Annotated in this window: 97 protein-coding genes and 4 pseudogenes (2 of these 101 cut by a window edge); 74 read left to right on the forward strand and 27 right to left on the reverse strand. The window is 54.0% G+C overall.

The window, feature by feature from the left end; translation table 11 throughout:
• The 3 genes in view from NYE48_RS11210 to NYE48_RS11220 are tightly spaced (at most 17 nt apart) and all read left to right on the forward strand, a layout consistent with a single transcriptional unit that may run on beyond the window.
• Positions 1–1,029 carry the final stretch of a DUF5696 domain-containing protein gene (locus NYE48_RS11210; protein ID WP_212947769.1) on the forward strand. It extends 1,524 nt beyond the left edge of the window, so the window shows 1,029 of its 2,553 coding nt (coding positions 1,525–2,553); the start codon falls outside the window, past its left edge; its stop codon occupies positions 1,027–1,029.
• Positions 1,026–1,934, forward strand: coding sequence for a carbohydrate ABC transporter permease (locus NYE48_RS11215; protein ID WP_036711547.1), 909 nt, complete (start codon positions 1,026–1,028; stop codon positions 1,932–1,934). Before NYE48_RS11210 ends, NYE48_RS11215 begins: the two co-directional genes overlap by 4 nt.
• A 17-nt stretch (positions 1,935–1,951) precedes the next feature.
• On the forward strand, positions 1,952–2,899 hold the full coding sequence (locus NYE48_RS11220) for a carbohydrate ABC transporter permease (protein WP_212947768.1): 948 nt from the start codon (positions 1,952–1,954) through the stop codon (positions 2,897–2,899).
• Positions 2,900–2,991: 92 nt separating this feature from the next.
• On the opposite strand, the gene NYE48_RS11225 is transcribed toward NYE48_RS11220, so the two are convergent.
• The gene (locus NYE48_RS11225) at positions 2,992–3,768 is read right to left on the reverse strand and encodes a helix-turn-helix domain-containing protein (RefSeq protein ID WP_036711550.1); all 777 of its coding nucleotides are present in this window, start codon (positions 3,766–3,768) and stop codon (positions 2,992–2,994) included.
• Between the two features lie 182 nt (positions 3,769–3,950).
• Between NYE48_RS11225 and NYE48_RS11230 the strand changes: the two genes are divergently transcribed.
• The 4 genes from NYE48_RS11230 to NYE48_RS11245 all read left to right on the forward strand — a co-directional run bounded on the left by NYE48_RS11230 (position 3,951) and on the right by NYE48_RS11245 (position 9,493).
• Positions 3,951–5,771: a family 43 glycosylhydrolase gene (locus NYE48_RS11230; RefSeq protein WP_340998599.1), complete on the forward strand. Its 1,821-nt coding sequence runs from the start codon at positions 3,951–3,953 to the stop codon at positions 5,769–5,771.
• 17 nt (positions 5,772–5,788) lie between these two features.
• Positions 5,789–7,324 carry a glycoside hydrolase family 43 protein gene (locus NYE48_RS11235; RefSeq protein WP_340998600.1) on the forward strand — a complete coding sequence of 512 codons (1,536 nt, stop codon included), beginning with the start codon at positions 5,789–5,791 and terminating at the stop codon, positions 7,322–7,324.
• A 261-nt stretch (positions 7,325–7,585) separates the two neighbouring features.
• Positions 7,586–8,569, forward strand: a complete 984-nt coding sequence (locus NYE48_RS11240) for an endo-1,4-beta-xylanase (RefSeq protein WP_212947764.1) — start codon at positions 7,586–7,588, stop codon at positions 8,567–8,569.
• Between the two features lie 129 nt (positions 8,570–8,698).
• Entirely contained in the window at positions 8,699–9,493 is a 795-nt protein-coding gene (locus NYE48_RS11245; RefSeq protein ID WP_340998603.1) for an alpha/beta hydrolase, read from the forward strand.
• A gap of 130 nt (positions 9,494–9,623) precedes the next feature.
• Here the strand turns inward: NYE48_RS11245 and NYE48_RS11250 are convergent, their stop codons facing one another.
• Both NYE48_RS11250 and NYE48_RS11255 read right to left on the reverse strand, forming a co-directional pair.
• A complete protein-coding gene (locus NYE48_RS11250; protein ID WP_340998604.1) occupies positions 9,624–11,549 on the reverse strand; it encodes a PAS domain S-box protein in 1,926 nt (641 codons plus the stop codon).
• A gap of 298 nt (positions 11,550–11,847) precedes the next feature.
• Complete coding sequence (locus NYE48_RS11255; protein ID WP_036711561.1) at positions 11,848–12,336, reverse strand: glutathione peroxidase; 489 nt, start codon at positions 12,334–12,336, stop codon at positions 11,848–11,850.
• A 162-nt stretch (positions 12,337–12,498) separates the two neighbouring features.
• Between NYE48_RS11255 and NYE48_RS11260 the strand changes: the two genes are divergently transcribed.
• From NYE48_RS11260 to NYE48_RS11300, 9 genes are all read left to right on the forward strand, one after another.
• Positions 12,499–12,960, forward strand: a complete 462-nt coding sequence (locus NYE48_RS11260; protein WP_212947760.1) for a MarR family winged helix-turn-helix transcriptional regulator — start codon at positions 12,499–12,501, stop codon at positions 12,958–12,960.
• Positions 12,961–13,121: 161 nt separating this feature from the next.
• On the forward strand, positions 13,122–13,304 hold the full coding sequence (locus tag NYE48_RS11265) for a hypothetical protein (RefSeq protein ID WP_036711568.1): 183 nt from the start codon (positions 13,122–13,124) through the stop codon (positions 13,302–13,304).
• A 162-nt stretch (positions 13,305–13,466) separates the two neighbouring features.
• The gene (locus NYE48_RS11270) at positions 13,467–13,772 is read left to right on the forward strand and encodes a DUF3889 domain-containing protein (RefSeq protein ID WP_212947758.1); all 306 of its coding nucleotides are present in this window, start codon (positions 13,467–13,469) and stop codon (positions 13,770–13,772) included.
• A gap of 242 nt (positions 13,773–14,014) precedes the next feature.
• Positions 14,015–14,899, forward strand: a complete 885-nt coding sequence (locus NYE48_RS11275; RefSeq protein ID WP_340998607.1) for an AraC family transcriptional regulator — start codon at positions 14,015–14,017, stop codon at positions 14,897–14,899.
• A 116-nt stretch (positions 14,900–15,015) separates the two neighbouring features.
• The gene (locus tag NYE48_RS11280) at positions 15,016–16,296 is read left to right on the forward strand and encodes a glycoside hydrolase family 27 protein (RefSeq protein ID WP_340998609.1); all 1,281 of its coding nucleotides are present in this window, start codon (positions 15,016–15,018) and stop codon (positions 16,294–16,296) included.
• Between the two features lie 228 nt (positions 16,297–16,524).
• A complete protein-coding gene (locus NYE48_RS11285) occupies positions 16,525–17,472 on the forward strand; it encodes a VanW family protein (RefSeq protein WP_445323967.1) in 948 nt (315 codons plus the stop codon).
• 145 nt (positions 17,473–17,617) lie between these two features.
• Positions 17,618–18,118: an OsmC family protein gene (locus NYE48_RS11290; protein ID WP_212947752.1), complete on the forward strand. Its 501-nt coding sequence runs from the start codon at positions 17,618–17,620 to the stop codon at positions 18,116–18,118.
• 157 nt (positions 18,119–18,275) lie between these two features.
• Positions 18,276–19,730 carry an aminotransferase-like domain-containing protein gene (locus tag NYE48_RS11295; protein ID WP_212947751.1) on the forward strand — a complete coding sequence of 485 codons (1,455 nt, stop codon included), beginning with the start codon at positions 18,276–18,278 and terminating at the stop codon, positions 19,728–19,730.
• A complete protein-coding gene (locus NYE48_RS11300; RefSeq protein WP_340998612.1) occupies positions 19,727–20,677 on the forward strand; it encodes a D-alanine--D-alanine ligase in 951 nt (316 codons plus the stop codon). Before NYE48_RS11295 ends, NYE48_RS11300 begins: the two co-directional genes overlap by 4 nt.
• A 303-nt stretch (positions 20,678–20,980) precedes the next feature.
• Here NYE48_RS11300 and NYE48_RS11305 read toward each other — a convergent pair whose 3' ends face one another.
• Complete coding sequence (locus NYE48_RS11305) at positions 20,981–23,128, reverse strand: acyltransferase family protein (RefSeq protein ID WP_340998613.1); 2,148 nt, start codon at positions 23,126–23,128, stop codon at positions 20,981–20,983.
• 371 nt (positions 23,129–23,499) lie between these two features.
• On the opposite strand from NYE48_RS11305, the gene NYE48_RS11310 reads away from it, so the two are divergent.
• The 4 genes from NYE48_RS11310 to NYE48_RS11325 all read left to right on the forward strand — a co-directional run bounded on the left by NYE48_RS11310 (position 23,500) and on the right by NYE48_RS11325 (position 27,584).
• Positions 23,500–24,303 carry an AAC(3) family N-acetyltransferase gene (locus NYE48_RS11310; protein ID WP_340998615.1) on the forward strand — a complete coding sequence of 268 codons (804 nt, stop codon included), beginning with the start codon at positions 23,500–23,502 and terminating at the stop codon, positions 24,301–24,303.
• Positions 24,304–24,454: 151 nt separating this feature from the next.
• Positions 24,455–25,345 carry a GNAT family N-acetyltransferase gene (locus tag NYE48_RS11315; RefSeq protein WP_340998618.1) on the forward strand — a complete coding sequence of 297 codons (891 nt, stop codon included), beginning with the start codon at positions 24,455–24,457 and terminating at the stop codon, positions 25,343–25,345.
• A gap of 189 nt (positions 25,346–25,534) precedes the next feature.
• Positions 25,535–26,038, forward strand: coding sequence for a hypothetical protein (locus tag NYE48_RS11320; protein ID WP_340998619.1), 504 nt, complete (start codon positions 25,535–25,537; stop codon positions 26,036–26,038).
• Between the two features lie 142 nt (positions 26,039–26,180).
• On the forward strand, positions 26,181–27,584 hold the full coding sequence (locus NYE48_RS11325) for an NAD-dependent malic enzyme (protein ID WP_340998621.1): 1,404 nt from the start codon (positions 26,181–26,183) through the stop codon (positions 27,582–27,584).
• A 61-nt stretch (positions 27,585–27,645) separates the two neighbouring features.
• Here NYE48_RS11325 and NYE48_RS11330 read toward each other — a convergent pair whose 3' ends face one another.
• On the reverse strand, positions 27,646–28,494 hold the full coding sequence (locus NYE48_RS11330) for a 1,4-dihydroxy-6-naphthoate synthase (RefSeq protein WP_340998623.1): 849 nt from the start codon (positions 28,492–28,494) through the stop codon (positions 27,646–27,648).
• Positions 28,491–29,198, reverse strand: coding sequence for a futalosine hydrolase (locus NYE48_RS11335; protein WP_340998625.1), 708 nt, complete (start codon positions 29,196–29,198; stop codon positions 28,491–28,493). The genes NYE48_RS11330 and NYE48_RS11335 overlap by 4 nt, the downstream gene beginning before the upstream one ends.
• A gap of 174 nt (positions 29,199–29,372) precedes the next feature.
• Here NYE48_RS11335 and NYE48_RS11340 point away from each other — a divergent pair, with 174 nt between their 5' ends.
• The 3 genes from NYE48_RS11340 to NYE48_RS11350 all read left to right on the forward strand — a co-directional run bounded on the left by NYE48_RS11340 (position 29,373) and on the right by NYE48_RS11350 (position 32,075).
• Positions 29,373–29,750, forward strand: a complete 378-nt coding sequence (locus tag NYE48_RS11340; protein WP_212947735.1) for a nuclear transport factor 2 family protein — start codon at positions 29,373–29,375, stop codon at positions 29,748–29,750.
• A 544-nt stretch (positions 29,751–30,294) separates the two neighbouring features.
• Positions 30,295–31,314 (forward strand): UDP-N-acetylmuramate dehydrogenase, encoded by a 1,020-nt coding sequence (gene murB / locus NYE48_RS11345; RefSeq protein ID WP_340998629.1) that lies wholly within the window; start codon positions 30,295–30,297, stop codon positions 31,312–31,314.
• Positions 31,315–31,478: 164 nt separating this feature from the next.
• Positions 31,479–32,075, forward strand: a complete 597-nt coding sequence (locus NYE48_RS11350) for a nitroreductase family protein (RefSeq protein WP_445323969.1) — start codon at positions 31,479–31,481, stop codon at positions 32,073–32,075.
• A gap of 189 nt (positions 32,076–32,264) precedes the next feature.
• On the opposite strand, the gene NYE48_RS11355 is transcribed toward NYE48_RS11350, so the two are convergent.
• On the reverse strand, positions 32,265–32,705 hold the full coding sequence (locus tag NYE48_RS11355) for a MarR family winged helix-turn-helix transcriptional regulator (protein ID WP_341000635.1): 441 nt from the start codon (positions 32,703–32,705) through the stop codon (positions 32,265–32,267).
• 175 nt (positions 32,706–32,880) lie between these two features.
• Here NYE48_RS11355 and NYE48_RS11360 point away from each other — a divergent pair, with 175 nt between their 5' ends.
• The 5 genes from NYE48_RS11360 to map all read left to right on the forward strand — a co-directional run bounded on the left by NYE48_RS11360 (position 32,881) and on the right by map (position 39,114).
• Positions 32,881–34,404 (forward strand): MDR family MFS transporter, encoded by a 1,524-nt coding sequence (locus NYE48_RS11360; protein WP_340998630.1) that lies wholly within the window; start codon positions 32,881–32,883, stop codon positions 34,402–34,404.
• Between the two features lie 172 nt (positions 34,405–34,576).
• Complete coding sequence (locus NYE48_RS11365) at positions 34,577–34,915, forward strand: hypothetical protein (protein WP_340998632.1); 339 nt, start codon at positions 34,577–34,579, stop codon at positions 34,913–34,915.
• Between the two features lie 190 nt (positions 34,916–35,105).
• Complete coding sequence (locus tag NYE48_RS11370; RefSeq protein ID WP_341000636.1) at positions 35,106–35,687, forward strand: TetR/AcrR family transcriptional regulator; 582 nt, start codon at positions 35,106–35,108, stop codon at positions 35,685–35,687.
• Positions 35,688–35,879: 192 nt separating this feature from the next.
• On the forward strand, positions 35,880–38,138 hold the full coding sequence (locus NYE48_RS11375) for a YhgE/Pip domain-containing protein (RefSeq protein ID WP_340998635.1): 2,259 nt from the start codon (positions 35,880–35,882) through the stop codon (positions 38,136–38,138).
• Between the two features lie 229 nt (positions 38,139–38,367).
• A complete protein-coding gene (gene map / locus NYE48_RS11380; protein WP_339321008.1) occupies positions 38,368–39,114 on the forward strand; it encodes a type I methionyl aminopeptidase in 747 nt (248 codons plus the stop codon).
• 51 nt (positions 39,115–39,165) lie between these two features.
• On the opposite strand, the gene NYE48_RS11385 is transcribed toward map, so the two are convergent.
• From NYE48_RS11385 to fabV, 5 genes are all read right to left on the reverse strand, one after another.
• Entirely contained in the window at positions 39,166–40,311 is a 1,146-nt protein-coding gene (locus tag NYE48_RS11385) for a Ger(x)C family spore germination protein (RefSeq protein WP_340998637.1), read from the reverse strand.
• Complete coding sequence (locus NYE48_RS11390) at positions 40,308–41,795, reverse strand: spore germination protein (protein WP_340998639.1); 1,488 nt, start codon at positions 41,793–41,795, stop codon at positions 40,308–40,310. The genes NYE48_RS11385 and NYE48_RS11390 overlap by 4 nt, the downstream gene beginning before the upstream one ends.
• Positions 41,792–42,883 (reverse strand): endospore germination permease, encoded by a 1,092-nt coding sequence (locus NYE48_RS11395; protein WP_340998642.1) that lies wholly within the window; start codon positions 42,881–42,883, stop codon positions 41,792–41,794. Before NYE48_RS11395 ends, NYE48_RS11390 begins: the two co-directional genes overlap by 4 nt.
• A gap of 303 nt (positions 42,884–43,186) precedes the next feature.
• Positions 43,187–44,596 (reverse strand): aspartate ammonia-lyase, encoded by a 1,410-nt coding sequence (aspA, locus tag NYE48_RS11400; protein ID WP_340998645.1) that lies wholly within the window; start codon positions 44,594–44,596, stop codon positions 43,187–43,189.
• A gap of 254 nt (positions 44,597–44,850) precedes the next feature.
• Positions 44,851–46,041, reverse strand: a complete 1,191-nt coding sequence (gene fabV, locus NYE48_RS11405; protein WP_340998646.1) for an enoyl-ACP reductase FabV — start codon at positions 46,039–46,041, stop codon at positions 44,851–44,853.
• Positions 46,042–46,303: 262 nt separating this feature from the next.
• Here fabV and NYE48_RS11410 point away from each other — a divergent pair, with 262 nt between their 5' ends.
• Positions 46,304–46,636, forward strand: a complete 333-nt coding sequence (locus NYE48_RS11410; protein WP_340998648.1) for an antibiotic biosynthesis monooxygenase — start codon at positions 46,304–46,306, stop codon at positions 46,634–46,636.
• 207 nt (positions 46,637–46,843) lie between these two features.
• Here the strand turns inward: NYE48_RS11410 and NYE48_RS11415 are convergent, their stop codons facing one another.
• On the reverse strand, positions 46,844–48,010 hold the full coding sequence (locus tag NYE48_RS11415; RefSeq protein ID WP_340998650.1) for an MFS transporter: 1,167 nt from the start codon (positions 48,008–48,010) through the stop codon (positions 46,844–46,846).
• A 218-nt stretch (positions 48,011–48,228) separates the two neighbouring features.
• Between NYE48_RS11415 and NYE48_RS11420 the strand changes: the two are divergent.
• From NYE48_RS11420 to NYE48_RS11430, 3 genes and pseudogenes are all read left to right on the forward strand, one after another.
• Positions 48,229–49,022 (forward strand): annotated as a pseudogene (locus NYE48_RS11420) (exodeoxyribonuclease III).
• 198 nt (positions 49,023–49,220) lie between these two features.
• A complete protein-coding gene (locus NYE48_RS11425) occupies positions 49,221–49,685 on the forward strand; it encodes a MarR family winged helix-turn-helix transcriptional regulator (protein ID WP_052147345.1) in 465 nt (154 codons plus the stop codon).
• Positions 49,686–49,811: 126 nt separating this feature from the next.
• A complete protein-coding gene (locus NYE48_RS11430) occupies positions 49,812–51,104 on the forward strand; it encodes an MFS transporter (RefSeq protein ID WP_340998652.1) in 1,293 nt (430 codons plus the stop codon).
• A gap of 87 nt (positions 51,105–51,191) precedes the next feature.
• Here the strand turns inward: NYE48_RS11430 and NYE48_RS11435 are convergent, their stop codons facing one another.
• Positions 51,192–52,424, reverse strand: coding sequence for an aminopeptidase (locus tag NYE48_RS11435; RefSeq protein WP_340998654.1), 1,233 nt, complete (start codon positions 52,422–52,424; stop codon positions 51,192–51,194).
• Between the two features lie 186 nt (positions 52,425–52,610).
• Here NYE48_RS11435 and NYE48_RS11440 point away from each other — a divergent pair, with 186 nt between their 5' ends.
• From NYE48_RS11440 to NYE48_RS11460, 5 genes and pseudogenes are all read left to right on the forward strand, one after another.
• Entirely contained in the window at positions 52,611–54,050 is a 1,440-nt protein-coding gene (locus NYE48_RS11440) for a serine hydrolase domain-containing protein (protein ID WP_212947715.1), read from the forward strand.
• A gap of 152 nt (positions 54,051–54,202) precedes the next feature.
• Positions 54,203–54,673, forward strand: coding sequence for a hypothetical protein (locus NYE48_RS11445; RefSeq protein WP_340998659.1), 471 nt, complete (start codon positions 54,203–54,205; stop codon positions 54,671–54,673).
• Between the two features lie 270 nt (positions 54,674–54,943).
• A complete protein-coding gene (locus NYE48_RS11450) occupies positions 54,944–56,194 on the forward strand; it encodes an ABC transporter substrate-binding protein (RefSeq protein ID WP_341000637.1) in 1,251 nt (416 codons plus the stop codon).
• 38 nt (positions 56,195–56,232) lie between these two features.
• Positions 56,233–57,133 (forward strand): annotated as a pseudogene (locus NYE48_RS11455) (carbohydrate ABC transporter permease).
• A 15-nt stretch (positions 57,134–57,148) separates the two neighbouring features.
• Positions 57,149–57,970 (forward strand): carbohydrate ABC transporter permease, encoded by an 822-nt coding sequence (locus NYE48_RS11460; protein ID WP_036714714.1) that lies wholly within the window; start codon positions 57,149–57,151, stop codon positions 57,968–57,970.
• 427 nt (positions 57,971–58,397) lie between these two features.
• Here NYE48_RS11460 and NYE48_RS11465 read toward each other — a convergent pair whose 3' ends face one another.
• On the reverse strand, positions 58,398–58,625 hold the full coding sequence (locus NYE48_RS11465) for a sulfurtransferase TusA family protein (protein WP_036714716.1): 228 nt from the start codon (positions 58,623–58,625) through the stop codon (positions 58,398–58,400).
• 14 nt (positions 58,626–58,639) lie between these two features.
• Positions 58,640–59,707 carry a YeeE/YedE family protein gene (locus NYE48_RS11470; protein ID WP_340998665.1) on the reverse strand — a complete coding sequence of 356 codons (1,068 nt, stop codon included), beginning with the start codon at positions 59,705–59,707 and terminating at the stop codon, positions 58,640–58,642.
• Between the two features lie 247 nt (positions 59,708–59,954).
• On the opposite strand from NYE48_RS11470, the gene NYE48_RS11475 reads away from it, so the two are divergent.
• The 10 genes from NYE48_RS11475 (at position 59,955) to NYE48_RS11520 (ending at position 72,766) form a co-directional block, all read left to right on the forward strand.
• Positions 59,955–62,267, forward strand: a complete 2,313-nt coding sequence (locus tag NYE48_RS11475; RefSeq protein ID WP_340998667.1) for a helix-turn-helix domain-containing protein — start codon at positions 59,955–59,957, stop codon at positions 62,265–62,267.
• A gap of 270 nt (positions 62,268–62,537) precedes the next feature.
• Complete coding sequence (locus tag NYE48_RS11480) at positions 62,538–63,431, forward strand: ABC transporter permease (protein WP_341000638.1); 894 nt, start codon at positions 62,538–62,540, stop codon at positions 63,429–63,431.
• A gap of 13 nt (positions 63,432–63,444) precedes the next feature.
• Positions 63,445–64,305 (forward strand): carbohydrate ABC transporter permease, encoded by an 861-nt coding sequence (locus NYE48_RS11485; protein ID WP_340998669.1) that lies wholly within the window; start codon positions 63,445–63,447, stop codon positions 64,303–64,305.
• Positions 64,306–64,365: 60 nt separating this feature from the next.
• Entirely contained in the window at positions 64,366–65,928 is a 1,563-nt protein-coding gene (locus tag NYE48_RS11490; protein WP_340998671.1) for an extracellular solute-binding protein, read from the forward strand.
• A 32-nt stretch (positions 65,929–65,960) separates the two neighbouring features.
• Positions 65,961–67,055 (forward strand): amidohydrolase family protein, encoded by a 1,095-nt coding sequence (locus NYE48_RS11495; RefSeq protein WP_340998673.1) that lies wholly within the window; start codon positions 65,961–65,963, stop codon positions 67,053–67,055.
• Positions 67,052–67,420, forward strand: coding sequence for a Rieske (2Fe-2S) protein (locus NYE48_RS11500; RefSeq protein ID WP_340998675.1), 369 nt, complete (start codon positions 67,052–67,054; stop codon positions 67,418–67,420). The genes NYE48_RS11495 and NYE48_RS11500 overlap by 4 nt, the downstream gene beginning before the upstream one ends.
• A 219-nt stretch (positions 67,421–67,639) precedes the next feature.
• Positions 67,640–69,190, forward strand: a complete 1,551-nt coding sequence (locus tag NYE48_RS11505) for an efflux RND transporter periplasmic adaptor subunit (RefSeq protein WP_340998676.1) — start codon at positions 67,640–67,642, stop codon at positions 69,188–69,190.
• Entirely contained in the window at positions 69,187–69,879 is a 693-nt protein-coding gene (locus tag NYE48_RS11510) for an ABC transporter ATP-binding protein (RefSeq protein WP_212947707.1), read from the forward strand. Before NYE48_RS11505 ends, NYE48_RS11510 begins: the two co-directional genes overlap by 4 nt.
• Positions 69,876–71,093: an ABC transporter permease gene (locus NYE48_RS11515; protein WP_340998677.1), complete on the forward strand. Its 1,218-nt coding sequence runs from the start codon at positions 69,876–69,878 to the stop codon at positions 71,091–71,093. The genes NYE48_RS11510 and NYE48_RS11515 overlap by 4 nt, the downstream gene beginning before the upstream one ends.
• Positions 71,094–71,405: 312 nt before the next feature.
• Positions 71,406–72,766 (forward strand): IS1182 family transposase gene (locus NYE48_RS11520; protein WP_340998301.1). Its coding sequence is split into 2 segments (ribosomal slippage): positions 71,406–71,976 and positions 71,976–72,766, totalling 1,362 coding nucleotides; the frame shifts between segments, so codons are not numbered across the junction.
• 82 nt (positions 72,767–72,848) lie between these two features.
• Here the strand turns inward: NYE48_RS11520 and NYE48_RS11525 are convergent.
• Positions 72,849–73,970 (reverse strand): VanZ family protein, encoded by a 1,122-nt coding sequence (locus NYE48_RS11525; RefSeq protein WP_340998679.1) that lies wholly within the window; start codon positions 73,968–73,970, stop codon positions 72,849–72,851.
• Positions 73,971–74,182: 212 nt separating this feature from the next.
• Here NYE48_RS11525 and NYE48_RS11530 point away from each other — a divergent pair, with 212 nt between their 5' ends.
• The 3 genes and pseudogenes from NYE48_RS11530 to NYE48_RS11540 all read left to right on the forward strand — a co-directional run.
• Complete coding sequence (locus NYE48_RS11530) at positions 74,183–75,541, forward strand: amino acid permease (RefSeq protein WP_340998680.1); 1,359 nt, start codon at positions 74,183–74,185, stop codon at positions 75,539–75,541.
• A 229-nt stretch (positions 75,542–75,770) separates the two neighbouring features.
• Positions 75,771–76,358: pseudogene (locus tag NYE48_RS11535) on the forward strand (LamG-like jellyroll fold domain-containing protein); the annotation flags it as partial.
• Between the two features lie 90 nt (positions 76,359–76,448).
• Positions 76,449–77,612 (forward strand): annotated as a pseudogene (locus tag NYE48_RS11540) (right-handed parallel beta-helix repeat-containing protein); the annotation flags it as partial.
• 158 nt (positions 77,613–77,770) lie between these two features.
• Here NYE48_RS11540 and NYE48_RS11545 read toward each other — a convergent pair.
• Positions 77,771–78,166, reverse strand: a complete 396-nt coding sequence (locus tag NYE48_RS11545; protein WP_036714103.1) for a VOC family protein — start codon at positions 78,164–78,166, stop codon at positions 77,771–77,773.
• Positions 78,167–78,402: 236 nt separating this feature from the next.
• Here NYE48_RS11545 and NYE48_RS11550 point away from each other — a divergent pair, with 236 nt between their 5' ends.
• Positions 78,403–78,618 carry a hypothetical protein gene (locus NYE48_RS11550; protein WP_036714101.1) on the forward strand — a complete coding sequence of 72 codons (216 nt, stop codon included), beginning with the start codon at positions 78,403–78,405 and terminating at the stop codon, positions 78,616–78,618.
• 207 nt (positions 78,619–78,825) lie between these two features.
• On the opposite strand, the gene NYE48_RS11555 is transcribed toward NYE48_RS11550, so the two are convergent.
• Entirely contained in the window at positions 78,826–79,680 is an 855-nt protein-coding gene (locus NYE48_RS11555; RefSeq protein ID WP_081872853.1) for an IS3 family transposase, read from the reverse strand.
• A gap of 20 nt (positions 79,681–79,700) precedes the next feature.
• Positions 79,701–80,390, reverse strand: a complete 690-nt coding sequence (locus NYE48_RS11560; RefSeq protein ID WP_047914513.1) for a helix-turn-helix domain-containing protein — start codon at positions 80,388–80,390, stop codon at positions 79,701–79,703.
• Positions 80,391–80,578: 188 nt separating this feature from the next.
• Between NYE48_RS11560 and NYE48_RS11565 the strand changes: the two genes are divergently transcribed.
• On the forward strand, positions 80,579–81,772 hold the full coding sequence (locus NYE48_RS11565) for a transposase (protein WP_340997203.1): 1,194 nt from the start codon (positions 80,579–80,581) through the stop codon (positions 81,770–81,772).
• Between the two features lie 196 nt (positions 81,773–81,968).
• Here the strand turns inward: NYE48_RS11565 and NYE48_RS11570 are convergent, their stop codons facing one another.
• Positions 81,969–82,622 (reverse strand): TetR/AcrR family transcriptional regulator, encoded by a 654-nt coding sequence (locus NYE48_RS11570; RefSeq protein WP_212947703.1) that lies wholly within the window; start codon positions 82,620–82,622, stop codon positions 81,969–81,971.
• 234 nt (positions 82,623–82,856) lie between these two features.
• Here NYE48_RS11570 and NYE48_RS11575 point away from each other — a divergent pair, with 234 nt between their 5' ends.
• The 3 genes from NYE48_RS11575 (at position 82,857) to NYE48_RS11585 (ending at position 85,777) form a co-directional block, all read left to right on the forward strand.
• Positions 82,857–83,615, forward strand: a complete 759-nt coding sequence (locus NYE48_RS11575) for an SDR family NAD(P)-dependent oxidoreductase (protein WP_340998682.1) — start codon at positions 82,857–82,859, stop codon at positions 83,613–83,615.
• Between the two features lie 161 nt (positions 83,616–83,776).
• Entirely contained in the window at positions 83,777–84,364 is a 588-nt protein-coding gene (locus NYE48_RS11580; protein ID WP_340998683.1) for a TetR/AcrR family transcriptional regulator, read from the forward strand.
• Between the two features lie 234 nt (positions 84,365–84,598).
• A complete protein-coding gene (locus NYE48_RS11585; RefSeq protein ID WP_340998684.1) occupies positions 84,599–85,777 on the forward strand; it encodes an MFS transporter in 1,179 nt (392 codons plus the stop codon).
• A 53-nt stretch (positions 85,778–85,830) separates the two neighbouring features.
• Here NYE48_RS11585 and NYE48_RS11590 read toward each other — a convergent pair whose 3' ends face one another.
• Positions 85,831–86,709 carry a LysR family transcriptional regulator gene (locus NYE48_RS11590; RefSeq protein ID WP_340998686.1) on the reverse strand — a complete coding sequence of 293 codons (879 nt, stop codon included), beginning with the start codon at positions 86,707–86,709 and terminating at the stop codon, positions 85,831–85,833.
• 111 nt (positions 86,710–86,820) lie between these two features.
• Here NYE48_RS11590 and dapA point away from each other — a divergent pair, with 111 nt between their 5' ends.
• From dapA to NYE48_RS11620, 6 genes are all read left to right on the forward strand, one after another.
• Complete coding sequence (gene dapA, locus NYE48_RS11595; protein ID WP_340998688.1) at positions 86,821–87,705, forward strand: 4-hydroxy-tetrahydrodipicolinate synthase; 885 nt, start codon at positions 86,821–86,823, stop codon at positions 87,703–87,705.
• An 85-nt stretch (positions 87,706–87,790) separates the two neighbouring features.
• The gene (locus tag NYE48_RS11600; protein WP_212947693.1) at positions 87,791–88,981 is read left to right on the forward strand and encodes a phosphoenolpyruvate hydrolase family protein; all 1,191 of its coding nucleotides are present in this window, start codon (positions 87,791–87,793) and stop codon (positions 88,979–88,981) included.
• A 134-nt stretch (positions 88,982–89,115) separates the two neighbouring features.
• Complete coding sequence (locus tag NYE48_RS11605; RefSeq protein WP_036714087.1) at positions 89,116–90,342, forward strand: Tm-1-like ATP-binding domain-containing protein; 1,227 nt, start codon at positions 89,116–89,118, stop codon at positions 90,340–90,342.
• A gap of 31 nt (positions 90,343–90,373) precedes the next feature.
• The gene (locus NYE48_RS11610) at positions 90,374–91,198 is read left to right on the forward strand and encodes a phosphoenolpyruvate hydrolase family protein (protein ID WP_036714086.1); all 825 of its coding nucleotides are present in this window, start codon (positions 90,374–90,376) and stop codon (positions 91,196–91,198) included.
• A 269-nt stretch (positions 91,199–91,467) separates the two neighbouring features.
• Positions 91,468–91,638: a hypothetical protein gene (locus NYE48_RS11615; RefSeq protein ID WP_340998693.1), complete on the forward strand. Its 171-nt coding sequence runs from the start codon at positions 91,468–91,470 to the stop codon at positions 91,636–91,638.
• Between the two features lie 110 nt (positions 91,639–91,748).
• Positions 91,749–91,940 (forward strand): DinB family protein, encoded by a 192-nt coding sequence (locus NYE48_RS11620; RefSeq protein WP_340998694.1) that lies wholly within the window; start codon positions 91,749–91,751, stop codon positions 91,938–91,940.
• Between the two features lie 92 nt (positions 91,941–92,032).
• Here NYE48_RS11620 and NYE48_RS11625 read toward each other — a convergent pair whose 3' ends face one another.
• From NYE48_RS11625 to NYE48_RS11635, 3 genes are all read right to left on the reverse strand, one after another.
• Positions 92,033–97,042 carry a rhamnogalacturonan lyase family protein gene (locus NYE48_RS11625; protein ID WP_340998696.1) on the reverse strand — a complete coding sequence of 1,670 codons (5,010 nt, stop codon included), beginning with the start codon at positions 97,040–97,042 and terminating at the stop codon, positions 92,033–92,035.
• 375 nt (positions 97,043–97,417) lie between these two features.
• A complete protein-coding gene (locus tag NYE48_RS11630) occupies positions 97,418–97,810 on the reverse strand; it encodes a VOC family protein (protein ID WP_340998697.1) in 393 nt (130 codons plus the stop codon).
• Positions 97,811–98,073: 263 nt separating this feature from the next.
• Positions 98,074–98,523, reverse strand: a complete 450-nt coding sequence (locus tag NYE48_RS11635; protein WP_445323970.1) for a MarR family winged helix-turn-helix transcriptional regulator — start codon at positions 98,521–98,523, stop codon at positions 98,074–98,076.
• 301 nt (positions 98,524–98,824) lie between these two features.
• On the opposite strand from NYE48_RS11635, the gene NYE48_RS11640 reads away from it, so the two are divergent.
• From NYE48_RS11640 to NYE48_RS11655, 4 genes are all read left to right on the forward strand, one after another.
• Positions 98,825–100,393, forward strand: a complete 1,569-nt coding sequence (locus NYE48_RS11640) for a catalase (protein ID WP_341000640.1) — start codon at positions 98,825–98,827, stop codon at positions 100,391–100,393.
• A 271-nt stretch (positions 100,394–100,664) separates the two neighbouring features.
• Entirely contained in the window at positions 100,665–102,050 is a 1,386-nt protein-coding gene (locus tag NYE48_RS11645) for a carotenoid oxygenase family protein (RefSeq protein WP_036714080.1), read from the forward strand.
• 2 nt (positions 102,051–102,052) lie between these two features.
• Positions 102,053–102,670: a VC0807 family protein gene (locus NYE48_RS11650; RefSeq protein WP_036714078.1), complete on the forward strand. Its 618-nt coding sequence runs from the start codon at positions 102,053–102,055 to the stop codon at positions 102,668–102,670.
• A 19-nt stretch (positions 102,671–102,689) separates the two neighbouring features.
• Complete coding sequence (locus tag NYE48_RS11655) at positions 102,690–103,310, forward strand: TetR/AcrR family transcriptional regulator (RefSeq protein WP_052147297.1); 621 nt, start codon at positions 102,690–102,692, stop codon at positions 103,308–103,310.
• A gap of 58 nt (positions 103,311–103,368) precedes the next feature.
• On the opposite strand, the gene NYE48_RS11660 is transcribed toward NYE48_RS11655, so the two are convergent.
• Together NYE48_RS11660 and NYE48_RS11665 are read right to left on the reverse strand one after the other, a co-directional pair.
• Positions 103,369–103,914 carry a DUF2812 domain-containing protein gene (locus NYE48_RS11660; RefSeq protein ID WP_212947683.1) on the reverse strand — a complete coding sequence of 182 codons (546 nt, stop codon included), beginning with the start codon at positions 103,912–103,914 and terminating at the stop codon, positions 103,369–103,371.
• Positions 103,915–103,921: 7 nt separating this feature from the next.
• Entirely contained in the window at positions 103,922–104,260 is a 339-nt protein-coding gene (locus NYE48_RS11665; protein WP_445323972.1) for a PadR family transcriptional regulator, read from the reverse strand.
• Between the two features lie 484 nt (positions 104,261–104,744).
• Between NYE48_RS11665 and NYE48_RS11670 the strand changes: the two genes are divergently transcribed.
• The 9 genes from NYE48_RS11670 to NYE48_RS11710 form a co-directional block, all read left to right on the forward strand.
• Positions 104,745–107,288, forward strand: coding sequence for a LamG-like jellyroll fold domain-containing protein (locus NYE48_RS11670; RefSeq protein WP_445323973.1), 2,544 nt, complete (start codon positions 104,745–104,747; stop codon positions 107,286–107,288).
• Positions 107,289–107,523: 235 nt separating this feature from the next.
• Complete coding sequence (locus NYE48_RS11675) at positions 107,524–108,483, forward strand: AAA family ATPase (RefSeq protein WP_340998701.1); 960 nt, start codon at positions 107,524–107,526, stop codon at positions 108,481–108,483.
• A 62-nt stretch (positions 108,484–108,545) separates the two neighbouring features.
• Positions 108,546–109,187 (forward strand): RNA ligase family protein, encoded by a 642-nt coding sequence (locus NYE48_RS11680; RefSeq protein ID WP_036714065.1) that lies wholly within the window; start codon positions 108,546–108,548, stop codon positions 109,185–109,187.
• Positions 109,188–109,724: 537 nt separating this feature from the next.
• Positions 109,725–110,522, forward strand: a complete 798-nt coding sequence (locus NYE48_RS11685) for a hypothetical protein (RefSeq protein WP_212947680.1) — start codon at positions 109,725–109,727, stop codon at positions 110,520–110,522.
• Positions 110,523–110,570: 48 nt separating this feature from the next.
• Positions 110,571–111,818 carry an MFS transporter gene (locus NYE48_RS11690; RefSeq protein WP_340998702.1) on the forward strand — a complete coding sequence of 416 codons (1,248 nt, stop codon included), beginning with the start codon at positions 110,571–110,573 and terminating at the stop codon, positions 111,816–111,818.
• A 57-nt stretch (positions 111,819–111,875) separates the two neighbouring features.
• A complete protein-coding gene (locus tag NYE48_RS11695) occupies positions 111,876–112,937 on the forward strand; it encodes a suppressor of fused domain protein (RefSeq protein WP_340998704.1) in 1,062 nt (353 codons plus the stop codon).
• Between the two features lie 50 nt (positions 112,938–112,987).
• Complete coding sequence (locus NYE48_RS11700; RefSeq protein WP_340998707.1) at positions 112,988–113,125, forward strand: hypothetical protein; 138 nt, start codon at positions 112,988–112,990, stop codon at positions 113,123–113,125.
• Between the two features lie 2 nt (positions 113,126–113,127).
• Positions 113,128–114,792 (forward strand): DUF6138 family protein, encoded by a 1,665-nt coding sequence (locus NYE48_RS11705; RefSeq protein ID WP_340998710.1) that lies wholly within the window; start codon positions 113,128–113,130, stop codon positions 114,790–114,792.
• Between the two features lie 83 nt (positions 114,793–114,875).
• Positions 114,876–115,343, forward strand: partial view of a DUF4274 domain-containing protein gene (locus tag NYE48_RS11710; protein WP_340998713.1) — the 5' portion only. 261 nt of this gene lie beyond the right edge of the window; the window shows 468 of its 729 coding nt (coding positions 1–468); its start codon is at positions 114,876–114,878; its stop codon lies beyond the right edge, outside the window.

Below are 115,343 nucleotides of genomic sequence, written 5' to 3' on the forward strand. Positions count from 1 at the left end.
GGCATATCCAATATTAAGCTGAAATTTTCCGGCTGGTTCAACGGCGGGATGGATCATGAGGTTCCGGATCATGTTTCGGTCGACAAGGCTGTCGGCGGCAGCAAAGGTTTGCGAAACTTCATCTCCTTCACCCGGGAACAAGGGGTTTCTTTCTATCCTGACGTTGCGGTCCTGACCGCAAATACGGGGAAGGGATTCAACGAGAACGCGAATGCCGCCAGAACGTTGAGAGGCGTTCCTGCCGCTCTTTATCCGCTGGATCAGGCGCTCAACCGGAGGGACCGGGATAAGCCGCCGTCATACGTTGTTTCCCCGCGGCTGACCTTATCCTATGCCGAGTCGGTGCTGAAGGGCTTGAAAGAGTACCAGCCGGGCGGCATTTCGCTGCGGGATCTCGCCGACCGGCTCAACAGCGATTACCGGAAGCACGCTCAGCTGGATCGAACCGAATCCGAGAGCATATCGATTCAGGCGCTGGGCAGCTTCTCGCAGGCGAATCCGAAGGTCATGGCGGACGGCGGCAACGTTTATGCGCTTCCATTTTTGTCGGATATTACGAACGCGCCGATGTCAGGCAGCCATTTCAAGATCGAGGACGAGGAGATCCCGTTCTACCAAATGGTCATTCGCGGGTACGTCGACTACACGGGCAGTCCGTTTAACCTGTCGACCTATACGGATGAGCGGCAGTATATCCTGAAATGCCTCGAATACGGAGCGGGCGTATATTTCGAATGGATCCATGAACCGAACGACAAAGTGAAGGATACGGAGTACAACGACCTGTATGCCGTCCATTACAAGCAGTGGATCGATCAGGCCGCCGCAATGTACCGCGAGGTAAACGACGTGCTGAAGAAGGTCCGGAATGAACCGATTACGGGCCATGAGAAGCTTGGCGAAGGCGTATTCAAAACCGTGTACGGAAACGGCACGTACGTCATTGTCAACTATAACCGCACGGATGTGACGGTGGACGGCCGAACGGTGAAAGCCGAGAGCTATTTGACGGGTGGTGTGCAATCATGAAGTCCATACTGAAATTCGGCATGAAGCGGCGGACGTACGCCGAACAGAAGGCACTCTGGGGCTTTATCTACGTGCTGCCGTGGCTGCTGGGATTTCTCCTTTTTTTCCTGATCCCGCTGGTCTCTTCGTTAAGGTACAGCTTCAGCTCCATCGAAGCCAATGCAAACGGCATGAAAATCAGCTTCATCGGCATTTCCAATTACGTGGAAGCCCTTACGGTCAATACGAGCTTTAACCGGACGCTGACGACCTCGATCGTCAACATGGTCATCAACGTGCCGCTCATCGTGATTTTCAGCTTGTTTTTGGCTGTGTTGCTGAACCAGAAGTTTGTCGGCAGAGCCATTGCCAGATCGATCTTTTTCCTTCCGGTCATTTTGGCTTCCGGGGTGATCGCGAATTTGGAGACGACCAGCCTGGTTCAAGCCATCAACGAGCAGAACGCCGGCGGCGCAGTGAGCGGCCTGGGGACCAGCGAGCTGACGCGGATCATGCTCAATTCCGGCGTCAGCGAAAACGTCGTCGCGTACCTGACCAGCGCCGTGGATCGCATCTACCAGATCGTCAGCCAGTCGGGCGTGCAAATTTTGATCTTCCTGGCGGGGATCCAATCGGTATCCCCCCAGCTTTACGAGGCATCCAAGATCGAAGGAGCGACCGGTTACGAAGCGTTCTGGAAAATCACGCTGCCCATGGTCAGCCCGCTCATCCTGGTCAACGTGATTTATACGATCATCGACTCGTTTTCCCGGAGCGAAATGACGACGCTGATCCGGGAAACGGGGTTCACGAATTTCAACTTCGGCCTCAGCTCGGCGATGGCCTGGATCTATTTCCTGGCGATCATGGTCATTTTGTCCATCATTACGTTTTTCATTTCCAAAAGAATTTTCTATCAAGAATAGAAGGAGCGTGAGCAGCGTTGATCATCGCCCGTTTGTTGTCGCTCGAAAGCTGGAAGCGCTGGCTGTGGACCGTCGTGCGGCTGGTCCTGATGGCAGGACTGTCGTTTGTCATTCTGTACCCCATTCTTCAAAAGATTTCGACGGCCATCAAGGACAAAAGCGACCTGTATTCGCCGATCGTCATCTTTATCCCGGAGCATTATTCGCTGGACAATTTCAAAAAAGCCATCTCGATCATGGACTACTGGCATACGCTGTTCAATACGTTTACCTTATCGGCCATGACGACGATCCTGACGGCCGTGTCCTGCGCGTTTGCAGGTTACGCCTTTGCGCGGCTTAAATTCAAAGGCAGCAACTTGCTTTTTGGAGGCGTCATTTTGACCATTCTGGTGCCGCCGACGACCATTTTGATCCCGATCTACATGAATTTGAAGGATTTCAGCCTCATGGGACTGATTCCGCTGCTGACCGGGAAGTCCGTGAACCTGTTGGATTCGTACTGGCCGTTCATTTTGACCTCGGTCACCGCAAACTCGCTGAAGGCGGGGCTCTACATTTTTATTTTCAGGCAGTTCTTCCGGGGCATTCCGAAAGAAGTGGAGGAAGCGGCTTACATCGATGGGGCGGGCGTAGGCAAAACCTTTCTGCGCATCATGCTGCCGAATGCCGTTCCGGCCATCGTTACCGTGCTGTTGTTTTCGTTCGTATGGCAGTGGAATGACAGCTTCTTTACGACCACGTATTTAACGTCGGGCAAAGTGATGTCCACCCAGCTGGCATCGCTGCCGCACAACCTCTCCATCATGCTCGAGGGCGGGGTCGCGACCAACAAGGATCCTTTCTATATGAGCATGGTTCAGGATACCGGCATCCTGCTGGCCATCCTGCCGCTGATCATTATTTATTTGTTCGTGCAGCGTTACTTTGTGGAAAGCATCGAGCGGACCGGCATCGTCGGGTAACGTTGATACATTCAGGGCGTCTTTCGGAACCAAGCTGTAAATGCTTGGTACCTGAAAGACGCTTCTTTATGCCATGCCATGCCGGCAGCGTCTCATGGCCGCAAATGAGCCGATTGCCGGTATTCACGGGGCGTGCAGCCCACGATGCGCCGAAATTGTCTGGAGAAATGCTCGACGTTTTTGTATCCGCACAGCTCGCTGATATCGGCGATTCGGAGCGACCCGTGGCTCAGCCTTTCCTTGGCGAGACGGATTCTGCACTGGATCACGTCCTCCATGCAGGAAATCCCGAAGGTCGCCTTATACAGCGCTTGCAGGTACCCGGGGCTCAAGTGAACGTCATCGGCCATGGAGGGGACGCTCCATTCGCCGCCGGGACGGTTATGGATCGCTTTGCGCAAATCCAATAGTTTCTGGTAATGCGGCGAATGCTCCTTGGATTGAAAAGCTTCGAGCAGCTTGTTGAACAAGAGCCGAAACAGGTAGTCGATGGAGAGTTCCCGGTAATCGCAGCTGAAAAAATTTTCGGTGGCGAGAAGCTGGAACAGTTGGCGGCAGTATCCGGGATCCGGAACCGGAATCGGAATGCCCCGCGGAAACGGCGTCTCCAGAACGTAGGCTTCGTCCGTTTCGAACCGCACCCAGTCATTCACAAAGGGGCCTGAACAGGCGCGGTACATGATCTTTTGGCGAGGGGGAAAGAGAACGGCGCAGTTGGCCGGGTATTCCCTGATTTCTCCTTGGACCCAGAACTCGGCCGGCGTTTGCGTCAGGATCAGCAGCCAAAAGTCATGCCCTTCCGGAATGTCGTAAATAAAGTCCCCAGGATGGGCGGCATCATATCCGACATAGTAAATGGATGTGGTCATCGCAATCTCCAATCGTAGAATAGATCAAGTTTATGTCAGCATAGATCATTCATTTGATGAGGTATCCTATTTTATAATTTCATAGTAAACGCAATATAAAGTCAATAGAATCACAAGAAATGGAGAAAGTCTCTCTTTTCGTAGTTGTATTGAAATGATCAATTAAAGGTGAGGTCCATGCCATGATACCAAAAAAGAAAAGCGAATTTATCGAGGTGCTATGCTACACGCGCATCCCGCAGGAGGATCGGATTTATGCGCCCAGGCTGGCATTCAGCATGCATCTTGCCTATCGCGAGGACGGCAAGCCTTTCCAGGCTTTGAACCATAATTCAGGCGTCTTGTTCGCCAAGGCCACCCAAAATGAGAACGGAACGCTCCGAGCCAAAAGCTTGAAAAATCCGTATCTCTTCCGCATGGCCGACGGAACATTCGGCGTCGTTGCCGTACGGACGGAGGCGGATGGCCAGCAGGATGAGGAGAGCCGAGGGGCAGTGCTGTTTTTTACTTCCGAAGATTTGCTGCAGTACCAAGAAATCGGGCTGATCGATCTGCAAAGCGATGCTCACGTAAGCGATGTCGCTTGCGAATACGATGAATCGAGCCAAGCCTACGTCATCCGCTGGAGCAATGAAAACGGGGGACATTACCGAAACAGGGTCCAGGATCTTTTTGACCTTACCTGTGCAGGTGTCCCGGAAACGGCGGAGGCGTTTACGCTGGAAGCCGTATCGGCTGACATCGAAGGCATGCAGCACCGAAACGTGATCCGCGTTCCGCGGGAAACGGCGGACCGTCTCATAGGCCGGCTTACGGTTCCCGAGAATGTCGCCATTAAAGTTCCGGATCGGATCGCGGCTAACTCGGCCGAGGATTTGAAGACGCTCAAAGCGACCGCGGTATATAGCGACGGCACCACGGCTCCCAAGTCCGTGGACTGGGACACGGCGGCGGTTCGCTGGGATCAGGCCGGGACTTATCGGGTGAACGGAACCGTTCGTCAGGAGCATTATGCCTTTCCGATCGCGGCGAACCGGGCGGACCCATGCATCGCGAAGTGGAACGGCAAGTATTATTTCATCGCGACCAACGACGCCGACGGCAATCAAACCTTATCTATCAGGGAAGCGGATACGATATCGGGTCTGATTCAGGCCAGCGAGTCCTTAATTCTGGATACTAAGACCTATGATCACATTAAAGGGCTGTTGTGGGCTCCCGAGCTCCATATCATCGGGGGCGAGCTGTACATTTTTCATGCGGCAACGACGGGCGAGTTTTTCTATGAAGAGTGTCACGTGATGAAGCTCCGCGAGGGAGGGGACCCTGCCTGCGCGGCAGACTGGTCGATGCCCCGGCGCGTCGTCAAGAGAGACGGAACCGATTTATGCGAGGCGGGCAAGGTGATCTCCCTGGACATGACGGTCATCCAGGTGAACGGGGAATGTTACGCGGCTTGGTCGGAGCGGCAGTTCGTGCCCGTCGATCTTGGAGCCTGGATTTATATCGCGAAATTGGATCCGAAAGAGCCGTGGAGGCTGGCGAGCGACCCGGTGCTGCTGACCAGGCCGGACTTTGGCTGGGCCAATAACCATACCTTCGTCGATGAGGGGCCGTTTGCCCTGATCCGGGACGGCAGGATCTTTTTAACCTTTTCAAGCGCGGCGATCGACGCGACGTATTGCGTAGGCCTGTTGACCGCCGATGCGAATGCGGATCTGCTGAATCCCGGCAGCTGGACGAAGGGCAACTATCCGCTGCTGACGTCGAGAAGCGTTCCCGGCGAATACGGCCCCGGCCATAATTCCTACGTGACCGATGATGAAGGCGTCACTTGGAACGTCTACCACGCCAGACCGGGAGTAGAGGAACCCAGAGGTTCCGGAATCCGCCGCGTGCATTTCGGCATGGACGGATATCCGGTGCTTGATTTAACGGAAGAGCGGGATTTGAACCCGGCTTTGGCCGAGGTGTCGATCGAAGTCATTGTAAAACGCGACTAGGAAGGGGCAGAAAGAACATGTATCCAAATCCGATGATATGGGCCGATTTTCCGGATCTTGACGTGATCCGGGTAGAGGACACGTACTATATGGTCAGCACGACGATGCACATGATGCCGGGCTGCGTCATCCTGCGCTCGTACGACCTCATTCACTGGGAAGTGGCTTCTTATGTGTACGACGTATTGGACAATACGCCGGCACAGCGGCTCGAAGACGGCCAGCATATTTACGGGCAAGGCATGTGGGCGCCGACTCTGCGTTACCACAAGGGGAAATTTTATGTGATCTTCGTGGCGAACGATACCCGCCGAACCTATCTGTACACGGCAGATTCCGTATCCGGTCCATGGGCGAAACAATACATCGAAGGATTTTATCATGACTGCTCCCTCTTGTTTGACGATGACGGCCGGACGTATTTGATTTACGGCAATGCCGAAATTCACCTGACCGAATTGAAGGAGGATCTATCCGGGCCCAAGCCCGGCGGGCTGAACCGCATCATCGTCAAAGAAAGCGAGCCGTATCATCTCGGATATGAGGGAGCACACTTTTATAAGATCGACGGCAGGTATTACGCCTTCTTTATCCATATTTCGAAGGCGGCGGGACGCCGAACGCAGGCCTGCTTTGCGGCGGATTCCCTGGAAGGGGAGTTTACGGGCGGAGAGGTCTTTAACGACGACATGGGGTATTTTAATTCGGGCGTTGCGCAGGGAGGCATCGTGGATACGCCGGACGGGAAATGGGTGGCCGTGCTGTTTCAGGATCATGGCGCCGTCGGCCGGATTCCGGTGCTCGTTCCGCTGCGTTTTGAGAACGGTTTTCCGGTATTCCCCAAGGAAGCGCCTAAAATGATCGAATTGCCGAGCACAAGACCCGGTTATTCCTACCGGCCATTGGTTGGAAGCGATGACTTTCATTACACGCCGGACGAGCGCGGCAAGGTGCGCCTGAAGGATGTTTGGCAGTGGAATCATACGCCAGACGATGCATTATGGTCCGTAACGGACAAGCCGGGAGTCTACCGGATCCGATCCGGAAAGCTCAGCCCCAATTTGACGTTTGCGGTCAACACGTTGACGCAGCGCGCCATGGGGCCGGCATGCGAAGCGACGGTCACGCTGGACGGCAGCGGACTGAAGGATGGCGATTACGCAGGACTGTGTTTCCTGATCGGTACGTACGGCCTGATTGCCCTGACCAAGGAAGCCGGCCGGTCGTATCTGGTCATGTTGGCGAGAGAGCCGCAGGATCGTTCCATATTCGGCAATTTGGTAGACGAGAAGCCCGGCACCGAATTCGCCCGAATTCCCGTCTCCGGAGACGTCGTCACGCTCAAGGCGGCCGGCAATTTCGTGAATAACGCGGACGAGTGCATGTTTTATTACCGGGATGGGGCGGATTGGAAGCAGCTCGGGATTACGCACAAGATGATATACAAGCTGGACCATTTTATGGGTTGCCGCATCGGTCTGTTTTTGTTTTCAACCCGCGAGATCGGGGGAACGGCCGACTTTTCCGATTTTCAATACCAGGTGCTCTCTTAACGAGCCCTAGTGGCTTATATTATTCGAATCGTGCAAGAAATCGTTAGGGACGTTCCCGCGGGAATGTCCTTGTTTGCACATGATGTTCTTTCGGAAGCCGCCGTCTGCGGCCGCAGGGAATCATATTTTCCCGGGTAAGGACACGGTCGACGGCAGGTTGTTTCGCGGCGAGGCGACGGCTAGACTTTGGGATGAAGGTGTGTGCCGCAAGTCGCTTGCTGCTAGTTGGGAATTTCCGCTAAGGAGGGGGATTGGTTTTATATGAGGTTGCGTGAAGCGTTTAAAGAGCATTTCTTGGTGGGGGCCGCCGTAAATCCGGTCACATTGGACACGCAGCGGGATTTGCTGATCGAGCATTTCAACAGCGTGACTGCCGAAAATGAAATGAAGTTCGAAAGGCTGCATCCGTCGCAAGATCAATATACGTTTGAAGCGGCGGATCGCCTGGTGTCTCTGGCCAAAGCCAATGGCATGGGGGTCAGGGGCCACACGCTGGTCTGGCACAATCAGACGCCGAAATGGGTGTTTGAACATCAGGACGGCAGCCCGGTTGACCGGGAGACGCTGCTGGCCCGCATGAAATCTCACATCGACACGGTTTTGTCCCGCTACAGGGGAGATATCTATGCCTGGGACGTGGTGAACGAAGCGGTGTCCGACAGCGGCAGCGAACTGCTGCGGCCTTCAAAGTGGCTGGACATCATCGGCGACGATTTCATCGCCAAAGCGTTTGAGTATGCCCATGAAGCGGACCCGGGGGCGCTGCTCTTCTATAACGATTACAACGAAGCCGTACCGGAGAAAAGGGAGAAAATTTACGCGCTCGTCAAATCGTTGCTCGAGCAGGGAGTCCCCATTCACGGCATCGGGCTTCAAGCGCATTGGAGCCTGCATCATCCGTCCGTGGACGATATCCGCCAAGCGATCGAACGGTATGCCAGCCTCGGCTTGAAGCTGCACATTACGGAGCTGGATGTCTCCATGTTTGCGTTCGATGACCGGCGGACCGATCTCGCGGCTCCGACCGAAGAGATGCTTGCCCTTCAAGCGGAACGTTACGGGCAATTTTTCCGGTTGTTTCAGGAATACAGCGAATATATCACGTCCGTCACTTTTTGGGGGGCTGCAGACGATTATACCTGGCTGGACCATTTCCCTGTGCGCGGCCGGAAAAACTGGCCCTTCCTGTTCGATATCAAGCATCAGCCCAAGCCGTCTTATTGGAAGGTGCTTGAAACCATATGAAAAGTCGCCTAAAGGCAAAACCAACGTCGCTTTCACGGTTTTCGATCCCGGGGTTCGAATAGGTGCGGAATCTCATGCTCCTTTGTAAGGCATTTCAATGAAAACGCTTTTCGGAAAGGGTTGATCGGGATGATGATAGAAAAGGCTCCGGTCGGATTCGACCGGCCTAGGGAAAACGTAACGCGCGGGAACATGAATACGGTGGAATATTTCTCCTCGACGGTCGGGAATTCCCGTAAAACGATGGTTTACACCCCGCCAGGGTTTTCCGATGCGAAGAGATATAACGTGCTTTATCTTCTGCACGGCATAGGAGGGGATGAAGCGGAGTGGTTTAACCACGGGCATCCGGAGGTCATTTTTGACAACCTTTATGCCGACGGCAAGCTGGCGCCCATGATCGTCGTATTACCCAACGGCCGCGCCATGCCCGACGACCGGGCGACGGGGGATGTTTTCAGCGCCGAAAAGGTTAGGGCATTCGAGACGTTCGAATCGGATTTGCTCCACGATCTGATCCCTTTTATCGAATCGAATTACCCGGTGTTCACGGACCGCGGGAACCGGGCGCTTGCAGGGTTATCGATGGGCGGGGGTCAGTCCTTGAATATCGGGCTGCATCATCTGGACCGTTTCGCATGGATTGGAGCTTTTTCTCCTGCCCCCAATACGAAGGCACCCGAACTGCTCGTTCCCAACCCGAAGGAAACGTCGGCGAGTCTCAAGCTGTTATGGCTTTCATGCGGCGACCGGGACGAACTCCTATCGATCAGCACCCGGACGCACGACTATTTGGCGCGGCACGAAGTTCCCCACGCGTGGTACATTACCAAGGACGGCGGTCACGATTGGCCGGTTTGGAAAAACGATCTGTATTATTTTAGCCGGCTCCTTTTCCATGACGTTTCGAGCGGGGACGAATGAAACCATCAAACCATCATCCATATAGGAAGCCGACAAAAAAAGGCCGGCCATGGGTTTTCACCCATGACCGGCCTTTCCGGCTTTACGCTCAGTTGATAGTCCGCTCGCGCCAGTTTCGAGACCGGGACATTTATCGGTTCGAAACTTTCCGCTCGCGGAGGACGTGCTCCAGCACGGCAAGCACCGGTTTGCTTTTGATCGGCTTGCTGATATAGTCGTCCATTCCCGCCGCAAGGCAGATTTCCCGGTCATCCTTCAGGGCGTTGGCGGTAACCGCCACGATCATCGGGCATTGATCCTTCGGCACGGTGGCCCTAAGCTTCCGGGTGGCCTCCAGTCCGTTCAGTCCCGGCATTTGCACGTCCATGAACACGATGTCGTAGGATGCCTGTTCCACGGCCCGCAGGACGTCATGCCCGTTGGTCACGACGGTGACCGCATGCCCCTGCTTCTCTAAAATTTTCCTCAATACGATTTGGTTGATTTCATTATCTTCGGCAATCAGGATCTGAAGCGGGTCCGGCAGCGATTCCAGCTGATCGTCGCATGCGTTTGGTTTGGGGGGCTGATGATATTTCTTCAGCAGCACCGTAAATACGAACGTCGTGCCGGGGCCTTCTTTTTTTTTAACCCATATGTTGCCGCCCATCACGTTGACCAGCTTTTTGCTGATGGCCAGTCCCAGGCCCGTGCCTTCGTAGTTGCGGGTCATGAAGTTGTCTACCTGGGAAAACGGCTCGAAGATCGCTTCCAGCTTGTTGTCCGGTATGCCGATCCCCGTGTCGGAAACTTTGAACTCCAGGTCGATCAGGTCTCCTTCCTGGTAGAGCTTTCTCGCGCTGACCGAAATCCCTCCATGCAGGGTAAACTTGACGGCGTTGCCGACCAGATTCATCAACACCTGCTTCAGCCGTTTGGAGTCGCCATACAGCAGGTCCGGGATGTCGTCGTCCACGGCGAAGGTCATTTCCAGCTGCTTCGCGCTGGCTTTGGCGGACAACACATCCAAAGTTTCTTGAATGCACTGCTTCACGTCTAGGGCATCCTCTTGAAGCTCCGTCATCCCGGCTTCGATTTTGGAGAAATCGAGTATGTCGTTGATGATCGACAGCAAGGTTTCGCCGCTTTTGCGGATAATCTCGATATATTCCTTTTGTTCGTCATCCAGCTCCGTCGTCGTCTCCAACAGATCCGTCATTCCGATGACCCCGTTCATCGGCGTGCGGATTTCATGGCTCATCATCGCCAAAAATTCGCTTTTGGCTTTGTTCGTGTTTTCGGCAAGTTCTTTGGCAATGATCAGCTGTCTTTGCTCGGTGAAATCCTTGGCGATGATATAGAAGCCTACGTTTTTGTTGTTGATGATGATCGGAGCGATCGTCGTAATGACTTCGACCAAATGGCCGTCCTTATGCCGGATCGTCTTGATCTCCTGCTCGACGGTAGGATTGTTCAGCGCCTCCCGCAAAACCCGCCGCAGGTTATACTCCCCGATGAAACGGGCGATGCTTTTGCCGGCCATTTCGCTGACAGGGCAGCCCGTCATTTGCTCCGCCCGGGTGTTGGCGTTCAAAATGTTGCCGTTTAGGTCGAGTGAAATGATCGCATCGTGGTTATATCTTTTTAAGGAGGTATACCGTTCGACCGTTTCCTGCAGTTTTTGCTCGGCGGCTTTATTTTTGGATATATCATTCAGCGTCACGATGTAATAGAGAGGAGTCCCCTCCGTATCAGGCATGATGGATATATGTACGGATGCCCAGACAATCTGCCCGTTCTTCTGCACATACCTGCCTTCGACGTCGATTTCGTTCTGCGCGGGATAGTTCTCGAACAGCGTCCTGATTTGGCGGATGTTCCGCTCCAGGTCGTCAGGGTAAATCAGCTTGTCAAAACGTTGTTTGTGTAGTTCCTCCAAGGAATACCCCAGGATACGGGTGAGTGCCGGATTTGCTTTGACGAGCACCCCCCGGAGCGTAAACATGGCTATGCCAAAAGGAGCATTGTGGTATACATGCTGCAAATAGGAGTACTCCTCCATCGGTAATTTTTCCATTTTGCGCCTCCATCCCCCGATATGTAACTCCGCTTAGGGTTTCCGCCTAAGGGATAGCGATTTGGTGTTTGATTTGCCCTTAGGAGAGCATAGAGCTAACGTTTATGGCCCAAAGATCATAATTCCGCTTATAAAGTAGATATAAACAAAAACATAAAATTTGAACCTCTCCATTTCCGATTATACAGGATTGCGACAAAAATTATAGACATGCTCCATCGATTCGGGGGACGAAGAAAAAAGAAACCCCGAAAGGCCGGCAGCCAATCAGGATTTCTTCAGTCATCTTCCTATATAACTATGCTCTGGTCCCCAGCAGCTGGAGAATATGCGGTTCGATTTTTTCCGGCTCTTCCGTCGGTCCAAACCGTTTCACGACCTTTCCGCTGCCGTCGACCAGAAACTTCGTAAAGTTCCATTTGATCGCTTTGGAGCCAAGGAGGCCCGGGGCTTCCGAGGTCAGGTGCCGGAACAGCGGATGGGCGTTATGGCCGTTGACGTCGATTTTGGCGAACAGCGGGAAGGACACCCCGAAATTCAGCTCGCAAGCCTGGGCGACCTCCGCGTCCGTTCCCGGCTCCTGGTTGGCGAATTGGCCGCAAGGAAAACCGAGAACGGCAAACCCCCGCTCCTTGTAAGCATCGTGCAGCTTCTGCAGCCCTTTGAACTGCGGAGCGAACCCGCATTTGGTCGCCGTATTGACGATGAGCAGCACTTGGCCGCGGTACGGTTCCAACGTCTGTACTTCTCCTTTAATCGTTTTAACCTCGATATCGTAGATTGACATGATACCCTCTCCTCCTGAGTCCGTTATAATTTTGTGCAATTAGATTGTATACAATTTAAATGACGAATTCAAGCTGTTTTTCGATCTTTGACGTGTCCAAGTTCCGAATGCTATAATATTTCGAATAATAAATTGCATACAATTTAATGGCAGGTGAGATAGATGCAGCCTAACGAATATATGAAACTGGAACATCAGCTTTGCTTTGCTTTTTATACATGCTCCCGCGAGATGATGAAGCTGTACCGCCCGCTGCTGTCGCCGCTTGGACTGACGTATACGCAATACATTACGCTGCTTTCCTTGTGGGAACAGGACGGGGTGACCGTCAAAGAGCTCGGGGCAAAGCTGTTTTTGGATTCCGGAACGCTGACGCCGCTTTTGAAGAAGCTGGAAGCGATGGGGCTGATTACGCGAACCCGCGATAAGGCGGACGAGCGCAGCGTGATCATCGAATTGACCGCCAAAGGACAGGACTTGCGTGAACAAGCCGCGGAAGTTCCGACCAAGCTGTACGCCGGTACGAATGTTCGGATCGAAGACATTCAAGCGATGCATGAACATATTCAATCCTTCCTGCGGAAGATAGGCGAAGTTACCGGGGGAAGGGAAGCGGAACGATGAAAGGGTTAGCCCGCCGGATACCGCACGATCTCCCTACTTCGAAAAATCATGCTTAAGTGGCAGTATAGGCGGGGTGACCCGCCATGCCTTTCGACTGAATAAACTCGTCCGAATCCTCCATAATAGGGAAGTACACCCAAGAAAAAATGGAGGAATGAGGCATGCTGGACAACCTTGAAAGCAGCTACGACTGTTCCCGTGCAGGGGATGACCTGCATCAACTCAAGCAGGAACTCGCTTCGCTCCGCGGTCTGGGCAGGGAAGACCAAGAGACTCAGGAGCAAATCAATCGGCTTGAAAACCAAATTGCGTTTATTATGAATAAATGCGACATCAACCATTAAATATGCACAAGTACCCGTTTTCAGGCGTTTTTAACCCGAGCTTGAAAGCGGGTGTTTGTTTTTTTCGTGCCCCGCTCCATCTCCGATCATGGAAAAAGCCTTGAATGAATGCGCGATAAGCGAAAAGCCGGAAGTAAAACGTTTCAGGCAGGTGGTCTTTGAATGAAAACATGGTTGATTTCCCTGATGACGGTGTTCGTTATGTTGGCTGCCCCAGTCCAAGCAAACCCTGAATACGAAAAATGGGGCGCAATAGCGGTAAAGGAAGCACAAAAAAGGTACCGGGCAGACATCATCGACTATCGGCATTTGGGGAGGATTGAACGGACGCCAAACGAATCGGAGGAGCGATTCAAACTTTGGGTCAGAAACAAGGAAGGCCGCGAGTTCGGAGTGTACGTGTTTATCCGTTTCGATCCGTCCACCGACGCCATCCATTCGATTCGGTTTTCCGAATCCGAACGGTGAGCGGGCAAGTCCTGCATATCCAATGAACAAAACTGGATTGCCATGACCAAAGGCTGCCGCGGAAACGGCAGCTTTTTTAAATGAGCTCCCCCGCATTGACGCTTGGCCATGATCGTCGTAACCTTGACTTGAGCGATTGCCGAAAGTTCGTTCATAGCCATGTTTTCGAATGGCGGCGAATCTCGCCATGGGGAACGCGGCAGCGATTCTGCGGGCAAAAACGATGTAAAAGGAGAGGGCATATGGGAACCGGCAACAGGATAGGCACATACGGCTTTCGATTTTCGGCTCCGGACCATTTGGCGCTGTGCAGCTTGTTTGCGGTTGGGAGGGACGCGGTGCAGAGTCCGGCTTACCGGTGGGACGGGTACACGCGGAAGGACGGACCGCTGTTGTTATTCCAGTATACGATCGAAGGCGAGGGCGTTTTCGAATCGGGCGCCGAAGCGTACCGGATTGATGCGGGACGGGCGTTTATGTCCGAAATTCCGGGGGATCACCGGTATTATTTCCCGGAGGGCGGACCCGAGTGGAGCTTCATGTTCATCCTGATGCGGCCGTCGCTGATTTTGCCGAATTGGCAGGAAGCGAAAAGCAGGATGGGGCAAGCGCCGCATCTGCCTGCGACCAGCCGGCCAATCCGCCTGCTGCAGGACATATGGGAGCAAGCGAACGACGGCCGGATCACGGATCCTTTTACAGCTTCCTCTTATGTGTACCAGTTCGTGTCCGAACTGTGCCGTTTTGCGATCGCGCCGCAAGGCGAACGCCGGCATTGGCCGGAAAAGGTGCGTCAGGCTGCCCGCTATATCGACACGCATTACGGCAGCATGATCAGCCTGGATCAGCTGTCGGAGAGGCTCGGAGTGTCGAAGTACCATCTGCTCCGCACGTTTGCGGCCGCGACCGGCGAAACGCCAAGCGAATATTTGAACCGGGTTCGCATCGAGCAGGCGATGAGGCTGCTCCGGCAAACGGACCTCGGCATCGAACGGATTGCCGAAGAGGTGGGGTATTCCGGAGGGAGTTATTTTATCAAAGTGTTCCGGAAAATGACCGGCCGGACGCCCGGAAGCTTCCGGTCGGAACAGGGTCAGCTGACGCTCAGCCGGTTGTATTTTGATTAGTCTCCGGAACCGCAATATTTTGCTATTTTCCACGAAAGATTACTATAGAAACGTGATTCCTCCGAACCTTATGATAGGGACATACAGCAAATGAATGCTATTTAAGGAGGAACGACATGCAGCATCATTCCTATGCACCGACGCCCCCGATGGGGTGGAACAGTTGGGATTGTTACGGCGCCGCCGTTACGGAGGAGGAAGTTCGCGGCAACGCCGAATATATGGCGAAGCACTTGAAGGATTATGGATGGGAGTACGTCGTCGTCGACATTCAATGGTATGAGCCGGGGGCGAACTCGGATCTCTACAGACCCTTTGTCCGGCTGGAAACCGACGGTTATTCGCGGCTTGTTCCCGCGGTCAACCGTTTTCCTTCCGCGGCAGGCGGCAAAGGGTTCAAACCGCTGGCGGACTATGTGCATGGCCTCGGGCTGAAGTTCGGGATCCATATCATGCGCGGCATTCCGCGGCAGGCGGTCCATGACAATACGCCGATCAAGGGAACGGAGGCGACCGCCCGGGACATAGCCCATCCCTGTTCCTTCTGCGGCTGGAACACCGACATGTACGGCGTCGATGCTTCCAAGCAAGGCGCGCAGGAATATTACAATTCGCTGTTCGAGCTTTATGCCGAATGGGGCGTCGATTACGTCAAGGTTGACGACATCGCGGCTTCATGGCTGCACGGAGGGCCGCATTTGGCGGAGATCGAGCTGATCCGCAAGGCGATCGACCACGCCGGCCGTCCGATGGTGCTGAGCCTTTCGCCCGGACCATCGCCCGTAGAGCACGCCGATTTTTTTGAAGCGAATGCCAATATGTGGCGGATGACCGACGACTTCTGGGATCGGTGGCCGCTTCTTTTGGACATGTTCGACCGCTGCGAGGCATGGCAGGGACGGCCGAAACCCGGCTGCTGGCCGGATTGCGACATGCTCCCGCTGGGGCGCATCGGCGTCCGCGCCAGCCACCCCGACCGGATGACGAACTTTACGCGGGACGAACAGCTCACGATGATGACGCTGTGGACGATTTTCCGCTCGCCGCTGATGTTCGGGGGAGAGATGCGCGACAATGACGAGTGGACCTTATCCCTCCTGACAAACCGCGGCGTGTTATACATGCATAAGCATAGCTTCGGTGCCCGGCAAGTGAGCCGCGCGGACGGCAAGGCGGTGTGGACGGCCGAAGGTCCTGACGGGGAACGTTACGCGGCACTGTTCAACACCGGCGAAACCGCCGCGGAAGTCTCCGTTTCGCTTTCCGAGTTGGGGATCGACGGAGGCGCGGATGCCAAAAACCTGTGGACCGGAGAAGGATGCGGCCATTTGGAAGACGTGCTGCAATGGTCGATTCCGCCGCATGGAGCGGCTTTGTTTCAATTGACGGCCGGATGATAGCGAAGTCCGGAGCCTACATGGCGCCCTCGGCAATGACGAATGCCGAGGGCGTTTTTGTATGGAGGGATATCTGTTGGAATTGTTATTTCTTGCATGAATACCAAGCGATGTAATCATAATAGCAGGAAGAGAGATCGCTGAATAACGCCGGGTTCATCGCAAAAATACATCGTTTTTCAAGGCGAAACCAACGATGAACCACAATGTCGAAACGAGTGATGAGGTTTGAAGTGGACAATAGCGGCATATCTCCTGTATCTCCTGCTGCAGGATCACGCTCCAGATCAGCATAACGGCGGGTTAACCGTCACCCATGAAGGGAAACCCGTATCGAGCCTGAGCTTGGATGCGCACAGGTTACCCGTGTTTCCTTTGCTGGATATGGAAAAATATAACCGATGGGTAAATGAATTGGACCGGAAAACGTATACGGAACCCGTCAACGCCCGCATCGGTGGAAACGGGCAAATCGTGCCCGGTCAAAACGGGCATAAGCTCGACCGCAGAGAATTCATGAAACGTTATTATGATGTACTCTACGGCGGCGGCCCGGCTTCGATCGAGGTTCCGGTGTACCCGGTCTATCCCAAGGTAGACACGGAGCTGCTTGCTTCGCTGCGGGCCCAGCAGATCGGATATTACGTAACGTACTACAATGCGGGCAACATCGACCGCTCCCACAATATCGCTCTGGCCGCCAAAGCGATCGACGGCACCGTCGTGTTCCCCGGAGAAACGTTTTCTTTTAATCGCGTGGTCGGCATTCGCACGACAGGCAAAGGGTATAGGCAAGCGACCGTCATCGTCAGGGGCGAATTGTCCGAAGGCATTGGCGGAGGGATTTGCCAGGTATCCTCGACGCTGTTCAACGCGGCCGACCGGGCAGGGCTGAGCATCGTCCAGCGGTACTCCCACAGCCGCCACGTGCCCTATGTTCCGCCGGGCAGGGATGCGACGGTCAGTTGGGGCGGACCGGACTTCGTCTTTAAAAACGCCTACAACCAGCCCGTTTTGATCCGGGCGTTTGCGGGCGGAGGCCGCGTCGGCGTGTCCATTCATTCTTCGGACGTCATTGAATACATGCCGAGAAAGGTGCCGAGCATGTCCCAGCGGCTGCCCGAAGAAATAAGGGAAGCGCCTACGCTGCCGATCCCGGCGAACGGGAAAAAGTGACGTGTGTCCGCTCCTGGCTCAAGTGAAATCTTTTAGGGATCCTAAGCGAACCAGCGGCATGCTGCGGCATGGAAAAAAAACGATGCCGGTTATGTTATGATATGAATAAAACAACCGAACATCATGCATGGGGGGGGATGGCGTCATGAATCATTCGTTTATTTTGAAAGCCGTATGGGACGGAGGCCGCAACAGCCAGGGAACGATCGAAGCGGGCCAGCTGAAAACGGCCATTTCGATTCCGAAGGAAATGGGCGGGCCAGGAGTCGGCACCAATCCCGACGAAATGCTGCTCGGGGCCGCGGCGACGTGTTATTTGATCACGCTGGCGGCGATGATGGAGCGGGGCGGGTTGCCGGTCGAAAAGCTGACGCTGGAGTCGGAAGGCATCGTGGACGTCACGAACAACGTCTTCACGTACGTCAGCATCACGCATAAGCCGCATATCGTGCTGAAGGCCGAAGCTGCGGATCACGATTTGGAGCATGCCCGCAGGCTTGCCGAAAAAGCGGAAAGCTCCTGCATGATTTCCCGCGCGGTAGCCGGTAATGTGGCATTGTCCACGGTTCCGCGCATCGAAAGAAATTGCCGTAAAAACCTTGGGGGAAAGGAACCCCCCTCCTTGCGGCATATGCAGCAGGTTTGAAATCAAGGGCGCCAGAGAGGTCCATCCCTTATGGACTTGTCGGCCGCCCTTTTTTCGTATCTTCCATGCCATACCACGACCGGCGGCAAAACGCATCCCGGTGGTTCTTTCATCCGCTCCTGCTTTATGCCAAGATAGTATACGGAGGGATTGCCATATGTTTACCGACTTTAAAATTGTGGAAGGCCGGCCGTTAACGGTGCAGGTTAAAGAATATTTGAAACAGTGGATTACGAAAGGAAAAGGAAGGGTCGATCAGAAGCTGCCGTCGACAAGGGAGCTGAGTACGATGCTCGGCATCAGCCGAAATACGCTGGTCACCGTGTATTCCGAGCTGGAAGAAGAAGGATTCATCTATACGGTGCATTCCAAAGGAAGCTTCGTTTCCCGCGTCGGGATCGCCTCCGTCCCGTCCTGGTCGCTCGATTGGCAGCAGCGGCTGAACGATACGGCAAAACAGGCCGTCGACCTTGACCTGATGAAACGCGATCTGCGGGGCGAAAAAGGCATGATCAACTTCGCCAGCATCGCGCCGGACGAAAAGCTGTTCGATCTTACCAACGTGAAGCGCGCCTTTTTGGACCGAATGGCTCTGGAAGGGGAAATTTTGCTGAATTACGGCTATGCCAAAGGGTATAAACCGCTGATCCAATATTTGACGGGATACATGGAAACGAAAGGCGTCGACATGGAAGGAAAGGACATTTTGATCACGAACGGCTTTACCGAAGCGTACGATATCATTTTATCCTCGCTTAAGGTGCCTTGCAGGCACATTCTGTGCGAGAACCCGACCCACCACACGGCGATCAAAATATCGAAATTGCACGGCTACGACATCACCGGGATTCCGATGGATCAGGACGGCGTCAGGCTGGATTTGTTCGAGCAGGCGTTAAAAGAGAACGACTTCGGGCTGGCGTATTTGACGCCTTCGTACCATAATCCGACCGGAATCGTCATGTCGGCGGAAAAAAGGGTCGAGGTGCTGCGTTTGCTCGCGGAACACCGGATACCGCTGATCGAGGACGGTTTTAACGAGGAACTGCGTTATTCGGGTTCCCACATGGCACCGCTTGCCGCTTTCGGCGGGGAGGGGAACAGCATCATCTACCTCGGCAGCTTTTCCAAAATCCTGTTTCCGGGCATCCGGATCGGCTGGATTGCGGCGGACCGGGAATTGATCGATGCGCTGGTCAGCGTGAAGCGTTCGCGGAACATCCATACTTCGACGCTCGACCAGGCGGTGCTGTTCCAATATTTCCATAACGGCAACTTTGAAAAATACTTGAAAAGGGCCAAATCGGAGTATAAAAGAAAACACGAGCTGGCCGTCCGCTGCTGCACCGAACACATTCCCTGCGAGCGGATAACCGGTTCAGGCGGATTGCACCTGTTTATCGAGCTGTCCCAGGGGCTGAACGCGAGGGAAATTCTCGCCGATTGCTACAGGCAAGGCGTGGTGTATACCGCAGGGGACGTATTTTTTACGGATGGAGGCGGCGCAAATACGCTCCGGCTCGGTTTTTCGCGGGTGAGCGACGACGAGCTTCGCCGCGGAATCGAAATCATCGGAAAAGAAGTGACCAAAAGATTGGAGGCGCAACGATGAAGGTAGGCATCATTATGGGCGGGGTTTCTTCCGAGAGGGAAGTGTCGCTGGCGACGGGGAAAGAAATGATGGCTCATCTGGACCGGACGAAATACGAGGCGGTCCCGATCGAGATTCGGCATAAACAGGATTTGCTTGTGCAGGCGCAAGGGATCGATCTGGCGTTGCTCGCCCTCCATGGAAGCTTCGGCGAGGACGGCACGGTTCAAGGCACGCTTGAAACGATGGGGATCCCCTATACGGGATGTTCGCTGCTGTCCAGCGCATTGTGCATGGATAAGGATGTAAGCAAAAAACTGCTGCGTTGCGAAGGTCTGCATACGCCGGATTGGGTGCTTCTCCGCCGGTTGGACGATATCCGGAGTCCGCAGGTCGCCGCGCTCGGGTATCCGCTCGTAGTCAAACCGAATGCCGGGGGCTCCAGCATCGGGGTTACCTTGGTCAGGGACGAACAAAGTCTTCGGCAAGCGGCGGAGACCGCCTTTTCCTATGGCGAAGAGGTGCTCGTGGAAGCTTATGTCGACGGCGAGGAGATCACGTGCGGGATACTGAACGGGGAGCTGTTGCCGATCCTGTCGATTAAACCAAGCGCCGAATTTTTCGATTATACGTCCAAATACGAGCCGGGGCAAAGCGACGAGCGTGTCGCGGCGTTCGAACCGGAGCTTGAACAGCGCATCCGCGATGCGGCCGTCATAAGCTTCCGGACGATGAAGTGTTCGGTGTATGCCCGAGTCGATATGATGCTGAAGGACGGCATTCCGTATATCCTCGAAGTCAACACGCTGCCCGGCATGACCCGGACCAGCCTGCTGCCGCAGAGCGCGCTTGCGGCGGGAATCTCTTTCGCGAAGCTGCTGGATGCCATCATCGAAGGATCCTTGGCGGCAAGGCCGAATACGGAAAATGGCGTCATTGGCAGCAGTCGCCGGCAGCAGGCAGGGTGACTGCATCCATGGGAAAAGGACCTCTTCGAATGAAGAGGTCCTCAGGCTGTCGAGAAACCCCCTGTTTTTTTGCAGGGGGTTTAAAATTGCCTCGTCGGTCACTGAAGTAGGGTTCTCAGAGCGCTTTAAATCGATTTTTATTTTAAAAGATATGATTCCCCATATAAAAAATAGAGTGTCGAAAAGTCCGTTGGACTTTCTCGACACTCTGAGGACCTCTTCGAATGAAGAGGTCCTTTTTTGGGCATCGGAAAGTTTAAGATAGCCATCGATCCGCGGGATCAGGGATCATGGCAACAACGTTTACGATTTGCCGTATCCGACCGCTTGGGCGATCAGCTCCGCCAGCGTTTCTCCGCCTTCCGGCTTCAAATGGACGCCGTCGGGTTCGAAATACGATTGGCCTTCGCTGGCCCCGTGCCAATCGAGCAGCACCGCATTCGGATAAGCGGAAGCCGTTTTTTTGATCGAGGCGTTGACGACGCTCTCCCAGCTGCGCGGAACCCTCGCATTCACCAGCACGACCTTGCGCACGTCCTGCATGGAATCCAGAAGCGACATCAGCTGTTTGCTGCTGAACGGGCCGTTCGTGCCCAGCTCGATCACGACCTGATCGCCCAGCTTGCCTTCTTCCCGGAGACGGGCGACCAGTTCCGGCGCCTCGGCCATTTGCCTTCCGATTTTGCCGTCGATCACCGCACCGGGGATCAGCTGCTGCAAATAAGGCTCCGCATCCAGCATGATCGAGTCGCCGATGGCCGTCACCGGAACGCTTTTGCCGCTTTTCGGAGCGCCAGGAACCTGCGTTTTGCCGCCGGCCGATGCACGCGGAGGTTTCGTTTTGCCAGGTTGGCTTGCGGAATCCTTAGGTTCGTCGGTTGCAGCTGAACCACCATTGGCTGTACCCGCTTTGGCTGAACCTTCTTTGGATGAGCCCTCTTCGGGTGCGCCCTCCTTGCCCGCCGGCTGCCGGCCGCTGCCCGAATTCGCCGGTGCCTCCGCGTCCGCTGCCGGTTTTTTCGCCGGATCATCCGCGGGTTCGTCGGTGCCTCCGATCGGCTGATCCGGCCGGCCGGCTTCCCCGCCATCGTATTTGGCCGCCGTGCTTTCCGGCGCCCCTTTCACCGGCGGCACGTCCCCGCCTACTTCTCCCGCCGGACCCGCAGCCGGTTCTGCCGGCGTTTCGGACGGGGCCCATACTTGCGCGGCCGCCGCCTCCTGGTGCAGCTTTGACGCGCTCACCGGCGCCCGCATGGCGAATCCGGCAAAGGACACGACGACCATCAGCAGCACGGAGGCTAACGTGACCCAGCCTTTCATCGGCACGAGGGACAAGTTTACGCTGCCTTTGCGGAGTTTGCGCCACGACCTGCCGACGAGGCCTCCCCGGACCGGCTCTTCGATGTATTTATAGGACAGGCAGGCCAGCGCGACGCTTAAAGCCGTTTGCAGCAGGGCGCGCCATACGTTCGGTTCGGCATTCGCGCCGCCCGAAAGCAGAATGACCGGATAATGCCATAAATATATCCCATAGGTTCGCACCCCGATCCAACGCAGCGGCTTCATGCCGAGCAGCCTGCCTACGAAGCTTGCCGGATGCGCGGCGGAGGCAATCACCATGGCGGTGAGCAGCGACAGGAGCAGGAATCCGTACGGATATAAAAAGGGGTCGTATTCGTTGGTTTTCCATACCATCCTAAAAATCGAACCCAACCCAACCGCCCCGATCAGGTTAAGCGTAACGCGTGTTCCGGGCCCGGCTGCGGCGGACATGTTCCGGCTGGGCCAAACGATGCTGAGAGCAGCCCCGATCAGCAGCGAAAACGCGCGCGTGTCGGTGCCGTAATAGACCCGGCTTGGATCCGTGTCGGGATTGTACAGCAAAAGCATGGCAAGGGCCGACAAAACCGCCAAAGCCAGGGCAAGCAAAAAGACCGGCCCGCGTTTTTTCATCCGTTTCATGCCAATGAGCAGCAATATGGGCCACAAGAGGTAAAACTGTTCCTCGACCGCCAGCGACCACATATGCCCGAACGGGGATTGGGGTCCGAATTTTTCGAAATAGGATACCTCATGGAAAATCGAATACCAATTGTTTATGTATAAAAGCGAAGAAACAACGTCGCCGCGCAAGACGGATATCAAGGAACGGTCAAAAAGGGTGACCCACGCCACGACGGCCGCCATCATGACGAGCATGGCAGGGAGCAGCCTGCGGCATCGCCTGATCCAAAACGATTTCAGGTCGATCGACCGGCTGCGGCTCCATTCCGCGGTGAGCAAATCCGTGATCAAATATCCGGATAAAACAAAAAAGATGCTGACGCCGAGCAGTCCTCCCGGGGCCCATTCGACGTTCAGATGGTACAAAACGACAAAAAACAACGCCAGCGTCCGCAGACCGTCAAGACCCGGCATGTAACGTTTGCTGTTGGATAACTGATTAGACATATGGACTAACCCTGCTTTCCAAACCGGATCGGTCCCTTAAAAAGCGGGATAGGTATGCGGAAAAGATCGATTCGCTTATGTTCATGATCTGGATGCCTCCGTACGGATGATGATGTCAATGAAGGGGTTCACAGGTACTTACTTTATCATAAGCGTTTCCGTTTAAAGTTACAAAAAGATTGCTTTCCATTCACATTTTGTTCATGAGGTAAGGCTGCAGCTACGAATACGACAGCGCACCCGGTCCGGATAAACATCATTCCTCACGGGCTTGGCAGCGAAATAAAGCCTAAAGGGCGGGTTGTTATTGCGGCTGACTGCGGTATACTGGGGACAAATGGTCCATAGGATGAATTTTTAGGAGGCATACCATGCATACGCGTCGTAGTTTAATCGATCAGCTGGAAGCAGCTGGAATCGACCGGAAGGGGACGCTGCTCGTTCATTCTTCCATGAAAAGCGTCGGGGAAGTGGAAGGAGGAGCGGATGCGGTTTTGGATGCGCTGAGCGAATACATGCGGGAGGGCCTGCTCGTTCTGCCAACCCATACATGGTCATACATTCAGGCCGATAATCCCAAATTTTATGTCGAATCGTCGCCTTCGTGCGTCGGCATTTTGCCGGAATTGTTCCGCAAACGCAAGGGAGTGGTTCGTTCGTATCATCCGACGCACTCCGTCGCCGCTTTAGGCAGGGATGCCGGGGATTTTGTTGCCGGGGCGGAGCGGTATGACACGCCGTGCCACAGGGAATCCCCGTGGGGGAAACTGCTGGACCGCAAAGCGACCATCCTGCTTGTCGGGGTGGATTTAAGGCGCAACACGTTTATTCACGGAATCGAGGAATGGTCGGATGTTCCCGGCAGACTGACCGACGGCCATGATAACCTGATCGTCGTGCTTGGCGATGGCACGGAAATTCCGGTTCCGTCCCGGCGCCATTGTGGACTTCCGTGGTCGGAACATTTCTGGAAGGTGGAGGGAATTCTTGAGCGGACAGGGGCGATCCGCCGGACGAAATTGGGGGAGGCGGATTGCTGGGCATGCGATGCCGTCCGAATGACGGAGGTCATAAGCGGAATGTTGCAGGACCACCCCGATTTATTTTCGGATCAAGATCCTCTTTCCGAAAGCGCGGTTCAAGAAGCCGAAGCGAAATTCTTAAGGCAAGCGTGATGTTGTTGCCGAAGAGGATACGAATGGATTGTCCGGGGCGTGCTTGCTCCGGGGCGCGAATCAAGAGATAATCATGGCAGGCGTCTGAACGCTGGCCGCTTTTCGGGCCCGCCTATCGATGAAAATGTTGAGCAGGGGAGAACGATGGGACATGGAAATTGTGAAGTTTAGCGAATTTTCGGCGAGTGAGCTTACCCGGTTGTGGAACGAAGGCTTCAAAGGATACGCATTCGACATGACGATGAGCGTCGACGCGTTCATCAAACGGATTCCGGAGAACCAGTTCTCCATGGAGGCGTCGATCGCGATCTGCGATCAAGGCAAGCCGGTAGGTTTCGTCATGAACGGTTTTCGCACCGTCGACGGACGGTTGACGGCCTGGAACGGGGGCACGGGGATCATTCCGGAATACAGGGGCCGGGGGCTCGGCAAACAGCTGATCGGGGCGGCGCTTGACGTCTGCAGGGAAAAAGGCGCCGAGGTGGCCTTGCTGGAGGCGCTGAGCGAAAATGAACCGGCGATCAAGCTGTACGCGAAGATGGGATACCGATGGATCGGGGATTTAAGATTTTACGAGCAAAAGGAAGGATTGAAACCCGATGCTTTGGCGTCGGAGGGGGCGGATGCCTACCAATTCCGGTTCGGCCTGCCCCGGGATGTTCAGCGGTTCAAGCTTCCGGTCGGAGACCTGCCGTGGCAAACCCATTGGGAAAACATCGCCGGCGGCGAATCGGTCATCGCAACGGACGCAAATGGGGAACTTGCGGGTTATGCGCTGTTTAGAAAAACGATGGACGCGGGCGGAGAACATCAGGCGACGATTCTGTACCAGTGCCGGACCGTAGAAGATACGGGAGAGCGAGCCCCGGAGCTCCTCAAAGCGCTGTTGTCCCGGGCATATGCCCCGCTGGATGCCAATATAACGCGCCGCGCCGTCAATCTGCGGGTATCCGAGGAGCGCCTCATACGAGTTCTGGAGGAATCCGGCTTCAAAGCCACGGTTCATCAGGTACATATGAAATGCGAGCTGAACCAGGCCTAGCGTATAGAAAAAATGCCTAAAATAGTATAAAATTGTCTTGTCGTTTGCCGTGATGTTAACGGAGGCTTGAAAACCGAAAATATGCAGCGTTTGCATGAACATAAGCCATGGATCGTGTCATTTTGTCCATGGCTTTCTTACTCCGTGAACGGTGAACGAAGAATTCGTCTTTGAAAGAAGGTGCCGATCTTGGAGCTGTACTTTAGAGATAATTTCTTTAATGCGGGCCGTACGGATATCGTCAACGCCAGGCGGGAGCCTGCAGGGAAATTGGATTTGAAAAGCGCGTTCGGCTCGTCGCTCGACGTGCTGGATGCCGGCGGGAACCTGGTTTGCAGCGGAAAGTTCCGGTTCATGTCAAGCAAATGGGAGGTGACGGGGGCGGACGGAAGCCTGCTGGGCGTGCTGAAACACCGTCTCAGTTTCATGTCGAAAAAATTCATTTACGAATCAGAGGGGAGAGGAATTTACGAAATTTTTTCGCCCGCGTTCTTCAAGGAATATTCGATCACCGACGAGCGCGGGATCGCGGTTGCCCAATTCGAAAAGGTGAACGGCTGGTTCGAATCCGGAGCTTTTTGCCTGCGGAACGAATCCGAACGTTTGGGGAGCTACGAATTGATCGCCGTCGTTATGGGAGTGCATGAAACAAACAAAAGGATGTCGAATGCGCACCACGCCAACATTCCTTGAGTTTTGTCCTCCGTCCGGAGACGAAAATGGAAGCAGAATGATTCGAAGGAGGCTTGTATTGGAGCCCTTCGGCTGTTATGATATGTGAGTGCTGAAATCGATTACATGAGGATGACTACATATATTTTTGGGAGGAAGCATCATGGCAAACACGAGTATCATTCTGCGCGTTGAACTTGATCATGCGAAGGTCACCTTTGGGGATGTTGCTGCCGCAATCAGCAAATCCGGGGGAGATATCACGTCCATCGACGTGATCAGGCCGGGAAAAGATTCTTCGGTCAGGGACATTACCGTCGAAGTCGTGGACACCGAAGAGGACAACGTCGTCGAATCGCTTAGGAAACAGGATGGCATCAAGCTGATCAACGTTTCGGACCGGACCTTCCTCGTTCATTTGGGCGGCAAAATCAAAATTCAGCCGACGCTGCCGATCAAAAACCGGGACGACCTGTCCCGGGTGTATACGCCAGGCGTGGCGAAGGTTTGCACGGCAATCCACGAAAATTCGGAAAAGGCTTACTCGTTGACGATCAAACGCAATACGGTGGCCGTCGTCAGCGACGGCACGGCGGTGCTCGGACTCGGAGACGTTGGCCCTTACGCGGCTGCTCCCGTGATGGAAGGGAAAGCGATGCTGTTCAAGCAGCTGGCCGGGGTCGATGCGTTCCCGATCTGTTTGGATACCCGCGACACGGAGGAGATCATCCGCACCATTAAGGCGATGAGCCCGATTTTCGGCGGCATCAACCTGGAGGACATCAGCTCCCCGCGCTGCTTCGAAATCGAAAGAAGATTGTCCGAGGAGCTGGAAATTCCGGTCTTCCACGATGATCAGCACGGTACGGCCGTCGTGGTCATCGCGGGGCTGCTCAACGCCTTAAAGGTCGTCAACAAACGGATCGAAAACATCCGGGTCGTCGTTAACGGCATCGGCGCCGCAGGGGTTTCCATCTGCAAAATGCTGCTCAGCGCCGGCGTGACCAAATTGGTGCCCGTGGACCGCGAAGGCGCGATCGTCAGAGGCGGAACGTACGAACACGAGATGTGGCAGTGGCTGGCGGATCAGCCTCAGGTCGAGGCGACGGGCGGAACGCTGAAGGAAGTCATTAAAGGCGCCGACGTCTTTATCGGCGTATCCCGCGGGAACTTGCTGAACGGCGAGGATATCCGGGGAATGGGACCGGATCCGATCGTTTTCGCCATGGCCAATCCGGTGCCCGAAGTGTCGCCCGAAGAGGCGCTTCCCCATGCACGGGTATACGCTACCGGCCGGAGCGATTTCCCGAACCAGATCAACAACGTGCTCGTATTCCCCGGATTGTTCCGCGGGGCGCTCGACTGCAGGGCGCGCTGCATCAACGAACCGATGAAGCTGGCCGCCGCGCGCGCCATCGCATCGGTCGTGACCGGCGGCGAGCTGAACGAGCTGTACATCATCCCGAGCATTTTTAACGACCAGGTCGTCATCGAAGTCCGCAAAGCGGTCGTGCAGGCAGCGATTTTGACCGGCGTGGCCCGCAGAATTCCGAAAGATTTCCGCTAAGATCACCTGCGATATAGAAAAACCCGCGTTTCTAAGCCAATAGAAACGCGGGTTTTTCCGTTTAAGGCAGCAGGAGCGCCTTGGGATCGATCGGCGGGACAAGACCTTCATCGGCCGCGCGCGTGAGCAGGGAAGAGATCGCGGCGTAACCGTCTTCGCCCAAATTCGCGGTAAAGGAATTGACGTACAAATCGATGTGAGCGTCGGCCACCTTCGGATCCATTTCCTGGGCATGGCTGAGGACGTACTCGCGGGAAGCTTCCGGATGCGCCCATGCATATTCCACCGATGCGCGCGCCCAATCGGAAATGGCCTTGAGATCCAAATTCCGTTTGGCGATGATGGCGCCGAGCGGGATCGGCAGCCCGGTATCCTGTTCCCACCAGTTGCCCAGGTCCGCCATCAGCGTCAGGCCGTAATTGGGATACGTAAATCTGGCTTCGTGGATGACAAGCCCGGCGTCGATGTTTCCGTCGCGAACGGCTGGCATGATTTGATCGAACGGCATGACGACGATCTCCCCGATGCCTCCCGGGACGTTTTGGGCAGCCCATAAGCGGAACAGCAGGTACGCGGTGGAACGTTCGCTTGGAACGGCTACGCGCCGTCCGGACAAGCCTTCGGCGTTTGTAGGCGCATCCGGTCCGCCCGACGCGAGCACCAGCGGCCCGCAGCCTCTGCCGAGAGCGCCGCCGCATGGCAGAAGCGCGTAGCGGTCCAGCACCCAAGGCAATGCCGCATAGGAAATTTTGAGCACGTCGTAATCGCTTTGTTCCTGGGCGGCCAGATGGTTCGTAATGTCGATATCCGCATAGGTAACTTCCAGCTGCGGTGCGCCCGGAATAAGGCCATGCGCCCATGCATGGAAGACAAAGGTATCGTTTGGACATGGTGAAAAAGCAATCTTCATTCGGTAAATACCCTCCTTAAAATGTCGCCTGCCGCTTCGAGCGCGGCAAAGGCTTCGCCGAGGCGCCAGGCCGCACGGTCCCTTGGGCCGACGACGTTCGAAATCGTGCGGATTTCGAGCACGGGCAGATTCCACAGCTTGGCGGCGGTCGCCACGCCGAAGCCCTCCATCCCTTCGGCAGCCGCATCGCCGTACCGCGCGGTTAACTTGGCGGTCGTTTCGGCGGAACCCGTTCCCGTCGTGACCGTCAGGATGGTGCCGCGGGTAACGGGAATCCCCTCGGATGCCATGGCATCGGAGAGGGTTTGCACAAGCTTTGAATCAGGCAGGATGACGGAGCTGCCGAAACCAAGCTCGTCCACGCTGAGAAACCCGTCAGGGGTTTCGGCTCCCAAATCGGCTGCCGCGATCCGGTCGGCGATGACGGTGGAGCCGATCTCCGCCCGTCCCTTGAAGCCTCCGGCGATCCCTGCGCTGATGACCAGGCTGTAGCTGCCCTTCGCAAGCTCTGCGGCCGTCCGTGCCGCCGCCGAGGCCGGCCCGAAACCGGCGAGTTGAACATTAAACCGCTTTGAATCGCGGGTTCCGCGCATGACGGCCTGCCGCTCTGCTTCGACCGCCGTCATGATCAGGATTCGTCCGTCCGAATCCGCATTTCGGAAGATATCCCCGTCATGCATCACGGTCTCCAAGTCTGATTTCATGCAGAATCCTCCAGTACAATTCATTTGACCTCAACATAATAACCTTATAACTAACGGAACGCCGTGTAAAGCGCGGCTCGGCCGGGGAGATTGCCAACCTTGTTTTTACAAACGCTTTCCCGGAAGGTATAATAGATTTATTGGACATGATGTCAATTAAAGGAGGAATCAGCCATGCTTGCCGAACAGCATATCAAAACGGCCATGCAAAACTACATCGATTGTTTTAACCGAGACGATTTGGAAGGAATCCTTTCATTATATGCGGAGGATGCGGTCGTAGAGGATCCCGCGGGGTCCGAGCCGGTGCGGGGCAAGGCCGCGATCGCGGAATTTTACCGTAAGGTCGTGAACGGAAGCACCCGGATCCGCCGCGAGGAACCGATTCGGGGGTCGCACGAACATTCGGGAGCCATGGCCGTTCATATCGAAACGACAGTCGAAGGCGCAACGATCGTCATTCATGTGATCGAGTTGATGACGTTTAACGAGGAAGGGCTCATTACCGGCATGAAGGCATATTGGGGACAGTCGGATATAGAGACGAAATGATTTTGCGGCCGTTCGCATGTTGCATGTTGTATGTGTTGAAAGAAGTTTTTTAACGTCAACGCGTAGCATTACGGACGGCAGCGGCATGGAGCAGCGAACCTTCGCTGCTTCTTTTTTATTCGGGGGAAATGAGACCGTTAGCCCGATTCCTCGATGCCGTACTGTTCGCTGTAATATAACGCGGTGAAGGACGCCGACGAGACGGCAGAAATGCTATTTCCGCCCGGTTTGCCGCATTAAATAACGTATAGAAACATATGGAAAACAAGAAAATACGGATAAGCGCCTGAAAAACGGAGGCCGCAGCCGTTCCGCAGACCGCCGGCATTGCGCCGAACATGCTGCCGGATACTTTGCCGAGCGGGCCTTCGCCGTTTCCTTTCCCCAAAAAATCGGATATAATTCCTGGATGCGGGTATGAATTGACACATGGCGTAATGACTGGCGATATATTAGAATAGATAGGTCTACGTTTACGTGGCGAAAAGGAATCATTCATTGATTTTGAACATTAATAATGAAGTTGAAAGCGAGAAGGAACCTAATGCTGAATAACCGGATGACTTTTGAAAGCCTGTGCCTGCGGAACGAACCGCTGGCCAACCATTCATCGTACCAAATCGGGGGCGAAGCGAACTTTTTTGCCATGCCCGAAACGGTGGAGGAGCTTCTGACACTGCTGCGGGGCTGCAAAACGCACGGATTGGATTATTTTATTTGCGGGATGGGTTCGAACCTGCTGTTTCCGGACCGTCCGCAGGAGGATACGCTGTACATCTCATTGAAAAAATTCGTCTATTGGGACATCCAGCCGACCAAATGGTTCATATCCTCCGGAACGCCGATGTCCATGCTGGCGATCAGCGGCAGGATGTTCGGCATTCCCGGCTACGAATTCACCTACTTGCTGCCCGGGGGACTTGGCGCGGGAATTTATATGAACGCCAAATACAATCACCATCAGATCAGCGACATCATTAAAACCGTTTATTACGTCGACTTGTCCGACCCGTCCTTGGCCGTTCGGTCGATTGACGTGTCGCAGTGCCAATACGGCTACAAACAATCCATCTTCCAGATGAACCCATGGCTGGTGCTCGGGGCGGATATGCTTGCCGTGCCGGACGAGAAGCAGATCGCTGCCGGCAATGAGCTGCTTGCGCGGTGGAAGGCGAAGGAAGGCATGTCGACGCTGGCTTCTTTTTATTCGTACATGGATGGGGAAGCCGAAGCGCTTAAGAAACAGGGCATCGTCATCCCGGCCGAAATGACCGACATCGCCAATTACCGTAACGCAAAACGACATTTCGAATTCCCTTCCTGCGGTTCGGTGTTCAAAAACAATTACGACTACGGCGTTCCGGTGGGCGCCCTTGTGGACCGGTTGAACATGAAGGGCAAGGAGCATGGCGGCGCAATGATCTCGCCGTATCACGGGAACATGATCATCAATCACCGGCATGCCACCGCCGAAGACGTGAAATATTTGATGAACGTGATCATCGAAGGGGTCAATAACGCATTCGGCTTTGAACCGGAACCCGAAGTGGTCGTCGTGAAATAAACAAAATAACATACAAGGCTGCGGCCGCGTATAAACCTTTCCGTTTTAGGAAAGGTTTTTTGTATACGTGCAGGCTAGTTTAGAAAAACAAAGTATTGCAAGTAAGTTAATGGGGTTATATAATAAAAAAGTAAGTAAATAAAATATTGGAGGCTACTATACTTATGTCGAATTTCATCGATGCGCTCAAAAACAGACGTTCCATTTATGCCATTAGCAAGGATGTATCCGTTTCGGACGAAAAGATCGTCGAAATCGTCAACGAAGCGGTCAAACATACGCCATCGTCCTTTAACTCCCAAAGCGCCCGCGTCGTCGTTCTGTTGGGCGAACAGCATGACAAGCTGTGGAACCTGACGGAAGAAACGCTCAAAGGCGTCGTTCCAGCCGAAAATTTTGCTCCGACGGCCGAGAAAATGGCCGGATTCCGCAATGGATACGGCACGGTCCTGTTCTTCGAAGACAATGCCGTCATTGAAGGTCTTCAAGCCCAATTCGAAGCTTACAAGGATAATTTCCCTGTATGGTCCAACCAATCCAACGGCATGCTTCAGCTCGTCGTATGGACGGCTTTGGAAGAGGAAGGGCTGGGCGCAAGCTTGCAGCACTACAACCCGCTGATCGACCAAAAGGTCGCTCACGAATGGAACCTGCCTGCAAGCTGGAAGCTGATTGCCCAAATGCCGTTCGGCAAAGTGGTGGCTCCTGCCGGCGAGAAACAATTCCAGCCGCTTGAAGAGCGCGTCAAAGTATTCAACTAATCCAGATCCAACCCGGCATACAGCTACGAATAAAAAGATAAAAAGAAAAGGGACGGTTATTCCGAGTTTGCCGGAAAAACCGTCCCTTCTTTTTTAAAACTTGCACGATTAAACGCTTCACGCTGATCACCAGGCTAATGATGCCGTGTGCAAGGCGTAAGCACCGCCTGCCAAGGACGGCGGAGCCGTTTAAGGCTCAGGAGAGGTTTTCCCGCGGGAGATGCTGAGATGATGGATTTGCTCCTCCAAAATGTTGCTCGTTTTGCCGATGAACTGCATGATGAGCCGGAGCTCGTCCGCCGAATACTGGGAGGCAAGCTCCAGCATCGCCGAATGAAGAGGCGAATACGTGTTTTTGATTGCTTTGTTGTGCTCGTATACCGGAACGATAATGACTCTGCGCCGGTCGGCCGGATCGTTTTCCCTGCGCACGTAACCGCATTTTTCAAGCCGGTCGATCAATGCGGTGATCGTTCCGGTCGCCAGCCCCGTAATTTTGGATAGCTCGCCTGCCGTAATCGGCCCGGTTTCGCGCAAAATGTCAACCGATTTCAGATCGTTATTGTACAAACCGTGGGAGGCGGCGACAAACTGCTGGTACAATACGGTTCGGGTGCCCAACCCCCGCATCAGCAGCGCAAGCTGTTCCCGGAGATCTGCAGGCTGTTCCTGCCGTTCGCTTGACAAACGAGACACCTCCTCTTAATATTTACATATCTCGATGAACGAGATATTCGATAAATGAGATATTAATATGATTTTATCGAACTTGTTCATACCTTGCAAAGGGGAAAGGGGTTTGCGAATGGAAGCAGCCAATAACAACATAAAGCTGGTTGTGGCAGGCTTGTTGCTTGCCATTTTTATGTCGGCTATCGATAATACCATCGTTGCCACGGCCATGGGGACGATCGTGTCCGATCTTGGCGGGATGGACAAGTTTGTCTGGGTCACGTCCGCGTATATGGTGACCACCATGGCGGGCATGCCGATTTTCGGCAAATTGTCGGACATGTACGGCAGAAAGAGATTTTTTATTTTCGGTTTGGCCGTGTTTTTGATCGGTTCAGCATTATGCGGGCTGGCTCAAACGATCGAGCAGCTCAGCATCTACCGCGCGATCCAGGGGATCGGCGGGGGAGCGCTTATGCCGATCGCGTTTACGATTATTTTTGACATTTTTCCGCCGGAAAAACGGGGCAAAATGACCGGCCTTCTCGGAGCGGTTTTCGGAGCGGCAAGCGTGGTCGGTCCGCTGCTCGGGGCCTATATTACCGATTACATGGGATGGGAATGGGTGTTTTATATCAACGTTCCGATCGGGATCGTTTCGTTTGCGCTGATCATGAAAAACTATAAGGAATCGCCTTCCCATTCGAAGCAAAAGATCGACTGGTGGGGCGCCGCGACGCTCGTTATTGCGGTCATCAGCCTGATGTTCGCGCTGGAGCTCGGAGGCAAGGAGTATGCCTGGAGTTCGGCGCCGATCATTTCGCTGTTTGCGCTCTTCGCCGTTTTTTTCGTCGCGTTCTTTTTCGTGGAGCTCCGGGCGAAGGAGCCAATTTTGCCGTTTTTCCTCTTTAAACGCCGTTTGTTTGCTTCATCGCAAATATTAGCGTTTTTATATGGCGGCACGTTCATTATATTGACGGTGTACATTCCGATCTTCGTCCAGGCCGTGTATGGAGGCTCGGCGACCAATGCAGGACTGATCCTGACGCCGATGATGCTCGGTTCGGTGGCGGGCAGCTCGATCGGCGGCATATTTTCGACGAAGACGAGCTATCGCAATCTGATGGGGATTTCGGTTGTGTTTTATCTTGCAGGCATGTACCTTCTCAGCACGCTCCAGCCGGATTCCGCGCGTTATTTGCTGACATTGTTCATGATCGTCGTCGGCTTTGGCATGGGCTTTTCGTTTTCGCTGCTGCCTACGGCCTCCCAGCATAATTTGGAGCCGCGCTACCGCGGAACCGCGAACTCGACCAACCAGTTTCTTCGTTCGCTGGGGATGACGATGGGGATTACGATTTTCGGCACGATCCAAAATAACCTGTTTACGAGCAAGCTGACGGAAAACTTCAAAGGCATGGGCGGGAATGCCGATTCCGCCATGTCCAGCCTGGGAGATCCCAAGCAAATCTTCGAGCCTAGCGTACGGACGAAGATTCCGGAGGCTGTCCTCTCCAAAATCATCGACGCCATGTCCGGTTCGATCACCCATGTGTTCCTGATTGCTCTCGTCCCGATTGCCATCGCCGTCATTTTCGTCATTGCGATGGGGAAGGCAAGGGTCGAACTCCCTCAGAAGCGGCAGGAGAAAGCCTAAAGGCATTGAAATGCTATAAAACGATAAAACGTCCGAGGTGTCGGGCGTTTTTTCTTTGGGGCAGGAAAGGGAGCTTTTCTGACAGCACGATGTTTTGCGCCCCGCCGGAATGGTTAGACTCATATTAGGAAAAAAGGGTTTCATAACATTCCAAGGAAGAAGGGGTAAACCAATGAGTGACCAACTGAACGCAGCAAAGGCATGGCTGGAGCAAAAAACCGGAGAAACGCTGCTGATCCGCAAAGAGGAGCGGGACGATATCGACGAAACCCGGGTACGCCTGGAGAGCGTGGAATATGACGAAACGGTGCCGACCTTCGACGAATACGCGGAAGGAAGCTCCCTCATTTTGCACGGGGCGGGAAACGTCGTCAGCGGGGACGGCGAATTGCCGCTGCCTAGGGACGAATACCAGATCTACGTGGACGGACAGTTCGACTGCAGCCCCGACGGCAACGGCTTAAGCTTGACGACGGGACGGGCCAAATACCGCATTTCCGTCATTTCTTGACGGTCTTGCCGGCTCGTGCCGACCATGCATCCTTGAAAAGCGGTCGGTGGTTTTTTGGTTTTTTTACAGAAAATCTGTATTAAACATTTGTCATATCCTTCAAAACGTGATAAAGTTAACATTGACCTTATGACTGGAATCGTTTTTCGGTCAATCATAGGGTGTAGAGCGAATTCGGGAGGGGAAAATCATAGGAACGGTGGATCGTAAAAAGCAGGTGCTTGAAGCGGCTTCTCGGTCCTTCGCATTGTTCGGCTACAAAGCGACCACGATGGACCAGGTGGCCAAAATCGCCAATGTGGGGAAAGGGACCATCTATACGTTTTTTGATACCAAGGAGCAGCTTTTCGACGAAATCGTCAATGGCGTCATTTCCGAAATGAAATCGATCATTTTGCGGGAAGTGGACCATGACAGGAAGTTTTTTGACAATTTGTTCCGCGTTTTGGATTCTTTTCTGGAATTCCGCAGCGAGCACGAACTCCTCATCAAGCTGTCCCAGGAGCTTCGGGACGTCGGCACGCCTCAATCGCAAGAAGCGATGGCCCAGGTGGAAAACGTCATTCTGGGGTATATCGAAAAAGAAATCGAGCGGGCGATTGCCCAGGGCGAGCTGAGGGAATGCGACCCCAAAATCGTATCTTTCCTGATGGTAAAGATGTACATCGCCTTGACTTCGGAGTGGAACAAAAACCACGAGCCGTTATCCAAGGAGCAGATCAAGGAGCATATCCGGCTTTTTTTGGAGAACGGGCTCGCTGCGAACGCGTAACACATTCCGGAAACATGGAAGTAGCACCGCCAAACCAAGCTCATACATCGGGAGCAGCTCAGCTCGGGCATGCGAACCGGCGACGGATACCCGGAGCCTGCTTTCGCATGCGCATGATTGACCGGATGATGAAAACAGTCAGAATGTTTTTGGCATCATCGATATTTGGATAAGGAGGGGCTACCGCCAGACATGAATGCATTATCCGTGTTTTTTAAAGACTTAGCTGCGGCCGTCAAAAACCCGAAAGTGCTGATCCCGATCATTGCCGTCATGTTTATCCCGATCATGTACAGCGGCGTGTATCTGGCAGCCTTCTGGGACCCGTACGGCCATTTGGACAATTTGCCGGTCGCCGTGGTGAACCAGGATAAAGGCGCCGAGTTCAAAGGCAAAGAGCTGCATATCGGCTCGGACCTGGTGGATGAACTCAAAAAAGGCAAAGATTTCGACTGGAAGTTTGTCAGCGCAGAGGAAGCGGAGAAGGGGATCAAGGAAAACCGCTATTATATGAAAATTACCATCCCCGAAAACTTCTCCGAACAAGCCACGACGCTGCTGGACGATCATCCGCAGCCGGCAAAAATTTTGTATGAACCGAACGGGGATTACAACTTTATCGCCTCCCAGATCGGAAATACGGCGATCAAGGACATTAAAGCGAAAGTGTCCGCCAAAGTCACCGAATCGTATACCGAAAGCCTGCTCGACAACTTCACGGAAGTTTCGGACGGACTTGCGGAAGCGGGCGACGGGGCGGACAAAATCCATGACGGCAGCGTCGATCTTGACGAAGGAGCCGTCAAGCTGAAGGAAAACCTGAAAAAGCTGGCGGACGGCACGCTGGAAGCCAAAGACGGCATGGGGCCGCTGGCCAAAGGCGTAAGCGATCTTCATCAGGGCGCGGGTCAGCTGAACCAGGGCGCGAGCAAACTCGCCAGCGGGCTGGGTCAGCTGAACGCCGCGGGAGGCCAGCTGCTGAGCGGAGCGAAGCAGGCGCAGCAGGGCGGTTCGCAGCTGCATGCCGGGCTGCAAAGCTCCTTGGAAGGCGCGAAAAAGCTGAACGCAGGCCTTCAAGGTTCGGAGCAGGGCGCAGGCAAGCTTGAAGCGGGGCTTCAAGCCGCCGAAAAGGGCAGCGCGGATCTATCTTCCGGACTCAAGTCTTCCCTTGACGGGGCATCCAAGGTTTCCGAAGGCGCGAAGGGCGTTGCCGACGGACTGCAGCAGCTTGCCTCCTCCAGCCCGGAACTGGCCAAAAACCCGCAATTCCAGAAGCTGCTTGCCGCCAGCCAATCCGTGGCGGAAGGAAGCGCCAAGGTGGCGGCTGGCCAGGAACAGCTGTCCAAAGGCGCCGATTCCCTGCATGACGCGCAGCAGCAGCTGCTGACCGGCGCAACGGCGCTTCATAGCGGGCAGAAACAGCTGCTTGAAGGCAGCGGCCAGCTTGTGAAAGGCCAGGAACAACTCGTGCAGGGCACCGCGAAGCTGAATGAAGGGCAGTCCGCGTTGACCGCCGGACTTTCAACGTTTAACCAGAAGCTCGGAGAAGCGGCAAACGGCAGCCAAGCGCTTGTCGCCGGCTCGAAGCAGCTCGTGGACGGCACGTCCCAGCTGAAAGGCGGCGTGAACAAATTGTCGGGCGGCCTGGTGACGCTTGCCGACGGGTCGCAGCAGCTGCATAAAGGCGCGGGCGAGCTCGCCAATGGCATCACGAAGCTTGACGACGGTTCGAAGGAGCTGGCAACCAAGCTGAACGATGCGGCCGAAAAAACTTCCGAGCTGAAAAAGACCGACGATCTCGTGAAAATGTTCGCCCAGCCGATCGACTCCGAGGAAAACGACAGCCGCAGAGTGCCGAATTACGGCACGGGCTTGACGCCGTATTTCATGTCCCTCGGTTTGTTCGTCGGGGCGCTCATCTCGACGCTCGTGATTTCGCTCAAAGGCACGACCGTGGAAGGAGCGACAGGCTTCGGCCGTTTCGTCAGCCGCACGCTTTCTTTTGCGGGCATGGGCTTGTTCCAGTCCGTCGTGGCGGCGACCATCATTTTGTACGGACTTGGATTGAAGGTGCAGAGCGTGCCGTATTTCTTCCTCTTCACCTTTATCACGAGTTTGACGTTTATGTTTATCGTGCAGGCGGTCGTCACGTGGTTTGATATGCCGGGACGTTTCCTCATTATCATTCTGCTCATTTTGCAGCTGACGACCAGCGCAGGCACGTTCCCGCTCGAACTGATTCCGGATTGGCTCAAACCGATCAATCCTTGGCTTCCGATGTCGCACAGCGTGCTTGGATATAAAGCCATCATATCCAGCGGGGATTACGACCTGATGTGGAAACAGGCCGGCGTGCTCGGCATCGTCGCCGTCATCTTCCTGGTTTTCAGCCTGATTTATTTCCTGTGGAAAGGAAGCAAAAAGCAGCAGCCTGCCGAGGCGGCGGCTTAAGCAGCAGGAACTTCAGGGCATTCCACAAAAAAACGAAGTCCTGATCCGCAAAGGTCAGGACTTTTTTTCGAATGCAAAAGAGAGTATCATGTTTATGCGCAAGCGATCCTTTTCTCTGCTAGAAACATTTCCGCACTGACATGGCCGGCCATCGGTGAAAGCACGCCGGATGGACGTTTTTCTGAGGTTCAGGGTATAATAAAGAGATCAGACAGGAATGAGGGATTACATGATTACGATTAAAACCAGATCACAAATCGAACAGATGAAGGAAGCCGGAGCCATCCTCGCGGCTTGCCACCGGGAGATCCGAAAGCTGATCGAACCGGGAATCACGACGATCGAAATCGACCGTTTCGCGGAAAAATTCATCCGGGCAGCAGGAGCGACGCCCGAACAGAAAGGGTATAACGGATTTCCTTACGCGACTTGCACATCCGTCAACGACGTTATCTGCCACGGGTTCCCGGGCAGCTACGCCCTCAAGGACGGCGACATCGTGACCGTGGACATGGTCGTGAACTTGAACGGATGGCTGGCGGATTCGGCCTGGTCCTATGCGGTCGGCAACGTGTCCGAAGAAGCGCAGCGCCTGCTGGACGTGACGAAAGAATCGCTCTACAAAGGCATCGAAAAGGCGGTGATCGGTAACCGGATCGGCGATATTTCGAATGCGATCCAGGTGTACGCGGAAGCCGAAGGTTTCTCCGTCGTCCGCGAGTTCATCGGCCATGGCATCGGCCGGGAAATGCATGAAGAACCGCAGGTGCCGCATTACGGACCGCCAAAACTCGGCCCCCGTTTGAAGGAAGGCATGGTCATTACCATCGAACCGATGCTGAACACGGGAACGTACCGCAGCAAAATCGACAGCGACGGCTGGACGGCACGAACGCTTGACGGCGGATTGTCGGCCCAATACGAGCACACGATCGCGATTACCGCGGACGGACCGGAAATTCTCACGCTGCAATAACATACAAAAAGGAGCCTAAACGGGCTCCTTTTGCGTTTTGATCGGCGAACTCTAATTCACCCTTTGCTTATATTTCCCCGAGCTTTCGATGCTGACCCGAATATCGATGGTCTTGATGGAGTCCGCGTCCAAGAGATACGGGCTGGCGCGATGAAACTCATGCCACTTTTTCGGATTTTTGCGATAAAGCTTTTCATCAAGCATGAAGACGTCGGCTTTTTTCTCCAATCCCTTTTTGAAGCTCATTTTGATTTCGTCCCGGATGGCATCGCCTGCCATTTCCTCCATCTTTTTATGCGGCGTGTCTTTGATCAGCTCATCGATATACGCATCGACGGAGACCCGGATGTTGAATCGGGCTTTGCCGTTTTCGATGACGGGTTTCACATACAGATGGGGTTTTTGGAGAACGATCGTTGCGACGGGAGGACCTTTATCCGGGATGTTCATGGGGGAGCGGACCAATTGCCGTTGAATCCATCTTGTTCCCTTGAGATCATCCTCGCTGAGATGGCCCCGGAATTCCTTGTTTTGAAAAAAATACGCCCCGTTGATCCGGAACATCGAACGCTTATCCTGATCCTCGTACCAGCCGGTCCGGTCAAGCGTGAGGCACGGGATCATGGCAAGTCCGCTCGGCTCGTTCATTTGCGCGATGATTTTGTAGCCGTATTCGGGGAGGATAAACGACCTTTGCGAATAGATCTGGTACGGTAAATCCATAAGGGTGTCCAGAGGCGAAAAATTCAGGATGGACTTTTGGATCAGGATCTCGTGCAGCGGTTCGTTCGTGCCGTACATCAAAATGTTGTATCGCACCTCGCGATAGCGGTTCAGCATGTCGTAGATTTCCTTCATTCCATGTTTCATGGCATTTTCGGACAGGACCAGCGCCTTCAAATGCCCCCAAAAAACCCTGATCTGCGAAGTGGCGTACATGGTCGTGAGCGATTCGGTCAACGTTTTTCCTTCGCCGACTCCAACCCAGATCGGGACCGGTTTTCCCACTTCCCCGGTATCGGATTTGGCGATATTGGTAAAATTCAGCATCTGCGCGTAACTTTTGAAGCGGCCGTTTTCATAATCGACGCCAAGAGCCGTAACGTAAGCCATATTCTGGATGTCCTTGGAATTCCAGCAGCCGGAAACGAGCATCAGGATGAGAAGCGATAAGGCGATTTTTTTTGCGTTCCTCATTGCGGGTTCTCCCCAAAATGATCCGAATCCATGGTGCCGAGCGACGTCGGCTTTTTACGCATCAGCTTCCAAGGCCCCCGCAAAATGGCGAGGAAAAAATCCTTCGCGTGAAAAGGCGATACGGGCGTCAAGTAAGGAACGCCGAAGGACCGGAGTCTTGACGCATAGGCCAGCAAAAGAATCAAGCCGAGGATCATCCCGTACATGCCCAGAATGGACGAAGCAAAAAACAGCCCGAATCGGATCACGCTCACGGCGGTGCTTAGCGTCTGATTGACGAGCGTGGCGCTTGCAACCGCAGTGATGGCTCCGACGACGACCGAGGAAGGAGAGACGAGCCCCGCGCGGATGGCAGCATCGCCGATAATCAAGCCGCCGATGACCGTTAAGGTCTGCCCGATGGTGCTTGGAAGCCTGATTCCCGCCTCGCGGAAGATTTCAAGAAGGATCAGCATCAGGAAAAGCTCCATTTGGGCGGATAAAGGAAGCCCCAATCTTGCGGTCGAAATGGTAGCCATGAGCCGGAAAGGGATCTGGTCCTGATGGAAAGCGGCCAAAGCTACCCAGAAGGAGGGCAGGCCGATGGAGATGAGCAGGCTGAGGATCCGGATGAGCCGCGCAAAAGAAACATAAATATAGTTGAAATGAACGTCCTCCGGAGACTTCATCTGCAGCGACAAGGTTCCTGGCCCAATCAACGCCATGGGAATGCCGTCAATAATGATGACGAAACGGCCGTTGATCAGGCTGGCAACCGCGTAATCCGGCCGGCCGGTAAAATCAAGCAGGGGGAAGAGGGCATATCTGGAGTCGGACAACAGCTCCTCCAGCTGATTGATCGAATAGATCGCATCGATATCGATCCGGTCCAGGCGTTGCCTGACTTCCGTCAGGATACTCTTTGAGATGATGTCGTCGAAGTACATTAAAGCAATCCTTGTTCTGGACCTGCGTCCCAAAATCAGATTTTCGCAGCAAAGGGACTTGCTGCGGATGCGCTTGCGGATCAAGGCGATATTGGTGACAAAATCCTCGGTAAAACCGTCTTTCGGCCCTTTGATCGAGATTTCGACGTTGGACTCTTCGGGTGTTCGTTTGGGAGAGTTGCAAATATCCAAAGAATACATTTGATTGGTGAGCGGGATCAAAATGACAAGACCCCCTTGGAATACGATATCCTCGATTTGCTGTTCGGTGATGGGCTCCTTCATTTCGTCCAGCGCCAATTTGGAATACAGGTCGCCGTTTTGCTGCAGGAAAAAGCCGGATTCCCGGTACATGTCCTGGAGCTCGGGAAGTACGACCAGGCTGATTTGCGCGGAGTCCGCGAGTCCGCTTGCGTATATGAGCACGACGTCGGACGAAGCGGAGTTTTTTTCCAAACGGTACGTTCGGATGACGACATCGAAGCTCTTGGAAAAGACGGATCGGATTTTTGGCAGCGTCCATACCGCGTTTTCGTTTGGTGATTCGGACGGGGTCACGATGCTTCCTCCTTTCTTTTCGCCGGCAAAAACGTTATAGCGGTCCAGATGACGGATAGTAACAGGTTTACGCAAAGCGAGATCGGAAAGTAATATCGATACAAACCTTGATAGAACGCGTCTTGGCTGACAGGAAACATGGCAAACAGGACATAACTGAAGGAGACGGCGAGCAGAAAGCGGTTCGCCATCACCCTGCTTTTAAATGGGAGTATTTCGACAAGGAGATATTGGGCAAGCGCAATCCGCATGAATGCGCCGGCCAGCCATTGATAAACCGACAAAAAGTCGACATGCTCCACATATTCCCCGATTTTTACGAGCCTCCACTGTTCATAGGGGGATTCCATTTGCTTTGCGGCCTCCTGCGGTCCAAACTCCGATATGGCGCCTAGAATAGGGCCGAGGGTTATGTAGGAGATGATCAGGCCGTAGACGACCATGTGCCATGGTTTGACCCGGTTTGTGATCCGGTGCTGTATGGACAAAATAACGAAGATTTCCACAAAACCCCCGCCAACATATATCATTCCATTCACCGGCGGCATTATTCCGTGCTCCAGAATAGGGGCGAGCAAATTGAAGTTTTTTTTCGAAGCATTGGCAATCGACACGAAAAAGCCGAGTATGACGACGACGGGAAGCAATATTCCGGCACTGACGGCGATCGAACGGATGCCCAGCTTGGCCATATAGAAACATACAAACATCAAGGTGCCGACCAAAACGATTTTGGGCGTCGCCGGCAAATAGTTGCTGATCGTCCAGCCGGAAGTATGATAAAGGGTAACGCCGCCGATCAGGTACAAATGAATAATCAATGGAGCAACCAAAATCCAGGACAGGACGGGAGTTGTTTTTTCCGCCAGCCACGGCTGAATTTTCTGCTGGCCGGTCCGTTTCATGAAAACGGCAAGCATCAGGGTCCAAGGCACCAGCAGCACGGTCGCGAAAATAACGGAAAGCCACGCGTCCCTGCCAGCCGCATCGAGCACGAGCGGATTGATGATGATATGGCTCGTCAGGCCGTTCATTAGCATAAGGGACATCAAAATTGGCACGATATGCACGGATGCTGATTTTTTCATTTGAGGCTTGTTCCCTCTTCCTGAATGAAATCGTTGATTATCGTATTTTGGCTAAAATCACTCCTGAATATTCAATATTTTGAAACAAGCGGATGACATGAGGCTTCCACACCCAAAAAAGCGGGCTTATCCTCCAAAAATTCCAACTATTTAAAGTGATAATTTCATTATATGAAAAATTCACAATAACAAAACAAGCTTGCGCCTAGTTACTATACCGAACGTCTGCCACGCCCCACGGACTTTGACCGAGAAAAAGAGGACAAAAAAAGCAGCGCGTGAAGCGCTGCTTGGCCGTTTGGATTACTCCTTGTTCAGCAGTTCCGCGCCGGCGATGCCCGGATTCGTCATCTGATAAGGATCCAGAATGATATTCAGTTCTTCCTCGGTCAACACATTATAAAGGAGGCACAATTCGCGGACCGATTTGCCGGTCAGGATCGCTTCGCGGGCAATGCGCGAAACGACCTCGTATCCGAGATGCGGGTTCAGCGCAGTGATGATGCCGACGCTGTTTTCGACGTATTCGCGGCAGCGTTCCACGTTGGCCTGGATGCCTTCGATGCAATGCTCGCGGAATACGCGGAAGCCGTTGTTCATGATCTCAAGGGATTGGAGCAGGTTATATACCAGCACCGGTTCCATCACGTTCAGTTCCAGTTGTCCGGCTTCGGAGGCGAGGCAGATCGTATGGTCGTTGCCGATGACCTGGAAGGCGATTTGGTTGATGACTTCGCACATGACCGGATTGACCTTGCCCGGCATGATGGAAGAACCCGGCTGCCTTGCCGGGAGCGACAGTTCGCCAAGTCCGGCTCTCGGTCCGGAGGCCATCAAGCGGATATCGTTCGCGACCTTGGACATGTTCATCATGCAAATTTTCAGCGCGGCCGAAACTTCGGTGTACGCGTCGGTGTTTTGGGTGGCATCGACCAGATGGTCCGCCGGCTCGATCGGGAAACCGCTCAGCTCGGCAAGCACTTTGGCGACATGTTCGATGTAGCGGACGTCGGCGTTCAGGCCCGTACCGACGGCGGTTGCGCCCATATTGATGTGGAGCAGGTTTTTCTTCGTCGCGGCCAGGCGGTCGATGTCCCGCCCAAGCACGCGCGCGTATGCCTGGAATTCTTGTCCCAGACGGATCGGAACCGCATCCTGCAGATGGGTTCGTCCCATTTTGATGACGGAGTCGAATTCTTCGGCTTTGCGTTCGAAGGCCTGCTTCAATTCCTGCATCGTTTTCAGCAGCTTCTCGATCATCGTCAGGGTAGCCAAATGCACCGCCGTCGGGAAGGAATCGTTGGTCGACTGGGCCATGTTGACGTGGTTGTTCGGGCTGATGTCGGCGTAGCTGCCTTTTTCTTTGCCGATCAGCTCGAGCGCGCGGTTGGCGATGACTTCGTTCGTGTTCATATTAATAGACGTGCCTGCTCCGCCTTGGATCGGATCGACGATAAAATGATCGAACCATTTCCCGCCGATGATCTCGTCTGCCGCCTTGACGATGGCTTCGCCTTTGGACGGGAGCAGCCGTTTAATCTCCATGTTTGCGATCGCGGCCCCTTTTTTGACCATGGCCATCGCCCGGATCAGCTCCGGATGAATCCGCTGGCCGGTAATCGGGAAGTTTTCTGCCGCACGCATCGTTTGAATGCCGTAGTATGCGTCTTCGGGAACTTCTTTGGTGCCGAGAAAGTCTTTTTCTAGTCTCATGAATACATTCCTCCGAGTTTGGTAACTGGATATTAGAGTCAGATGAGAACGCTTTATTTTATCGGACCCGCTATCATTATACGGTTTAAATGCAGGAACTGCCAGTCCTATGTCATTAAGGAATGAAAAAAAGGCGGAAATGTCCGCCATGAACGCACAACTGTATATTCGGACGCGTTGGAGACCATAGGGACGGGGAAGCGGGGAACGAAAAAAGCCCGCCGTGAAGCGGGCTTTCCGTGTAACTTTTGACCTTAAATCGAATTCGGAACTTTGACGTCGGGATTGACGTCGGCTTCATAATCCACGCCTTCGGTTTCAAACCCGAACAGCTGGAAAAATTCCTTGCGGTATCCTTCCAGGTCCGTCAGATCATAAATATTGTCGCTTGTGACTTGATCCCAAATGTTCACCACTTCGGCCTGCACGTCCTCGCGCAGCTCCCAATCGTCGATGCGGATGCGTCCGGCTTCGTCGACCTGCGGCTCCCCTCCGGCATACAGGCGATCCTTGAACAGGCGATAGGTTTGCTCGATGCAGCCTTCATGGATGCCCTTTTCCTTCATGATTTTGTACAGGGAGGAAATGTACAGCGGAACGATCGGAATCGCGGAGCTGGATTGCGTCACGAGGCCTTTGCTCACTACGACGTAAGCCCGTCCGCCGTTCGTTTTGAGCTGATCGTTTAGCTTCAGGGCCGTCGCCTCCAGATGGTCCTTGGCCCGACCGATCGAACCGTCGCGATAGACAGCTTTCGTGATCTCGGAGCCGATGTAGGAGAACGAAATGGTCGTTACGTCTTCGCTCAGCACTTCCGCGGCGCGAAGCGCCTCGATCCATGCTTCCCAGTCGTCGCCGCCCATGACGGCTACCGTTTCTTGGATTTCCTTTTCGGTTGCCGGTTCAATCGTGATGTCCGTCACTTCGCCCGTATGGAAATTGACGGTTTTATTCGAGAATGGCTTGCCGATCGGCTTGAGCACGGAGTTGAACGTTTCTCCCGTTTCCGGGTCCGTCTTGCGGGCGGAAGCCACGCTATAAATGACGAGGTCGACCTTGCCGATTTTTTCCTTGATGAGCTCGATCGTTTTATCCTTCGTTTCTTTGGCGAAAGCGTCGCCGGTTACGCTGTATGACTTCAAGCCTGCGTCCTGGGCTGCTTGCTCGAAGGCGGCGGAATTATACCAGCCTGCAGAAGCGGTGCGTTTTTCGGAGCCGCTGCTCGGACGATAGACGCCGACCGTGTTCGCTTGCGCGCCGAAAGCCGCCGTAATCCGGGCCGCCAGGCCGTAGCCCGTGGACGCGCCGATGACCAGCACGTTTTTCGGCCCTTCGATCGCAGGTTTCGACTGGACGTAATCGATTTGTTTTTGAACCTGTGCCGCGCAGCCTGCCGGATGTGAAGTGGTGCAGATGAATCCGCGTGTTCTCGGTTTAATGATCATGTTAGGCTTTTCCTCTCTTCCAAATGAAAATACAACGAATGTTGAGACGTTTTGGACATACTCCATCCTATTGTATCAATTTTTGAGGAAACGACCAACCAGGATCGCAAGCAAAAGGGAATTAATTAACGTTTAGCAAAATATATTTGACGATGATAATCATTATCAACTAAAATAGGAAAGAAGGTTTAATCGATATTTGCAGCATACATATGCAGGTTTTGCCGAAATCACCGATATCTAATCTTAGGAGGCTGCTTATATGTTCATTCAGGTTCGGAGAATCACGGTCAAGGCGGGAAACGCCGATCAGGTCGTGGCCCGGTTCAGCAAGGAAAGCCCGATCGACGGCATGGAAGGGTTGATCGATAAAACGGTCATGACGACCAAAATCAGCAGGGAAGAGGAAGAAGTCGCCGTCATGATCCGTTGGCGTTCCCGCGACGATTGGAAAAACTGGGAGAAAAGCGACGCGCATCTTCAGGGGCACCGCGAGAAAAAAGGGCAGGAACCCCCGGAATACGTCATCAGCACGAAGGTCAACATGTACGAGGTCCAAAGCATAACCCAAGGAAAAGCCTCCCGGAGCGTATAGATCATGGCATAAAAAACATTTCGAACAACGCCGTTTTTATGTTGCGGAAAGACTTAATGAAAAAACAGCCGACCGGGATTCGATTCCAGGGCGGCTGTTTTCGCTTTAACGTTGCCTTGTTATGAACGGATTGGACCATTTTCATAGTGTTTAGATATGGGAAGACGCTTCAGGCACGATCGTTATCGTTTCAGGATGACGCCGTTGTCATGAGGCTGCATCGCCCTCGCCCGACTTTTTCCGCCCGTACATGCGGTACAGCACAATTCCGAACAGCATGCCGATGAAGGACATGCAAGATATCGTCAAATACATCGTGCGGCCGCCGAAAGCCTGGTATAACGCGCCGCCCGCAAAGGACGACAAAATGCCCGAGACCCCAAAGAACAACAGCGCCAGCACGGTTTGTCCGGTGGCTCTCCATTCCACGGGCACGATGTTGTACAAATACTGGATCGCAGCCGTGTAGAATACCGGAAACGTCAGCAGCTGCAAAAGCTGGATGTAGGCGAGCCAGTTCGGGTCCTCGATCCAGGCCGAAATAAAAAACCGCAAAAAGTAAAACGCTCCGGCAAAAGAGATGATGGCAAGCTCCTTGTTTTTGCGAAGCCACCAAAAGCTCAGGGAAAACACGAGAATTTCGCTGCCGGCGGCCAGAAACCATGCAAGGCCGAGCAAATCCGGCTTCCCGCCCAAATCCTTGATATACAGGCCCAAAAAGGTATCGTTCATTCGGGCCGGAATCGAGCTGATAAACACGAGGATCAGGAACAGCAGCGTTTCCTTGTTGCTCAAAAAGTTTTTCAGGCTTTTCATGGTCACGGGTTTCCCGGAGACGGGCGCATCCGGCATGAGATAGGTCACGACCAGACTGATTGCGCCAATTCCGGCGAACGTATACCCCAGGCTGCGGGAGCCGAACTGGGTCATCAAGTACCCGGCCGCCAGCGACATGACCGCATACCCGAGCGCGCCGTATGTCCGCAAGGACCCGTAGCTGATCCCCGCCGATTCCGCCACGCGGAAATTGAGGCTTTCCGTTAACGGATCGACCGGCATCAGGAAAAAGTAGGTCAGCATGACGAACAGCAAAATCAAGGCATAGCGGTCGGTGTTATATAACAGGAATCCCGTCGCCGTCGAACAAAGCACCAAAATCAGGAGAACCTTGCGGATGGTCCGCGTCTGGTCGCTGATCATGCCCCAAAGCGGCTGCGCAATGAGCGTAATGAACCCGCCGATGCCGATGATCGAGCCGATTTGCGTCTCGTTTAACCCCTGCTCGCTGAAATAGAGGGGCAAAAACGGAATAAACATCGATAACAGCGCAAAGAAAAGAAAATTGAACGATTTAACCGTAAACGAAGATCTCATGTTTTTCTGTCCTTTTCCACAAAATGAAGTTTTTTCTGCAACCGATCGTCGAACGAATCGGCAGTTCTGCTATTTTAACACAAGTGGCGGACATGGGGCAGACCAAATTGCGCATGTTTTTTATACGGCAGGCGTCGCGGGAAAGTCCCACGTCATTTTCCTTTTATGGTACACTATCAAATGATGTCGATAGATTGATAGCCATAAGGAGAACGACGATGAAACTGGTATCTTGGAATGTGAACGGCCTGCGGGCCTGCGTCAATAAAGGATTCAACGATTATTTTGCGGCAAGCGACGCCGATTTGTTTTGCGTGCAGGAAACGAAGCTCCAGGAAGGGCAGATCTGCCTGGATTACGGCGAGGAATATGGGCAGTACTGGAACTATGCCGAGAAAAAGGGGTATTCCGGAACCGCGGTGTTTTCGAAATTAAAACCATTGTCCGTCTATTACGGCATGGAAGAAAACGCGGAAGCGGAAGGGCGTCTCGTCACGCTCGAGTTCGATCATTTTTATCTGGTCAACGTATATACGCCAAATGCCAGAAGGGACCTGTCGCGGCTGCCGCTGCGCCTGGATGGGAGGAGCGTTTCCGCAGCTACGTGTCGGCGTTGGATGCCAAGAAGCCGGTCATCATCTGCGGCGACCTGAACGTTGCCCATCAGGAGATCGATCTGAAAAATTGGAAGTCGAACATGGGCAATTCGGGATTTACGGACGAAGAACGCGGCAAAATGACCGAACTGCTGGCGGCCGGCTTTGTGGACAGCTTCCGGCATTTTTATCCTGACCGGGATGACGCCTTTACGTGGTGGTCTTTTATGCCGAAGGTCAGGGAGCGGAATATCGGCTGGCGGATCGATTATTTCCTCGTATCGGACAGGCTTGTCCCGGCGTTGACGGATGCGCGGATCGACGCGGAAGTAACGGGCAGCGATCACTGCCCGATCATTCTGGAGCTTGACGAGGCAAAACTGGCCCAAATCGGTTCCGAAAGCCAAACGGACTAGACCCGGAACAGGCGAAAATAGGATGGAAAAACAGGCAGTCTGCCGCGTATGCGGCGGGACTGCTTTTTGGTTTAGGGGGAGACGTGAGCCGGGCAATGGTAAAAAAACGCTTGACATAATCATCCTGACCCCTTACTTTTGTTGTACATACAAAATTGATTTGATGATGCCGATCCGATCAAGGAAGGATGAACGATCATGCCGAATGAACCCAACAATAAAACAGAGCCATCCTCTGAACAAGACGGAACGTTTTTGCATACCTGCATGTACTTCACCACCAACCGGTTAAGCCGGGCGATTACGCGCCTTGCCGACGAGGCGTTTGCGATGACGGGGCTGGCCCCGGCCTACGGTTATCTGGTTCGGCTGGTTATCGCCAATCCGGGCATTACCCAAAAGGAGCTTTCCGAGAAGCTGTACATCACGCCCTCCACACTGACGCGTTTCATCGATAAGCTCGAGGGGAAACAGCTCGTGGAGCGTCAGGTTCAGGGGAAAACCGTGCTGGTGTATCCGACCGTAAAAGGGACGGCCATGAAGGAAACGCTCCACGAAGCTTCCAAAAAGCTGAAAGCCGCCTACGAGGCGAAACTCGGCAAGGAGCTGGCCGATGCGCTGACCCGGATGCAGGAGTCCGCAAGCGAGCTGTTGGAGCAATAACGCAAGAGCTTGATCCTGTTGAACCGAAGCGCAAATTTCGTCCTTCTGGCGGAAAACTTCGCTGCGCTTGGTCGTTATTGTTTTGTATGTACAAACAAAATACAAATATAGAGGGTGAACCATACGATGAGCATGAGGGACGAACAAGTTCAAATCAGGCCTAAATCGCGTTTTTATTATGGTTGGATTATCGTTTTGCTTACCTTTGCCACGCTGCTCGTGTCGGCGGGCATTCGTTCGCTGCCCAGCGTTCTGATCGTTCCGTTCCAGGAAGATTTCGGCTGGAGCCGCGCCAGCATTTCGAGCGTCATTTCGGTCGGCATCTTTCTTTACGGCTTGGTCGGCCCGTTTTCGGCGGCGCTGCTTCTGAAATTCGGCTTCCGCAAAGTGATCGTCGCTTCCCTTGCCGTGTTGGGGCTGAGCCTGGCCGTGACGCCGTGGATCCGTTCCTTGTGGCAATTCGAACTGCTCTGGGGCATCGTCTCGGGGCTGGCGACAGGGATGATGGCGAACGTGCTCGGCGTGACCGTCAGCAATCAGTGGTTCGCGAAGCGCAAAGGACTTGTCGTCGGGCTGCTGACGGCCAGCGCCGCGACCGGCCAGCTTCTTTTTTTGCCGCTGTATGCCAAACTGACGTCCGATTTCGGCTGGAAATACGCCGTTTATATCGCCGTCATCAGCATCGTCCTTGTGCTTGCGGCCGTTGCGATCTGGATGCGCAACCACCCGCATGACGTCGGCGCGGCGCCGTACGGTTCCGACGAAATGGTCAAACCGACGCCTTTCGAAGGGAATATATTTCTGGCTCCGCTGCAAAACTTGCGGCAGGCGTTAAGCAGCGCCACCTTTTGGCTGCTGGCCGGGACCTTCTTTTTTTGCGGTTTGTCCACGAACGGCCTCATCGGCACCCACCTTATCGCGGCTTGCGGGGATCACGGCATCATGGAGGTGGCGGCCGCCGGGCTGCTTGCGATGATGGGGGTATTCGATTTGTTCGGCACGACGATTTCCGGCTGGTTGTCGGATCGTTTCGACAGCCGCAAGCTGCTGTTCGTATATTACGGGTTCCGCGGCTTGTCCTTGCTGTTTCTGCCCTATGCGCTGAGCAGCGCTTCCCCGTACATGCTTTTCGCTTTCTCCGTGTTTTACGGCCTGGACTGGATCGCCACTGTACCGCCTACCGCCAAGCTGGCGGGAGAAGCGTTCGGGAAGGAGAAATCCGGCATGATTTTCGGGTGGATCGTCGTCGCCCACCAAATCGGCGCTTCGGCGGCGGCTTACGGCGCAGGCGCGCTGCGCGACTGGCTAGGCAGCTATTCGCAGGCTTTCGTGGTCGCCGGCTTCCTATGCTTTATCGCATCGGTGATGGCGATGCAAATCCGCAAAAGCCGGGCAGGGAGAGCCGGCGCGGCGATCTAACGCCAACAACCACCCTTCGGCACGCGGCCGCAGGGTGGTTGTTTTTCTAACGTTTCATCCAGCTATTTAATGGGAGGGCGTGCCGGGTTACACCCAGACCCCGTTCCGGAATACCGGCTCGGTCGTCCCGTCCGGCAGCACGCCGTCGATTTCTAGCTTTTCGGAGCCGACCATGAAATCGACGTGCGTCAGGCTGACGTTGGCGCCCCGGGCAAGCAGTTCCTCCTTGCTCAGCTTCGTGCCGCCTTCGATGTTCACGGGATAGGAGCTGCCGAGAGCGAAATGGCAGGAGGCGTTTTCGTCGATCCCGGTGTTGAAGAAGACCCGCTTCATCTTCGAAATCGGCGAGTCGTTCGGCACGAGGGCCATTTCGCCGAGGTAGGACGCGCCTTCATCCGTTTCGAACAGCGACGTCAAATGCTCGCGGCCGGAAACCGCGTCGTATTCCACGACTTTGCCGTCCTTGAACGTCAGCTTGATGCCTTCGACCAGGCGGCCGTTCAGGTTTAGCGGAAGGGTGCTTGAGACGGTGCCGTTAACGCCGGTCCGATGCGGCATCGTATAAATTTCCTCCGTCGGCATGTTGGCGACGAAATAATGGCCGGCCTCGTTGTAATCGCCTCCGCCCAGCCACAGGTAGCCTTCGGGCATCTCGACGCGCAGATCCGTCCCCGGCGCGCGGTAATGCAGCGCTTTGTACCGCTTGTTGTTCATGTACTCCTGTTTTTCCTTCAGCGTCCGGATATGGTCCTTCCAGGCGGCGATCGGATCGTTGTCTTCGGTGACGCGGTTCATTTGGAACACGGCTTCCCACATGGCGGGCACGCGCTTTTCCTCCGGAAGGTCGGCGAACACTTTGTCCGCCCAGGCCTTCGTCGGGGCTTTGATCAGCGACCAGGTTACTTTATTGCTGCGTACATAAGCCTGATATTTCTCGCGGGCGACGGCGGCGGCTTTGACGGCCGTGGCTACCTTGGAGCCGTCGATGCCTCGGAACAGCTCGGGGTCGGGAACTTTGATATGTAATACGGCTCCGCCGCCTTCGGCAAGCTGCTCCATCATGTCGGCCGTCCATTTCGGATAATAGCCGAACGAATCGTCCGGAGCTTTTTCATAACGGATGCGCGTTATTTTTTCGTCGTCCCAATCCACCTGCACGTATTTGGCGCCGGCTTCGTAAGCTTTGGATACGACATGGCGGGCAAACTCGGCCGTCTCCAGCGGGGCCTGCACGAGCAGCACCTGGCCGGGCTGAATGTTCACCCCTACTTTAATGACCAGTTCCGCGTATTTTTCCAGCATGCGATTGAAGTCTTTCATGGCGATTTGTCCTCCGGTTCGTTGAAAATCTCATTCCTTGGAATGATTCGGTGAAGATGCAATCCCTATTATAACCCGAAAATCGGCCATTCGCTTTGGTTTCGCCAAAAGCGTCTCCCCATTGGTGTATAATGGAAGCGGGAAGATCCCAAGCAATGCCACTTCAATATAAGGGAGAGTGGATGTATGCAGAAAACGGTAACGCCGCTGCCAAGAAAAAGCCCGGAGGAACTCGGGATATCCCCGCAAAAGGTGATCGGATTCCTCGATGGCTTAAAGGAACGGGGACTTGAAATTCACAGCCTGATGATTCTCCGGCACGGCCATGTGGCCGCCGAGGGCTGGTGGGCTCCTTATGCGCCGGAGCTTCCGCACATGCTGTTTTCGCTCAGCAAAAGCTTTACTTCGACGGCCATCGGCATGGCGGTCCAGGAGGGCATCCTAACGCTTGACGATCCGGTCGTCTCGTTTTTTCCGGAAGATTTGCCTGCCGAAGTATCGGAACATCTTGCAGCCATGCAAATCCGTCATCTGCTGATGATGGGGACGGGCCACGACAAGGACACGATGGATGCGCTCCATCAGGCGGAGGACGGCAACTGGGTTAAAGCGTTTCTTGCGCTGCCGGTTCCGCATGAACCGGGCACTCATTTCCTGTACAACACCGGCGCGACTTATATGCTTTCCGCGATTCTGCAGAAGGCCTCGGGACAGCGCTTGCTGGATTATTTGCAAAGCCGGCTGTTCGAGCCGCTGGGCATCCTGAGCCCCACCTGGCAAACCTGTCCGCGCGGCATACATACCGGGGGCTTCGGCTTGAACGTAACCACCGAAGATATCGCGAAGTTCGGGCAGATGTACTTGCAAAAAGGAGTGTGGCAAGGAAAAAGGCTCATCGAAGAAGCTTGGATCGAGGAGGCCACAGGCAAGCGGATTTCCAACGGGGACGGCGGAGACAGCGACTGGGCGCAGGGTTACGGGTACCAATTCTGGCGCTGCCGCCATGGCGTTTACCGCGGAGACGGGGCTTTCGGGCAATTCTGCATCGTCATGCCGGAGCAGGATGGGGTGATCGCGATCACGGCCGGAACGGGGGACCTTCAAGGCGTCCTGCAATGCGTATGGGACCATCTGCTCGAAGCATTTTTGCCGGAACCGGCGGAGGCTGTCGAACGGTCTTCCGAGCTGAAGGAAAGACTCGCGAAGCTGAGCCTGGACCTTCCCCGGTTCGAACCCCGTTCGCAGCTGGAGGCTCAAATCGGGGGCAGAAGATACGATCTGGAGGAAAACGGATTGTCGCTGCAAGGCTTCCGCATCGATTTTGACGAAGACTCCGCCTGCCTGACGCTCATAAAAGAAGAAGGCGACGAAACGCTCTCATTGGGCCGCCATGAGTGGAGCTTCGGACAAACCTCGGTATTCGGGGGAGCGGACACCCGCATGGCATCGAGTTTTACGTGGAGATCGCCGGATGAGCTTTTGTTGACGATCCGGGGCATCGAAACCCCGTTCTGCATCACGATGGGGGTGCGGTTCACCGAAGAGGCCCTTGAGATCCGCCACAGGTTCAATGTGTCGTTTGGCGGGGACGAGGAGCATCCGATCCGAGGAAAAGCCGCCCGATAAAAAGGATCATCGCCCGCCGGTATCCTTGATGGCTGCCGTCCGGGCTTTTTTGTTTTTGATCCCGGCTTGTTGGGTAAAGCATAGATAAGCTTGACCATGAAACATGGACAAGCGGTTTTCCGTCAAACGGATCAGGAGGTGGAATTACTGCCATGTACTTGAAACCCATGAAATATAGTCTGGTTTCGTTCGCCGCGCTGTTGGCGTTCGGGCTGCCGCTCGCCGCGTGCGGAGGGCAGCCGGAGGCGGAGGGACAGGACCGTCCCGCTGCCGAACAGCCCCAAACCCCCATGGAAAAACCGGAGGAGCAGAACCATAATCACCAAAAACATCAGGAATCTCAAAAACCCCAAAATTCGAAAGATTCCGCGCAAGAAGAAAAGCCGTCCGTTAAACAGGGGAAAGGCAGCTTGACCGGACTCGCGGATTCGCACACGGTTGAAATCATCGTGGACGGCAAACCGATGGCATTCCAATTCGATGAAACATTGAAACCGGACGTGGAAGCGATGAAGCCGGATCAGCAGGTGGAATTCAAATACGAGGAAAAAGTGATCGAAGGGGATGCATCCCTGAAACAGCTCGTGTTGACCGAAATTGCGAAAGCGGGCTCCGCCAAATGAAACGCGGGGATGACGGAGGGGCAGCAAACATGGCCGTGAGGAGGGGCTTTTTGTCCCTCCGCCGTCCGGCCGGCCTATACATCTTGAGTATGCCGTGCGGCCGGGAGAACGGATCCGGGGGTTAGATTTTTTTACCAATCCGTTTCAAAAATGATATTAATTGTTTATAATGGTTCATACATAAGAAGTCATTATTCGTTGTCCAGAGGAGTGACGGCAAAAACGGCAGTACCATAAGCTAACGGTGGGAGGCTGAAGCGATTGAAAAAAATGCGCATGGCGTTTACGTGTTTATTGCTTGTCGTTCTCATGATTAGCGGGTGTTCAAGCGGATCTTCTTCCAACGAAAATGTGAAAACGCTTACTTTTTGGTACTGGAACCGAAGCATCGACGACAACCTGATTCAATCGGTCCAGAAGCAGTTTCCCGGAATCCGCATCAATGCCCAAAAGATCGGCGGCGATTTCAAATCCAAATTGAAAACGACGCTGGCTGCGGGCTCCGGCGGACCGGACATCGTAGCCTTTAACGACTGGGTGACGGAGCTGTTCCCGAGCGCCGACCGTTTCTACGATTTGTACGATCTCGGCGCGGGAGACATCGAGCAGGATTACCTCGACTGGAAATGGAAGCTGGGCGTAACGCCGGAAGGAAAAATGATCGCGCTGCCGATGGATACCGGACCTACCGCCTTGTTTTACCGGGCGGACCTGTTCGAGCAGGCCGGGCTTCCGAGCGATCCGGAAGAGGTCCATAAGCTGATGGGGACCTGGGACGACTATTTCGCCGCAGGCCAAAAGCTGCAGGAAGCGTTAGGCGGCAAGGTCAAGCTCACGGACAACATCGGCAACATATACACCCAAGTGAACGCCCAGTCGGACAAAATCTATTTTGACAAAAACGAAAATTTTATAGGGGAAGATTCTTCTTCTTCCATGAAAAAAGCGTGGGATCTCGCCGTCAAGGCCTCCCAAATGGGGCTGTTGGCCAATGCGAGCACGTTTTCCTCCGAGTGGAACGCCGCGGCGAACAACGGAAAAATCGCGTCCTTCGTCGGCGCGGTCTGGTGCAAGGAAATTCTGATGCAGGCGGCGCCCGACACTTCAGGGAAGTGGCGCGTTGCAAGGGCGCCGGGCGGGGACGGCAACAACGGCGGATCGTTCCTGGCGATCATGAAAACGAGCAAACATCCGCAGGAAGCGTTCGACGTCATCAAGTGGCTGCAAAATCCGGAAAACCAGGTAACCAGCTTTAAAGAAATCAATCTGTTCCCGTCCGCGAAAAAGGCGCTCGATTCCGACGTCATGAAGCAAAAAGAAGCGTTTTTCGGCGGCCAGGTCACGGGCGAAATCTTTTCGGAGTCTGCCCGCAACGTAAAACCGGCCTATTACGGCACGAAATATGCCAATTTGAACGGCATCGTCGGTCGGGAGCTGTCATCGGTCGCCATTCAAGGCAAAAATCCGGAAAAGGCTTGGGAAGACGCGCTCTCCAGGGTCAAAAAGGAGCTGCTGCGGTAAAACGGTTAGACCATCATCGACAATGGAGGTTGATTCTTATGGGAGCACCCTTGCAGAAGCGAACTCATTTCGATCCGGGCAGTTCCGTGCCGCCGGCGGGGCGAAAGGCGGGATTGGCGTCCGAAATCTGGAAGCACCGGAAAGATTTCGATGTATCTTTCCTTCCAGAAATGGGACGGCATCGGCGAAATGACCTTTAACGGCCTGAACAACTATCAGTTCATGGTCACCGATCCGGAATTTTGGAAAGCGGTGGGCAACACGCTGCTGATCTGGATCTATTCCACGATTCCGATGCTGTTTTTCGCGCTGATCGTCGCTTTTTTGCTGAACGCGTCTTTCGTCAAATTCCGGACCTTCTTCCGGATCGGCTATTTCCTTCCGAACGTCACTTCGCTCGTCGCCGTAGCCATCGTGTTCAGCACGCTGTTTTCCAACAACTACGGTTTGCTGAACTATTTGCTCTCGCTGCTGGGCATTTCGCCCGTCGAATGGCTGAACAAAACCTGGGGCATCCAGCTGGCCGTCTCCGTCATGGTCATCTGGCGCTGGGTCGGCTACAACGCGATCATTTACCTTGCCGGGCTGCAAAGCATTCCGACCGTATTGTACGAAGCGGCCAAAATCGACGGCGCCACGGGCGTTCAGGCTTTTTTCCGCATCACGATCCCGAATTTGCGGCCGATCATTTTGTTTACGGTTATCACGTCGACGATCGGCGGCATGCAGATTTTCACCGAATCCCAGGTGCTGGTCGGCAATGACGGCGGCGTCAGCGGAGGCGGTTTGACCATCGTCCTCTATCTGTACCGCGAAGCTTTCGTGAACAACTATTTTGGTTACGGCTCGGCCGTCGGCTGGGGCATGTTCATCCTGATCGCTTTGTTTTCGATCTTCAATTGGCGGGTCGTTCAGGGCGGCGGCGCCAAAGACGAATAAACGGGGGTGCATCGAATGGCTATCCGAAAATCGATCCTGCTTTATTTCGGTCTGATCGTTGGACTGATCCTATCCGTCTTTCCGTTTTACTGGCTGGTGGTCATGGCTACGCGCACGACCGCGGAGATTTACAGCTTCCCGCCCAAGTTCTGGTTCGGAACCCACCTGATCGACAACATTTCCCGGGTGCTGCAAAACATCGATTTTTTCGGGGCGTTCCTGAACACGTTGTTTGTGGCCTCCTGCAGCACCGTGCTCGTGTTGTTCTTCGATTCGCTGGCAGGCTACACGTTTGCGAAATTCAAGTTTCCGGGCAAAAAATGGCTGTTTGTTCTGCTCCTGGCAACGATGATGGCCCCGGCGCAGCTTTCGCTCGTGCCGTCCTTCGTCATCATGGCCAAATTCGGCTGGGTCGGCACCTTCAAGGCGCTGATTATTCCGGGCATGGCGAACGCGTTCGGCATTTTCTGGATTCGGCAATATGCCGAGGAATCCGTGCCCTCCGAGCTCCTGGACGCGGGGCGGATCGACGGCTGCGGCTTTTTCCGGCTTTATTGGAACGTGGCGCTGCCGATTTTGCGGCCGGCCCTGTCCTTTTTGGGGGCGTTTACGTTCATCGGCGCGTGGAACGATTACCTGTGGCCGCTCATCATTTTGAACGACGAAAGCAAATTTACGCTGCAGGTGGCCTTGTCTTCGCTTAACGGCATCTACACCACGGACTACTCGATGGTCATCGCCGGAACGCTGCTCGCGGTCGTGCCGCTCATCATTTTGTTCCTGTTCGTCAGCAAGCAGTTCATTTCGGACATCGCCGCGGGCGCGATCAAGAGCTGAAGCTTGGATCGTGTTTGGGCCGCATTTGCGGGCGGCCGTTCTAAATGCAGACGGAGCCGAAAGATCCTTCATCGATATGCAAAGCCGTCCCGGCGACAGCCTGGGCGGCTTGTTCTTTAGATTGCAGCACTTTACAGGGGGCTGGAACTCATGCTCAGGCGTGTAAAGTTGACTAAACTTATTTGCTGCCTATCTCCTTAACAAGGCCGATGTTATGATGAGCACATCAGCCGCATGAAAACGCCGCAAAATAAATGCGTACCCGACCATCATCGTGTTAAAGGAAACGGCGGATTATCAAAGGTTTAAGAAGCATTATGGAAACGTGTTGTTTTTTATCGATCATGCCTGATTTGGCGATATTTTCAAAAAAAGGGCCGTCCAGCAATGGACGGCACCTCTGTTTACAGGGCATAAATCAATACGTTTATTTCTTCTGAACGGTAATCGTCCAGGACGCATCATCGATTTGTTCGAAGTTCGTGACGGAGTGGCCGGCTTCGGCAGCCCAGCGCGGAATGGCTTCCGTCGCCTGGGTGCAGTCAAAATCGATCACCAGCTCATCGCCGCTGTCCAGCGCTTCGATGGCCTGCTTGGCTTCAATTAGCGGGAACGGGCATACCATTCCGAGGACTTCCAGCTTTTGTTGTTTCATGATCTGATCCTCCCTTATGTCGTTGATGTGCGCAGCGCCGCACTCGGATTCGCTTTGGTTTTGGCACGCGGACGGACATAGACGAAGTATGACGCCGTCCAGGTACCCAGAATCATAAAGGCAAGGGAAACCCAGCCCTGCCAGGTCATCATCGCGGTCATCACCAGCCCGTTGCCGATCGAGCAGCCGCCGGCCCAGCTGGCGCCAAAGCCCATGAGAATGCCGCCGATGAAGCTGGAGACTGCCGTTTTGGCGTCCGGAGCTCTGAAACGGAATTCGCGGCTGCCTTTCGCTGCGATAAAAGATCCCACGAAAATGCCGAGCACGAGAAACATGCCCCAGTTTACGAATTTATCGCTGTCCCCCGTAACGAGATACTGCAAAAGATTCGCGGAAGGCGTGGTAATGCCCAGTCCGGACATCCGGCCCGTCGCTTCGCTGAGCGGCCAAGCCAGAAGCGCGATCAATCCGACCAAGACGGCCGTGAAAAACGGATGCCACCGCTTTTCGAACAACAGGTGGTTCAGACCGGAACGTTTTGCTTTCATGGCCGGAATGGCCACCTTCGGTTTGCGCAGCTGGCGGATGGCCAAAAATGCCGTAAGGATCGCAAGAATAGCAATGAATGGCCATACGGAAAGACCGAACGTTTCCGGAATCGAATTGACCGGTGCGTCCAATTTCTTGATTCCGTTGTTGACCGGGGCCAGCGCACCGGTCTTCATGGTCGCGCTCATGGCCATATATCCAAAAAGGGCGATCCAGCTGCCGATCAGACCTTCGCCGGCCCGGTACCATGTTCCCGTCGCACAGCCGCCGGCAAGGATAATGCCGATCCCGAATATAAAAGAGCCGAGGATCGTGGCAACCCATGGAAATGCGCCTGCGCTGAATTCGATCAGACCCGCCTGAATGAGGGCAAAGACGCCGATGCTTTGAATCGAGATGGCGATCAGCAGGGCGTAGAACATGCGGTTATCTTTGGTCAAGTACATGTCCCGGAAACCGCCCGTCAGGCAGAAGCGGCCGCGCTGCATCACAAATCCCAGCAAGGCTCCGCATAACAAGCCCGTTAACAACATATGAGATCCCCTCCTAATAAAAAAATCATGCTGTTTTTTTGTATAAATACAAGTAAGACGCTTTGAATTATCGGTATTACCGATTTTAGCAGATCAAGAAGAGATGTCAATGCCAATATCTGGGGTTGGAGTTCGGCCGAAAAATAGAAGTTTAAATACAAACGCAGCAAAATAGTTTAGAATAGGGTGAAATAATATTTCATTGCCCAGTTTGTTCCATGATATTTTTTATTAGGAGGTCATCCAGGTGAAACGTGTCTGGCAAACGTACCGCACGGTGCTGTTCTGTCGTTTTTTTGCCAACTATTTCGCGCTGATTCTCATTCCGGTCATCGTAGCCAGCGTATTGACCCATTTCTTCGTCGTCCGGTTGATCGAGCGCGATGCGGAGACATTGAACAATACCGTCATGCGGCATTTTTCGGAGCAAATCGACGACACCTTCGGCGCGCTCGAAAGCAATATGGTGAACATGCTGTCGACGGCAAGCTTCAAAAGCGTTCCGCGAACGTCCGGCGATCCCGCCGAACTGACGCAGCGTTATGAATCGATCCACACGCTCATGCAGCAAATGATTAAACTGGATTCGGAACCTCTGGTGTATCAATCGTTCCTGTATTTTGCGGACGAAGACCTTGTCATCGACGGCAAAACGTACAATGGCAAGGACGAGTATTTCCGGGAAAGGTATCCGGTAAAAGAAGCGGATATGCCTTCCTACTTCGGCAATTTTACCGGCAAAAAGCCGATGGTTTTTACCAAACCGCATACCGTATATGAAAGGCCCCCGTACACGCGGGACATCGTCCAGGCCCATGAGAACATCGCCGTGTTGATGAGCTATCCGTTCAACAGCGGCCGTCCCGACGTCTACTTGGTCGTGAATTTGGATCTGGATAAGCTTCGTGAACGATTGGGCATGCCGGAGAAGTGGGTGATGGATACGGCGCTCGTCAACTCGGAAGGTTCCGCCCTGATCGCAAGCGGTTCCTCCGAGCTGCAACGCGATGCGTTTGCGGCGATGATCGGCACGATGCCGGAGCAGGAATTATTTTTGAACGATGGACGGAAAGCGCTTTCATACGTGAAATCCCGGTTCAATGACGGGTGGTATTACGTAAGCATGATCGACCTGCCAACCTTATTGAAGCCGGCCCGCACGATCCGCATGATCACGCTCGCGCTGCTCGGCATGTTTATCGTCGTCGGCGGCCTGGTCTCGTATGTGTTGAGCCGGAGGCTGTACAACCCGATCCGCGAAATCAAAACGGGGCTCGAATCGCAGCAGCTGGACGATGCACCCGACTTGCACGGCGGCAACGAGTTCGACATGATCAAACGGTTTTCCCGTTTGCTGATCTCGAAGAACAAGGAGCTGGCACAGACGGTAAACGGCATGTACCCGATCGTTCAGGAGCAATTTATCGTCAGGGTGTTGTTCGGCGAATACCGCGACAGCTTGTCGGTCGGATATTACGCGAAAGAAATATCCTTCCATTGCAATCCGGTTGCGACGGCCACCGTGCTTTGCATTGAAATCCAATTCTACGCGTCGTTTGCGGATCAATTGTCCGAGACGTCCAAATCGTTCATGCTGGCCGAACTGAAGGAGAACATCCGTAAACTGTCCCCCGCCATGATCTGGGTTTGCCAGACGCGTTCCGATCAACTGGCGTGCGTGCTGCACCATGACGAGAACGGGCATGACGACCCCGCGGAAACGGCGGATGCCATCAAGCAGCTTCTGCAGCAGCCGTATTACAAAGCTTCCATCGGCATCGGGAAAACGGTCCATTCCATGGCCGCCCTCCATCAGTCTTACAAGCATGCCCATTCGATGCTCAAGTATAAAAGTCTGCATTCCGGCGCCGAAATTTGCAGCGAGCAAAGGGCGTGGAAGGGACGATTGTCGGGCGACAGCTTCTTGTCTGCGCTCGAAGTGAACCGCATCCTCAATATGTATAAAGCCGGCGATAGCAAAAGCCTGCTCCAATCGGCGTTCGACCTGCTGGACGACGGAATGAGAAGCCATGCCAACGCCCGCCAGGTCAAAAACATGGCCGTCGATGTGCTGAATACGTGGACCCGCGCCGTCGAGAGCGAGCGGAACGATTTTGACATTTCGGTCTATTCCGAGTTTTTTGCCGCCATCAACCGCTGCGTGACCTGGGATGAGCTGAAGCAGACGTTCCGGGACATCCATGGCGTGCTGTTCCGGACGATCGAACCGTCGGATCGCAAACGGCAGTTTGCCGACATTTTGGCCTATATTCAGGACCATTATAACGAAGAGCTCTCCATAGAATATTTCGCGGAGCAAATGAACATGTCCGCCGGCCATTTCAGCCGCATGTTCAAGGAAGAGGTCGGCGAAAAGTACGTGGAATACATCGCCAAATACCGGATATCGAAAGCGAAGCAATTTTTGCTCGAAACGGATTTGAAAATCGACGAGATCGCGGAACGGATCGGCTATTGGGGAAGGAATTCGTTTATCCGCAATTTTCGAAGATACGAAGGCATTACCCCGGCTAAATACCGTACCATGCATCAATCTTGAGAGGGTTCTTTTTTTGGGAAGACTCATTTTTTTCGTCGGCAGGTTATGGAAATTCAGCCGTACCGCGGGATGCAAAAACGGAGACATTGGTAAAAACACGGCGCTTTACCCCCGGCATGCCCAAGACGTATAGTCAGGGCAAACATTCAGCAAAGGTTGGTGTGCAAACACCTGCCAAAGGGGGTGAAAGCGTTGTCATTGGATCGAAGCGATGCGGCGAACGTCCGAGTGCCTGCCCGGGGGCATCGGAGGAAGAGGGCTTCTTTCGGAATGATGCTGAAGAAGCACAAAACATTGTATTTGTTGATGCTGCCCGGCATCCTGTATTACATCCTTTTCAAATACGTGCCGATGTACGGGCTGATCATCGCGTTTCAGAACTTTTCGATCGGCCGCGGCATCCTGGGCAGCAAGTTTGTCGGCCTCCAGCATTTTACCGATTTTTTCGTGAACACGCCGGATGCCTGGAAGCTGATCCGAAACACGGTCATGCTGAATGTGTACGACCTGCTGTTTCGTTTTCCGGCGCCGATTATCCTGGCCTTGCTGTTTCACGAAATTCGAAGCCGCACGTTTAAAAGGTTCGTGCAAAGCGTCAGCTACTTGCCGCATTTTTTATCGACCGTCGTGATCGCCGGCATTATGGTCACCTTTTTGTCGCAGCAGACCGGCATCGTCAATCATTTGCTCAGCTGGCTCGGATTCGAACGGATCCTGTTCCTCGGCCAGCCGGAATGGTTCCGCACGATCTACGTGGGTTCGGAAATATGGCAGACGGTCGGCTGGGGCACGATTCTGTACTTGGCGGCGATCGCAGGCGTCGATCCGACCTTGTACGAGGCTGCCAAAATCGACGGGGCCAACCGGTTTCAACAAATGCGCCATGTGACGTTGGTCGGCATGATTCCGGTGATGATCATCCTGTTCGTCCTGACGCTCGGGCATTTCATGGAAATCGGCTTTCAAAAAATCATCCTGTTGTACAATCCGATGACTTACGAAACCGCGGACGTCCTGAATACGTTCATCTATCGGCGCGGCATCCTATCCGCCGACTTCAGCTTCGCTACGGCGGTCGGATTGTTCCAATCGGTGATCGGATTCGTGCTGGTCGTGGCCGCGAACCGCGTCGTCAAGAAATTTTCGGACACAAGTCTCTGGTGAAGGGGGCCGGGAAATGAAAATCAAGGAAAGCTTCGGCTCGCGGCTGTTTGACGCCGTCAATATCTTTTTTATGATCGTCCTCGTTATTGTCATGGTGTATCCGCTCGTCTATGTATTCTCCGCTTCCATCAGCGACAACGCCATGGTGATGAGCGGGCGGGTTGTCCTCTGGCCGAAGGCGGTCACCTTGGCCGCCTACGAACGGCTCGTCGGCAATCCGGACCTGTGGATCAGCTATTGGAACACGATTCGTTATACCGCCGTTCAAACCTTCTTGTCGCTAGCCGTCACATCCGCCATGGCTTACCCGCTGGCCAAAAGATGGCTCCCCGGCCGACGCCTGATCCTGCTTTTGGCCGCATTTACGCTCATGTTCGGAGGAGGGATGATCCCGACCTTCCTGGTCGTGCAGAAACTCGGGCTGCTCGATACGATGTGGGCGATCGTCCTGCCGACGCTAGTCAGCACCTGGTATTTGTTCATCATGCGCACCTTTTTCGAGGCATTGCCGGAAGAGCTTGAGGATGCCGCCACGATGGACGGCTGCGGCACGATGCAGGTATTCCTGCGGATCGTCCTGCCGCTTTCTCTGCCGGTGCTGGTCTCCATCGGCTTGTTTACCGCCGTCAATCAATGGAACTCGTTTTTCGATGCGCTGCTCTATTTGAACGATCGGAGCATGTACCCTTTGCAGATCATGCTGCGCAACATTATTATCGCCGGCTCCAACGTCCAGGGCGAAGGCAACACGGACTACATAGAAACGCTAAAATACGCCATGATCATGATCGCAACGGTGCCGATTTTATGCGTATATCCGTTCGTCCAAAAATATTTCGTGCAGGGCGCCATGATCGGCGGAATCAAAGGGTAGCCATGGATACCGCCGAAACTATTCCTATATCCGAAGTCAATATAAGGAGGGGGCAAACGTATGAGCAAAAAAATGATGGCTGTCATGCTTGCTGCCGTGATGCTGGGCGGTTTGACCGCTGGCTGCAGCGGAAAGGGAGGCACGCAGGAAGGGGCAACCGATGGGGGAGCGGGCTCGCAAAAGCCGGCGACGTTCTCCTGGCTCGTCTACGACCGTCCGGAAGGAAAGGTAAGGGATGATTGGGAGATTTTCAAAGAGATCGAAGCAAAAACAGGGGTCAAGGTGGATTGGCAGGTCGTCAGCCAGGAAGGGTTGACGGAGAAGCGGCAGATTATGATCGCCACGAACTCGGTCACCGATTTCAGCCAGCCGACGAATCAGGAGGCCAGGGAGAACGGGCCGGAAAAAGTGTTCCTGAACCTGAAGGATTATTTGGATATCGCGCCCAATCTCAAAAAGTTCTACGAAACGTATCCCGAAGCAAAAGCCGTGGCGACCGGCGCGGACGGCGGCCTCTACGACGTTCCCGTGCTCGAAGGGGATCCGGCGGGGAAAGGCTTCAACTATATTTGGATGGCACGCAAAGATTTGATGGATAAATACCAACTGAAAGCTCCGACCAATCTCGATGAGTTCTACCGGTTCCTGAAAGATTTGAAAGCCAAAGAGCCGGACAGCTTCCCGCTCAGCTTCAATACCCCGGTCACGGGCGATACCGGCATGTATACCGTATTCGGCAAAATATTCACGGGGATTTCAGGCTTTTTCAATCAAAGCCCGACGGGTGAACAATACGAGTTTGCGCCGTATAACAGCAAGTATAAAGATGCGCTTATTTTCATGAATAAGTTGTACGCGGAGCAGCTGCTCGACCCTGAGTTTTATTTGTTGACGCCGGAGCAGTGGGAAGAGCGGTTATTAAAAGGCAAGTCGTCCGTAACGTATTATTGGAAGGCCGAAGTGAACCCGATGATTGAAAAAGCGAAGCAGTCCGGCATCCCGGACTACAATCTGGATGCGCTGCCCGAGTTTGCCGCGGACGGCGTTCAGAGCTACCAGTTTTCCCGTCCGGTGGTCGGATCATCGGGGCGGGCCATTTCGGCGAAAGTCAAGGATAAGGAAAGAGCCGTCAAATTCCTCGACTATCTGGTGAGCGAAGAAGGGACGAAATATTTATCGCTTGGCATCGAAGGCAAATCGTATACGCTTGAGAACGGAAAACCCGTCTATATGAAAGAGTTCGGAGCCAGTCCTTATGTGCCGCTGCGCCGCGATTTTGGCGTCTGGTACGACAACATTTCGCTGAACAACGCGCTGGCGCGCGAAACGTGGGAGAGAGGCCTCGACGACAAGAGCAAAGAAATCAACAAAAGCTATGAAAAGTTCATTATTCCCGCGCCCAAAGCGATCGTGAAAACGACCGAAGAGCTCGATCTGGAAAAAGCGAAGCTAACCCCGCTTACCAAGTTTTTGGAGCAGAAAATTACGGAATTCGTCACGGGCAAGACGCCGATTACGGACGCGAACTACCAGCAGTTTTTGGAGCAACTGAAGAAGCTTGGAGCGGATGAGCTGCTGGACATGTACAACACCGCGTATAAGCGCACGTACGGCTCGAAATAAGCAGCACGATTCAAATCAAAGGAGGGCATGAAATGCGATCCGCACCGTTTATCGTCGATGCCGACGTCCACAATGCGATCGGCAAGCCGGAGGACCTGCTGCCCTATTTGCCGAAAGCATGGCATCAGCAATGGCTCGAAAGCGGGATCGGCGTGCATGGCCAGTATTATTCGCCCGTAGGCGTGCTGCGCCAAGACGCCCGGCCGGGCGACGGCGGGCTTCCCGGGAGCGATCCTCAATTTGTTCTGCAGCATTACATGGAACCGTTCGGCATCGACTATGCGATACTGACCGGCGGGGGAGAGCAAGGCCTCTCCCTTCACGCCGATCCGGACTATGCGAATGCCGTGGCGGCCGCCTTCAACGATTGGCTCGCGGACCGTTGGCTCGGCGTCAGTCCGAAATTCAAAGGTTCGATTCAGATCAACCATTCCGATCCGGCCGAAGCGGCCAAAGAGATCGACAGAATGGGGGCGCATCCGGGCATGGTGCAGATCGTGATGGGAAGCGGTGCGCGCATGCCGTACGGCAACCGCTTCTACCATCCGATCTACGAAGCGGCGGAACGGAACGGCCTGCCGGTCGCGATTCATCCGGGCACCGAAGGGAAAGGGATCGCCGGCCCGCCAACGCCTGCCGGATACCCGACGCGGTATATGGAATGGCATAATATTTTACCGGCGAATTTCATGACCCATATCAACAGCCTCGTATGCGAAGGGGTGTTCGAAAAATATCCGCAGCTCAAATTCGTTGCGATCGAAGGCGGCATAGGCTGGCTGCCCCATTTGATGTGGCGCATGGACAAAAACTACAAAGCGCTGCGCGATACCGCGCCGTGGCTCAAGCGGCTGCCTTCGGAGTATATCGTGGAACATGTGCGGCTCACGACGCAGCCGATCGAGGAACCGCGGATGCCGGAGCATCTGCTGCAAATCTTCCAGATGATGCATGCCGAACAGATCGCCATGTTTTCGTCCGACTACCCGCATTGGGACTTCGACAATCCGAAGGTCGTGTTCCGGGGCCTTCCCCAGAATCTCAAAGAGCGTATTCTCGGTTATAACGCCGCGGAGTTGTACGGCATTCCGGTCCCGGCGGAGCATAAGGGGGCGGATCCCGCATGAGAGTAAAAGTGGCGGAGCCGGATGCGCTCCCTAGCGGGGGCAAGCTGATCTTAAACGTGAAAGGGATGGAAATCGGCTTGTTTCGGATCGGAGACGGCTACTATGCGTGGCTTAACGTTTGCCCGCATGCGGCGGCGCCGGTCTGCGCGGGTCCGATTCGGGGAACCCGTCTCCCTTCCGGCGTATACGATTACCGTTACGGGATGGAGGAACAAGTGCTGCGCTGCCCGTGGCACGGCTGGGAGTTCGACCTGAAAAGCGGCCGCCACCTGGCGGCCGGCAGCGATGCCAAACTGCGGGGTTATCCGGTGGAAACCGACGATTCCGGAGTGTACATTGTGTTGGGCGACCGGAAAAAAAGCTAGGTTCGCGGCTGCGCCTGCCCCATCAACCCGCAAAGGTTCTGATAAAGGGGACGATGCAGACGAAGTTGTGATGGCAGGCAAAACGGCTAAGGGGATGCCCCTGGAGCCGTTTTTTTGTTTTTAGCCGGTACGCATCCGCTGCCAGGAGCCGCAGTTAAGTTTTCTTTAAGCTGGCCGTGCTACCATCATGTTCATTCAAGGGAAGGGAGAAGAGAAGGCATGAACAAGGTGGCTAGGAATGTATTGATCATCTGCGGCTGCGTCGTCGTGATCGGAGCGGGAGGGACTTATGCTGTCCAGAAAAGCGCGGCCACGCCGAAGACGGAAACGGCGACGATTACATACGAAGTCAAGAAAGGGGATCTTTCCAAGACGGTGACCTCTTCGGGCAATGTGGAAGCCTCGGATTCGGTCAATCTGGCCTTCAGCGGAAAATCCAAAGTGACCAAAGTGCACGTGAGCCCCGGCGATAAGGTGTCAAAGGGCCAGCTGCTTGCCGAGATGGATGCCACGGCGCTGCAAAACGCGCTGCTGTCCGCGCAGGCGAATTACGAAAGCGCGGCCGCCAAGCTGAAAAGCCTGCAGGAAGGAACGGACGCGGATACGATCGCGAACCAGAAATACGAGGTTTCCAAAGCCAAGGCGGATTGGGAAAATGCGCAGAGCGAGCTGGCGGAGGCCAAAAAGCAGGCCGATCCGACGTATATCCAGCAGCAGCTGGACAAGGCAAAAAAGACGGTGGAGATTGCCCAGGCGAAGCTGGATCTGGCGAAACAGGGAACGGATCAGTCGCAGGTCCTGTTCGCCCAAGTGGCGCTGGAGAACGCCCAAAACGCGTACAAGCAGGCGGCTTCGCGGCAGAGCGGAGCGGATGCTTCCCAGTCGTCGGTAAAAACGGCGGAGAGCAAAGTCGAAAGCGCCAAACGGGCCTACGATCAGGCCGTGCAGCAGTTGAACAACCTGCAAAAAGGGCCGGAGGAAAGCGAGCTGGCCATGGCCAAAGCGAGCGTGGCGCAGGCGGAGGCGAACGTAAACGACGCTAAGGCAAATCTGACGGGCGCCAAAATTTTCGCTCCGTTTAACGGAGTCGTGTCCGCGGTCAATATCAAAGCGGGCGAGTATCCTTCCGGGGATGCGGCTGCGGCGATTTCGATGTTTTCGACCGAAGGCAATTACAAAATTTCGGCACCCATCGACGATACCGACATAACCGACGTAAAAGTCGGGCAAGAGGTTCGAATTACGTTCGACGCGTTGACGGGCGTGGCGTTAAAGGGGAAGGTCACGAACAAGGCCGTTCTCGGCGAAGTCCAAAGCAGCGGGCTGGTCACGTTCCCGGTAACCGTCGAAATCACCCCGGGCCAGGACAACGCCGATAAGCTTATTCCCGGTCTCAGCGCTACGGTGGCGATCGTTACCGACGGGAAAAAGGACGTGCTGACCGTTCCGGATGCGGCGATCAAGTCGTTCGGCGGCAAAAAAATCGTCATGGTTGAAACGGGCGGCAAAACGGAACAAAAGGAAATCACGACCGGGCTGGACGACGGCGCAAGCTCGGAGGTCATCTCCGGCCTCTCGGAAGGCGACAAGGTAACGATGACGATGACGACGTCTTCCTCTGCCAAAACCAACGCTTCGATGATGCAAGGCGGGTTCGGCGGTTTTGGCGGGTTCGGCGGCGAAACGGGCGGGGGAAGGCAGCCTTTTCAGCCGTCGGGCCGGAGCGGAGGCTCGCGTTCAGCCGGTTCCGGCGGAGGTGGCGGCCAATGATCACGTTTGAGCATGTCGAGAAAATCTACGCCTCCGGAGAGATGAAAGTCCATGCGTTAAAAGGCGTGTCGCTGCAGATCAAGCCGCGCGAATTCGTGTCCATCATGGGCCCGTCGGGGTCGGGGAAATCCACGATGATGAATGTTATCGGCTGTTTGGACAAACCGAGCTCCGGCACGTATACGTTAGACGGCGTCGATATCGGTTCGGCTTCGGCCAAGCAGCTGGCGGCGGTCCGCAATCAAAAAATCGGCTTCGTTTTTCAAAATTTCAACCTGCTCAAGCGGACCTCGGCGGTCGAAAACGTGGAACTGCCGCTGTTGTACGCCGGGAAAAACAAAAAGGAGCGGCGCGAACGGGCGGAATATTGTCTGGAGCTGGTGGGCCTGAAGGACCGGATGCACCATAAGCCGAACGAGCTGTCCGGCGGGCAGCAGCAGCGGGTTGCCATCGCCCGGGCGTTGGCGAACGAACCTGCCATTATTTTGGCCGACGAACCGACGGGCAATCTGGATACGGCATCCTCCGAGGAGATCATGGACATATTCAAGCGGTTGAACGACGGCGGCAACACGATCGTCCTCGTAACGCACGAGCCGGAAATCGCGGCGCATACGAAACGAATCATCTGGTTCCGAGACGGGCGAATCGAATCCGACCGGCTGAACGTGGAGCGTGTGTCCGGATGAAAATGGGAGAATTGTTCAAGCTTTCTTTTCGAAGTTTGCAAAGCAACCTGCTCCGTTCCTTTTTGACGATGCTCGGCATCATGATCGGGGTTGCGACCGTCATCGCCATGATTTCGATCGGGCAGGGGACCAACGAACAGGTGGCGAGCCAAATCCAAAGCTTGGGCTCCAACCTGATCACGATAACCGCCTCCTCGGCCGGATCATCCGGCAGCGGGGGATCGGGGAGCGGCATGCTGAAGCTGACGGACGCCGACCCGCTCTCCCGAATCGATACCGTCCGGTACGTAGCGCCCGTCACGCAGGCAAACGCTCAGTTCAAAAACGGAAAAAATGTTACGTCAACCAGCGTGACCGGAACGACCCCGAGCTACGCGGACATCAAATCCTGGGAAACGGATATCGGCCGCTTTTTTACGGAGGATGAAGTTACGGATAAAGCCAAGGTGGTCGTTTTAGGGGCCACGACGGCCGAAAACCTGTTCGGGAAGGCGGGTTTTGACGCGATCGGCAGCATCGTCAACATCAACAACGTCCCGTTTCGCGTCATCGGCGTGCTGAAAGCGAAAGGTTCGTCCGGCTCCCTGGACCAGGACGATACGGCCATCGCGCCGATTTCGACCGTGCAGTCCCGCTTGATGTCCGGCAGTTCCAGAAACGGCCTTCATCAAATTCTGGTGGAAGCCAAATCTCCGGATGCGATGCAAAGCACGATCGCGCTGATCGAATACACGATGCGCCAGAGCCATAAGCTGGGAAGCGCGGAAGATGACTTCAAGGTTCAGAGCCAGGAAGACGTCTTGTCCTCGGCCGAAAGCGTGACGAAAACGCTGACGCTGTTTCTGGGCGGCATCGCGGCCATCTCGCTGCTTGTCGGCGGGATCGGCATCATGAACATCATGCTGGTGTCCGTTACGGAGCGTACCCGGGAGATCGGAACCCGCAAAGCGATCGGGGCGCGGGAAGGCGCGATTTTGTCCCAGTTTCTCGTCGAATCCGTCACGCTTGCCGTTCTCGGCGGCATCGCCGGCGTTTTGCTCGGCTTCGGCGGTTCCAAGCTGGTCGGCCATTTCATGAGCATCCAAACCGCGGTATCGCTGAACTCCGTGCTGCTGGCGGTCATTTTTTCGGGCTGCATCGGCATGGTCTTCGGGGTGTTCCCGGCAAGAAAAGCGGCCAGGCTGGACCCGATCGAAGCGCTGAGATACGAATGAATACGGAAAAAGAGCCCGTTAATCGGGCTCAGCAGAGTGTCGAGAAAGTCCAACGGACTTTTCGACACTCTATTTTTTATATGGGGAATCATATCTTTTAAAATAAAAATCGATTTAAAGCGCTCTGAGACCCCTACTTCAGTGACCGACGAGGCAATTTTAAACCCCCTGCAAAAAAACAGGGGGTTTCTCGACAGCCTGCAGGCTGTCGAGAAAGTCTCGACAGCCTTCTTTATGTTTATTTATTTTAAGACAGCACCGCGTTAATGTTGTATAATATAGATAACTACTCATGAACGGATGGTGTCTTGAATGCTGAGATCTAATCGGGAAAAACAACAAAGCTACGAATTCGTGTCAATTGAAGAGCTGGTTCCACAGGATCATTTGCTGCGGAAAGTGGACAAGTATATCGACTTCTCCTTTATTGACGATAAGGTTCGTCCTCTTTACTGCGCAGATAACGGGCGGCCAGCCATTGATCCGGTCGTTCTGTTTAAGATGATTTTTCTCGGTTATTTTTATGGCATTCGCTCCGAACGCCAGTTGGAACGCGAGATTCAAACGAATTTGGCTTACCGCTGGTTTTTAGGTCTTGGTCTAACCGATAAAGTCCCAGACCACTCCACCATTAGCTGGAACCGGCGGACTCGATTTAAGGATACTGACATTTTCCAGGAGATCTTTGACGAAATCGTCCTCCAAGCGATCTCGCACAAAATGGTGGGCGGGCGTGTGCTCATTACCGATTCGACTCACGTAAAAGCCAATGCCAACAAGCACCACTATACCAAGCAGGAAGTTCTGCAAAACACCAAGGACTATATTGACGAACTCAATGAGGCTGTGACGGAGGACCGCAAAGCGCACGGAAAAAAGCCCTGAAAGTACGAGAGGAAGTGAATGGAACCAAAGAAATTAAAGTGAGCACCACCGATCCTGAAAGTGGCTATATGATTCGCGACGGTAAGCCAGAGGGGTTCTTTTATCTCGACCACCGGACGGTAGATCTTAAATACAATCTCATTACCGATGTCCATGTTACGCCAGGAAATGTCCACGATTCGGTTCCGTATTTGTCGCGATTAGACCGCCAAAGAGAACGTTTTGGATTCAAGGTTGAAGCTGTAGCCCTGGATTCCGGTTATTTAACTACGCCCATTTGCCGAGGCTTACAGCAGCGAAAGATTTTTGCCGTTATTGCACACCGGAGATTTCATCCGAAGCAAGGTTTGTTTGCCAAATGGAAGTTTACTTACGACGCTGAAAGTAACACCTATATCTGCCCGGAAAAACACCAACTGACATACCGGACTACCGACCGGAAGGGTTACAGGCAGTATGCGTCAGACCCGGAACATTGCAAGACCTGCCCGATGCTTGCGCAATGCACTCATTCCAGGAACCACCGGAAGGTACTGACCCGACATGTCTGGGAAGACAGCAAAGACTGGGTGCGAAATAACCGGCTAAGCCGAGACGGCAAGCAGTTGTACCGCAAACGAAAAGAAACGATTGAGCGAAGCTTCGCGGATGCCAAAGAGCTCCATGGGTTTCGCTATTGCCGTTTGCGCGGGCTCTCAAACGTCACGGAACAAGCGTTGATGACGGCCGCCGTGCAGAACATGAAGAAGATGGCGATCCATCTGGATCGCCTGGAAAAGAGGGGGTAACCCTTCTTTTTTAGCAACTGCAAATGAAAATAAGAGAAACCCAACGTCTACAAGACGTGGGTTTCTCGACAATCTGAGCCCGTTAATCGGGCTCTTTTTCTTCTTTGACCGTTACCGCAGGTTGGTTCCACAGGATGACATGTTTCGTCTTGCTGAGTTTCTCGTAAAAAAGCTGGGGATCTTTTCGAAACAGGCGGATGAGGACGTGGATAAAAAACCAGGCGTCCATGACGAAGACGACCATGCCGAGGATGAGCCGGCCGACGTCCGGCACGTTGTCGAGCGATCCCGCCAACAGGCGGTTAAGCCCGAAAAATACCCAGTAAAGCAGACCGTAACGTTTGAGGAGCGCCGCGAGCGTAATGGGTTCTCCCATGTTCGTCAGCTTGATGCGGACCAGCCATTTTCCCGGAGTCACGCCATGCGTCAGCCACGGAATCAAAATGAAATAAATCCCCGTGGCCACCCAAAACGCGGCTTTGACATGAAGAATGAAACAGATCGCCATCAATATCGGCCAGATGACCGAATCGATCAAAAACGCGACGGCCCGGCGGGTGTATGTGACTCTTTTGGCGGACAAATCCACGTTTTCATCGAGTTTTTCGATCCTTGGCAGGAGCCCGGACAACCATTCGGCCGCCACATACCCGCAAATGCCGCCAAGGGTGTTCATGATGAGATCATCGACGTCGAATACGCGGTATGCATGGTCATATATTCCGTAAATGCCCGTCAGCTGGGTCACCTCGAAAAAGAGGGAGAGCAGGAACGAAAACAGGATGGACCGGATCCAGCCCGTACGGAAGTAATAACGGAGCACCATCCCGAAAGGCACCGTCAGAATGATGTTGAAGATGACCTGGAGAAACGCCCGTTCCTTCAGCAAATGCCAGTAAGTGGACGGAGCCGATCCGACGACCGACGTCTCTTTTAAAATATCGAAAATGAAGTTCAGCGGCACCAGCTGCATGGCCCCGGACGCCAGCGCGGGGTTATGCCGCGACGACGGCAGCGGAAGGATCACAAGATACAACGCATTCATTAAGTAAAGCAAAAACAGGTACAATACAAACGCCCGTACTTTATTGATATAACCGTATTTGCGGTATTGCACGATCAGGAACGGAAGCGTGAACAACAACGCCGCAAACGGAAAAGACATAAAGGCGTAAGAAATGGGAAACAGATAGGAATGAAGCACACGATCACCGCCAATGTTTAATCAAGGCCGCCGTGGAAAGACAGCCGGTAATGATCATAACATAATCGAGCCTTATTCTCGATTAAATTAAGTTTAAATTTTCCTATTGCCGTCTTAAATATTGTTCACAAAAACGCAAAATCGTTTATACTGGACTATACGTTTAATTAAATTCATCGTCATTCATGTATGAGTGCATCAGGAGGATATGGATGGGACAACCAGAAGGATCGTTGCAGAAAAAACTAAAGCCTAGACATATCAGTTTTATGGCTATGGGCGGCGTCATCGGAACAGGCATTTTTAAAGGCAGCGCGGAAACGATCGGGCTTGCGGGACCGGGCGTCATCGTCACGTACGTGTTTGCGGGGCTGCTGCTGCTGGTTGTGATGGCGGCGATGGCCGAAATGGCCACGGTATACAAGGGCAGGAATATGAAGGATTTCGTGAGGGAAGCATTCGGCGAAAAGGTGTCCTTCATTTTGGGATGGATGTACTGCTTTATGTGGCTTTCGGTATGCGTCATCGAAATCATTGCCGCGGGCAGTTTCTTGCAGTATTGGCTGCCGGGGGTGCCGTTATGGGTGCTGAGCCTGGCTTCCGCGGCATTGATCATCCTGATCAATTTGCTGAGCGTAGGGACGCTCGGGGAATTCGAATTTTGGCTGGCGGGCATCAAAATCGCCATGATCATCGTATTTATCGTCCTGGGCACTTGCCTCATTTTCGGGATCATTCCAAGCGGCAATACGCCGTATCTGAGCAATTTTGCCGGTGCCGGCGGCTTTTTCCCCGGGGGCTGGACATCCGTTTTTTCGGCGATGCTGGTCGTCATGTTCTCCTACGGCGGCTCCGAGCTGATCGGCTTGACGCTCACCGAGACGGAAAATGCCGAGCGCATATTGCCCAAGGTCGTCGGCAATTTCATTTTAAGGATCATTTTGTTTTTTACGCTGCCGATCCTCGTCATTTGCGGCTTGATTCCGTGGCACGAGGTCGGGCAGGAAAGCAGTCCGTTCGTGCAGGTGCTGTCGGCGACGGGGCTTGCGGGCGCGGCTCACATTATGAATTTCATTCTGGTTACGGCGGTGCTGTCGGCTGCGAACTCCGGCATTTACGGCGCGTCGCGGATGCTGTATTCGATGGCTGCGGCCGGGGAGGCGCCGAAGGCGTTGTCCAAAACGAACCGCAAGGGAAGTCCGGTCAACACGCTGCTGTTATGCGCGGTCATCCTGCTTGCGGGCGCCATGCTTGGCTTTTTCGCGCAGGATCAGCTGTTCAGGGTGCTCATGGCCGTGCCGGGATTCGTCGTATTGCTGGTATGGATTTGCATTGCGCTGTCGCAAATGAAGCTGCGCAAAAGGTATCCGGTGAAACCGTCGTTTAAGGTGTGGGGATACCCGTATGTTACCGGAATCGCCGCGTTATGTTTGGCGGTCATCGCCGTATTTTTTGTGGTGGACCGGCAAAACCGTTTAAGCATCGGGATTTGTCTTGCCGTTCTGCTGCTGCTGATCGTTTGGTCCTTTGCCAAGTTTCGCGGAAAACGGCCAGGCGGGAAAGCGAACTAGGCAACCCGGACAACACAAGCAAGACCGACCGTTCCTTGGAGAGGAAACGGCCGGTCTTTTTTTCGTTGGAATGCGATGTCTTCCATCTTGGCGATCAGGCTGGAAATCAAAAAATACTAAGAAAATGAAAAAATGATTATATCTGTAATTCCCATGTGAGATTAAAGTTAAATATGTAATCCAATATGCAATGAAGAGGAGGAGAACAAAAAACATGAGCGGAAAAGGAATGAAAGCTAACCGGTGGACGGCGGCCATCCTTTGCTTGCTGATTGCCTTGCCTTTCGGATTCGCCGGCAGGGCTTCTGCGGAAACGGTGTTTACGGACGATTTCGAAAACGGCACGGCTTCCGATTGGACGGCCGCCACGGGGAATTGGTCCGTCGTTCGCGAGGGAAGCGGCAATGTTTATTACCAATCGAGTACCAGCGAAGGACGGACCTCTGCAGGCAGCGCTTCCTGGAAGGATTATAGCGTGGAGGCCAAAGTCAAGGTCGACAACTTCAACGGCACGAACCGGACATACGTCACCGGACGTTATCGGGACGGCAACAACTATTATGCCGCTTCCCTCTACAATAGCGGCGGCGGCAAGCTTGAGATCAGGAAAAAAGTAAGCGGTTCCTCGTCGACGCTCGCTTCCGTCGATTACCCGCTGACAACCGGCACCTGGTACACGGTCAAGCTTGAGCTTTCCGGCTCGTCGCTCAGCATGTACGTTAACGGGGAATTGCAGCTGACGGCGACCGATACGAGTCTGGCTTCCGGCGCGGCAGGACTTTTGACGTACAAGACAATCGCCAAATTCGACGACGTGAAAGTGTCAGCGACCGGCGGAGGCACCGATCCGGGCACGGACCCCGGTACGGATCCGGCCACCGACCCGGGAGAGACTCCTTCGCCGATTGCGGGAGATATCTTCGTATCGCCTGACGGATCGGCCGGAAATGCCGGAACCATCGACAGCCCGTTAACGCTCGAAGCCGCGCTTGCGCGGGTACAAGCCGGCCGTACCATCTATATGCGCGGCGGAAGCTATGCCTTCTCTTCGACGGTTACGATCGCCCGCGACAACAGCGGGGCATCGGCAAGTCAGCGCAAGGCTCTTGCAGCTTACGGCAGCGAGAAGCCGGTCCTTGATTTCTCGGCCCAGCCGTTCGGATCGACGAATCGGGGGCTGCAAATTTTCGGGGATTATTGGCTGGTCAAAGGCATCGAAGTGAAGGGAGCGGGAGATAACGGCATTTATATCGGCGGCAGCTATAACCGGATCGAAAATGTGGAAACCCATCATAACCGCGATACCGGCCTGCAGTTAGGCAGATATCAGTCATCGGTTGGATATGACGAATGGCCGAAATACAACGAAATCGTTAACGCGTATTCCCATGACAATTTCGATCCCGACAACGGGGAGGATGCCGACGGGTTCGCGGCCAAGCTGACCGTCGGTCCCGGCAACGTGTTCGACGGCTGCATTGCCGCCTATAACGTTGACGACGGCTGGGATTTATACACGAAATCGGAAACGGGCGCGATCGGCGCCGTGACGATTCTGAACAGCATCGCATACAAAAACGGGGCGACCTCCGACGGGACATCCACGACGAACAGCGACGGCAACGGTTTTAAGCTGGGCGGCGAAAAAATCAAGGTGGATCACATCGTCAAAAACAGCATCGCCTTCCAAAATAAAAAGCACGTCTTCACATACAACAGCAATCCCGGTTCCATAACGCTGACCAACAACACTTCCTGGAACAACGGGCAAAGCAATTTTGCCTTTGACGCCGGAACGCATCGATTCACGAACAATCTCTCGTTTGCAGGAGGCTCGAGCGACAAAACAAGCGGAACGGATGTGGAAAACACCAACGTATGGTGGAAAAACAACGCCTCCGTGAACGGCAAAGGACTGGCAGCCAGCCCGGCCGATTTCGCGTCGCTCACGCCTTCGGTCATCCGAAACGCCGACGGCTCGCCTAACCTGGGCTATTTCCTGAAGCTTGCCCCGGGGAGCGACCTGATCGGTTCCGGAAGTCCGGCAGGAACCAACATCGGAGCCCGATGAAAGAGGAGGGTTAAACGGGCCCGACTTTGCGCATGGCCGGTTTGAACCCGGATATCTGAAAGCGATTCCATGCCGGGATTGCAAAAAAACGGTTGGCCGTTGATGAACGGTCAACCGTTTCTTTTTCCTGGCTGCAAGCTTCCGCGTGCGAGATCCCCTTAATTTAAGCTCAACTGCCAAGAAACCCCGAAACGGTCCTGAACCCAAGCGAATTTTTTGGCAAACGGATAGGCCGCAAGCGGCATCAGGACGGCACCGCCTTCGGATAGCTTGGCGAAGGTTTCGTCGATTTCCTCTTCGGACTCGCAGTCGACGAACAGCGAAATCGCGGGCGTAAACGTAAAGGCGTGATGGACGCTGCTGTCGATGCACAGGATGGTTTGTCCTTTAACGGAAAAGGCCGCCTGCATGACCGACCCTTCCGTCCCCGATTCGTTGGGCCCGTAACGCGTTACGCGCAGGATTTCGGCCGGGCTGAATACCGAGACGTAAAAATTCATCGCCTCTTCGGCCTGCCCTTCAAACATTAAAAACGGCGTTACTTTCGGTTCCATCGTTTTTCGCTCCTTTAAAGTATGTTACAATCACTTACGGGACGATTCTGGCATTGCCGGGCAAGCTGGACTGATATTCTTTTAGGCAACATTCTACCGGATTGGACCCCGGAGGGACAAGCTGCCGCCAAAGCGGGACATTCGAGCGATAGAACAGCAGCCCCTGCAGGATCGATAACTCACTGAAACCCGGATGCCTTGATCCAAAACATAAAAACAAAGGAGGCTGCCGTGTTATGGCGACAGTCCGCGAGCTGTTGACGGAAGCGGATTTTCGGGAGGCCGAAGAACAAAGGCTGCCGATCCGCGTATTCCGCGACGACCATTTGATCGACTCCTTGACGTATATCATCCGATTTACCGAAAGCACCGTCATTACCCAGTCGGATGTCAGCGACCTGACATACCATTCCCGCGGGGAATGCCAATTTTTTGAGATCCGCAAATCATGAACCGAAAGCAAAAGCATGGAAACGCATGGAAAGGGGCGTTCACGCGATTCGTTTCCGTGCGTTTGATGTTTTTCGGCCCGGTCTACGGGGGAAAACGGCAAAAAAGAGCTTCAGACTGAAGTGCCCCCTGTCAAGTGGACAGTGTAAAAAAACAAAAATAGTTTATCTAGATCCCTCAGTTTGTTTAACGGAACTGAGGGATCTTCCTTATGCAACTCGCCTGTATTCGTTGGGTGACAGACCCTCTAAACGTTCTGTATAGCGATGGTTATTGTAATAGCGAATATAATTGCTAACATCTTTCAGGACGTCTTCATAGGTATCATGCTTTGTAAGATAATAACTTTCCGATTTATAAGTACCCCAAAAGCGCTCAATAGGTTGGTTGTCCAAGCATCGGCTCACACGAGACATGCTTTTCATAAATCCATACTTTAGTTGGAGCCGATTATACTCGTGGGACGTGTACTGGAAACCTCTGTCGCTGTGTAGGAGTGGGGTTACACCGGGATTCTTCTCATAAGCCTGCTTCAGCGTATCCACCACGAGTTTAGTGTTGTTGGAATGGCTTAATACCCATGAAACAATGGAGTTATCATATACATCGATAATGGCGCTTAAATAGGCTTTGCGGCCATTTCCATACTTCAGTTCTGTCACATCTGTACACCACTTTGTATTTGGAGACTGGGCCTCAAAGTTACGGTTCATTACATTTTCAACGACATGGGTCTCTGGGGCTTTCATATAGCTTGGTCGTTTCTTACGAATGACTGCTTTGAGGCCAAGCGCACGCATAATTCGGTAATAGCGCTTTTTGTTGTACTGCTTTTTGAGCTTTCGGTTTAATTGAGTACGCATTTGGCGGTAGCCAAGTATTCCGTTTCGCTTGTCATAACGAAGCTTTACTTCTTTGGCTAGCACTTGAATTTCAAGTTCCTTGGTAGATGGCGTCCAACCTAACCACTTGTAATAGGCAGATCGAGCAACCCCTGCTAACGCACACAACTTCTTAATTGCGTAACCTTTTTCTTTGTTCAGTTCTTGAATCGCTTGATACAAGTTTACTTGTCGAACAAGGGTTAGCGTGTATTTCGTCGCTTGATCTCCGCCAACTTTTTTGCGAAGGCATTCTCCATCTCCAGGTATTCGTTTCGAGCTTCTAATTCCTTGATCCGCAGCTTGAGACGTTCATGCTCATCCAGTTCCTCTACAGGCTTCTTTCGACCGCGATTGTCCTTAAGAGCATCTTCACTGCCTGCTTGATACTTCCGAACCCAGGCATACACTTGCTGATAAGATACACCGTACTTTTCGATGGCTTTCTGATAATCCAAACCATTAGCGATTGTATATTGCGCAATTTCAATACGTTCCTCGTAAGTTGTTTTACGTCCTTTGTTCATTTGAGATAGTCCTCTTCCTTTAAGAGTAGGTTTTAATTCTATCTCCTTAGTATACTTGTTAATCCATTTCCGCAACACACTGTTGCTGGAAATACGATGCTTCCTTGTCGCCTCTTCAAGGGAGCAATGTCCAGATAACACATCCTGAACAGCAGCAATTTTCAATTCCCTTGAATACGTTTTCCATGTTCTCGATTCCCCCAATCCATCCAAACCATCTGCTCTGTATTTTCTTATCCACTCTCTAACTGTGTGGGAACTAACCCCTAGTTGTCTCGCTTCATAGTTTGGATTTGACCTGTGCTCCAGGCATCGCTGTATGGCATGCAGTTTCGTTTCAATTGAAGTTGAACTTCTTCTAGACATAGAAATACTCCCATCGTTGCAGTAGTAGAAGTTTTTATTTTTTCTACTGTCTACTATGATGAGCGTTTTGCAGTAATCTGAGGCCTTGAGCCGTAAGGATTTTCGGACATAAAAAAGGGACTTCACCCCAACTTGGAGAAGTTTTCAAGTGACCAAACCCAAAAACCTCAAGGATGGAGGAAGTCACTTTGTATATTCTCCAAGAATGTCTGTTTTCCTTCGAAGAACTTTTAAAAATTCAACCCAAGGAGAGATTGCCGATCTTCTTCAGCTCTCTCGATCTGAGACCGTATGCCAAGGAACTGAGAAGCCGTTCACCCCGAGGCGCTGAGGGATACTGCAGACAAGGTATTCTACGAGCACTCTTGGCTGCGCCGCTTGAAGGAATAAGTACCTTTTCAGGGTTGCATAAGCGTTTGGATACGGATCTCCGGTTTCGTTATCAGTGTGGTCTTCCGCTGGATCGAGAAGCTCCTTCCATATCCACATTAAGCCGAGTTTTCTCAGAACTGACGAGAAAGGACTTGGCAAAACGGCTTTTTGAGGATTTGGTCACACGCTGTCAGCAGGAAGGTATCATAGAAGGCAGTAACGTCGCCATAGACAGCACCGCTCTCCGCGCTTACGAGAAAAAGCAGCCCAAACGCAAAAGCGAGCAAACGGGTAATGCGAACTGGGGCGCAAAAATTGATTCCTTCGGCAATAAAATCACATGGTTTGGTTACAAAATTCATCTGGCGGTCGATACGAAAAGTGAATTGCCGATCGCCTTGGAAGTAACGCCGGCGCATGTCAATGATGGAGAAATGGCGCCGGGCCTGATCGAGAAAACAGCGTCCAGGACGAGCACACGATTTTTCATACTCGATGCGGGCTACGACCAAATGAAAGTTTATGAGGCCGCCCGCAACGTCAAGGCACAAGCCATCATTCCCCTTAATCTTCGGGGGGAGAAGGAACCGCCTGCTGGCATGACCTCGAACGGAACACCGTGCTGTTCCATGGGTTATGCGATGACATACTGGGGAGTTGACGGCGATATGCATAAATTTCGCTGCCCGCATGCCACGGGTAAAGTCGACTGTCCGCTTGGCATGGCTGCCTGCTCGTCTTCAAACTATGGAATGGTCGTCAAAGTAAATGCGAAGGATGATCTCCGGCGATACAGCATCCCTCATCGGGATACAAAGCGTTGGAAGGAACTTTACAATGAACGAACCAGCGTAGAACGCTGCAACTCCCGATTGAAAACCTATTTGACGGCAGACGCCGCACATGTCCGGGGCATTCAGAAAGTCACAACTCACCAGTATTTGAATGCCATTGTTCTGCTTGCATCTGCGCTCGCCGTTTCTCATCATTCAAAACGGGCTGCCGCTTAAAAAACGAGCTGTTCTAAAATTCTGCAAGTCTGCCCTTTTCTTCATCCATATAATACCATTTTCGAAAATTCCCCCTTAACGACAGTGAATATGCTATCGCTTCTTCTCTGAAACGGAATTATGCAAAACACTCATGATGGGAGCATATCAGACGAAGTCTGAGGCTCTTTTTTTATTTTATCGCAACGCGTTGCGTTCAAGTCGCTTTTAAATAATCGAGAATCATGGCTTTCAGGATTTCGAGCTGCTTTACCGGTTCGATATTCGATTCGAGCATCGGAATGCTGCTCTGCAGCGACAATTTTTTGGCAAACTGGCCAAACGCGTTCGTAACGGTCGCAATCGTCTCCTCCAAAGGCACGTCTGCCCGGAGGGAACCGTCGTTGATGCCGTCCTTTAAAATTTGGGACAACGACGTTTGAATGCGGCCGACGGCGGCATGGTACGCAGGCAAATCCTCGAGCGGCTCGCGGGATTGGGCGGCGTAGCTTTCGAACGCTTCGATCAATTTGGTGTTTTCGCTATGTTCTTCGCCGATAAACCCGATGAATACGTCGAGCATTTGCTCCAGGCGCTCATAGCAAGTGCCGGGCCGGCGGAGGATTTCCTCGAACGTTTCGGTCTGCGATTCGATGATTTTGATTGCAACGGCGACGATCAGTTTGTCTTTTTTCGGAAAATGACGGAACACCGTCGCGACCCCCATATGGGCTTCCGTTGCGACATCCTGCATCGTCGCTTTGTCGAGGCCTTTCCGGTTGAACACCTTTTGGGCTGCTTCCAGCATGAGCGCTACCCGCTGCTGCTTGGCTTCCGTACGTTCCCGGTCCCATCTGGTTTTTGAATTCAAATTGTCCACGTTCCTTCCAAACGGTTCGTTTTTTTGTTTCGTGATCATAACAAATGGCCGGAGGGCTGTCAACCGGATAAAGCGGGGAAAGTCCGCGCCGCCTGCAGGATGAAACGGTTGTCATTCGCCTGCGGCAGGCGTATAATGATCGGTGTAATGATAGTTGCACTATCACACAGATATTTTAACTATCATTAGCAGATTTTATTCTAAATCCTAAAGGAGTCGATCCTTATGTCTGAAAACCATCAAGTTGTTGTCATTACCGGTGCGGGAAGCGGAATAGGCCGCGCGACAAGTTTGAAATTCGCCGCAGGCGGCGCCAAGGTCGTGCTCGTCGACTTTAACCGGCAAACGGGCGAAGAAACGTTGAAGCTCGTGAAAGAGCAAGGCGGAGAAGGCATCTTCGTGCAGGCTAACGTCGCAAACAGCGAGGACGTCCAAAACTATGTGAACAAAGCCGTGGAGACCTACGGACGCGTCGACGTCTTTTTTAACAATGCCGGCGTCCTGCAAAAATTCTCCATGTTTGCGGATATCGAGGACTCCGAGTTTGACCGGATTTTCTCCGTCAATGTCAAAGGGGTTTTCCTCGGCATGAAATATATGCTGAAAGTGATGGAAAAGCAGGGACACGGCGTCATCATCAACACCGCTTCGACCGCGGGACTGCGGAGCGAGCACAGTCTTGCGGTATATTCGGCAAGCAAGCATGCCGTCGTTGCGCTTACGAAATCCGCGGCGCTTGAATACGTGAAAAAAGGAATCCGCGTAAACACGATTTGCCCCGGCGGCGTGGATACGTCCTTGACCCAAGCCGTTCCGTCCATGATGCAGGAATCCGGATACGTTCCTGAGGAACTGCCGAACATGCGCATCGGACGTTACGCCAATCCGGAGGAGCTGGCGGAAGTGGTTACGTTCCTCGCTTCGCCGAAAAACAGCTACATGACCGGCTCGATCGTTCCGGTCGATGGCGGATTGACGCTGTAATAACCACCGTTTTGAGGGCCTGTGCGAGGATGTTCGCACGGGCCTGTTTTGCGTTTGGGGGGCGTAATCAAACCGGAGGGATGCCCAAATAATATTTGACAGATCAGTACAAAATAAGTATGCTAATACCACCATTATTTTCCGAAAGGAGTTTAGGCCAGATGAGCAAAAGCGGAAGACCGCGCGAGTTTAAGGATAACGCCGTGATCGACGCCGCGATGGAAGTGTTCTGGGACAACGGCTATGAATCATGCTCGACCGAAGCGCTGTGCAATAAAACCGGCCTCGGCCGGGGAAGCCTGTACAATGCATTCGGCAGCAAACACGAGCTGTATGAACAGGCCCTTCGGAGATATCATGAGCTGGGAATCCAGGAGCAGATGGAAATTCTGGAGAGGGAGGTTCCGGTAAAAGATCGCTTGAGGGCATTATTGGAGTGGCAAATTCGGGGGGATTCCAGGGCGAACAACAGGGGATGCCTTTTGATTAATGCCGCTGCGGAGCGGGCCAAAACCGATCCGGCCGTCGAACGCATTTTCAAAAAACACGTCGACCTGCTGGAACACGCGATCGAAAAAGCGATCATCCAAGGTCAGGAGGCGGGGGAAATTACGCAGGACCGCAAGGCTTCCGAACTGGCTGACATGTTTCTCAGCAGCCTATACGGTCTCGGCGTCATTTATCCCGCGACGTTGAACCGAAGCTTGGCGGAACGCATCATTGAAGGAACGTTATCGTCGCTAGATTAGGCACGGCATGCGCTTTCCGGGTTTGGGAAGCGCGAACGCCGGCCGCGGCTGCGATGGATCGGGCAAGAGACGGATAGGGTGCTTCCCGAGGAACCTTTTTTGGATTAATTTTGTACTGGGTTGTACAAAATCGTCTTCTGATTTTGCAGAACATCCCTTTTGAACGAAGGGACGCTTTTTTAACCTTAATTTTGTACTGTTTATTACAATATTGAAAATCCGGGAGTGATGTTTATGCCACTGGCTATTTACGTACTGGGACTGATGATTTTTTCCATGACGACGTCCGAATTTATGGTCGCGGGGATTATGCCCTCGCTTGCTTCGGATTTCGGGGTATCGATCGCGGCGATCGGTTATCTGATTTCCGCTTATGCCGCCGGGATGATCGTCGGGGGACCGATGCTGACGATCGGGCTTCTCAAGCTTCCGCGAAAAACCGCCTTCATGAGCTTGGCGTTCATTTTTCTTGCCGGCCAGACCTTGGGCGCATTGGCTCCGAACTATGAGCTGATGATGGCGGCAAGGATCATCACGGGCATTGCCTCTTCGGCTTGCTTCGGGGTTGCCATCGAAATTGCTTTGACGCTTGTCCGGCCGGAATCCAGCGGCCGCGCGGCTTCGATCGTGCTCGGCGGATTGATGGTCGCCACGGCCGTGGGCCTGCCGATCGCGATGCTGTTCGATCAATACTTCGGCTGGCGCTCCAGCTTCTGGGCCGTAGCCATACTCGTATTGCTGTCCGGTATCATGGCGCAGCGTCTCATTCCGGCATCGCCTGCGGTCGGGTCGGTGAGCCTCCGCGGCGAGATGGCCGCCTTTAAAAACCGGCACCTGTGGGCCGCTTATTTGACGAGCATGCTGATTATCGGCGCCACTTTTGCCGCATTCAGTTATTTTTCGCCGATCCTGACCGACGTGACCGGTTTCGATGCGAAGCTCGTTCCGCTTCTTCTCGGCATTTATGGCGTGGCCACGGTGGTCGGCAACCTGATCACGGGGCGGCTGGCTGACCGCTTCATGATGCCGATCCTGACGATCGGACTTACGGTCCTGGCCGCGGCGCTGATCATCTTCGGCTTGTTTGCGGGCAATCCGGTCGTCGCGATGGCAGCCGTGATCGTCATCGGCCTTGCCGGAGTGCCCATGAACCCTGCCATGGTGACGCGGGTATCGCGGACGTCCAACAGCGGCTCCTTGGTGAGCACGGTCCACGTTTCCATTGTCAACTACGGCATCGTGGTCGGATCGACGTTCGGCGGACTCGCCATTGACCAAGGTTTCGGCCTGTCTTCTCCGCTCTGGGTAGGGGTCGTATTGGGGATTCTCGGTCTCTTGTCCCTTGTGCCGTATCTCTTGAAGGAACGCGAACCGAACACCCGGATGCAAAAAAGCGGGCAAACCTGCGCCTAAGGCATCCATGGAATCAAAATCGGCAGGCCGGGCATGAAAACCCCGGCCTGTTTTTAATTGACCGCACTCCCGATCCGTTCGATGAAACCGCGAAGCGGGGTCGAAATCCACTTTTTGGGATGCAAGGCCAGCAGCAAAGTTAACCGGAGATCGGGATGCGCAAACGGGAGGCTGACCAGTTCCCCGCGGCCGATTTCGGCTGCGGCAGCCATCCGCGGCAGGAGCGATATGCCTGAGCCGCTCATCACGCACCGTTTGATGGCCTCGGGATTGCCGAGTTCAAGGCCGATCGCATAAGGGATGCCGTTTTTCTTTAAAATGTTTTCGAGCATGATCCGGTAATTGCAGCTCTCTTCGGGCATGATCCACTCGGCGCCCGCCACATGCTCCAACTCGATTTTCTTCATCCTGCAAAGGGGATGCTCCGGGCTTGCCAGCAGCACGAGGGGTTCGTCGCGGATCGTTTGCCATGCCAATGACGGATCGGAAGGCTCGCCGTCCAGGATCAGGCCGAGATCCAGTTCGCCTTCTTTGACTTGCTTGAGAATATGCGTCTCGCGACCGGTCTGCAGCCGGACGGACAGCCCTTCGTAGCGCTCCCGGATTTCCTGCAGGAAAGGGGGAAGGAAATAAGCGGCCAGCGAATCGATGGTGCCGACCGAAAGCGTGCCCCCGCTTTGCCTGCCAAGCCTTTCCTTGGACTGCTGGTGGAGGTCCAGCATTTGGACCGTGAACCGGAGCAGTTCTTCCCCCGCGGAAGTCAGGCGCAAACCTTTGCCGAACCGCTCGAACAGCTGGACGCCGTAGGCTTTCTCCAGTTTTTGGATCTGCGCGGTGACGCTGGACTGCGCGTATCCAAGCTCCTCGGCCGCCCGGGTAAAGCTTTGGCGGAGGGCGACCTCGCGAAACGTGTTCAGGTAAGTGAGATCCATCCAGTTTCAACTCCATCAATAATATTGATCATGCTCATCGATTATTATAGATAACACCGATGGCATTTCCTATGGTAAATTGAAGGCACAAACCGATAGGAGGTCATCCCAATGTTGAAAAGAGAAGATTTGCGGGGCGTTTTCGTGCCCGTCGTTACGCCGTTTACGCAAGGCGGCGAGCTCGATTTGGCTTCTTACCAAAACTATGCCGGGCAGCTGGCAGAGCAGGATATTGCGGGTCTGATCGTGAACGGAACGACGGGGGAAGCCCCGACCGTCCGGTGGGAAGAGGTGCGGCAGCTGGCGGAAGCGACGCAGTCTCTTTTGAAAAATAAAAAAAGGGCGGTGCCCGTCGTCATCGGAACCGGAACCAACGATACGGCATCGACCGTCGAACGAACCGAAAGCGCGGCGAACATGGGAGCCGATGCGGTTCTCGTTGTCGTTCCTTATTACAGCAAACCGTCGCAGCAAGGGATCCTGGAGCATTTTCGGACCGTGGCCCGGGTCGGGGTGCCGGTCATTGCCTACGAAATTCCTTCCCGTACGGGGATCCGCCTCAGCATGGATACGGCCAGAGCCATCATGGAATTGGACGGGGTCATCGGCATCAAGGACAGTTCCGACAGCCTGGAGCTGATCGGGGAACTGACGAGGCATAACGCCGGCCCGGTCCTTTGCGGGGACGACCTGCATTATTTCGCCAAACTGGCACTCGGGGCAGTCGGGGGAATATTGGCCTCCGCGAACGTAAACACGCAGCGTTTCATCGATGTATATAACCTGGTGCAAAAGGGGGAGATCCTTGCGGCCAAACAAACCTTCGACGCCCTGATTCCATTGGTCCAAGGCCTTTTCCGGGAACCGAACCCCGCTCCGCTTAAGTGGTTGTTGGCGAGCTTGGGCCAAATCGCCACGGATCGCCTCCGGCTGCCGCTGATGCCGATTTCCGAGCAGCTGAAAAAAGAACTTGAGCCATGGCTGCATTACCTATAATCCGAACATTCCCTTATAATATATAGATAAGACACCGCAGGAAAAAACAAGGCCGGCGGGCGATGCGAACGAAGGGGATTTGGAATTGGCGGCACAAAGAGAGGAAATATTGCAGCGGTTATACAAGCAAATCCAGGCGGATGAGCATATCATCGGCGTGGCGGCAGGGGCCGGCATCTCGGCCAAATACGCCGTCAAAGGCGGAGCGGATCTCATTTTGGCGCTGAATTCGGGGCGTTTCAGACAGATGGGGCTCGGCTCCGTCGCCGGCTTTTTGCCATTCGCAAACAGCAATGACATGGTCATGGAATTCGGGTCGCGGGAAATTTTATCCGTGGTGGGAGAAACGCCGGTCATTTTCGGCCTGTGCGCGACGGACCCGACGATGGAACCGGAAGCTTTTTTGAAACGGATTCGGGAAAGCGGCTTTGCGGGCATCATCAACTACCCGACCGTGGGATTGATCGACGGGAAGTTCCGAGAAGCGCTGGAGGAAGAGGGCATGACGTATCTGCAGGAGGTGGAAGCCGTCAGGCTGGCGCACGAGCTGGGGCTTTTTACGATGGCTTTCGTTTTTGACGCGGAGCAGGCATCGCTGATGCTGAAGGCGGGCGCCGATTGCATCTGTGCTCATTTGGGCGTCACCGGAGGCGGGAGGATGGGCACGAAAAGAGTGCTGTCCCTGGAAAAAGGGGCGGAGCTCGCCCGGCAAATTTTCGCCGTTTGCGACGCTTCGGGCAAGCAGCCGGTCAAGCTTGTCTACGGCGGCCCTGTGCATGCTCCCATCGATGTGCAATATATGTACGACAATACTTCGGCGATGGGGTATGTCGGCGGGTCCAGCTTCGAGCGGATTCCGACGGAAGAGGCGATCGTGGAAACGACGCACCGTTTTAAGCTGACCGGGCATCTGGAGCAGGACAAGCAGCTGATGGACCGGCTGTCGCATGCGAACGAACCGTACGATTATGTCGCTTTTGTCAAAGAATACGTCGCTGAGCATTACATGCACAATGTTTCGCTCACCGAACTGGCGGAACGGATTCACGTATCGCGGACCCATTTGAGCGCTTTGTTCAACAAAGAGGTCGGCTGCAGCTTTCCGGAATACATCGCGAAATACCGCATCCATAAAGCCCAGGAAGTGATCAAGCACACCAGGCTGCCGCTGGCCCGGATCGCCGAAACGGTAGGATATCCGGACTACGTCCATTTCAGCAAAACGTTCAAAAAATATACGGGCATGACTCCTCAAGCCTACCGCCGACAAACATAAGACAAATATACATAAAGATCGTACATGGATACGATCCTTTTTTGATGAAAGCGCTGTATCCTTGACTTGTAGGGGCATGAACGGCAGCCCGAACCGGGTGGCCGCCTGAGGCTCAAGTGAAGGAGGTTGTTTTCATGAAAACGATTGCGATTGCCGGAACGTTCGATTCGAAAGGCGAAGAGTTTTTGTACGTGAAATCGGTCATTGAAAACCTTGGCTTAACAACGTTTACGATTCACTGCGGCGTATTCGAGCCGATGTTTACGCCCGACGTGTCCAACATTGAAGTGGCGCAGGCGGCTGGAGCGGACATCCGGGAGATTGCCGCAAGGAAGGACCGGTCCGCCGGGACGGAGACGCTTGCCAGGGGAATGGAACGGATCGTTCCGCAGCTTTATGCGGAAGGGAAGTTCGACGGCATCCTGTCGTTCGGCGGCACCGGCGGCACGTCCATCGTTACCGCAGGCATGAGGGGATTGCCGATCGGCGTTCCGAAGCTGATGGTTTCGACCGTCGCCTCCGGCCATACCGAACCGTATGTGGGCACCAGCGACATCGTCATGTTTCCGTCGATCGTGGACGTGTCCGGGCTGAACTCTTTTTCGACCACGATCTTTGCGAACGCGGCGCATGCCATCGCGGGCATGGTGCAGTTCGAATCGGCTCCGCCGCGGGATAAAAAGCAACTGGTCGCGGCGACGATGTTCGGGGTGACGACCCCGTGCGTTAATTATGCCCGAGAATATTTGGAACAGCAGGGCTACGAGGTGCTTGTTTTCCACGCGACGGGTACCGGCGGCAAAACGATGGAAAGCCTGATCGAAGGCGGCTTCATCGACGGCGTCCTGGACCTGACCACGACCGAATGGTGCGACGAGCTTGTCGGCGGGGTGCTTGCCGCCGGACCGCATCGCCTTGAGGCGGCAGGCCGCTGCCAAGTGCCCCAGGTCGTATCGACGGGCGCGCTCGACATGGTCAACTTCGGGCCGTACGATACCGTGCCGGCTGCATTCAAAAACCGCAATTTGTACAAACATAATCCATCGGTAACCTTAATGCGGACGACCGTGGAGGAAAACCGGAAGCTTGGCGAAGTGATCGCGGAGAAATTAAACCGGGCGCAGGGGCCGACGGCGCTCATGCTTCCGCTGCAGGGCGTGTCCATGCTTGACGTGGAAGGGCAGCCGTTCCATGGAACGCAAGAGGACGAAATGCTGTTTGACACGTTAAGACAGCGGATTGACCGCCAAACGGTAGAGCTGATCGAGCTCGACACCGACATCAACGACAAAGCTTTTGCCGTGGCGGCGGCCCGAAAATTGATCGAATTGATGAAAAAAGCGAACCGGAAGACCATCTGAAACAAACGCGATATGGAGGAGGAAACATACGATGAAAACCAGAACGGAAATTTTGAAAAAACTAAAGGCAGAGGTTGCTGCAGGCAACGTGCTGTTGGGTGCGGGAGCAGGAACGGGCATTTCGGCGAAAAGCGCCGAAGCCGGCGGCGTGGATCTCATTATCATTTATAATTCCGGCCGGTACCGGATGGCGGGACGCGGTTCGCTTGCCGGACTGATGGCTTACGGGGATGCGAACCAAATCGTCGTGGACATGGGGAACGAAGTGCTGCCGGTCGTCAAAGAAACGCCGGTGCTGGCAGGCGTCTGCGGAACCGATCCGTTCCGGATCATGGATATTTTCTTGAAACAGCTGAAGGAGCAAGGTTTTGCAGGCGTACAAAACTTCCCGACGGTCGGTCTGATCGACGGCGTGTTCCGGGCCAACCTTGAGGAAACCGGCATGGGGTACGACCTGGAGGTCGACATGATCCGCAAAGCGCATGAACTGGATCTGCTGACCACGCCATACGTGTTTGACGAGGAACAAGCGAAAAAAATGGCCGAAGCCGGAGCGGATATTTTGGTTGCGCATATGGGATTGACGACGAAAGGAACCATCGGCGCGAAAACGGCGCTTACTTTGGACGACTGCGTGGAAAAAATCCAGGCGATTTGCGACGCGGGCAAGGCGGTTAATCCGGACATCATGGTTCTGTGCCATGGCGGCCCGATTGCCGAACCGGAAGACGCGGAATACGTTCTGTCCCGAACAAAAGGCGTCGAAGGCTTTTTCGGAGCGTCGAGCATCGAACGTTTTGCGACGGAGGTGGGCATCAAGCAGCAGACCGAAGCGTTCAAGAACATTTTGAAATAAGACGCCCGGACTGAAACTCCGCGGAAAACATACAACTCATCAAGCCTTAGCCGTTGCCATGTCCCAGGGAATCGATTCCATGCGGATGGAGCGGCCGAGGCTTTATTGATTTCACGATGCGACTAAAAGCCCGCAAAGTTCTTGCGCGCATGATGGCGGGTTGTCGCCGTTTTGCGGCAGAGGCCGCAAGGATTACGGGATGCAGCGTCGAAAAAGAGATATGCAATGACCCTGTTGCAACAACAAAAATGTAGGGAGGCAAACGGATCATGACAAGCGTAGAGAAGTATATTGAGGAATGGCTCCGGCATCGTTTGGTGCTGCAAGAAATGGTTGCATTGATTCCCGATGAACATATCGGCTTCAAACCTTGGGAGAAAGCCGTTCCAATGGGTTCTTTAATCACACATATCGTCACCTCAACGGACATGTTCGCGTAAAAACGGTCAAAAACGGCACGTTTACTCCGCCGGCAAAAATCAATCCATGCGAAACGATGGAAGAAATCGGAAACGTTGTCCGGGAATTGACGGAAGAGACCCATAGAGATTTGAATTTGATCCAAGATGAACAGTTGGAAAAAGAACTCGAGTTTAACGGTTATATCGGTACCGGAAGATTATGGCTGGAAACAGCAAAGGATCATGAAATCCATCATAAAGGCCAATTGTTTACGTATGCAAGAATGATTGGGGTGGAAAAGCTGCCGTTTATGATGAAACAACCCCCGAAAAAACAATAAATGATCCTCAAAAAGAGGCTGCAGCCGGACATCCGGCTGCAGCCCTGTTTTTTGATCGGGTCCTTAGTTTTATGAAGAACCGCTTCACCTTCCTATTTGACGGTCACTTTTAGAATATCGCTTTTGGTGACTCCGCTGCCGTTCTCCAGCTCGACCTGGTATTCGTACACGCCCGGAGTCCGTCCTTCGACCCTGGTAACGGCGGTCTGCGCCCGCGGCGTGGCGGCCGTCAGCGTCCGGGTGTCGATGAGGACGCCGTTTTCGTATAGGCGGTAAACGTTCCCGTTGGTGCCCCACCAAAGATTCATCGTCAGCTGATAGCTGCCGTCGCCGTCCCAATTGTCATCCGACAGCACCGGCTTGCCCGGGGCGGCATGCTTGACGGTTACCGTATGCGGTTCGCAAACGGTCGTTCCGAAGGCGTTCGTGAGCTCGCAGGTATATTGATAGATGCCGTCCGCACGTCCCGAAACCGGCGTTGACGCCGCCTGGGCGGCAGGGGATTCGTCCGTCAGCTTTTGCGAGTCGATCAGCTTTCCGTTTTCGTACAGCTTATATTCCGTGCCGTTGTTGCCCCACCACATGTTCATGGTGATCGTGTAGTCGCCGTCCAGAAGGCCGGTATCATAACCGTTATCGTCGGACAGGACCGGCTTGCCGGGCAGGCCTTCCGCCTTCGCAGGATCTTCCGGCCCGCCGACGTAGCGAATCAGCGGCGCCGCAGGCTCCTTCATGCCCGCTCCGAGGTAAAAGCTTGGATGGGGCGGCTGGTTATAGCCGACGTTCTGCCAGGCCACGCCAAGCCGGTACACCGGATCGTGCATCAACGTGCGCAGACGGTGTTCCGTCGGATCGACCGTCGTGTAAATCCGCAGCTCGGTGCTGTCGGCGGGGCGCCAAACGGCTTCTTCGCGCCAATCGCCGAACAGGTCGGCCTGGATCATCGGATTGCCTTTCGTGAAATTGTTGGAGAGCGTGCCTTCCGCCGTCAGGAGATTGACCGTTTTTTTGTTCTCGTAATCCCATTTGTCGATCGTTCCCGGACCGGCGCCAAGCTCGCTTTTCCAATCGTGGTTCAGCAGTTCGCGCAGCAGGTCGCCGTCCCACCAGATCGCGAAATTCGCGGAAGAAGGAAGGGTTTCGCCGATGAGTTCACCTCTGGCGCTGTAGAGCCCCGAAATCGGAACATGCTGTTCTTTCGTGATGGTGGAAGCCCAAGCTTCCTCGCCCGGATAACGGGGATCGATATCCGCCGTCAGACCCCGGCCCGTGTCTAGGCCGGTATACACGCCCCAAAGGATTTCCCCGGTAGCGGCATCATGCATTTCCAACCCGTATTTCGAGTCCTTATGTTCATGTACGCCAAACACCTCAAGTCCCGGACGTTCCGGATCGAGATCGCCGAAATGCATCGCATCGCCGTGTCCCAGCCGGGTGCTGTACAACGGTTTCCCGTTATCGTCGATTGCAAGGGCGCCGAAGAGCACCTCATCCTTGCCGTCTTGATCGACGTCTCCGATCGACAGATTATGATTGCCTTGCCCGACATAGCTTTCGTTGCCTTTGTCGTTGGTGTCGAACCGCCATTGCTGCGTCAGATTGCCGTTCTGGAAGCGGTAGGCGGCCAGGACGGTGCGCGTATAATAACCGCGGCTGAAAATGACGCTCGGATGCTCGCCGTCCAAATAGGCGACGCCGGCCAAGAAGCGGTCGACGCGGTTTCCGTACGCGTCGCCCCAAGATCCGACGTCTCCCCGGGGCGGATCGTACGGGATCGTCGAAAGCGCTTTGCCCGTCGGCCCGTCAAACACCGTCAAAAATTCATCGCCGAGCAGCACGTATCCGGAGCTGTTCCGGTGATCCGCTTTCGGTTCTCCGATGACCTTGCCTTGGCCGTCCACCGTGCCGTCGGCGGTTTTCAGCGCCACTTCGGCTTTCCCGTCGCCGTCCAGATCATAGACGAGAAACGGGGAATAATGCGCTCCCGCGCGGATGTTCGGCCCGAGATTGATTCTCCACAGCCGCGTGCCGTCCAGTTTATATGCATCCATGTAAACGATACCGGTATAACCGCTCTGCGAATTGTCCTTCGCATTGGACGGCGACCATAACATTACGATTTCGTAGGCGCCGTCCCCGTCGAGGTCGCCGACGCTGGCGTCGCCGGCCGCATACGTGTACGGCTGGCCGTCTTTCGTATAAGCGTCGGCCGGCTTTTGCAGCGGAACCGAAAGGTATTGCTGCTGCCATACGCCGAATTCGGCACTCGCAGCCTGTTCCTTGCCTTGGATGACCGTCGTCAGCTTGTAAACCGAGTCCGCTTTGCCTTTGGCATCGATCATATTCGTGCGGTCTTTGATCGGCTGTTTGTTCAGCTTCACGCCGTCCCGGTAGACGTTAAAGGCGATGCCGTCCGGATCCAGCCCAAGCATCCGCCAGCCGATGTAGTTTCCTTGTTCGGTGCGCACCGCAACAGGGGCGCGATCCAAATATTCCATGTCCCGGTACAACGTCGTCACGGCCTCCGTTTTTAGCGGTTCCGACATCGGCGAGATGCCGCCCGCGTTGACCGACGCCACCTGATAATAATAGGGAATGGTGGTCAGCACGGTTGCGTCCGTGTAGGCGTTCGTTTTGGTCTGGCCGACAAAAGCGTATGCGCCGTCGGCTTTGTCGGCACGGTACACGTTGTACAACCGGGCGCCGTCTACTTTCGTCCAGACAAGCGTGACGTCGTTTTTATGAATGGCTTCGACTTTCAGCCCTTTCGGCGGGGCTGCCGTCGGCACGTCCGGGTCGATCGTCGCGACCTTTAGCGTGGCGGACGGAACGGATTCGAAGCCCGCGCCGTCAACGGAAGTGACTGTGTAAACATACGTTTGCCCGACATCGGCCGTCGCGTCGGCAAAAGCCGTATCAGACGTTTCGCCGATCAGCGCGGGAGACGCGGAACCCTCCGTCTGCCGGTAAATGCGGTATTTGGCTGCATCTTCCGAGGCCTGCCAAGACAGCTTTACCTTCACCGGATCGTTTGCCAGATCGACTTCGTCGGCCTTCAACGACGCGGGCGCAAGCAGGATCGGGGTAATCTCCAGCCCGTTCAAATGGGCGGTTTGGCCGCTGAAAACGAGATTCATCTGGCCGTCGGTCACCGCGATTTGGTTAAACACTTTTTCGGCGATGTTTTCTTTCCCGGAGGAGACCGTACCGTAGTCTTTGCCCTCGATGTTCACGTTCGTTTTCGTTGACCCGATCCAATCCCCGGTATAGGTTTTGACGGCGTAGGAGCCGTTCGGGAGATCGACTTTGAATTCGTAGCTGCCGCCGAAATAAATGACAAAATCCCTCCGGAGGGCATCCGTCACGCTGCCGCGGTCGCGGTCGGCCATGCCGGCGCTTGAAGTCAATCCGTATCCGCGTTCCGGAGTATACAAAACGTTGCGGTTGACCTCGGTATAACCTTCGGCGACCGGGGAGCCGACAGGTCCGAAATCAAACCGGTATTCGGCCGATTTCGTCCCGATCCGCACTTCGTCCGAGGCCGGTGATTCGCCGCGTCCGTTGACGGCCGTTACGCGGATGGTGTATGCCGCGCTTTCCGCCATGCCTCCGATCGTCATCGTCGGAACCGTCGTCGTGCCGATCATGGCGTAGGACGTTTCCGGCTCGGATGCGAGTTTGCGGTAGACTTTATACATTTCCGCCGCGTCCACCGGATTCCATTTGAGCACGGCCCCGGCATTGCTGATGCTCCCAGCCGTCAGCCCTTCCGGTTTGGCGGGAACGGTTTCCGGCATGTCGGTCTCTTTGACGTACCCGGACAGAGGCAAACCCAGCTCCTTCACGCCCGCTGCAACAAGCCGGGCGATTTGGATGGCGCCGTATTTCTGAAAATGGGTATTGTCCGTCACGCCGTTCGGGAACGCCTGGTACACGCCCGGTTCGGCGAACAGGAACACCGATTTGGCGGCTTCCGGACCGATGGAATCGTAATAGGCGACGCTGAGCGAGCTGAGATCGACCAGCTTGACGTCGAGCTCTTGCGCGACTTCCTTCATCGCCTGCACGTATTCCGGAAAGCTGACGTTGAATTTGCCCGTATCGGCGTTAAAATCCCTGCGGCCGACCGGCGTGATCAGGATCGGCGTTGCGCCGCGTTCCCTCGTGCCAAGCACGTAGGTTTTTAAATACCCCTTGTAATCCTCCGGAGACGCGTAACGGTCCGGGCGGCTGATCGTCGCGTCGTTGTGCCCGAATTGGATCAGCAAATAGTCTCCGGGGACGATGCTCCGCAAAATGTCGTCAAGCCGCCCCTCCGTAATAAACGTTTTGGAGCTGCGGCCGCCGATGGCCCGGTTATCAAAGCGGACATCCCCCGTGAAATATCGGTCGATCATTTGCCCCCATCCCGCTTGAGGATCCCAATACGGATCATAGGTTTGAGCCGTGGAGTCGCTGGCGATGTATGCGGTCGGCACGCCGTCCGGCTGCCGGTCGGGCAACTTGCGGATCACGAGGGCGTTGATTTTCGGGGCTGACCCCGAAAACTCCAGATTCAACCGGCCGTCCACAAGCGCGATCTCGAAATTCATTTCCAAATATTGGCCGGCAGGCTTCGTGGTCTGCTGCACTTTTTGCATGAGTTCGGCCTTGATTGCAATATCCGTCGATTCAACTTCGTCCCCGGCGATCAGCGACACCGTATAATCGCCGCTCGGCAAATCCACGAGAAACGACGTGTCCTGCGGCATCGCAAAATCGGATCGGACCGGATCCGGGGTTCCCCTGTCGGCGCCGGAAACTTTGGCCGGTTCTGCAAAGCCGTATTTGAGCTCCGCGGAGTAAGCCGTGGATGCCTGAACTGGTATGTATCCGTCCGCGACAGCCCCGGGACCGAAGTCAAAGCGCCACTCGCCATCGCCGGCAAGCGGGGGAGGGGAGGAGGGACCGTAGACGGAATTAGTGACGGTCGCTTCCGGCACGTGCTGCGGGCTTGGTTCTTCCGCATGGGCGCGCCCGGTGCCCGAAGGAAGCATAGGGGCGAGGATCAAGGCGGTGCTTAGGAGCGTCAAAAAAGGACGCTTGAAAAACAAAGTTCGCATATTACGGTCATACCCTCTTTCTTACTAGAGTTTGCGACAGCACGATATCCATGGAAAGCGTTTGCAAAACAAAATGCGGTTCCACGGCGCATCAACAAAACCCAAACGTCACGTATTCCGGACCGGACATCCCCCCCATGCAAAAATTGGCAAAAGCGAATCCCAATCACATGATAGGACGTTCGCCGCCGGATTCACATGCAAAAAACCGTCCATTTTCGTTAAAAATCAGACATTCCATCTTCTTAGGAAAAACAAAAACCAACAAAAAGAAGACCGCTTTCGGGCATCTTGCTCGATCCCGCTACGGCCTTCCCCGCTTTCAACGCCGGCCGCTCGGCCGTACAACAGAATAGTGAACCTTCCCCAAAGATGTTACTTCTCCAGGCCTTGCTTCCGCTCAAAACAGGTCACCTCGAACATGACTCCTCCCAAGGCCGTAAAATACAGCGTATACCCGCCCCGGATATTGCGCGGCTGCGGCAGGGTCCCGTCATGCCAGCGAGAAGCGGCCAACCGGTCGCAGAAACGGTCCACTTCTTCGGGCGTGTCGACGATGAATCCCAGGTGGAATCCTTCCGGGTAGGCCGGCGCCTCGCCTCCAAATGCTTTCGGGTTGCTTAAGACGAGCGTGAAGCCGCAGCGGTCGTTCATGACCAGCATGGCGTCACCTTTTTGCTGCTCTACTTCGAAATCAAACAGGCTTTGAAATAGATCTTTGGCTTCGGACAGGTCGCCGACGCATAGATTCAAATGGTTTAAACGCATGTTATTGTACCTCCCACGCGGCTTCAATTTGTATGCCGTTCTGATCGACGAATATAAAATTACGGAGGGCTCCTTGCTCGTAAATGTCCGTCATGACGATGCCTTGCTGCTGCATAGCATCCCAATCGGGAGTTGCCGGGGCGACATGATGGAAACCAAGCCAAGGCGGCTGTCGTTCCTGCGTGTCTGGTTTCGAAGAAACGATGGCCGATCATGTTCATGCATGTAATTAGAATTCTAACTACTAGGGCGAAAAAGCGGATTTACCGCTTCTCGAATATTCCGACCATTTTGACCAACAGCTTCTTTAACGAGTCGAACTCCTCGGGCGTAAGGCCAGCCTTGACCTTGTTTTCGACGTCCGCGGCAAACCGCTCCGTTTCATCGGCCGTCCGCACGCCTTCGTCGGTCAGGTAGATCAGCTTGAACCGGCCGTCTTCCGGGTGATCCTTGCGCACGATGAGCCCTTTTTTCTCCAGGCCGTTCATCAGGCTCGTCACGCTGGGACGTTCGATCATCAGGATCGGCTCGATTTGGGAGGAAGTGATGCCCGGAAATTGCCGGATGATGCGCAGCGCGCTCCACTGCGTATGCGTCAGCCCCAAGGGTTTCAACATTTCCTCGACGTCCTTGCGAAGCGTAATGTACCCCATCTTCATCAACCGCCCGATGGGACCGTTCTGCCATTTCCACTCGGATTTTCGCTCCGACACGTTCATGCACCCCAAACTAGTTAGAATTCTAACTAGATCATAACGATGCAGATCCTCATTTGTCAATAAGCAAATTCCAAGGCCGGCCGAAGCCCCACAGACTTCATAAACTTGGAGGAGAAAGGGGAGACGGCATTCCATCAGTATAAAAAGAAATCCCTTGGGCAAATCTACCTTGAGACGAGAGTATACAAGGCAAAATTTTGCTTTTATGGAGGGCGACGACCTAATGGCGAACGAACAAAAACCATCAGAACACGGAACTTCGGTCACGGGCACGGGCGATGCGCTGGACCGGCGGATGGGCACTGGGGAAGACGACATGACGCTGACTACGCGTCAGGGCCATCCGGTTACCAACAATCAAAGCATCCGGACCGTGGGCAACCGCGGGCCTGCGACGCTGGAAAATTACCAATTCATCGAAAAAATCACCCATTTCGACCGGGAACGCGTGCCGGAACGGGTGGTGCATGCCCGCGGCGCGGGTGCGCACGGATATTTCGAATCCTACGGGAAAGTGGGCGACGAGCCGGTTTCGAAATATACCCGGGCCAAATTGTTTCAGGGCGAAGGCAAAAGAACCCCCGTTTTTGTCCGGTTTTCCACGGTGATTCACGGCGGGCATTCCCCGGAAACGCTGCGCGACCCGCGGGGGTTTGCGGTCAAATTTTATACGGAAGACGGGAACTGGGACCTGGTGGGCAACAATTTGAAAATCTTTTTCATCCGCGACGCCATCAAATTCCCCGATATGATCCACGCCTTCAAACCCGATCCGGTGACGAACATTCAGGATAACGAGCGTTTTTTCGATTTTTGCTCGAACTCGCCGGAAACGATGCATATGGTGACGTTTGTCTACTCCCCGTGGGGAATCCCGGCGAATTACCGGCAAATGCAGGGCTCCGGCGTGAACACCTACAAATGGGTGAACGACAAAGGGGAAGCGGTGCTCGTCAAATACCATTGGGAGCCGAAGCAGGGCATCAAAAATTTGACCCAGAAGGAAGCCGAAGCGATTCAGGCGAAAAACTTCAACCATGCCACGCAGGATTTGTACGAAGCGATCGAGCGCGGCGACTATCCGGAATGGGAGCTGTTCGTGCAGATTTTGAGCGACGATGAGCACCCGGAACTGGATTTTGATCCGCTGGACGATACGAAGCTGTGGCCGAAAGAGCAAATTCCGTGGCTTCCGGTCGGACGGATGGTGCTGAACAAAAATCCGGAGAATTATTTTGCGGAGGTCGAGCAAGCGGCGTTCGGAACCGGCGTTCTCGTGGACGGGCTGGATTTTTCCGATGACAAAATGCTCCAAGGCCGCACGTTATCTTATTCGGACACCCAACGTTACCGCGTCGGCGCAAACTATTTGCAGCTGCCGATCAACGCGCCGAAAAAGCGGGTGGCGACCAACCAGCGCGACGGGCAGATGACGTATCACGTGGACCTGGCTCCCGGCCAAAACCCGCATATCAATTACGAGCCTTCTTCGTTAAACGGGCTGCAGGAAGCATCACGAACCAGCGCCGAATACACGCCGCATGTGGAAGGCAAGCTGGTGCGCGAGACCATCGACCGGACGAACGATTACAAGCAGGCGGGAGAAACGTACCGGGCGTTCAGCGACTTCGAAAAGGACGAGCTGATCAGCAACCTCGTGAACGGGCTGGCCTCCTGCAGACCGGTCATCCAGAACAAAATGATCGAGCATTTGACCAAATGCGATCCGGATTACGGCCGCCGCGTCGCCGAAGGTCTCAAGCAGCATGGAGCCAGCAAGGATCACGGCCCGCTTGGGGCGACCGGAACACACGAGGCGGTGAAGGAAGCGGAGCGTAAAGGCCACGAGAGTGATTCCTATTAAGCAATTTGACGTGAACGAAAAATAGAACGGCAGCAAAACTGAAGCTAACCAGCGCAAACGTTCCCCCGGAATCCCCGCGCCTGGTTAGCTTGTTTTTTTGAAGCGATCCAAATGCGGATTGCAAAAAAAATTTCCAAAACCTGTTGACATACCTTCGGTAGGTATGTAAAATTTGAGATACCTACCGAAGGTATGTTGAAGCTTTTGCCGAATAATTACGATCAGCAAACAAGTATGACGTTTAAAAATCAATGGGAGAGGATGATCCAGGTTGAGCAACGGATCGAAATGGCTGTTTACCGATTTGAAACAAGAGCTTGAACGGGAGCCGCTTCATATTCAAGGGATCTTCCCGGAATGGCTGTCGGGAACTTTATTCCGGAACGGACCGGCCAAGTTTATGGAAAGCCATCTGTTCGATGGACTCGCAATGATTCATAAATTTGCGATTGACCACGGCTGCGTGACGTACTCGAATCGTTTTCTGCGTACGCCGGCCTACGATCGGGCCATGACAAACGGGCAGACGTTATCGGGATTCGCCTCCCCTTCGTCTTCCGGGGCCAAAGGCTATAACGCCAATGTCAGCGTCACCCGGATTGACCATCACTTTGCAGCCCTGACCGAATCGCCCGACATCGTCGCCTTCGATCCTTGCTCACTGGGAACGATCGGCGTTCTCCCTTACGAGGACGACCTGCCCGCACATTACACAACGGCTCATCCTCATTACGATTTTCGCCGCAAAAGCTTGTTTAATTTCACGGTCCAGTTCGGCCGAACTTGTTCCTACCATGTGTACGGGATGCCTGATGGGACCCGCCGCCGCAAGCTGATCGGCACGGTGGAGACGACAGCGCCTGCGTATATGCACAGTTTTGCCATGACGGAAAACTATATCGTCCTCGTGGAATTTCCGCTGATCTTCAATCCACTCGAATTGATGCAAGGCGAGAAATCGATCGCGGACAGCATGCACTGGATGCCTGAAAGAGGAACCCGTTTTCTCGTGGTCGGCAAGAACAGCGGCAAGCTTGAACGTGTTTTCGAAAGCGATTCTTGCTTTTCGTTCCATCTGATCAATGCATACGAAAAGCAAGGCGACATTTTTATTGATGCGTGTGCGATGAAAAAAATCTCCATGGGCTCGATCAATCCCGGGCATTTGAGCGAATCGGCGTATAACCCCTCCAATCAGCCGGCGATGCTGCGGTTCAGATTGTCGCCCGGGAAAACCGTGGCGGCCGTTGAACGCTTATCCGAGGAAACGATGGAATTTCCAGGGATTCATTATCGCTGGTCGAACGCAGCGGAATACCGATACGCCTATGGTACCAGCACCAACCGGAATCGTCCCGAAAGCATAGAGAATCAGTTGGTCAAGGTGGATACGCACTTCGGAACGGCAAAAACCTGGTTTCAGGAAGGTCATTATCCGGGGGAGCCCGTGTTTGTGGCCACGCCCCATGCTTCAAGCGAAGACGATGGCGTCATTTTGTCCGTCGTATTGGACGGCGATGGCGGAAGCTCCTACCTGCTTGCGCTTGATGCGGTTACGTTTGAAGAGCTTGGCAGGGCAGTCGTCCCGCATCATATTCCGTATGGGTTTCACGGTTTGTACACGAATGAATTATTTAATGAAGAGGAAGGGGGATAACTATGAAAACTCGTCGAGCCATCATCGTTACTCTGGTTTTGAATATCGTGCTGCCTTACTTGATTTACACCATGCTTATCCCGCATACTAGCAGCATTGTCGCTTTGTCCGTCGCTTCCGTCGTTCCGCTTTTCGATTCCGTTTACAGCCTGATCAAGTCGCGCAAAGTGGATGCATTCTCCAGCTTTATCTTTTTGGGCCTTATTCTTGGGGGCATTGCCGTTCTCGTTGGCGGCGACGAACGTTTCATCCTGCTGCGCGAATCCTATGTGACCGGGATCATGGGGATTTTGTTTTTAGGTTCGCTCTGTTTTGCCCGGCCGCTCATTTATTATTTTGCCGACAGATTTACGGGGCATGATCCGAACATGGAGCAGAAGTGGAACCAATCTCCGGTTTATCGGCGCAGGTTCCGTTTGATGACCGGAGTCTGGGGCGTTTGCTTGCTGCTGGAGGCAGGCGTCAAAGTGGTGCTTGTTTACAGTTTGTCGGTGCCGGCTTTCCTTGCGATTTCGCCTTTTTTCACTTATGGCATCATCGCGTTGGCGATTTGGTGGAATATCGCCTATGTCAGAAAAATAAAAAAACAGGCTGCGCGCAATACCGGCGTGACACCGTAATAGGGAGGTTAACCATATCATGTCCATAGACAAACCAATGAATGAAAGCTTAAAACTGCTGCTAGACACTGCGGAAGAGATGATATTGGAAAAGGGGTGCCGGGCGACGACGCTTCAGGATATCGCGGACCGGGCCGGATTGACCAAAGGAGCGATCTATCACTACGTCAAAAGCAAAGATGAGCTTTTCGGCATGATTTTGGAGGCGGGATTGGAAAAAACGAACCAGCGTTTTTATGAATCCGTCGAAAAATCCCCGGGCGGCGACGAAGGGCTTCAAGGCCCGATGAACGCGCTGTCGCAGCGGATCGGGAGGGTCGGGGCGGCCGACAACGCAACCACCCTGATCTTCATGTATTTGCTGAGCAACAAAGATAAACCCGCCGTGGCGGATATTTTGAAACGGCATTACGAAGCTTCCATCGAGTCTTCCACGAAATGGATCGAGGTCGGGCAACAGCATGGAGGCATTCCTGCCACGATCGATGCGAGAAAGGCTTCACGCATGTTGGCGTTGTTCAAGAATGGACTGCAGATTCAGCGCATTATCGGCGCGGACGACCATATCGACGAAGCGGAAGTATACAAGTTTTTGATGAGCGCGCTCACGCATGATGATGCTAAAACGGATGAAGCCTAGTGTTTCATTCGTTTTTTTGCTTTACAAGAATTTTGCAAAAACGCGGCGCCGATAGTCGTTAGGAGGTTATTTTTTTGATCTTTTTCCCTGTTTTCACATAACCGTACCCCAACAAACCGAATAAAAGCACGTAAATGCAGGCTACAGGAAGGATGATTCCCCACACCCCGCTGTAATGGTTCAATACATTGACCATATTGGTTGAGAAAATGATGACATTCGTAAGCATCAATATTCCGATGACGCGCTGAATTTTTTTGTAATGCTCGGTCAAAGATTCGGTATCCGTATACAGCTTCGGGAGGTCACCCGATTCCCATTCCGTGCGGAAATAATGCCACGCGCCTTTGTAAGAAGATACATATTCCCATCCGGCGTCTTCATACAAATCCTTGTATTCCTGCAGGCGTTCCGTCCCGAGTCCGGGCTGATAATCCAAACGGTAGGTGTACCGTACCGAAGGATTGCGCGTGAATAAGCTATGGAATGTCCCCGCTTTCTTAAGGTGGAGCCCCTGAGCGGACAATTCATTTAACCATTCTTCTTCTTTCTCATAGTTCCAGCTTGTCGTGAAGCGGAATCTTTTCTCCAAATGCTCACCCATGCATTCGTCACTCCTTCGTTTCATTTACTGCCTGTTCGCCTGCCGCCAGAAGCTCCTTCAGCCGAACGATTTCCGCAGCGACAACGTTTTTTCCGTCAGGTGTAATTTGGTACATTTTACGCCGGGGGTCCGAGCCTTCAGGCATAGGATAATGATCGATCAGTCCTTTTTTCAGCAACGTATTCAGCGCTGTGTACAGCGTTCCCGCGCCGATTTTCACTCTGCCGCCGCTCATTTTTTCCGTATCCTGCATGATCCCGTAACCATGAGCGGGCTCTTTGTACAAGGCAACCAATATATAATAAAAAGCTTCGGTCAGCGGCAGCATCTGTTGAGGTGATTTCAACGGTGTTTTCCTCCGAAATATAATGAGTTTCGATATATCATCTAACGATATATTAAGATCGGTTATATCGAATGTCAATATAAAATCTGCGGTATGTGATGTGTTGGTCCTTCTTAAACGGGGTGATGCGACATCTTCCATTTTTTTGTTTTAGTTATTTGTTAAATGAAAAACGAACGTCATTTTGGGCGTGCAAAAATATATGCCAAGGAGATCATGAATTTTATTCTTTTTCGGCTTATAGTAGCTTGATTTCTAACCAAAGGTCGTAAAAAGATATTTGCTACAGTATTGAATTTTAAATTGATTTAATATACTATTATCTAAAATGTTTTAATTAGTTTCAAATAAAATACAACTTTAGTTGTAAGCGTTTCATTATTCAAAGGGATGCAAGAAAGGGGATACAGCCGGGGTACATAAAGGAAATGCGGGGCAGAAAGGAATCGTTCAGTTACGCAAGGACAAGAGAGGAGAGGCATAAATGAAAAGAAAGAGCGTATCGGCGCTCGCCGCGTTGATGCTGTTTGCATCGTTAACGGGGCCGGCGTTTGGACAAAATGGGGCAGGAGCTGCCGCCGGCAGCGGCAAAGCGGGGAAACCGGAAAACCAGGGAGGAAGCAAACCCGTGTTTACGAACGTATCCGTGCACGACCCATCGATCGTGAAGGACGGGGACACCTATTATGTATTCGGTTCGCACATCGAGGCGGCCAAATCGAAGGATTTGCAGAACTGGACCCGCTTTACGAACGGCTACACGACGCCGGGGAATGCGCTGTACGGGGATCTGTCCAAAAATCTCGCGGAAGCGTTCGCCTGGGCGGGAGAAAACGATTCGGACAGCAAAGGGGGATTTGCGGTCTGGGCGCCCGAAGTGTTCTGGAACGAAAACTACATCAACACCGACGGCTCCAAAGGCGCTTACATGCTCTATTACTGCACGTCCTCGACGTATATCCGGTCCGCGATCGGTTTTGCAGTGTCGCAAAACATCGAAGGCCCGTACACAGATGCAGGCACCCTCGTCTACTCCGGATTCACCCGGAACGATGCCAAGGACAAAGACAGCCAGGTCAACAAAAAATGGACGAATACGAACATCCAAAAGCTGATCGAAGGCGGTACGTTGTCCGGAGCCAGCGAACACTGGTTTAACCCGGACGGATCTTACGCCAACGGCACCTATCCGAACGCGATCGATCCGAACCTGTTCCGCGACAAGGACGGCAAGCTTTGGATGAGTTACGGCTCGTGGTCCGGCGGCATCTTCGTGCTGGAGATCGACGAGAAAACCGGCAAAGCGATGTATCCGGGAAAAGACGGCAAAACGGCTGACGGACGCCTCGTCGACCGGTATTTCGGAACGAAAATCGCCGGCGGATTCGGCAAATCCGGCGAAGGACCTTACGTCATTTACGACAAGGAGACCGGATACTATTACCTGTATATGACCTACGGATGGCTGGGCGCCGATGGCGGGTACAACATGCGCGTATTCCGTTCGAAAAATCCCGACGGACCTTACGTGGATGCCGGCGGACAAAGCGCCGTTCTGCCGGGCGACACCGACAACGCGCTGTACGGGAACAAACTGATGGGGAACTACCTGTTCCAGCGCGACATAGGCGACCCGGGGACGGGCATCGGCGTGGGGTACGTTTCTCCCGGACACAACTCCGTCATGATCGACGAAAAAACCGGCAAGCGCTTTCTGGTATTCCACACCCGTTTCCCGAACATGGGCGAGGCGCATGAGCTGCGGGTGCATCAGATGTTCATGAATGCGGACGGCTGGCCGGTCGTCGCTCCATACCGGTATACGGGCGAATCCTTGGAGAAGGTTGACCGTCAGGAGCTGATCGGCGAATACAAATTCATCAACCACGGCAAAGAAACGAACCCGGCGATTGAGCGGGCGAAATATATCAAGCTGGAGAAAAACAATACCGTCTCCGGCGACGCAACCGGCACATGGAAAAAGACGGGGCATAACGCGGCCGAGCTTACGATTGGCGGCCAGACCTATACGGGCGTATTCGTCGGGGAATGGGATCCGGTGTCCGAACGCCGGGTCATGACGTTTACGGCAACCTCAAGCGAAGGCGTAGCCGTATGGGGAAGCAAACTGGAAGAACAAACCGACAAACAAATCATCCAGGCCGTTTATCAAGATTTGAACCTCGGGGATACGTCGAAGGTCGTTTCCGATTTGGCCCTGCCTGCCGAAGGTACGCGGCATACGGCCATTTCCTGGGAGAGCTCCGACCCGTCCGTCATGTCCTCCAAAGGGGAAGTGCACCGTCCGGAAGAGGGCTCCGCGGTTTCGGCGGTTCTAACCGCAACGATCGCGCGCGGGAAAGAGAAGCTGACGAAGCGTTTTGACGTTACCGTCCTTCCGTACGTCAAGGCGGAGCTAAGCGCCCGTTACGGGTTTGACGGAAACCTGTCCGAAGAAGCCGGACGCTTTGAAGCGGGCGCCGTTTCCGGGGACCGGATCGACAAGACCGGAGGCAGCATCACGTTTGCCGAAGGCAAAAACGGTCAAGCGGCGCGTTTTGACGGCAAATCCGGAATCCGGCTGCCGAAAGGGCTCATTGCAAGCAACACGTATTCCGTCTCCCTCTGGGTGAAACCGGAGGAGCTGACGACGTATACCCCGACCTTCTTCGGCGCCAAAGACAGCGAGCATTGGGTAAGCCTGGTGCCGCGCGGTCCGGTGAAGGACAACACGATGGTATGGTCGGGCAGCGCGAGCTGGTACGACGGACCGGCGGGAATGACGGTTCCGGCCGGGGAATGGACCCATCTGGCATTTTCCGTGGACCGCGGCACGTTAACGCTTTACGTGAACGGGGTTCAGAAATTTAAAGGAACGAATTTCCCTGACATTTTCGGCGGCGGGGATGCGGTGTTCAGCCTGGGAGTCAACTGGTGGGATGCGCCGTTCAAAGGGCTGATCGACGACCTTCGCATTTATGACGGGGCCCTGACGCCTGCACAGGCCGGCGAGCTGCCGAAGATGTAACGTGAACAACGGAAACACGGTTCAATAAGATACAAGACGGCTTTCATAACCGGGGCGTAAGCAGAGGTGAAAAACTGCTTCGCCCCGCTTGCTTTTTCGGGGGGCATAACGGCTTTAGGCCCGGTCTTCCGGCAGCGCGCATGTGAAAAGTTTGGAATCCGCATGAAACAAAATCGCCGAAGACCGCGTATAAAAGAAAGCACCGGAAAAAGGTGCGCGAAAGGAGGTGATAACGATGAGCACGATTCATATGCTGGTCGGCCTCCCGGGCAGCGGAAAAAGCCATTACGCGAAAGAATTGAGCAAACGCCAGCGCGCCGCAGTGGTTGCGACGGACGCCATCCGCGAAAGGTTGTTCGGCAGCGATACGATTCAAAAAAACGCATACTTGGTCTTTGATGAAGCTTATTCGGAGATCGGGAAGGCGCTCGAATCCGGACGAAACGTCATTTTTGACGCCACGAACGTGAGCCGCGACCGCAGGTTGAAATTTTTGAAACGATTCAGGGACGTGCCGGTGGAATGCCATGTGCTGACGACGCCGCATGAAGTGACCGCGCAGCGCGATCAGGCAAGGAAACGCCGGGTCGGCGAGCGGATATTGGAGAAATACGCCAAAAGTTTCGAATTCCCCGCCGCAGGCGAAGGTTTCGAGAAACTGCATTTGGTGCATTTTCCGTCGGCAACGGGACTTCGGCGCGGGACGCTGGAGCAGCTGCTGGCCAGCCGGCCGGATCATGGCACGCTTTTTGCGTATTTGTCGGCGTATCCGCATTTTTGCACGATGCTTGGCTTCGACCAGGAAAATCCGCATCATTCCAAGACGCTGTCGGAACATACGTATGCCGTCCTGGAATATTTGAACGCCTGCTACGAAGGGGAGCATTTGCTTGCCATGCAGTTGGCCGCATTGTTCCATGACATAGGCAAGCCGTTCAGCAAAGTGTGGAAAGCATCCCGCGGCTATTACTCGTATTACGGGCATGAGCATGTATCTGCGGCCATCGCCGCCCATGTGCTGCAGGAGCTCGGATATGACGAAGGATTCGTTTTGCATGTCGTCCATTTGGTCAGCTTCCATATGGATATTTTGCATGGCGGCGATGCCGGAGCGTCGAGGATTTACCACCTGCTCGGCGAGGACCTGCTGGCAGAGCTTTATTTTTTCGCCGAAGCCGACACGTTTGCCAAATAAGCGTGCGCCGCGATCTTGAAGCGCATCCGCTTGGCGTGATCACATCACGGGAGGTGAAGGACATGAAAATAAAATACCCGCGCACGATGCATTTGCCATGGTCAAGAAGCTATACCGACGACGACAGAATTTTGCGGACCACCGATCATTTTGCGGGACGGGAAGTGGTGATCACGGAAAAAATGGACGGGGAAAACACGACGATGTATTCCGATGGCATCCATGCAAGATCCCTGGACAGCAAGGATCATCCGTCGCGGCATTTCGTCAAGACGCTGCATGGAGGCATCCGTTACCTGATTCCGGAAGGCTACCGGCTGTGCGGAGAAAACGTCTATGCCAAGCACTCGATCGAATATACGTCGCTGCCGTCGTATTTCATGCTGTTTTCGGTATGGAACGGGCAAAACGAATGCCTGTCCTGGGATGAAACGGAAAACTGGGCATCCCGGCTCGGCCTGTCGCTTGTCCCGGTATTGTACAGAGGAATTTGGAGCGAAGAAGCGGCCAAAGCCTGCTTTACGCAGCGTTCCCGCTGCGGCGGCGAACAGGAAGGTTACGTGGTCAGGCTGGCATCGGCGTTTCGCTTCGAGGATTTTCAGCAAAGCGTGGCCAAATTCGTCCGCAAAAACCATGTGCAAACCGACGAACATTGGTTAAGCAAACCGGTGGAACCCAATCGGTTGGCCGAAAAAACGCCGTAAAAATCGGTAGAAAAGCTCACGGGCAACGGGATTAGCCGGTCCCAAATCACTAAAACGAAAGGCGTGTTGATCATGTAATCCGTTGGGCATTTCCAATCTGCGAAGGCATAAGCCAAGGCGTACAATACATACGCGTAAAAGCAAGATTCAACATTCCGCGCCTAAAGGCGTTTTTTGCTCTATCGTCAACATGCACGGGGAGCACGAAAGTTAGGAGAAATATACTAAACATTCTAGTTCAAAAGCATTGTTTAAAGCCGTTAAGCTTCGTAAAAATTGATTGCGGCACCGCAAAGGTTATATACTGAAACATAATCAGGCTATGGAACCCCCTTCCTTCTATTCATCTTCCAATGATCAATAGGGATTCCGATTTCCTGATTTTTTAGTTTCATAGCTTCATAACCTTACGGGGTACCCAAACAAATGCGACATTTACCCAAGAGCACCAAGTATCGAAACGTTTCTTTCGATTGAAGCGGCAACATACATAGGAAATTCAAAGAATCGCAACTCTCTTGGAAAGGAGATGGGCTCATGTGCACGGGAGCGGCTTTTTATCATACGGGCCGTATTGGTCCGTCGGAAGCCCTGGAGATCGGCTGCGCTTTTTTCGAATCGACGGGCATTCGGATTACGAGCGCAGGTTATTATGAATATCTCGAGAACGGCGATCATGAAGGAGACCATGACATCAAGGAAGTATCCTTTGACAAGTTGAAAGCGTTGCTTGACGAAGGGAAAGCTTCCGCCTTCTGGCTCTACAACCAGCAAGGTTTAGCCCCTTGGAACGCCGCATTTGAATACCAAACGGGTGGATTCGGAAGTTTTCCGCATATGGCCGCGTTTTGCGATATCGGGATCGACCGGATTTACGGGAGGCTGACGGGTTGGATGCGGCAAACCGCCGAGCGGGTTCGTTTTCCGTACGGCATTCTGTATACGGCCGAAAACATGACGGCTGCCTTTTATTATGCGGCGGGATATAACTTCACTACGATGTTTACAACCGAGAACGGCTTTGCGTTCAACCGCGAAACGCCGGGCTTGTATAACGGGCAGGCGCGTTATGTCGACAAAATGCTGCGGATGGCATACCCGTGCAATCTGTTGAATGCGGAGCACTTAAAAATCGATCTTGGCGGAATCGCGCTTGGGGACTGGATTCAGGCTGATCGGAAACATGGCGTATTTAGCCGGGTCCGCGAAGATTTGTGGATGTGGGAAGTCGAAGCCGGGCAGCTAGAAGAGGTAAACCGGATTTTGGGAGAAGCGGGCGTTCTGGTGGCATGGAGGCCGCCGCAGCCGAAGAAGCCCAGAAGAAAATTGCCCTGATCAGCATGTGAAAGAAATGGATACCATCATTAGATTCGGAGGAAATGTATGACGCGCCGACGGTTCAGCCGCTTGCAGGGGAACAGCAGGGGATGCCTTGCGTTCGAGCCCTTTTTTCTTATTCCTTACAGCATGTTTGGTACATATGCAACGCTTTATATGCATAACCTTGGCGTTTCCGAGACGAAGATCGGATGGATTACCACCATCGGTCTCGTCGTCCAAGTGTTTTCTTCCTTCATCAGCGGGTACTTGACCGACCGAATGGGGCGGAAATCCGCGATTTTGTATTTCGATCTGCTGAGCTGGAGCCTGGCGACCATTTTATGGGCCGTATCGCAAAACGTGTGGTTTTTCCTGGCCGCGGCGATCATCAACGGCTTTCAGCGCGTTCCTCATGTCGCGTTTTATTGCCTGGTCGTGGAGGATACGAAACCTTCCGATCGAACCTACGTGTTTACGCTGCTGCAGATTATAAGCGTCATCGGCGGACTGTTTGCCCCGCTTGGCGGCTTGCTCGTAGACCGGTTTGGGCTTGTGCCCGGCGTAAGGATCATGTACGTGCTGGCGTTCCTGATGATGACCTTTCAGTTCGTCGGCCGCCACCTGACGACGCGCGAAACGGAAATCGGCCTGCGCAAGATGCGGGAAACGCGGGAGCTCGGCCTGAAAGAAAGCCTGATCGATTACGGCGGGGCGATCCGCGATATTTTTGCCAGCAAACCGCTTTTGCTCATTTTTGGCATTTATATTTTGTTCAATTTCCAAGCGACGATGAAAACGACGTATCTATCGCTGTATTTGGCCGATTATTTGCATGTCGACAGCGGGCTGATATCCCTGTTTCCGGCGGTGTCGTCGGTCATCATGCTGCTGACGTTATGGCTGCTCATGCCCAAAATTCCGGAACAGGCCGCAAACCGGGCCATGATGGCCGGTTTTGCTTTATCCGTCCTGTCGAACGTCATGCTGGTCATTCTGCCGACTTCCAACCTGGCATGGATCGGTTTAAGCACCGTTTTGGCAGCCGTCGGATTGATGATCAGCTCCCCTTATTTGGAGGCGGCCGTGCAAAATGCGATCGACGACGAAAAACGGGCCAAAGTTTTTTCCATGCTGTCGGTGCTCATCCTGTTGCTGACTTCCCCGGCAGGCATCATCGGAGGTTGGGCTTACGAGCTGGATCCGCGCATTCCGATTTGGATCGTGTCGGCGGCGTTTGCCGCTTCCGTCCTGCTGATGCTGATGCACCATCGGGGAGATCGCGTTCGCAAGGAACGAACACTCGAACAATAAACGAAACTAAAAAGAAAATGGCACGATAACCAAAAAAGGACATGGAGGGTACCACCTATGAGCGAAGAAAACAATACATCCGGCTGGGATGCCATCGAACAGCAATTGACGAACATTTACGGGGAGCAGGAGCCAAAACATTATGGAACGCTCCTTCCGTTCATGCTCGGCGGGCAGGATCCTCTGGACGGCATTAGCGCCTATAAGAGCGAGACGCCCGTTCCTCATTGGCATGTTGTCACGTACGGATTTTCGGAGCTGTACGAAAAAGAAACCGAAGACGCGGAATTAAGCGGCTACGGGTTCGAATTAACGTTTCGCCTTGCGCGGAGCCCGGAAGAGGAAGAACCGCCGGCCTGGGCCCTGAACCTGCTGCAAAACATGGGACGATACGTATTTAAAAGCGGCAACGTATTCCGGTCAGGGGATTATTTGGACGCTAACGGGCCGATTTGCCTCGGTTCCGACACGTTGCTGACGGCGCTCGCTTTCGTGCACGATCCGGAGCTTCCCGCCATTGAGACGCCGAACGGCCGTGTGGAATTCATTCAGATGGTAGGCATCACGAAAGATGAGCTCGAGTCCATGCAAACCTGGAACACGCTGGGGGTGCTTGCCGCCGGACTTCCGTACATGCCGCAGTACATCACCGATTTGGGGCGCGAGTCGCTCCTCAAGATGCCTGCCGTTGCGGAAGCGGTGGAGAAAGGCATGGAGGAAGATGGGTCCAATACGGGGTTCCTGTACGTCGACCAGTTGTCCTGGACTCCGGGCAAAAAAGGGCTGTTCAGGACGGCTCCGGCGGTTCTCGGCCTCGGTGCCAAGCAGGCCGGCATCGTCGGCAAGCTGCTGCGCGGCCGGATTTTGAAAGGCAAGGAGTTGACCTTGGTGGGGCCTGAAGTCAGGGTCGTGCTTGAACCGGGGGAACAAGCGGCCGCCGCGTTCGAAGACGGGGAGCTCCGCATTTCCTTGAACGAGCAAACCGTGACGGAGCTTAGCCGGAATTTGCTTCCTAAAGAAAATATGATCGAGCTTCCGGCGTTAAAAAACATCGCGATTCAAATCTTAAAAACGCACATTAAGGATCAGGACGGGAACGTCGTGGAGACGATCGGGTGACGAAGTCCCCGGCAAGCGGAAAATAAGCGTGTTCCGGAGAAGGCAAACCGATGGCGGTGGATGATCCGACGGCTTTTTCCACGAAGCTAACGGAGCGTCGCGATCCTTCTGAAGTCGCGGTCTTCGGAACGCCGCGATCGCTCGCCCAGCCAGAAAAAACCGCGGTCATCGCAAGGGAGGGTTATTGACGTTGAACCAGGCAGCCGAAGCTTTTTTGCAGGATGTATGGCATCGAATGACGGAAATTTATGAACGGGAAAACCGGAGAATCGGAGAGCTTCCCAAACGAAGGAGCCTGCAGGCCGGCATGAAGGATTACCTGAGGGTCGCCTGGAGAAAACCGAAGGGTGGCGGTGGATACGGACGCGTCCATATCGATGTCTTTGAACCGTTCGATTGGAGCGACGACGCGTATAAATCCGAGGCCGGCTCTTACGTTCAAGAGCTAACGGACGAGGTTCTTGCGGACGAGGTTTTTCCTGCTTTCATTGAGCGGATGAACCGGATTTTTTTGGATGGCCCTTATGATCCGCAATTTTTTGATTACCGTCTGGAGCTGGTGTTGGAATTTGACCGGGACGACCATGTGCTGCGGCTTTCGCAGGTGTTGGTGAACGAGGCGAAGCGTCTTCGGCTCCGGCAGCGTCTGGATGCGTTCATCCAAACGAAAATCCTGTCCGATCTCCCGGTGCGGCCGGCGAAGGAGGATGAATTCTTTTTTGCGCGCCTGCTTCTGAACCCGGATCTGTTCGAGCAGAAGCGGGAAAACGTCGAGCCGCTGATCCGGCGCCTCGGGGACAAATTGCGGGAAAACCGCGGGCGGGCGGCCGGATGGGAAGCCGAATGCGTGTCGGCGTTCAAAGCATGGGCGCAGGAACGGTTTTTGCCCCGTTATTTTCAGCGGACCGGCGACTTTGGCATGCCGTGGGTTCTTCAGGAGGCGGACGGGCGCAGGGAGCCTGCTCCCGACGAATTGGAGTTTTTTCTGTATGCCGCTCAGGAGATCGGAAATTTGGAGCCGGATACCCGGCAGCAGTATCTCGAACTTGCCGTGCAGCTCGGGTCGGAGCAGGCGGCAGCGTTTTTGGCGCATGGCAGCGGACGATTCGAGAGCATGCGCCGGAGCGGGCGGTTCCAAGGGAAAGCCAACGACGTGCTGCAGACGATCGAAATCCGCATCTTGTCCGAAGAGGAAGAAGCCTATGCCGAAGCGCTGGAATATCTCATCGACCTGTTGAAGAATGGTTTTCCGAAAGGATATCGATTCGGGCTCAAAAGCAAGGAAAAACATTTCCTGCCGCTTCCCAAACTGGCCAAGTCCCGGCTGCACCAATTTTTCGGAAATGCGCTTCGTTATCCTGCGCTATATCCGAAGCTGGCGGAATACGCCGGGCTGGCGATGGAGGAGTTCGCTTGGTACCGGGACGTGGAGCCGGGAGAAAAATCCGTCATGCCGGGCACTTATGCGGTGTTCGGGCTTGGTTTATGCAGCGATGCCTATTTTGAATTGGTGCAACAATATATGAAGCTTGTCGACACCGAGCATCAATCCATGCAGGACGGTTATGCGGACGCTTTTATCGAAGCCCATGGGCTCTCGGTCGAAACGATGCCGGTATGGGTATCGATCCTGCTCGGGGGAAGCGAATCCGCAAAGCCGGTCAAATCCGCCCCGATCGACAGCCCGGAGCATGTGGACGCGTTGTTGGCCGAGCTTGAAACCATAAAAGGCTATCCGCGCGAAGCGGTGTTGTACCGGATATTCGGCAGTCCGGGCAAACTCGCGCAGGTTGCCAAAAAAGCTTCGCCGCCGCTAAAGGACAAGCTTTTGCGGATATCGGAGTGGATGGCCTAAAAGCGGTCGCGGAAGAGGGGCCGCAGAAAATTTTAAACGTTTCCTGTCTGGAACAGGATCGCATCCATACGGAAGAAAACGAAATGAGGAACGAGGAAATGGACTGGACGGAAATCAGCAAAACGAAGGAACTTGACATCCGCAGCGCCGTGGATCTGCTTGATCCGAACGAACGGGACGCTCGCGGAAGAACCCCGCTGATGCTTTGCATCACGAACCGGATGCCCGTCGAGGGAATCCGGCTTTTGCTGGAAAAAGGCGTGGACTTGGAGGCGGAAGACAAGCTGGGCGATACCGCCTTAAAAAAAGCGGTGAAATTTAAGCAGGCGGAGACCGTCAAGCTGCTGCTCGAATTCGGAGCGAGTCTGGATTCTCCGTACGGCATTTTGGGGACGGCGTGGAATGCGGCAAGAAGGAACAAAACGATGGCGGACCTGCTCCTGGGCACCAACGGTGCGGTGCGGCTAACTTTGGATCCGCGGGAACAGGAGATCGTGGACGGCATTTTGTATGAAGAGTCGATCGACGACATGTGCAGCCGGATCCGGGAG

Origin of the sequence: Paenibacillus sp. FSL M7-1455 (assembly GCF_038004655.1) — a bacterium.
Taxonomy (GTDB): Bacteria; Bacillota; Bacilli; order Paenibacillales; family Paenibacillaceae; genus Paenibacillus_AQ; species Paenibacillus_AQ cookii.

What these genes read in the sequence shown, in the direction of transcription:
- NYE48_RS11215 (WP_036711547.1), top strand. Translation starts at nt 1,026, where the DNA reads ATGAAGTCCATACTGAAATTCGGCATGAAGCGGCGGACGTACGCCGAA.
- NYE48_RS11225 (WP_036711550.1), bottom strand. Translation starts at nt 3,768, where the DNA reads ATGACCACATCCATTTACTATGTCGGATATGATGCCGCCCATCCTGGG.
- NYE48_RS11230 (WP_340998599.1), top strand. Translation starts at nt 3,951, where the DNA reads ATGATACCAAAAAAGAAAAGCGAATTTATCGAGGTGCTATGCTACACG.
- NYE48_RS11235 (WP_340998600.1), top strand. Translation starts at nt 5,789, where the DNA reads ATGTATCCAAATCCGATGATATGGGCCGATTTTCCGGATCTTGACGTG.
- NYE48_RS11240 (WP_212947764.1), top strand. Translation starts at nt 7,586, where the DNA reads ATGAGGTTGCGTGAAGCGTTTAAAGAGCATTTCTTGGTGGGGGCCGCC.
- NYE48_RS11245 (WP_340998603.1), top strand. Translation starts at nt 8,699, where the DNA reads ATGATGATAGAAAAGGCTCCGGTCGGATTCGACCGGCCTAGGGAAAAC.
- NYE48_RS11250 (WP_340998604.1), bottom strand. Translation starts at nt 11,549, where the DNA reads ATGGAAAAATTACCGATGGAGGAGTACTCCTATTTGCAGCATGTATAC.
- NYE48_RS11255 (WP_036711561.1), bottom strand. Translation starts at nt 12,336, where the DNA reads ATGTCAATCTACGATATCGAGGTTAAAACGATTAAAGGAGAAGTACAG.
- NYE48_RS11260 (WP_212947760.1), top strand. Translation starts at nt 12,499, where the DNA reads ATGCAGCCTAACGAATATATGAAACTGGAACATCAGCTTTGCTTTGCT.
- NYE48_RS11265 (WP_036711568.1), top strand. Translation starts at nt 13,122, where the DNA reads ATGCTGGACAACCTTGAAAGCAGCTACGACTGTTCCCGTGCAGGGGAT.
- NYE48_RS11270 (WP_212947758.1), top strand. Translation starts at nt 13,467, where the DNA reads ATGAAAACATGGTTGATTTCCCTGATGACGGTGTTCGTTATGTTGGCT.
- NYE48_RS11275 (WP_340998607.1), top strand. Translation starts at nt 14,015, where the DNA reads ATGGGAACCGGCAACAGGATAGGCACATACGGCTTTCGATTTTCGGCT.
- NYE48_RS11280 (WP_340998609.1), top strand. Translation starts at nt 15,016, where the DNA reads ATGCAGCATCATTCCTATGCACCGACGCCCCCGATGGGGTGGAACAGT.
- NYE48_RS11290 (WP_212947752.1), top strand. Translation starts at nt 17,618, where the DNA reads ATGAATCATTCGTTTATTTTGAAAGCCGTATGGGACGGAGGCCGCAAC.
- NYE48_RS11295 (WP_212947751.1), top strand. Translation starts at nt 18,276, where the DNA reads ATGTTTACCGACTTTAAAATTGTGGAAGGCCGGCCGTTAACGGTGCAG.
- NYE48_RS11300 (WP_340998612.1), top strand. Translation starts at nt 19,727, where the DNA reads ATGAAGGTAGGCATCATTATGGGCGGGGTTTCTTCCGAGAGGGAAGTG.
- NYE48_RS11305 (WP_340998613.1), bottom strand. Translation starts at nt 23,128, where the DNA reads ATGTCTAATCAGTTATCCAACAGCAAACGTTACATGCCGGGTCTTGAC.
- NYE48_RS11310 (WP_340998615.1), top strand. Translation starts at nt 23,500, where the DNA reads ATGCATACGCGTCGTAGTTTAATCGATCAGCTGGAAGCAGCTGGAATC.
- NYE48_RS11315 (WP_340998618.1), top strand. Translation starts at nt 24,455, where the DNA reads ATGGAAATTGTGAAGTTTAGCGAATTTTCGGCGAGTGAGCTTACCCGG.
- NYE48_RS11325 (WP_340998621.1), top strand. Translation starts at nt 26,181, where the DNA reads ATGGCAAACACGAGTATCATTCTGCGCGTTGAACTTGATCATGCGAAG.
- NYE48_RS11330 (WP_340998623.1), bottom strand. Translation starts at nt 28,494, where the DNA reads ATGAAGATTGCTTTTTCACCATGTCCAAACGATACCTTTGTCTTCCAT.
- NYE48_RS11335 (WP_340998625.1), bottom strand. Translation starts at nt 29,198, where the DNA reads ATGAAATCAGACTTGGAGACCGTGATGCATGACGGGGATATCTTCCGA.
- NYE48_RS11340 (WP_212947735.1), top strand. Translation starts at nt 29,373, where the DNA reads ATGCTTGCCGAACAGCATATCAAAACGGCCATGCAAAACTACATCGAT.
- murB (WP_340998629.1), top strand. Translation starts at nt 30,295, where the DNA reads ATGCTGAATAACCGGATGACTTTTGAAAGCCTGTGCCTGCGGAACGAA.
- NYE48_RS11350 (WP_445323969.1), top strand. Translation starts at nt 31,479, where the DNA reads ATGTCGAATTTCATCGATGCGCTCAAAAACAGACGTTCCATTTATGCC.
- NYE48_RS11355 (WP_341000635.1), bottom strand. Translation starts at nt 32,705, where the DNA reads ATGCGGGGGTTGGGCACCCGAACCGTATTGTACCAGCAGTTTGTCGCC.
- NYE48_RS11360 (WP_340998630.1), top strand. Translation starts at nt 32,881, where the DNA reads ATGGAAGCAGCCAATAACAACATAAAGCTGGTTGTGGCAGGCTTGTTG.
- NYE48_RS11365 (WP_340998632.1), top strand. Translation starts at nt 34,577, where the DNA reads ATGAGTGACCAACTGAACGCAGCAAAGGCATGGCTGGAGCAAAAAACC.
- NYE48_RS11375 (WP_340998635.1), top strand. Translation starts at nt 35,880, where the DNA reads ATGAATGCATTATCCGTGTTTTTTAAAGACTTAGCTGCGGCCGTCAAA.
- map (WP_339321008.1), top strand. Translation starts at nt 38,368, where the DNA reads ATGATTACGATTAAAACCAGATCACAAATCGAACAGATGAAGGAAGCC.
- NYE48_RS11385 (WP_340998637.1), bottom strand. Translation starts at nt 40,311, where the DNA reads ATGAGGAACGCAAAAAAAATCGCCTTATCGCTTCTCATCCTGATGCTC.
- NYE48_RS11395 (WP_340998642.1), bottom strand. Translation starts at nt 42,883, where the DNA reads ATGAAAAAATCAGCATCCGTGCATATCGTGCCAATTTTGATGTCCCTT.
- aspA (WP_340998645.1), bottom strand. Translation starts at nt 44,596, where the DNA reads ATGAGACTAGAAAAAGACTTTCTCGGCACCAAAGAAGTTCCCGAAGAC.
- fabV (WP_340998646.1), bottom strand. Translation starts at nt 46,041, where the DNA reads ATGATCATTAAACCGAGAACACGCGGATTCATCTGCACCACTTCACAT.
- NYE48_RS11410 (WP_340998648.1), top strand. Translation starts at nt 46,304, where the DNA reads ATGTTCATTCAGGTTCGGAGAATCACGGTCAAGGCGGGAAACGCCGAT.
- NYE48_RS11415 (WP_340998650.1), bottom strand. Translation starts at nt 48,010, where the DNA reads ATGAGATCTTCGTTTACGGTTAAATCGTTCAATTTTCTTTTCTTTGCG.
- NYE48_RS11425 (WP_052147345.1), top strand. Translation starts at nt 49,221, where the DNA reads ATGCCGAATGAACCCAACAATAAAACAGAGCCATCCTCTGAACAAGAC.
- NYE48_RS11430 (WP_340998652.1), top strand. Translation starts at nt 49,812, where the DNA reads ATGAGCATGAGGGACGAACAAGTTCAAATCAGGCCTAAATCGCGTTTT.
- NYE48_RS11435 (WP_340998654.1), bottom strand. Translation starts at nt 52,424, where the DNA reads ATGAAAGACTTCAATCGCATGCTGGAAAAATACGCGGAACTGGTCATT.
- NYE48_RS11440 (WP_212947715.1), top strand. Translation starts at nt 52,611, where the DNA reads ATGCAGAAAACGGTAACGCCGCTGCCAAGAAAAAGCCCGGAGGAACTC.
- NYE48_RS11445 (WP_340998659.1), top strand. Translation starts at nt 54,203, where the DNA reads ATGTACTTGAAACCCATGAAATATAGTCTGGTTTCGTTCGCCGCGCTG.
- NYE48_RS11450 (WP_341000637.1), top strand. Translation starts at nt 54,944, where the DNA reads ATGCGCATGGCGTTTACGTGTTTATTGCTTGTCGTTCTCATGATTAGC.
- NYE48_RS11460 (WP_036714714.1), top strand. Translation starts at nt 57,149, where the DNA reads ATGGCTATCCGAAAATCGATCCTGCTTTATTTCGGTCTGATCGTTGGA.
- NYE48_RS11465 (WP_036714716.1), bottom strand. Translation starts at nt 58,625, where the DNA reads ATGAAACAACAAAAGCTGGAAGTCCTCGGAATGGTATGCCCGTTCCCG.
- NYE48_RS11470 (WP_340998665.1), bottom strand. Translation starts at nt 59,707, where the DNA reads ATGTTGTTAACGGGCTTGTTATGCGGAGCCTTGCTGGGATTTGTGATG.
- NYE48_RS11480 (WP_341000638.1), top strand. Translation starts at nt 62,538, where the DNA reads ATGATGCTGAAGAAGCACAAAACATTGTATTTGTTGATGCTGCCCGGC.
- NYE48_RS11485 (WP_340998669.1), top strand. Translation starts at nt 63,445, where the DNA reads ATGAAAATCAAGGAAAGCTTCGGCTCGCGGCTGTTTGACGCCGTCAAT.
- NYE48_RS11490 (WP_340998671.1), top strand. Translation starts at nt 64,366, where the DNA reads ATGAGCAAAAAAATGATGGCTGTCATGCTTGCTGCCGTGATGCTGGGC.
- NYE48_RS11495 (WP_340998673.1), top strand. Translation starts at nt 65,961, where the DNA reads ATGCGATCCGCACCGTTTATCGTCGATGCCGACGTCCACAATGCGATC.
- NYE48_RS11500 (WP_340998675.1), top strand. Translation starts at nt 67,052, where the DNA reads ATGAGAGTAAAAGTGGCGGAGCCGGATGCGCTCCCTAGCGGGGGCAAG.
- NYE48_RS11505 (WP_340998676.1), top strand. Translation starts at nt 67,640, where the DNA reads ATGAACAAGGTGGCTAGGAATGTATTGATCATCTGCGGCTGCGTCGTC.
- NYE48_RS11510 (WP_212947707.1), top strand. Translation starts at nt 69,187, where the DNA reads ATGATCACGTTTGAGCATGTCGAGAAAATCTACGCCTCCGGAGAGATG.
- NYE48_RS11515 (WP_340998677.1), top strand. Translation starts at nt 69,876, where the DNA reads ATGAAAATGGGAGAATTGTTCAAGCTTTCTTTTCGAAGTTTGCAAAGC.
- NYE48_RS11530 (WP_340998680.1), top strand. Translation starts at nt 74,183, where the DNA reads ATGGGACAACCAGAAGGATCGTTGCAGAAAAAACTAAAGCCTAGACAT.
- NYE48_RS11545 (WP_036714103.1), bottom strand. Translation starts at nt 78,166, where the DNA reads ATGGAACCGAAAGTAACGCCGTTTTTAATGTTTGAAGGGCAGGCCGAA.
- NYE48_RS11550 (WP_036714101.1), top strand. Translation starts at nt 78,403, where the DNA reads ATGGCGACAGTCCGCGAGCTGTTGACGGAAGCGGATTTTCGGGAGGCC.
- NYE48_RS11560 (WP_047914513.1), bottom strand. Translation starts at nt 80,390, where the DNA reads ATGTCTAGAAGAAGTTCAACTTCAATTGAAACGAAACTGCATGCCATA.
- NYE48_RS11575 (WP_340998682.1), top strand. Translation starts at nt 82,857, where the DNA reads ATGTCTGAAAACCATCAAGTTGTTGTCATTACCGGTGCGGGAAGCGGA.
- NYE48_RS11580 (WP_340998683.1), top strand. Translation starts at nt 83,777, where the DNA reads ATGAGCAAAAGCGGAAGACCGCGCGAGTTTAAGGATAACGCCGTGATC.
- NYE48_RS11585 (WP_340998684.1), top strand. Translation starts at nt 84,599, where the DNA reads ATGCCACTGGCTATTTACGTACTGGGACTGATGATTTTTTCCATGACG.
- NYE48_RS11590 (WP_340998686.1), bottom strand. Translation starts at nt 86,709, where the DNA reads ATGGATCTCACTTACCTGAACACGTTTCGCGAGGTCGCCCTCCGCCAA.
- dapA (WP_340998688.1), top strand. Translation starts at nt 86,821, where the DNA reads ATGTTGAAAAGAGAAGATTTGCGGGGCGTTTTCGTGCCCGTCGTTACG.
- NYE48_RS11605 (WP_036714087.1), top strand. Translation starts at nt 89,116, where the DNA reads ATGAAAACGATTGCGATTGCCGGAACGTTCGATTCGAAAGGCGAAGAG.
- NYE48_RS11610 (WP_036714086.1), top strand. Translation starts at nt 90,374, where the DNA reads ATGAAAACCAGAACGGAAATTTTGAAAAAACTAAAGGCAGAGGTTGCT.
- NYE48_RS11615 (WP_340998693.1), top strand. Translation starts at nt 91,468, where the DNA reads ATGACAAGCGTAGAGAAGTATATTGAGGAATGGCTCCGGCATCGTTTG.
- NYE48_RS11625 (WP_340998696.1), bottom strand. Translation starts at nt 97,042, where the DNA reads ATGCGAACTTTGTTTTTCAAGCGTCCTTTTTTGACGCTCCTAAGCACC.
- NYE48_RS11630 (WP_340998697.1), bottom strand. Translation starts at nt 97,810, where the DNA reads ATGCGTTTAAACCATTTGAATCTATGCGTCGGCGACCTGTCCGAAGCC.
- NYE48_RS11640 (WP_341000640.1), top strand. Translation starts at nt 98,825, where the DNA reads ATGGGCACTGGGGAAGACGACATGACGCTGACTACGCGTCAGGGCCAT.
- NYE48_RS11650 (WP_036714078.1), top strand. Translation starts at nt 102,053, where the DNA reads ATGAAAACTCGTCGAGCCATCATCGTTACTCTGGTTTTGAATATCGTG.
- NYE48_RS11655 (WP_052147297.1), top strand. Translation starts at nt 102,690, where the DNA reads ATGTCCATAGACAAACCAATGAATGAAAGCTTAAAACTGCTGCTAGAC.
- NYE48_RS11660 (WP_212947683.1), bottom strand. Translation starts at nt 103,914, where the DNA reads ATGGGTGAGCATTTGGAGAAAAGATTCCGCTTCACGACAAGCTGGAAC.
- NYE48_RS11670 (WP_445323973.1), top strand. Translation starts at nt 104,745, where the DNA reads ATGAAAAGAAAGAGCGTATCGGCGCTCGCCGCGTTGATGCTGTTTGCA.
- NYE48_RS11675 (WP_340998701.1), top strand. Translation starts at nt 107,524, where the DNA reads ATGAGCACGATTCATATGCTGGTCGGCCTCCCGGGCAGCGGAAAAAGC.
- NYE48_RS11680 (WP_036714065.1), top strand. Translation starts at nt 108,546, where the DNA reads ATGAAAATAAAATACCCGCGCACGATGCATTTGCCATGGTCAAGAAGC.
- NYE48_RS11685 (WP_212947680.1), top strand. Translation starts at nt 109,725, where the DNA reads ATGTGCACGGGAGCGGCTTTTTATCATACGGGCCGTATTGGTCCGTCG.
- NYE48_RS11690 (WP_340998702.1), top strand. Translation starts at nt 110,571, where the DNA reads ATGACGCGCCGACGGTTCAGCCGCTTGCAGGGGAACAGCAGGGGATGC.
- NYE48_RS11695 (WP_340998704.1), top strand. Translation starts at nt 111,876, where the DNA reads ATGAGCGAAGAAAACAATACATCCGGCTGGGATGCCATCGAACAGCAA.
- NYE48_RS11700 (WP_340998707.1), top strand. Translation starts at nt 112,988, where the DNA reads ATGGCGGTGGATGATCCGACGGCTTTTTCCACGAAGCTAACGGAGCGT.